Origin of the sequence: Paenibacillus sp. PAMC 26794 (assembly GCF_000316035.1) — a bacterium.
GTDB lineage: Bacteria > Bacillota > Bacilli > Paenibacillales > Paenibacillaceae > Paenibacillus.
Genome location: NZ_ANHX01000091.1, coordinates 57,672 through 173,014, shown reverse-complemented (window position 1 = coordinate 173,014; position 115,343 = coordinate 57,672). Strand labels below are relative to the sequence as shown.

Here is a 115,343-nt window from a genome sequence, read left to right as displayed (position 1 = left end):
CATTTTGATGGATTGTAACAGTGGCAGCAGATATGCCAGCGTTTTCCCTGTTCCCGTCTGGGATTTGGATACGACATCTCGGCCTTCCAAAATAACCGGGATCGTCTGAGCCTGTACAGGTGAAGGTTCGTTAATGCCATGTTTCGCCAAAACGGCCTCCAGATCCTGTTCCACGCCAATTGAAGCAAATGTTTGATTCGTCATGTATGTCCATCCTTTTAATTTATTCATTTTGATGCTAGCCTTGCTTGTACGGATATAAACCGAAGCCTGTCATCACATTACCTTTCATTATATGCGAAAAAAGCCCGTGAACCAAATCTAATTCAGGAATTGTCCATTTACACGCAAAAAAAAGAAAAGCCCCTCGGCGGAGCCTTTCTTTCATCCCGTATATGATGCCCATTCTTGCATTTACTTCTGATTCATTACACCGTGCGACAATCGATCTGCAAGACGAGGAAATAGCTGGTACAGCCATATGCCAGCAGAAGCAAGTCTCGGCAGATTCACTTCTTCCTTGCGCTTTTTCATCGCCCGAATCATATGACCCGCAACGTCTTCCGGTTTCAACATCATCCAGCGTACATTGTTCACATAATTGCCAGATGGGTCTGCCCGATGGAAAAATGGTGTATCAATCGGACCTGGATTAATCGTTGTCACCATGACGCCAGTCTTGCGAAGCTCTTGACGCAGCGCATTACTAAATCCGAGTACAGCATGTTTCGTAGCTGTATAGGAAGCGGATTTGGCTGTACCGATTTTGCCAGCCATGGAGGCCACGTTCACAATCTGACCTTTGCCCCGTTCCAGCATTTGTGGAAGCACTGCTTTGGTGCAGCGGACAATGCCCATGTAATTAACGTCCATCATCTCATCGAATTCCTGTACAGACATCTCTGTCATCGCTGCGAATTTCCCGTAACCTGCGTTGTTCAGCAAAATGTCAATTCGTCCGTATTTATGCAATATCGCCTCCACAGCTGCCTGAACCTGCTCACTATCCGTAACATCGAGCGTGAGTAATTCATGCGGCCCTTTCAGCGAGGCACCAATCTCTTCCAGCTTGTCCCGCGAACGGGCAGCCAGAATCGGGATGGCTCCTTCTTCTATAAGCATCTGCGCACACAGCGCACCGATACCACTCGATGCACCTGTAATAAACACTACCTGATCTTTCAGCATACCCGATGTCCTCCCGTATTGAACACATATTGCCTCTTGAGGCGTATGGCTCTATTCTACGAGATCATGACCTGAATATCCATCTCACCAATGCCGTCCATCAGCAAAGGAATGCTCAGTGCTTTCGTTGCACTAAATGTAGTCAGATATTCGGACTTCATCACTTGTGGAGGTGTAATATCGACCATAACACCCTGGTTCGACAGGATGGTGCTGGCATTACCACTGATCATATTACCCAGTTCCGAAATCGCACTTTTGCTCATTTCATCCATTTCTGTAATGACAAAACCGCCCATCATCGCAGATACAATTTTCAATGCAACTTGTTCATTGATTCCAAATACAATGTTTCCGCTAAGTTGTCCGGTCATTCCGATCACGATCCAGACATGGTCTGCAATGTACTCTACATTCTTCACGCCAAGACTCCCGGTGGAAGGCGAAACCTGGATGAGCTGTTCGAATACGTTCCGTGCCGATTCCAGGAAAGGATTAATCACTTCCGCTTTCACTGTCTATGTCCCCCTCACACTGGGTTATTGGTCACACACCAAAAGTCCCATATTCATTAAATTTATTATACTTTATCACGTACAAGAATTCATTAAGAATTCGTTAAATCATGTGTACTATAATTTATCGTCATCCGTGGGGCAAATGTTTATAGCTGATTCTAGCGAATATATAGAGCTTTTCACTTCTTTTGAAGAAAGCATTTCGATCATCATGCGTGGCAAAAGGCATTTAGGACTTTATTACTGCTTTCTCACAACTGTTAAAAAAATCAAATTCTTGTATTCGCGTTTTTTCACAGTCTCTTGAACTACTTTTGATCCTGACAATTACCTTCATTGCTCTGCTGTCCTGAATCACCTATAATTTAAGATAACGGAACAATAACCAGTTACGGGATTACATCGCACCAAACACTACATAATCAAGATACTTTGCCTGCAAGGAGGTCACCTATGAACATAAGCCAACTGGAGACACTAATTACCATTTCCAAAACGATGAGCTTCCGCAAAGCGGGTGAACTTCTAAACCTGACTCAGCCTGCCGTCTCGGCCCAGATCAAAAGTCTGGAGGACGAATTCAACACCGTTCTTGTGGATCGTAACCAACCCGTTACCCTTACAGACCGTGGACAGGTATTTCTGGAGCACGCTGAACGGATGCTCGATATCGTTGATGAGTTGAAACAAAAATTGTCCGATCTCGATGAAACGCCTCAGGGACGTATCGTGTTAGGCACAACAACTTCCATTGCTATTCAGATCTTGCCAAGGGTGTTATCCTATTTCCAAGATCAATTCCCGCTGATCAAAACCAGTATCCAATCCCTTCCTTCATCACAGATCTATACCCAGGTCGAAAATGGTCTGGTTGATATTGGTATCGGTTATCTCACAGAGCGTAATCCCAACCTGAATACATCTGTGCTGTACTATGACACATTTGAACTCGTGGTATCTCCTTCCCATCCGCTGGCGAAGAAAAAACATGCTGCAGTGGATGTGCTCCGGAGTACACCATTGATTCTGCTGTCCCCTGATACAGTCGGACGACGGTTTACGGAAACCATCTTTAAGAAACATAATATTGAACCTAATATTGTAATGGAGTTGTCGAGCAGCGAAGAAGTGAAACGGATGGTCGAGATTGATCTCGGGGCAGCTGTCATCTCCAAACAATCTGTTGCGCATGAGTTGCGTCAAGGTACATTACGAATGATACCCTTAAGTGAGCTGGAGGTCAGTCACCCTGTTGGTGTCATCTATAAGTCCAGTCGATACCTTAACTCAGCGATGCAGCAATTCATAAGTGATCTCAAAGGCATGCCGGAAACCCAATTCATCAGTTCAGAATGACAATGAGCCATGAGAAAGGAAGGATTCCATATGAAATTCGATCTTCATACACATCATTTTCGTTGTGGTCACGCAGACGGCAACATCCGCGATTATATAGAGGCAGGTATTAAGGCAGGACTTCAGGCCATCGGTATCTCGGATCATACGCCATACTTTGGCAGTGAGCTTGAGCAGGCATTTCCCCGGATCGCAATGGGTAAGTCTGAATTGCAGCATTATGTGGAAGAAGTCCTTGCTTTGAAAGAAGAGTACGCTGGTAAAATCGATGTGCTGCTCGGCATTGAATCCGACTACTTCCCTGCTCATGCAGAATTGTACCGTACCACACTGGGACAGTATCCTTTTGACTATATTATCGGTTCAGTTCATCATACCGAGGATGTGAGTATCTTCAACAAAACCCGGTGGAACGGACTAAGCAATGCTCGCAAAGTTGAAGTGAAAGAAAGCTATTATTCATTAATCCGGGAATCGGCTCGCAGCGGTATGTTCCAGATTCTTGGACACATTGATGCGATGAAAGGAAACTATCCACCTTTCTCCGAAATTATCGCTGATCAGGCCATTGATAAAACGTTGCAGGTCATTGCAGAATCCAACGTAGCGATCGAAATTAACACATCTGGCAAAACCAAACTCAGCGGTGGCTGGTATCCCTCGGATGCCATTCTGGAACGTGCCCATCATTATGGAGTGAAGGTGACATTTGGATCGGATGCTCATAAACCACAGCGGGTTGCAGACGAGCTGGATGACGTTCGTACACGTCTCAAGGAGATCGGATTCACCGACTGGGTATACTTCAAGCAGAAACAGATGCAGGTTGTACCACTGTAAAATAGAGCAAACACAAATAACCCTCACGGATGCTGAAATGCAACGTGAGGGTTTTTAGGCAAAAAAAATGAACCCGCTCGCGCGGGTCCCAACAACATTATCTATTATCAAAAAGGGGGTCATGAGATAAGTTTACCCCCTGTCTGTTAGAGTTCAATTGCAGCTATATTTCAATTGTGTAACAAATGATTGAATTTCGATTCATTCACGTTTGACTACTCTTACTCTATGTCATTGCGGCTTGTCAGATACCAGGGTTTGCAGATCTTTTTCCTGAAGCGGTCTGACGTATTGTTCCCGAGACATACTGTACACTTTAACATCCATCAGGGATTCTGATCCCTCGTCATCCTCATCATGCAGTCCGAACGAGGGAAGACTCCGCTCATAGGACATCCCTATTTTGCTTAACACCCGTTGTGAAGATACATTGGCCTCATAACAACGTGCCTCCACCCTCCACAGATGAAGATCGTCAAATCCAAACTGCAGCAGCCGCTGTACCGCCTCGGTAGCCACACCCCTGCCCCAACAGGACCTGTTTAGGATATAACCAATCTGTGCGGTACCATTCTGATCATTCCAGTGCTGGAACGAGGTGATCCCAATGACCTGTTCCTTGCCTCTCCAGCAGATCCCATAATGTAACGAATCCAGCTTGGAACTACTGCTCCGTATCTGGTTCAATAACCGTCTCGCCCTGATTGGCGTGGGCTGGCTTCCCCTATTCACATATCGTATGACTTGAGGATCGGAAAAGAGTTCCGATAATGTGCTGTAATCACTTTGACGTAATGATCGCAGGACAAGACGTTCTGTCCACAAAGCCGGCAGACCTTGAACCAGCATTTTTCGGGTAAGCATGACAATCGCTCCTTTTGCCTAAACGGGCTCTAGTCCGGTAAGACAAGCATGCTCTGATGATGATCCGGCGTAATACCATTTGAACTGATCCACGAACTTTAGTATTCGCATTTTAGTATTAATATATTGCATCATTCAATTCCTCACGCTAAAAGGCCCAGATGCTGACTACTCCTGCAACCCGCGATAGATACCCGTACGAATCTCACGAATATAGAAATCCAATGCAGGAACATTCGCCGACTGTGCAACCTGTACTTCTCGCTCAATATCATAAGGCACCCGCACAAATTGAACATTGAACGGGGTGTTGTTATCGTTGCAGTCTTCACCCTCCAGAATACAGTAGGAAGCCTGGGGAAGATCGAGCGGATTACCAACACTGCCTGCATTAAACAGTAACTTGCCGTTCATATACTGCAAGTATGCGTTATGCACATCCCCATAACCTACAACATCTGCAACACCTTGCTCAGACTCATCAGCCGGAGGATCAAACATTGCCAACCTCTTTTCCATCGCGTCCCACGGCTGTACACGATGGTATACACTTTGAGGTGAAGCATGGACCAGACGGATGGTGCGACCGCTCAGTTGAAATTGATGACTGAAGGGTAGGCCCGCCAAGTACGCCAATCGTTCCTCACCCAACCGTTCTGCTTGCCACGTAAAGTTCTCGTTGTCTTCGTTAACCGCAACCAATTCATCCCAATTGCCACGGATAACAAGTTCGCACGTCGCTCTCACCTGATCCACAACCTGTACCGGTTCTGGCCCCTTGCCCACGAGGTCACCAAGACAAAAGATTCGCTCCACGCCACGACTTCGGATATCTCCTAACACTGCTTCCCAGGCAGTCATGTTGCCATGAATGTCGGATACAATCGCAATTCTTTCCATCTGGATAACCTCCATTCATGTTGAATCCTTTATGTTTTACATTCATCTTATATTCTTTTATGTGGTTAATCCTTTAAGCTCAAACACCGTTAATTCTGGTCTGCACAGAAAACGAATGGGCAGTTGAGTCATGCCAAAACCACGATTCACATACACCGGCATCTGTGCCTGGGTGGTGTAATATACCCCCTGGACATCCGTGTAATACAACCCTTGAACATACTTGTGTGAACCTCGCGGAGTTGTCAGTGCCCCGATCCAGGGAAAACGTACCTGTCCACCATGGCTATGACCGGAAAGTTGTAATCCGAAACCATAGGGAGTGGCAATGTCGGCATAATCCGGTTCATGCATAAGTAACAATTTCCACACATCATGATCCAATCCCTTAATGGCTTGGGCAGGATCAGGCCTGCCTGTAAGTGCGTCATCCAGACCAGCTATGGCCAGACGTTCGCCCCCTTGTTCAATCACCACATGTTCGTTCCGTAACAAAGTGAATCCAGCTTCACGGAACATGGTTGTCACTTCATTCTGCTGTCCGCCCCGATAATCATGATTCCCCAAAACAGCAAATTTCCCATACTTCGCTTGCATGGAGGCGAGTACCGGAATACATTCACGCATCGGCTCTGCTTCCCTCTCGACGATGTCTCCGGTAAAACAAATCAAGTCCGGTTGCTGCTCCTCAATCGTTGCTGCCAGCTTCTTCAGCTCTTTCACCCCGGTATGAAAACCAAGATGGGCATCGCTGAACTGAACTACACGCAAACCGTCAAATGCCTTTGGAAACTTCGGAAGTTTCAGCTCCACTTGCTTGATCTCCAGACGACGCGGTTCCCATAACCAGGCATAACCTCCTGTAAGCAAACTGGCACCCGCTGTCATCAAAACCATGCGCAATAAGAAACTTCGGCGAGAGGGATCATGATCCTTTTCTTCCCCAGGAAACACAGACTCTTCTGCACTTGGTGCTTTGTGCCAGCGCTGGGACGGCGAGTTGTTGCTACCCTGACGCGGTGTCTCTGCCATATCTCCCCCTCCTTCTACGCTCTTAATCCATCCCCTTAGTATATCATATTCTGCATGGGTAGCCCGGTTCCTCTGCTTCATTACAAAAAGAAGCCGGGATCTCCGGCATGTTGCTGCACGGGATCACGACTTCTTCTAAGTTGCAGATTATACTTCTGCACAAGTTATGACGAGATTATACACCCAACCAGCGTTTGAACATATGCTTGGTCGTTTGTTTGTTCATTTCGGCAATGGAGGTTGTCAGTGGAATGCCTTTGGGACAGGATTGCACGCAGTTCTGTGAGTTACCACAGCCCTCAATGCCTCCATCTTCCATCAACGCTTCCAGACGATCGTCGGCGTTCATCTCCCCTGTTGGGTGAGCGTTGAACAGGCGCACTTGGGACAGTGCTGCTGGACCGATAAAGTCTGTTTTCTCATTGACGTTCGGGCATGCCTCCAGACATACTCCACATGTCATGCATTTGGACAGCTCATATGCCCACTGACGCTTCTTCTCAGGCATCCGCGGACCTGGACCGAGATCATAGGTACCATCGATCGGAATCCATGCTTTTACGCGTTTCAGGGCGCTAAACATCCGGCTACGGTCGATGACCAGGTCACGAACCACCGGGAATGTCTTCATCGGTTCGATACGAACGGGCTGTTCGAGCTTGTCGATCAGGGCTGCACATGCTTGACGAGGCTTGCCGTTGATGACCATAGAGCAGGCACCACAGACTTCTTCGAGACAGTTGGAATCCCAGCACACGGGAGCAATGGATTTGCCATCTGTATTGACCGGGTTCCGCTGAATCTCCATCAGGGCGCTGATCACATTCATGTTGGGACGGTACGGAAGCTCAAATTCTTCGTTGTACGAAGATGACTCCGGGGTATCCTGACGGGTGATGATAAACTTGACGGTTTTGTTGGCTGTAGCTTGTTCCGCCATATCGTAGTCCCCTCCTCTGTTGACGATGATTGTATTGCTGATGCGCAAAATGTTTTGGTGCACGGGAGACGCTTCGTCAGCGGAATGCCCCTCTGATCGCTGTTATCCCCGGATTTTTTTGATCAACCCTTTCCAGGGTTAAAATCCGGTGATAAAGGCGAGCGCTTCGCTTCTTCTGGGCATTTCCGCTTCCTCCGCTACGTCGTGCACGCAGGGTCACTTTGCTGGAAACTGCACTCCATTCATTCTGGATTGCGGTAATTTTAAATATGCAAGCTTTGCCAATGCGTTGCTTGCTTATGAACAGGTATTTTGGCTTCCTCTGCTGCTTTGTGCACACAGAGTACCTTTGCTGAGAACCTTCACTCCATCACGTTGATGGCAGTAACTTTGAAGAAGCTTTGCTTCTCCAAAGTTCTCCTGCCTCTCCGTTCAGGTGTTTAACTATTCATTACATGAATAGTGTGGTACTTCTTAATCCTTGGAGTAATCCCGGATACGTGGTGGGATCAAGGATACGTCTACTGGCTCGTACGAGATTTTCGGGCCTTCTTTCGACCAGCTTGCGATAGTCGTTTTCAAGAACTCTTCGTCATTACGTTCCGTGAAATCTGGTTTGTAATGTGCGCCGCGGCTTTCGTTACGCAGCAGTGCGCCCAGTGTCATTGCTTCTGCCAGTTCAATCATGTTCCACAGTTGGCGAGTGAACGCCGCGCTCGGGTTATTCCAACCGGAGCTGTCATACATGTTGATTTTGCCGTAACGCTCTTTCAATTCCTTGATCTTGCCGATGGTCGCTTCAAGCTTGTCGTTGTAGCGCACAACCGTCATGTTGGCTGTCATCCACTCGCCAAGCTCTTTATGAATTACATAGGCATTTTCCGTGCCCTGCATTTTCAAGATGCCTTCGTATTTATCGCTTTGGCGTTTGGTGTGGTTCTCGAATAAGGAAGAAGGGATATCTGCGGACGATTTTTTAAGTCCTTTGATATATTCAGCCGCTTTTGGTCCAGCCACCATACCACCATAGATCGCGGATACCAGTGAGTTTGCACCCAGACGGTTCGCACCATGGTATTGATATTCACATTCACCAGCTGCGAACAGCCCCGGAATGTTAGTCATTTGGTTATAATCTACCCACATACCGCCCATGGAATAATGGACTGCCGGGAAGATTTTCATTGGGATTTTACGCGGGTCATCACCCATGAACTTCTCATAGATCTCAATGATTCCGCCCAATTTAACGTCCAGTTCCTTCGGATCTTTATGAGACAGGTCGAGATAAACCATGTTCTCGCCGTTCACACCCAGACCCATATCTACGCAGACGCTGAAGATTTCACGAGTCGCGATATCACGTGGAACCAGGTTACCGTAGGATGGATATTTTTCTTCAAGGAAGTACCAAGGTTTTCCGTCTTTGTACGTCCAGATCCGTCCACCTTCACCACGCGCGGATTCAGACATGAGACGCAGCTTGTCATCCCCTGGAATGGCTGTTGGGTGAATCTGAATGAACTCCCCGTTGGCGTAATTTACACCTTGTTGATACACCGCACTTGCCGCTGTACCTGTGTTAATGACCGAGTTGGTCGTTTTACCGAAGATGATCCCCGGACCACCGCTCGCCAGAATAACCGCTTCTGCAGGGAAGGTCTGTACCTTCATCGTTTTCAGATCCTGAGCCACAATCCCGCGACATACGCCTTCATCATCCAAAACCGCCTGCAGGAACTCCCAGTTCTCATATTTCGTAACCAAGCCCGCTGCTTCCCAGCGACGTACCTGCTCGTCTAATGCATAGAGCAATTGTTGCCCTGTTGTCGCTCCGGCAAACGCCGTACGGTGATGCTTCGTTCCCCCGAAACGACGGAAATCAAGCAAACCTTCCGGTGTCCGGTTGAACATTACGCCCATACGGTCCATCAAGTGAATGATGCCAGGTGCTGCTTCGCACATCGCTTTAACAGGAGGTTGGTTCGCGAGGAAGTCACCGCCGTATACCGTATCGTCAAAGTGTACCCATGGGGAGTCACCCTCACCCTTGGTATTCACCGCTCCGTTAATGCCGCCTTGTGCGCATACAGAGTGGGATCGTTTAACAGGAACCAGTGAAAATAAATGAACATGGACTCCGGCTTCAGCCGATTTGATCGCCGCCATCAATCCCGCGAGACCGCCGCCCACAATAATTACATTCGTTGATGCCATTGCTGTTCACTCCCTTATAAGTCAGCATTTATACACTAAATGCTTAAATTAGAACTGTTTTTACTGCGTCAATCATCGAAGTAGCTGTCTGGAAATCAATGCTCCGGAAAGCAAATAGTGAAGCAATAAACATGATGGAAATAATAGCGAACAAGCTCATACATACGTAAGAGGATACACGCTGCGCACGCGGACCAACTGTAATTCCCCAGCTAACGAGGAACGACCACAGACCATTGGCAAAGTGATATGACGCCGCAACCACACTGATCATATATATCGCAAAGGTTATCGGATTCGTCACCGCATCATGTATAACGCCGCCAATCTCTTCATGGGATACATTACCCAACGCAATCTGTACTCGCGTCTCCCATACGTGCCAGATGACGAATACAAACGTAATAATACCGCTTACCCTCTGTAACGTGTAGCGCCAGTTGCGCTCATTACCGTAACGCCCAACGTTAGGCTTGGCCTGATAGGCAATGTAAAGACCATAAACACCGTGATAGAACAACGGCAGCCAGATAAGTAATGCTTCGATCACAATAACAAGAGGCAAACCGTTCAGAAATGCAACGGCACCGTAAAAAGCTTCTTTGCCGCCTTCAACTGCCGTGAAGTTCGTCACCAAATGCTCAACAAAAAACAAACTGAGCGGAATGACGCCAAGCAAGGAGTGCAGCTTTCTGGAGTAAAACCCTTTCATAAAATGTCGATCCCCTTTCGCTAAATACAACGTTTTCATAAATAATTTCACTTATCATGACACGAATCCTTTTCCATGAAAAGGTTCGACAAATTGTTCCGTTTTCCCCAGGTGTGAACAACTTGTGTCACGGTTCATGTTACTCCATTTTTTCTTATAAGGGAATTGCAATATAATTATTAAATGTTATAACCTATAGGTATAAGCAGTGAAACATTGGGTTTACAGGCCATATAACATGGAAAACGATTAAGCAAGGGCAAGAATCACACTCATCACTCATGGAAAAGAGGTCGTTGTTCATGTTCGAGGAGTTAAATGCATTTGCAGTGGTCGTGGAGCAATCCAGCCTGAACCGTGCATCCAAGTTACTGAATCTGTCCCAACCCGCGCTCTCACGTAAAATCGCCAAATTGGAGGATGAACTCGGGGTTGCCCTGTTCCACCGCCGTGGCAAACGGCTGGAGTTAACCAGTGTGGGCCAGTTCGCCTATACCTTCGCTGTAGAACAGAAGCAGCAGCAACAGAAGTTCCTGACCATGCTCGCCCAGTATAAGGATGAAGAACAGAGCACGATTACACTCGGGGCCAGCCTGACGACGCTTCAAACTACGTTACCACCTCTCGTCAATGCCTTTATGGAGAAACATCCGAATGCCGAACTGAAATTGTTGACGGGCAAAACACATGAGATTGTCTCGTTTGTGCGTGACAAAAAAGCCGATGTGGGCATTGTCGCCTCCTCCATCAGCGAAGTGGGGCTTAACTGTGTGCCGCTCTTTGACGATCACCTGGAACTGGTTGTGCCGCTTACACACCCCTTGTCCGGTAAGGAAGCCGGGATGGAGCATTTGCAGGATCTGCCGATGATCACATTCTCCAAAGGCACCTGGTACCGCAAATTAACGGACGATCTCTTCCAGCGCTGTGCCGTGATGCCGGATATTCGCATGGAAATTGATTCCTTTGAAGCGATCATCCGACTTCTGCCTTCCGCCAAAGCTGCTGCTCTATTGCCCAAGTCATATCTTCGTCCACAATTGCTCGCGGACAATGATCTTGTTTCTGTTCATTTGCCTCAATTACAGCAGACCCGCAGAACAACCTGTATGATCTATGGGGAAAAAGAGGACCTCAGCGAGACCTCCAGACAATGGGTCAAGGAGACAGCTGCACTCTTTACAGCTAAGGCGCCATTGCCCTCACGGAGGACTACAACGCAGTAGCTTTGATCTGAATCAGCCAGGCTCTAACGCCTGGCTTCCATATTTAACTCATCTTAATTATCAGCTCTCTTGGCTGATAACCTCTTCTTCAAATCGGTCGATATCTGCATTATTACCAATAATGACCATAATATCCCCCATTTGGAGCGAGTCCAGTGCTGTCGGAGCAATAATGACCCCGGCTTCCTTCTGTAACGCGACAATGCTGCAACCAAAACGTACGCGTGCATTCAGGGTTGAAAGGGTTTTGTTGTGCAGACAGGCGGGAACCTTCATCTCGACAATACTGTAATCATTGGATAATTCAATGTAATCCAGCAAGTTCGGGGTAACCAGCTGGTGGGCAACCCGAATGCCCATATCCCGCTCAGGATAAACGACACGATCGATCCCCAGTTTATCCAATGCTCGTCCGTGAAGGACGGATATGGCCTTGGCCACGACCGTCTTGACGCCCAGCTCTTTTAACAGAATCGCGGTGAGAATGCTTGTCTGGATATCATCCCCGATGGCTACGATGCAACAATCGAAATTTCGAATACCCAGAGAGCGCAGCACTTCCTCATCTGTGGCATCAGCTACAACGGCATGGGTTACCAGTTCACTTATGTCTTCGACGACCTCTTCATTTTTATCAATCCCGAGCACCTCGTAGCCGAGTTCCATTAATTCCTGTGCCAGACTGGAGCCAAACCGCCCAAGCCCAATCACCGCAAACTGCTGTGTTTTCATTGTTCTTCACGAACCCCTTATCCAAATCAATTTCATAACTCACTAAAAATAGATTTATCCAATAATCATTTTGCCTTCCGGATACCTGTATAACTCTTTACCCTTTTTCTGCCCAAGTGCATACGCTAATGTGATCGGTCCAAGCCTTCCTGCAAACATCGTAAAACAGATCAGGAGCTTGCCCAATGTAGTCAGCTTCAGCGTTAGTCCGAGCGATAATCCCACGGTACCAAAGGCCGATGTCGTTTCAAATAAGATCATCATAAAACTGGCTTCTTCCGTGGTGCTCAGCGCCATCGTTACGGCTATGATGAACAAGAGCGCCAGCAATGTAATGGTAAGTGCCTTGAAAATCCGTTCCTGTACGAGCCGGTAGCGGAAAAATACGATATCTTCACGTCCACGCATCATGGCGATGACCGCGCCAGCCATAATCATAAATGTCGTTGTTTTGATCCCGCCTCCGGTAGAACCCGGCGAAGCACCAATAAACATCAGAATGATCATAAAGAACTGTGTTGCCTGTCTGAGTCCGGCAATATCTACCGTATTGGCTCCTGCTGTTCGCGGCGTAACGGACTGGAAGAATGAACCGAGAATTTTGCCACCCCAGTTCAGGCCACCCAGTGTCCGCGGATTGCTGAATTCAAATACGAAAATGACAAGTGCACCAAACACAATTAACAATCCAGTCATTAACAGTACAACTTTGGAGTGCAGAGACAGCTTCCGCGTTTTGCGGTAATCCACCAGGTCTGAAAGCACCACAAAACCGATACCGCCAGAAACAATCAGGAACATTGCTGTAAAATTAACCAACGGGTCATACACATAACCGGTCAGACTGCGGAAATCCCCAAACATATCAAAGCCCGCATTGTTGAACATGGAGATCGCATGCCAATAGCCATAATAGATCGCCTGTCCTACTGGCATGTCGAACGACCAGCGGATGGCAAACAGTGTGCCACATATGCCTTCGATCATGAGTGAGTAGATCACAACTTTCCGAATTAGCCGGACGATGCCCTCCATCGTGCTCTGATTCATCGCTTCCTGTAGAATCAACCGCTCCCTAAGCGAGATCCGCCGTTTGAAAGCTATGGCAACCAACGTAGACATCGTCATGAAGCCGAGTCCACCAATTTGAATCAGAATCGCGATCACAACCTGACCCAGCACGGAAAAATGAGTCCCTGTATCCACCACAACCAAACCGGTGACACAAACAGCCGAAGTTGCTGTAAAGAGCGCATCAATAAATGCAAGACTGTCACCGTTACGGTTGGATGCCGGAAGCATTAACAGCAGTGTGCCTACCAATATGATGCCTGCAAACCCTAACACAAGAATACGGGGTGGCGATAATCGCATCCATTGCACATTCAGTTTCACTTGAGTATCTTCCACCTCTTCTAAAATGAAAATAACTCCACACCCGTGGAGCCTTCTTCATTTGAAATGCTGTTGCCAAACGTTAAACAAGTATGATTCAGATTAAAATGACATATATAATGAAGTTGGAATATATCCTATTCGTTCCCTTGTTGGGCGAAAGACATGCGAATCGTTGCACATTTGCTTCAAAATTATAAGCGCTGCGACGTTTGTAGACAAAACGTTTTTTGTGTAAATCGGATCGAATTCAGCCAAAAAGGGAAGAACTCAGATATGGCGACGGATGGATCAGATTCTTTCGGTCCTTTTCATTCATTTTCAAGGATTTACACCTGTTTCCGTTACATCATTGGCATTCGGTGCTTGGCCTGTGCTATGTTAACTTTAATATCCATATTAATAAAGGAGGAACACCATTACATGAATCCCTTAGGGCAACCTTTGCAACTCAAGGCTAACTTCAAGCTTCTGGGGTTGCTTGCGGCGATTGGCCTGATTCTATTTTTTGTATTTCAGATCTTTCCTGCTACCTCATCGCAAACGACAGAAATTCCGTCCACGTCCTTCATAACCAAGGAGCAGGCGAAGCAATCCGCACGATCATTCGCAGCTTCTGTGAATGACTATACACTGCCAAATGATGATGAAAAAACCCTGGTAACCTACCAGACACATTCCGATATCTACGGGTATATGGCCAAAACCAAACAACTTGATACCTATAACCAAAAATGGGAAACAAGCTATCCTTACGATGTATTCCGCGTTCGTTTGCCTGATCAGGACAAGGGCGGTTATCTTAATGTTGACGTACATATGAAAACAGGAAAAGTGGTCGGATTCAAACGGGAACTGCCTTCTTCCCTCTATACTGCGATTGAGGCGGAGCAAAGCACCGGGAAAGCGACCACATCGCAAGTGCTTGCCGAAGGCAATATGCCCCTGGACGAGAAGGAACGGCTGGCGGCTGGCGTTCTAACCGAATACGGTTATGAAGTGCCGATACTTCAACTGGATACTCGCGATGGTGAAGCGGGACTGAAGTATACAGATTCTGCAAAAGCCATCGGAGACTCCAAGCTTGAACTGAATTTTACGTTTGAAGATGGTGCGGTACGATCGTTCGATCCTGGCTTCTCGGTCCCGGAATCCCATACCGATTATGTGAAAGATCAAACGCGCCAAGCCAATTGGATGACTTATGGCGGTTATGCATTCCTGACCTTTGTTCTGGGCGTGCTGGCAATCATCTATAGCATTCTGACCCGAGCACATACGTCTTTCAAACGCGGGATCATTCTCTCGCTGGTGTATTTCGCAGCTTCGGTAATTGGTACGCTGAACATGATTCCACTCTTTCAGGCACAAGGGCTCTCCAGCTTCATGTTAGCGTTCCTGATGTTAATGCAGGCGGGAATTACACTGGTCATGAGTGCAACCATCTATCTGTCCCTTGTTGCTGGTGACGGCATGTGGCGCAAAATAGGTCTGAACCCATGGCCTCGTGCCAAGGAACCGGGATATGGAAAATATGTACTTCACAGCATGTACGCTGGTTACCTGTGGGCATTCATTCTACTGGGTGTGCAATCCATCCTGTTCTTCATTCTGGAGCGAAGCATCGGCACATGGTCAACGACGTCAGCAGATCAATCTACATTTAATATGACCTATGCCTGGATCTTCCCGATCATGGCCTGGATGGCCGGTATTGGTGAAGAAACTGTCTATCGACTGTTCGGCATTCGTATGATGCAGAAGATTGTGCGTAACACGTTTATTGCCTGTCTGATCCCAACCATCATTTGGGCACTTGGACACACATTGTATCCGATCTATCCAGTAATCACCCGTCCCATTGAGCTGATGGTGATTGGATTGCTGTTCAGTCTGATCATGCTGCGTCACGGCTTCATTGCCGTTGTATTCGCGCATGTGATCTTCGACAGCTTGTTGATGGGACTCAGCTTGGTCTTTATGGGCGATGCCCTGAATATGGCTGCCGGACTCTTCTGGATTGTACTGCCGGCCATCGTTGGATATGTAGTATACAAATTCAATCCAAAACAAAAAGAGAAGCCGTATGTTACGACTCCTCATCACGAAGTGCTGCAATAATCTGATTTGCCAGTTTGTCACCAATAGATAGAGGCCGGAAGTCTTCGACGCTGGCCTCTTTTATTTTGCGCAAAGAGCCAAAATGCTTCAACAGCAGTTTACGGCGCTTCTCTCCAATACCCGGAATGGCATCCAAACGTGACGTCACCATCGATTTGCCACGCTGTTCCCGGTGGAACGAGATCGCAAAACGGTGGACCTCTTCCTGTATCCGCTGCAACAGGTAGAATTCCTGACTATCCCGAGGCAGGGAGATGACTTCCGGTGGATTACCGATCATCAACTGCGAAGTTTTATGCTTCGCATCCTTCACCAGACCACATACCGGAATAAACAGCCCCAGTTCATTTTCCAAAATATCGACCGCAGCCGAGATCTGTCCTTTACCACCATCAACCACAATCAGGTCAGGCTGGGTCAGGTTTTCTTTTAATACCCGCTCGTAACGGCGACGGATGACCTCTCTCATCGTTTCATAATCATCCGGCCCTTCCACCGAACGGACCTTGTACTTCCGATATTCCTTCTTATCCGGTTTACCATCGGTAAATACGATCATGGCAGATACCGGGTTTGTACCCTGAATGTTCGAGTTATCAAACGCTTCAATACGGTGAAGCTGATCCAGTCCAATAAAACGTCCCAGTCCTTCGGCAGCTTTGGATGTACGTTCTTCATTTCGCTCAATTAGGCGGAACTTCTCTTCCAATGCCACACGTGCGTTGTCCACGGCCATCGTAATCATCTGGCGTTTCAACCCACGTTGCGGGATGAGCACTTTGATCTCCAACCACTCTTGTAAAGCAGCAGCAACCTGAGTTGGGTCTTCCAGTCCTGATGGAAGCTTTTCAGTTGAATCAGTTGTATCCGTTATTGGAGCATCCTCTTGCATACTGTCAGGTTGTTCACCTTCTGCCTCAGTGGAACCTCCGTAAGCTGCACGAGTCTCAGCAACCAGTGGTTGGGAAGCGTTACTATGCTCTACTTGTCCCGCCTGATCGAACTCCACCGTAACTGCGGCAGGTACCATCGCTCCATCAGCATCAGAACCCGTATCCAAACTGTCGTTATCTGTTGCAAGATCCTTGGGCATTTCCGGTAACAAAATTTCTTGTGGCAATGCCGGATTATCGCTGTAATACTGCGTAACATACGACATAAAGTCACTGTATGCCTCACCGTAAAACGGGAAGGTTGATACGTGACGTTCAATCATTTTCCCCTGACGCATATATAGAATCTGGACACACATCCAGCCTTTATCAATGGCAAAACCAAATACATCACGGTCTCTGGCATCGGCCATCGTAATTTTCTGTTTTTCCATCATCGCATCGATGGCGATCACCTGATCGCGTAATTCCTTGGCACGTTCAAAATAAAGATCCTCCGCAGCCTCTTGCATCTTACGCTGCAAATCCTTCTTGATCTCTTCGTGACCACCGCTCAGAAATGAACCAATTTCTTGTGAAATTTGGTCGTACTGTTCCTTCTCCACTTCCTTCACACAAGGCGCAAGACACTGTCCCATGTGATAATACAGGCACACTTCTTTGGGCATTACACCACACTTGCGCAGTGGATACATGCGATCGAGTAGTTTTTTCGTTTGGTGTGCCGCATACGAGTTCGGATAAGGTCCGAAGTATTTGGCTTTATCTTTCAGCACGCGCCGGGTAACTTCCAACCGAGGGTGCTTTTCATTTGTAATTTTAAGATATGGGAATGTCTTGTCATCCTTAAGCAACACGTTGTACCGTGGCATATGTTTCTTGATCAGGTTACACTCCAGAATAAGTGCTTCCATATTACTGCCCGTCACAATATATTCGAAGTCACGGATTTCGGACACCAGACGCTGTGTCTTTCCGTTATGACTGCCGATAAAATAAGAGCGTACGCGGTTCTTCAGCACTTTAGCCTTACCTACATAGATAATGGTGCCTTCACTGTTCTTCATCAGGTAACAACCAGACATGTCTGGCAGCAAAGCGAGCTTGTGACGAATCTGCTCCAATGCCTTCTCCTGATCCTGCAAATTATTCATGAATTGATCCATAATTCGGTGAATCCTCCTTCCCGAAGAAAGCTGAAATCCTCACCTTACATGAGATACTCCGATGACAGAATGACCTTTTGATCGCTGTTATCCCCAGATTTTTTCGATCCCCTTTTTTAAAGGGGAAAATCCGGTGATAAAGGCGAACGCTTCGCTTCTACAGCTCATTTCTGTCCTCTCCGTTATCATGTAAATTTCCAGTTTCATTTTATATAAATAGTATACTTTATATTGTCCTATATAAAGGTATTCGACGCAAAACGCCCCCGGCATGTAAACCGGAGGCGTATGTGTAAGCCTGTAAATTATTGGTGTTTTGCGATAATTCCTTTGAGCGCATCTTTCGAGTTCAGACCAACCACTTTATCTACCGGTTGACCGTCTTTGAAGAAGATCAAAGTTGGAATGCTCATAACGCCAAAGCGGGAAGCAGATTCCGGATTTTCATCCACGTTAACTTTAGCAATTTTCACTGCATCGCCAACTTCTGTGGACAGCTCTTCCAGGATTGGAGCGAGCATTTTACAAGGACCACACCAAGGCGCCCAGAAATCAACAAGAACCGTTCCTTCGCCTTCTACTTCAGCGTTGAAGGATTGATCGGATACGTTAACAATAGCCATGAAATTGTCCTCCTTATATATACTTACGGTTTTATTTTAACCTGTAACGTCGTGAACGACACTTCCAGTATAACACAGGTACGTCAAACTTGTGAATTGAACGCTGCAATGTTCATCTTCCCAACATCAAATCTTCACAATTACAGGATGTGGCATACTAACTTCAAAATCTTTACAAACGCTTTCTTTTCCAAGTATACTAAAATTACTCCGGGTTTCAGCCCCCATACGGGCAAGCTGTATTCCCCATAAGGAGGCAATAACATGGATGCAAATGTGCGGATCAGCGACCCGCGTGAACATGTGAACGAGGAACCCCGCAACGATCTGTTTGATCTGATCGCGGGTGTTGCCGGCATGGCCGGCCTGATGACAGTGATCTTTTTCGGTATGGTTATCTTCAAATTCCTCACCGAATAGGATGCTTCCAGGCTCACGCAGGACCAGAAAAGCCCGGTTTTCGCGACAATGCGAAAGCCAGGCTTTTTTTGGGACTACTTTAGCTTTTGATTGCAATCAGCTCAGCTTCTAAATCAAAAGCTCCACCGATAATTTGAAGATTAACCTTGTCCAGAACCATTTCGTTCATATAGATCGATCGGGTCAACGCTTGCCGCGCTGATTCTCACCCCGAACGGAGATGACATCCACAAATGGACGAATCCGATCCATGAGACGCTGGCCTTTATTCATTTCCTCGCCGTCCCGGTTGGTAAAGCTAAGATGTTTCTCCAGCCCATCCAGACTATAATTGGACGTATAGAACGTTGGTTTGCGATTCATCCGATAGTTCAGAATGGACCCCATCACATGATCCCGAACCCATGGGTTCAGATTCTCTGCCCCGATATCATCAAAGATGAGCAGATCACAGCTTTTTAGAATATCCGTCATTTCCTTCAGCTTGTTTCCTTCACTGATCATCGATTTCAGATCCTCCACAAAGTCAGGCATATAGATAATGACACCCGTGTGGCCTGCAACCGCCAATTCATGCAGCAGATAACACATCAGAAACGTCTTGCCTGTCCCGAATGTTCCTTCCAGAAACAGTCCTTGCGGAGACAATCCGTTCTCCTTGGTCTCGCTAATATACCGCAGCACCTGATTCACTGCCGGAGCACGCATGCGATCCTTGCCCATAATCTCCACATCGTTGTATCCGGCACTGAGCGCACGCTCGTCCACATAGAAACTGCGAATGCGTTGCTTAATGATATGTTCATTTTGCCGGGCGATATGTTTGGAACAAGGTGCTTTTATATCTATGATTTCGGGTTTACCGTTAAAATGTTCTACTTCCAGTTTGCAAAAGTGGCCCTGAAAATCGTTAGGACAGTTGTCGAGTCCCGGACAATTCGCACAGTTCTTAGAGTCTTTGGCGTACTGAAACAGCTTGCTCAGATCGGTCATGAGCTGTGCATCTTGCAGTTCAGGATGACCTGCGCGGAATTCGCGTACGTACGGATTTTCCATCAATTCCGCCGCAATCCGCCGCGATTGCTCACGAAAGGCAGGGTTCAGCTGCTGAAGCAGTCCTCCCAAGGATTCCATGGCTTCAAGCCCCCTTAATGTTTCAATATAGAATGAGCAATTGAAGTGTGCCCATGACCATCTTGATGGCATAGGAACTTTCGATCATTTGCAATTCTACTGTTCATTCTATAGAAAAACAACCAATAACTCAACTCATAGATCTGGTAAATAGCGTAACCCTTCCACCACCGTACGTAATGCCTAGTTTATAGTACACTTGCAGTCCTGTACCTTTTAGTGTGTGTTCAAAGGTCTGTTTTGCGACTCTTTAAACAACTTTTATCAGCGGCGCAAGCCGACAGTAACGATCTCGCATGAACCTGTCTGTATGTTCCATTCCTTGCTGGCAAATGATAATGTCGACGCCTCTTCTATGTTGTGGGAATGAAGTTTTTCGCCCTCTTCCTCCAGGATGTTGCTCTTGTATGCCGTTTCGAATGGCTGCGGATTCGCTTGTGATGCAGCAAGATTCAACGTGGCAGAGTCGGTGGTCATATTGAACCAGCGGAGCATCACATCACCGGAATCTTCATTCACCTTGAGTGAAGAAAAAGCCAAGCCGTCTCCTTGCCATGCAAACGGTGTGTTGCTAGGTGTCAGATAACCCGGGTGTAGTTCGGTTTGTGCCAGCGTCCAAGGAACCTGGAACTGATAGGCCTCGATATATGCACCTGATGCTGCACCATTGCCATCGTGGGGAATGATCTCGATCTTAAATGTATGTTCACCAAGGCATTGTGCTTCCGGTGTCGGGAACAAGCCCCAGTCTCCCAGCTCGCCCACAGCACGAAGCAACGTAACCGCGATGGTATTGCGTCCATCCTGAAGGACTTCATATTCATTCAGACCCAGATTGGCAACGACCAATCCGGCGTCCTTTTCACTCACATCCACAAAATTCTGTTGATGCTGTGTATTGCTTGGATTTTGCCACTCCGGTGCAGGTGTGTTTTCACGCGTTGCAATTTCGAACATGGAATCCACATGATGAACCCCAGATACGAGATCCGTTGGGAAAAGGGTACGCACCCGATGATCCTTCGCCTGATTGTTGAAGGTTGTTTCCAATTGGACGCCTTTTCCACTACGACTAAGTGATACAACCGTGCGGATCTGGAGGGGAATCATTTTAGTTGAACGTTGGGCTTTGCGGTGTGGATAATAAATCAGTTCTCGCTGTTCCTGATCCAGCATCTCATCCGCCGACTCCGGTATTTCCCAATGATGAATCACTTTGAACGAGGCAGAGTACGATGTATCCTCAAGAACCCGAATCTCAGCCTGAAGCGCTTGCGTTGTCAATGCCACTTCGTTCTCTGGTTGCTTGAACATATATTCATTACCGATATCGCCCACATTTTCGTACACGCCAAGATCTTTGTAAGTCCGGCCTGTTCGTTTATCTGTGAGTGTGAATGAACCATTGTCTGCAATCGTGACGATCAAATATTGATTTTCCATACCACGTTCACCACGCAACAGCGTAGTCGTTTTCGACGGAGTGCCACTCTTAGCATCGTCCACAAAGTTGACCAATGCATAGGTTTTTAGTCCAAATGCAGCTACATTTTCTGTTTCAAAACGAATACGTACTCGCCGACAACTATACGGCTGGCGGAAACGATCATCCGGCAGATCATAGCCAAATTGCAGACCCAGATCCTCCACGGTACATGGAATGAGGTTACCCTCTTCATCTACCAGTATGCGATCTGACAGGTCAACGGCTTTCATCTGCGTCGCCATCTCTTCCAGCGAATATCCTTCCCGGAAATACAACCGAGCCGCGTCCAATTCCATCTGAACCACACCGCTGCGTTCCCAACCCGTTGTATTAAATACGACAACAGGTCGAGCCTGCTCTCCATAACGTGCAAAGATGGAGGTATCCACGGCGGTGGCAATCTGACTGGTGCTCTCCTCAATCAAAGACTCTGCCACATGACGGCTCTTATCAAATCGCATCACCATCTCGCGATGCACCTCGTCCACACTGCATCCACAGATGCTGTCATGCGGGTGATTCTGCATCAGCGTTTTCCAGGCATACGTCAGTTGATCATGTGGATAGGCATGCCCAAGCAGATAGGCATAGGATGCCAGGGGTTCAGCCACTTTTTCCAGCATGGTCTGGCCCAGCTGGTTCATCTGTTTCAGATACACACGAGCCGAGGCCGTGTTTACCAGAGTTCCCCAGCCATCGGTACGTTGGCTGCGCAGTTCGCCTTTGACCGTGGACAGCTCATGTTCAGCCGATGCTCTGAGGGCGGTCAGATAGTCCGGAAAGTTCGAGTGAACGAACTCAATGTCGGGATATAATTGCTCAGCCATATGGATGGCTTCTGGCAGATCCCGCTGAATTGGTTGGTGATCACATCCGTTCATGTACAACAACTCATTCGTTGATGCATATTTTTCAGCGTCTGCAAGCTTGGTTTCCCAGAACTTGCGGGCCGATTCCTCGTCTACTGGAACTTCATTTCCGTTGGAGTACCAGTTGGCAAACAATACGCCGAGCACTTTTGATCCGTCTGGCCCTTCCCACATCAGCTCCGAGAAGCTCGATTCATATCCGGCATCCGATACCGTATTGTTGAAGCCTGTCGGCTTCACACCACGACCAAAGAACACATTATCAATGCCTGATTGTTGCATCAGCTGCGGGGTCTGTCCGACCAATCCAAATGTATCGGGAAAATAACCAATTTTCGAAGGTGTGCCGTAACGCTTGGCGTCCTTATGTCCGACCTGCATGTTACGCACGTTGGCTTCTCCGCTCGTCAGAAAGGCATCCTGCAAAATGTACCATGGTCCAATCACAATACGCCCATTACGGATATGTTTCTCCAGTCGTTCCTTCTGCTCAGGGCGAACCTGAAGATAATCATCGATGATAATCGTTTGTCCATCCAAATAAAAGCTTTTATAGTCTGATCCCTCATCAAGCTGATCCAACAATGAATCAACGAGCTGAATGAGCCGCATATGATGCTTCTCATACGGCAAGTACCATTCCCGATCCCAGTGGGTATGCGAAATAATATGTGCTCTCTTCGACTTGGTCATCGTGTTATCCCACCTCTTTCATCTTGTTGTACAATCTCAACTTCATCAGGGCGATACACCGCAGTCAGCTTTCCAGAAGCATCTGTGGCAAACAGCACTGAACGATTTTTCTCCAATTGGAACGAGTACGATACACCTGTACGTTGATCTCTCACGTGAACTTCATGGTTCAAGGCAAACTCCGATACAAATACATACAGATTTCCTTGTGGAAAACTCAGCTTCCGCCCGTAGATTCCTGCGATATCCCCGCCAGATATCCATTCCAACTCCTGTTCGATGCCCGAAATCTCGGTTGCATAACGATATAATTCAGCAAGTGGCTCGTCCCGTCCATTTAACTCGAGCGGCAGTGGAGTCCAGATTAATTTCCCTTTACCCAAAGGCAATACGGTTACTTCATCTGCTGTACCATTATCCCTGTGAAGCAAAGTCTCCTTCGCCACCTCGGCGATACGACGCCGTCCATAGGTCACCCGGTGATTCACGCCATTAATATTCAGCAGTTCTTCCCGCTGCACGTTACCCAGACTGCGTTTGCCTACGATATGATCGACCCGGTCACTTGCCTTCCAGTACGCATCCAGCCCCAGTGGTCCAGTAATAAGCAGGGTCGTGCCTTCCTTCTCTGCAAACGTGAGCAATTGATGCAGTGCATCGCTGTCCATATTATGCGGACTCGGCACGATAATCAGCTTCGGTGGCTGCTGTTCCAGTGCTTCCAGATGATATTCGGATAACGCACGGAACGGCAGTTTCAGATCATAGGACATCACACGAGTCAGCTTCGTTGTGGCATCATAGGCCAGGGCACGGTTGGAAAAGTCATTGGAATACGGGAACACCACTGCAATATCCTCCAGCTCGCGGTCTTCAAAGAGATCACGAATGCCATGCATGAATCGGCCAAAATCATAAGATACATCCGCCTCCGGCTTCTCCGTACCATCTGCACGCAGGGCTCCGATATGAGACTCATTGGCATTATCCATATAGAAGTTGGTGTTCCAGATCCATTGCACCGCTCCTGCGCCGCCTGTCGAGAAAGCATAGGCGTACTTGCGTTCGAGAATGCCACGAAGCTCTTCTTCGGTACGTTTGGCTCGTCCATCCGGGGTTTCCACATACATGATGCCCGTCTCCTGAATGAGGTTCGGTTTGTGTGGCGTTTTGGCGAAAATGCCATCCCAGATCAGATCATCATTCAACCACCAGGAATGCACGGTTGTATAATCCACTTCACGTTCATAGAAGAATGGTGAAGGACGCTGTGCACCAAGGGCTTCGTCCTGTCCCACGGTAACCAGATGATCGGGAACTAGATCCTTGATCGTACCTACAAGCTCTCTCGCCCAACCATTGTGCATCTCCATGGAGAAGAGACAGTAATCGAGCCAGCGTGTTCCTTTTTTGGCCTTGTGCATGTCCTGTACATCAAAATTAATCTCTTCCGCCTCCGGGATCACCGCGGCTGCAAAGTTCGGAAGCTGCTTCGGTGACATGTTCCATGCCTCCTGCAAGGCCTCAATCGTCTGATGCCGCTGCTCAAGCCAAGTGATATAAGCCTGCTGTTCATACGAATCCCTCGCCGAGCGTGGGCCAGCTGAGAAGATACGTACTGGATCAAACATCGATGGCTCGTTAATCAGATCCCAGTCCACATGGGTTGTGTGCGTGTGACGACTTACGATGCTGCGGATGAAACGTTTCTGTGCCTCGACACTCTGCGGGTCCAGATACGGATTCGTGCCTTCCCATGTCTCCGGTGTAAAGGAGAAGAAAGTGAACGTGACCTGTAAGCCGTGACGCTTCGCCGTTAAAATAAATGCATCAATGGCACGAAGCACATCCTCTGCCATATGTCCGTCCACCTGCATCATGTTGCGATAGGCGGTCCAGATTCCCGTCCGAATCCAGTTGATTCCTGCTTTTGCCATCTGGGCCATGTCTCGATCCCAAACATCCGCATTCGGCAGAAACAGAAATTTCCGTGCCACATCGGAGGTCATGTAGGTCATGCCCACAACTGGGAGAGGACGTCCGTCTTTTACAAAATAGTCCCTGCTGCGGGTAATCAGTTCCCCTTCTGCCAGCAGTGCAGCATCCTGTCCCCAGAAGCCTTGACGCAAGGTCCGAACTTCCCCGTCAGGTGCCTGCGCGTGGCATACGATCCGATACAGCCCACTTTCAATGGAAACCGGGAGAAGTATACGTTCGAAACGCTGCTCACCGGAAAGTTCCATCTCCAGTCGATGGCTCCATACCTTCTCCGTCGTGCCACTTGTGCGATCTTCATGCTCGACCGTTATGTCAAACGTCCACAGTTCAGACGCTGTACGCCTGTTGCCCGCTCGCTTTAAAATCTGACCTTGAAGTGTGAGTACAGCCCGCTCATCTGGCTCATACGAAGCATAATTCGTTTTCAGGGATAACTCAGTTACACCTTGCGCACAGAATTGCGCCCACTTCACAATCTCGTCAGCACCATCCTGCGTCCAGAATGAGGTGGTCAGCGGCAGATGCACAAACATCCAGCGTGAACCTACGAAAGTCGCGCGGGAGTTTTCCCACAGAACGACCGGAGCGGCGACACTGCGTCCGTCCTTGCTCATGCCACGAAGTAATGGATAAATCTGCGTACTCATGGGGCCGGATGACCCCATCTGGTGGGGCAGATCACTTGTTTTGGTTGTATGTGGAACCAGATTCCATGTATCTGAAATTTCGAAAAGTCCCTCTTTACCAGCAAGAAGCGGGATCTGTTCCGAAGAAGTGTAGGATTGCACATTGGCAGAAGATACGTTCAACGCCTCATGAATATAGAGTTCCTGGTGATACGCGGTCTGCTCGGACTCTACAACCCATGCCCCATTTTCATATCGAACCGGACGTTTGAAGGGCGCACCCCCCACACTGATCAGGCTTCCGCCCTGATGCAGGTAAGCTGCAATCTCCGTCCAGGCGGACTTGGGGAAATAGGGTGCATGCAGATTCACGAGACATCCTTCACCTGCTGTAGTCTTCAAAGTCTCTGCGAGTTCTTCGGCGTTTACAACGGTGATCTCTTCGACTGCTTTCCATGTATTCAGGGCCTCATGAGTTGGAGAAGCACCCTCCATTGGAAACGTAAGATCAGCGAAGATAATCAGCTTTTTATCATTAGGCTGGATGCTCATAGCAGGCCATCCTTCATGGATTTATAGACCAACTGGGAGAACAGACTGTTAGACCATGCAAACCATTTTCGTGTAAAAATCGTTGGATCATCAGCGTGGAAGCCTTCATGCATATAACCTGTATCTGCATCTGTCGCTTCGAGCATGCGGATAATCTCTAGTTTCTCCTCGGCAGACTGCGCCGTCAGTCCCTGCATGGATAAGCCCATATGCCAGATGTAATCCGGTGGTGTGTGCGGGCTACCGATCCCTTTGGCAACCTTGCCCTCATAATAGAACGGGTTCTCTTTGCTCAGAGCGAAGCGGCGCGTATTCTGGTAGATCGGATCATCCGCTGTGACGTAACCCAGATATGGAATGGACATGAGTCCTGGTGTACCCGCATCGTCCATGAGACAGTGGTTGCCATAACCGTCCGTCTCGTACGCATAGATCGGTCCAAATTCCGGATGACGATAAATCCCGTACAGCTGAATGCCGTGATCCACGTCCTGCTCCAGATCCTTCAATTCCTGCAAAAGTTCCATATCCCGGAACACCCACTCGGCAAACTCCTGCATTTGGCGCAGAGCTACAACCGCGAACATGTTGCCTGGAATGTTGTAGTGGAAATCACACGCATCATCACTGGAACGGAAGCCGGACCAGATCATACCCGTGTAGTTGACTGGCATACCTTTTCCGTGATTGCGCAGGGAATCTGTTGGGATACCGTTATTGCGAGTGAAGCGATATGGAGATTGTTCCATGTGATGCTGTTCGACTTTGAACAGGTCCACGATTTTACGCATCGCTGCTTTGAAGCTTGAATCGAAAATGTCAGTCAGTTCGGTTTCCTTCCAATATAAATACGCCAAACGTACAACAAAACATAATGAGTCAATCTCAAATTTGCGTTCCCACACCCAAGGTGACATCTCGGTCTCGTCCGTAGTGTTCCAATGCCAGTCGTTAGCAGTCTCATTGAAGGCATTGGCATATGGATCGATGTGAACATACTGGATATGACGTTTGATCAGCCCGCTAATAATGCGCTGCAGATCCTCGTCTTCTTTTGCAAACGGAATGTAATGGACCACCTGCTCCACGGAATCACGCAGCCAGGAAGCCGGAATATCTCCCGTGATAACAAAAGTCGTACCGTCCTCCATCAACTTGGTTGTTGTTTCGATAGTGTTGGGGAAGCAGTTTTTGAATAATTGAAGCAGCTTCGGCCTGTGAGCTAGTTTCTGTTCGGCTTCTTCGAGCACGGCCTGAATGGATTGTGGCAAAGCTACAGGCGGCATTGGTATTTTGGGTAATCTGAACTGTTCCATGGATGAGTGCAACTCCTTAAACAAATTGAATGGTGTAGCTATACAAGATCAAGCTGAGAACATTCACACTAGACCACTACGATGACAGAATAACCTTCCGATCGCTGTTATCCCCAGATTTTTTTGATTCCCTTTTCTAAAGGGTAAAATCTGGGGATAGCGTATGCTTCCGATGTAGCTTTCTTTCAGAAAGCTTTTAGGCGAACGCTTCGCTTCTTCGAATTCTTTCTGTCCTCTCCGTTATCGTGTAAATTTTTAGTTGAACATGTATAGCTCAAAAATATTTCAAAAAGGTTTACCGCAGTAGCACGGTTTGTATTTGGTAAGGTTTAAAAGATAATGTAATCTGGCCATTGGTATGGGCCAGTGGTTGGATCGGTTCTTCCAGTGCGTTGGAGTGATACGCCTGTTCAAAGGCATGTGGCCATTGCAACGTGATGGTTTCGCGTTTGCCTGACGATTCATAGAAACGCAGCACGGTGCCTTGTCCATCCTCTGCCAATTTGACGGTATCTAGAATGACATGGTTACTATCAAAATCAATCCATGCTCCGGTTGCTGGGCGTACAGGGGCGGCATTAGCAGTTGCATCTGTGGTTGGATCGACTTCAGTCCCTCCGCTCTGCTGTACCTGCTCTATCTGCTGCTCTGGTTGTACCTGCTCCGTCTGTTGCACTTGTTTCACTTGATGTATCGTTACCTCATGATTCAGCTCAGCTGCCTGACGTACGGTGTGTGCTGTTCTCCAGTCTCCGTCGTGTGGATACAGGGAATAGGTGAATTCATGTTCTCCCAGATCGGCTGTGCGATCAGGCCATTTGGGTGCACGAAGTAAGGACAAACGAATGGTACTTCCCTGCACGTCATACCCATATTTGCAATCATTGAGCAGGCTCACACCGTATCCATATTCGGATACATCCGCGAAGCGATGTCCACAGACTTCATACTGCGCTTGTTCCCAGCTTGTGTTGCGATGTGTTGGGCGTTCCAGTGCGCCAAATGGAATCTCGAATGTTGCTTTGGAGGTCACCACATCAATCGGGAAGCCAACTTTCAGAAGTTTGTGATTTTCGTTCCAATTCACCTGTGTCTGGAAGTCGATACGTCGTGAATCATGATAAAAGACGATATCTTGTGTGATCACCGATTGATGAAGCTTCCAGCGGAAGCGCAGGACATCCTTTGTTGTACCCGCCAGCACCAGCTTTTTCTCCAACATTTCCACTTCGCCAGCAATCTGTTCCTCATAACGACTGTCGATATCCCATGCATCCCAGAGCGTTGGACGATCGTGGAAGAAGTGGAGTTGATTGCCACGTTCACCCGGCTTCAGCATCTCACGCTCCGCGGTTTTATCCCACAGACGGCTGATCTCCCCACGTTCATTGAACTGCACATGATAAAATGCGGTATCCCATGTATCATTAAAGGTTGGCCGCGCGGCAAGGTTTGTCATTTTCCCTACATTTGTTTCCCTTGTATTTTCCGGTACCAGCCAAATCGTCTTATATCCAAACGCCGGAATGTCCGTCACGAGAATAGACATACTGCCATCCTCCCGATCCATCCGCAAGCGCTGGCCTTCTTCATCAATGCCGTAGCGATCCAATTCATCCTGCACAGGAAGTTTAACGACTGCACTGCGTTTCCAGCCCAGGCTGTTGAATACAACATAGGCTAATGAACCTTCCGGTCCCTCTGTGTTGATACCCGTTGTCAATGCTGCAATGCCTTGATCCAGTCCGGTTCTGCCCAATTCAAATACCTGTACATATTCCTCATTCGAAGTGACGTAGGACTCCGTAATCGCTGATCCCGGAATAATATCATGGAATTGATTCAGCAAAATTAATTTCCAGCCGTCATGCAGTGCTGAACGTACTTCAGCTTCGGTATTCGCCTCCATATCTGGCAGAGCGAGTGTATTCCACAATTCAGCTTCACGATATAGAACTTCAGCTTTCCGATTGTTGCGCTTATTGCGCGCATGTGTCGTGTAGGTTCCCCGATGTAACTCCAGATACAGATCGCCATGCCACTTCGGAAGTACAGGCTGCTCCTTTTCAACTCCGGCAAAGAAAGCTCCAGCTGTACTATATCGACTGGCGGGCTGTCCTACCATCAGGTCTGAGCGATCCACATACTCCAGCATCTCGCGTGTTACGCCACCACCGCCATCTCCGTGTCCGTACAGAAGCATGTGCTCCGGATGCGCGGCTTTCTCACGGTACGACTGCCAGTGATCATGAATGTCCTTAGGCAGCGTGTGCTCGTTAACACCATGATTGAGGTAAGACAGAATGGGTGTTCCGTCAATGCCCACCCAGTGGAAGAGATCGTACGGAAACACATTTGTGTCATTCCATCCGAGCTTTGTTGTCATGAAATACTCCACATTGCCATGCTTCAAAATCTGCGGCAGGGAGGCACAGTACCCGAACGTATCCGGTAGCCATTCAATCTGTGATGTCTTGCCGAACTCTTCCATATAGAAACGCTGACCATATAACATCTGGCGAATCAGGGACTCCCCGCTCGGGATGTTCAGATCCGGCTCCACCCACATGCCGCCAACCAATTCCCAGCGACCTTCTGCAATCCGCTGCTTCACCCGTGCATACAGCTCAGGATCATGTTCCTTCAGAAACGCATATAGTAAGGGTTGGCTCTGGGAATAGACATAGTCCGGATATTCATTCATGAGTGCATCTACGGTGGAGAAGGTACGACTCGTTTTGCGTACCGTCTCGCGTACAGGCCACAGCCAGGCAATATCAATATGGGACTGTCCCACCATATGCTCCAGACCTTCCGCGTTGCCACCAATCTCACGCACATGATGCTTCAGATTATTCTCAATCTGACGAATACCCTCTCCATGCTCAATCTCTTCTACTGACATGCCTACAAATTGATCCATCGCACGATACACCAGTTCTAACAGGCGAACCCGCCGAAAGTCACTTTCCGGTAGCAACACAGCCGAATCACGCACAATAATGACGGTACACATCAGACTGCGAACTGCTTCATTTGGTCTTACCAACAGGCTCGTAATCGATGTGATTGGCGGCTGAATAACCGCCTGTTGATTCAAAGGGTCCACGGGTTCAGGTACTGGATCAAACATCTCGATCTCCAGTTCCGGATTGATTCCAACTTTGTACGGATCAAGGGTGACGTAGGTGTGATTGCGGTCAAGACCCTGATAAGAGTGCCCATTTACCCGAAGCAAGCCTTCTCCGCCTGTCTCAAATACAAGCCCATAAGGTGCTTGCTGCCATGTAGCAGGGATCTCCAAACGTGTTCTAAAAAAATAAGTCGTTCCCTGTTTGCTCGGAAAACGCTCAAAATCTTGCCCTTCGGGGTACTCACCCTGATCCTCATACTGTCCTGGCACATGATAATAAGCGCGGGTAATGTCCCAGCTGCGCAGCTGTAATTGCTCCAGCCACTGATGTTCGGACAATTCGCGAATAAATCGTCTGATACGTTCCAACGTCTTACGCCTCCCTTACAGTCAGTTCGGCCATTTGCGTATCGTTTACGCTGCTGCCGATATGAATATGGAATTGTCCCGGTTCAACGACAGGCTTCAAATCACGACCAATATACTGCAGCTGCTCGGCCCCGATGTGGAATTCCACGGTCTGTGTCTCTCCAGGCTCCAGCTTCACTTTTGCAAACCCCTTCAGTTCCTTGGCGGGACGAGTCAGGGAGCTAACCACGTCAGATATATACATCTGTACAACCTCTGCACCTGCATAACGGCCAGTGTTGGTCACATTCACCGATATCGTAACTGAATCATCAGTTGTCATGGATGCAGCACTCAGCTGAGGTTCGCTGTACTCATATGTGGTATAACTCAGTCCGTATCCAAATGCATAACGTGGCTCCAAGTCCTCTTCGAGGTAACGCTTGCCTCGGGAACGTTTGCCGTTATAATAGATCGGTAATTGTCCGACATGCTTCGGAATGGAGATCGTCAATTTGCCTGACGGATTCACATCACCGAATAAAATATCTGCAATGGCATGCCCGCCCTCTTGACCCGGATACCACGCCTCCAGAATCGCATCGGCATGTTCATCTACCCAAGGTTCAGTGATGGGACGACCATTAATGTAAACAACGACAAGCTTCTTGCCGAGCTTGTGAATCTCCTGAATGAGTTCCAACTGTACTCCGGCAAGACCCAACGTCATACGGTCGATCCCTTCGCCACACTCCATATCATTCCATGAGTTATCCGATACATTGGAAGCGCCCGTTTTCAGATCAATCGTTCCTTCTCCAAAGTCACGCGCACTGGAACCGCCAACCACCATAATGACCGTATCCGCCTGGCTGGCAACTTCGATTGCACGCTCAAATCCTTCTTTCGAATCACCTTTGATCCGGCAGCCTGGTGCATAAAGTACCTCGGATGAATCACGCTCTAGATCACTTGCCAAATTCTTCGCAGCATGATTATCCCCATATCCAGCCGGACGGTCATCCTTTTCATGCATCCCATGACGATCAGCGACCTCGTTCGTGTGCTCAAGAACACGGTTAGCCAGCTTAATCCGAATCCCATCCAGCACGGTAGCTACTTTGGATTTCGGTTGTGGCGACGTGTAATCGCCGAGTTGATTGTAAGCCTGGTCCGCATTTGGGCCAATGACGGCAATCCGGCCCACATTGGCTATCGATAGAGGTAACGTGTCAGCCTCATTTTTGAGCAACACAACCCCTTCCGCAGCCAACTGGCGTGCCAGCTGAACATGCGCTTCACTGCCAATGACTTCTGCTGCCTGATCGGCATCCACATAAGGCTGTTCGAATAAACCCAGTCTGAACTTCAATGCCAGCACACGAGAGACAGCCTGATCCAGAATCTTCACATCAAGCTTGCCTTCTGCCACCGCCTGCACCAGATATTGCCCAAACATCTCACCGGACATTTCCATATCGATGCCTGCCTCAATCGCCTGTACGGAAGCTTCCATTCCATCTGCCGCGACATCATGCCCACTTGCCAGCATATTGATCGCGCCACAATCCGTAATGACCAGACCGTCAAAGCCCCAATCCTTACGCAATACATCTTCCAGCAATTCCGTATTCACGGTGCAAGGCGTGCCGTCAATTTCGTTATATGCCGGCATGATCGACGCAGCGCCAGCTTCCACCGCTTTGCGGAATGGATAGAGATCCACTTCCAGCAGTTCGCGCCAGCCCATATGTACAGGCCCTGCATTACGTCCACCTTCCGAGCTGCCATAACCAACAAAATGTTTCAGCGTTGCCGCTACTGTATCTCCACGGTCAAGACTTTCACCCTGAAGCCCTTCTACGGAAGCAACTGCCAACTCTCCAATGAGAAACGGATCTTCACCGAAACATTCCTCCGTACGTCCCCAGCGCGGATCACGCACAACATCTAGTACCGGAGAATAGGTGACCGCACCACCTTGAGCACGTGTCTCCCGTGCTACTGCCCGGCACATCTCCTGATACAGATCCACATTCCAGGTGCTCCCCAGTAAAAGGGGGATAGGATAGACTGTTCCGTCAATGGCCATATGCCCATGCGAGCACTCTTCCCCGATCAGAATGGGAATCCCTAGTCTGGAATGTTCTATTGCATAACGTTGAATTAGATTGACCGCCTCAGCGCCTTCTCTGGCGGATAGTCCATTTTCCAGCGTAACGCCAGTCCACGGATCTGCGCGAAGTGCACCATAGAGGGAGCCGATGCCCCCATTTTCCACTTGCTGTTTAAAGGAATCATTTAACGTGATGTTCCCTTGATCATTCGTATATGTCTGCCAGCCAAATGGCTGAGTGAGTTGGCCTACCTTTTCTTCCGTAGTCATCAGGCTAAGCAGGTGTTGTACCCGTTCCTCTACGGATTTGCTTTGATCCTTGTAAGTCATCAATCTGCATCTCTCCAATCCTATAACGTGATCCGGTTATTCTTTGACCGCGCCCACCGTCAGACCCTGTACGAAATAACGCTGGAAGAAAGGATAAGCGAATATAATCGGCAACGTAGCAAGCACAACCATCGCCATTCGGGACGTATCCTGCGGAATGGACTGCATGGCTGCCAGACTCATTGAACTGTTAGCAGAGTTCTGCTGGATAAATTGTATACTCGATTCAATCCGCATTAACATAGATTGCAGTGGTACCAGATTCGGATTATCGATGTATAACAGCGCATTGAACCAATCATTCCAGTAACCGAGTGTACTGAACAACCCGATGGTTGCCAGTCCCGGCAAGGAGAGTGGAACCACGATTTTCATAAAGGTATAGAACTCACCGGCGCCATCAATCTTCGCCGATTCAATGACTGCATCCGGTACACTGGTGGAGTAGAATGTACGCAGGATCATAATATAGAAGGCATTCATCGCCAGCGGCAGAATCAGTGCCCATAACGTATCTTTCAACCCAAGCAGCTGGGATACGACCATATAGGTTGGAATCATCCCGCCGTTGAACAGCATGGTAAGAATTGCAAAGATGGAGAAAAATCTCCGATATCTGAAGCTCTTGCGGGAAACCGCATACGCATACAGTGACATGAGAATCAGACTGATAATAGTACCAAGTACCGTCACCAGAATGGTAACTCCATACGCCCGCAGCAGCGTGTCCCCACTCTGCCAGACAAACTGATATGCCGCGAGACTCCATTCTGCCGGAATCAGACGATACCCATCACGTGCCAGTGCTTTCTCGTCCGTAAACGAGATGATGACTACAAATACAAAAGGAAATACACAGATCAGAGCGAATAGACCGGCAATGATGTTCATAATCACGTTCCAGCCGCTGGATACGTGGTGGAAGTCGCGTTTTTTAACGAGTTGAGCTTGAGCCATAGTGGTTCACTCCTTTCCCTTGTCCTAGAATAGGCTGCTGTCTTTATCTACTTTGCGAACAACATAGTTGGAGATAATAACAAGCACAAAGCCCACGACGGATTGATACAATCCGGCAGCCGTACTCATGCCAATCTCACCACTAGTTTTCAAACCACGATATACATACGTATCAATAACATTTGTCACAGAATAAAGCGTACCCGAATCCCTTGGTACCTGATAGAACAGTCCAAAGTCGGCATAGAAAATGCGCCCTACGGCCAGCAAGGTCATAATCGTGATGATGGGCGATAGCAACGGAATCGTAATATTGCGAATCTGCTGCCATTTGCTTGCTCCATCAATCATGGCTGCTTCATACAGTGATTTATCAATCCCCAGTATGGAAGCCAGATAGACAACGCTGCTATACCCGATGGTTTTCCATAACGCTACGAATACCAGAATATACGGCCAATATTTCGCCTCAGAGTACCACTGAATTGGTTCCATCCCAAACCAGCCGATAATCTGATTCAACATCCCGCGGTCCATGCTCAAGAAGCTGAATGCGAAGTAACCAACGATAACCCAGGATAGAAAATACGGCAGGAACATGCCCGTTTGATATAGTTTGGCGAGTCGTTTATTAACCAGTTCCGAGAGCAGGATGGCCAATGCCACAGAGAATACCAGCCCCAGGAAGATAATTGCGATGTTATAAAAAAGGGTGTTACGCGTTATTAGCCATGCATCACTTGTGCTGAACAGGAATTTGAAATTATCCCAGCCAACCCATTCGCTCTTTATCAAACTTGCCCAGAATCCTTCACGACTGAACCGATATTGCTTGAAAGCAGCCACGGTGCCCACGAGTGGCAAGTAGGAGAAGAAGAAGAACCAGATGGCGCCTGGCAGCACCATGAACAACATGACTCGGTTTCTAATCAGGTTTTTCAAAAATGTAGTCATTGTGGATATCCTCCTTCAGGCTTGAATAAAAAAGGACCGGACGCGATAAGCAGCCGCCCGATCCTTACGATGTACTGTTACTTGTTTTCCGCTCTCCAGGCATCCAGCTGGCTTTGGGCTTCAGCCATTACTTTCTCCAGTCCGGCTTGATTGAACTTCTCAATCACTTGATCCAGATTGGCTCCCGGGTCCAGTGTACCTGTCATCAGTGCTGCCCAATATTGCTCTTTCACGTTCTGTACCGCCGTCAGTTCGGACGATACATTGCTTGCATCAAAGTTAAAGCTGAGGATCGGGGAATTGATACCTTCAGCGTTAAACTTCTTGAACTCATCCCATTTGTTATCCGGGTCATTGCTGTTCAGATAGAGCAGCATATTGTTCCCAAGGGAGTATGAAGGCATATCGTAGTTTTTCGATTCAGGCAGATTTTCCATATGCGTGTCATCCACTTTTTTGTAGTGTGTGCCCTCGATACCGGAATCCACCATATTACGCAGCACAGGATCTGTATTCAGCAGGTTCAGGAACTCCATCGCTTTCTCTGGATATTCCGAGTTGGCCGAGATCGCCATAATAGAGCCTTGTACAGAGGTATTTGTTATAATTGCTTCACTTGCAGGTGTTGAAACGACTTGATAACCGTAACTTGCAGACCATTGATTATCCGCGAGCGGCTGTGTCTGTGCACGATCCAGGAACCAGTTGCCTGATGTCGTCAGATCATTGGTGGAACCTGTTGTTGCCGCTTCTGCCGATACATAACCAGCCTTGTAGTATTTGTGCATCGTAGTAAGTGCTTCTTTCATTTCAGGTGTTTCCAATATGTTCACGAGCTTATAGTCTGTTGTATCCAGCTTGATTGCCATTGGCAGATTCTGAATGACATAGTCATACGGCACGTAAGGAACATAGTTCTTATCCATGGCAAAAGGTGTTACACTCGTCTCGTTTTCCTTGATCGTTTTCAGTAAAGGCTCCAGACTGTCTAACGTACGAACGCCCGAGATGTCCAGCTTGTATTTATCAACCAGCATTTGGTTAAAACGCCATACCTCTTGTTGAGGCAGTTCTTTGTTGGCTGGAATTCCGTAATTGTGTCCGTCTACCTTCGAACCGCTGAGGAATGCAGGATCAATGGTCTTGGTGATATCCTGACCGTATTTAGCAAGCAAGTCATCCAGTTCAAGGAATGCACCTTTTCTGGCATTTTGTACATAATCGAATCCACCAGAAGAGGTGAACAGAATGTCCATTGGCTCACCGGATGCTACGTTAACCTGCATCTTCTGCGGGTAGTCACCCCAGTCAACCATCTTCATCGTTACCGTGGCATTAATTTTCTCTTTGGTATACTTGCTCACTTCTTCCATCACTTTGTTGACGTCTTTCTGAGGGGTACCGATGGTATACCAGATCAACTCTACCGCGTCATCACCAGCTCCTTCGGATTCCGAAGCATCTTTGCTTCCTCCACAGGCACTAAGAACAAGTGTAACGGCCATTAACAATGCAAGAACGAGTGAGAAGCGTTTTCTTTGTTTACTCATTTCTTTGATCCTCCCTTTTCGTGTTCCTTTAGGCTCTACTTACTAACTGCTTTAACCTTATCGAATGAAAGCATTTACAAAAAGAAGATAAACTTAAGTTTTCGAGGTACAAATTAAAGAGAAATCGTCCTTGGGTAACTATTTGGTACCTATTTCAATAAATCGCTTACATGAAAGAGACATGCCGGGTAACGTATGCCATGATTTTCATCCATGCCATTCCTGTTCCCGATATGTCTCTTGGCTCTCTGTCCGCATAGTTGGATCTACCCGTCACCGAATTAACCAAACACCTTGTAATCAGTCGGTGAAATTCCCACATATTTGCGGAACTGTTTATAGAAATACCCTGTCTCCCAGTACCCTACATTTCGGGCGATCTCATGTACCTTCAGATTGGAATTACGCAATTGCTCCTTCGCACGTTCAATCCGGTATTTGTTGATATATTCGGCAAACGTCTCTCCGGTTTCCTTATGGAACAATTGTCCCAAATACACCGGATGCAGATGATAGTGGGCACCCAGCAGCTTCAGGGAAAGCTCTTCTGCATAGTGTTTGTCGATATGCTGAAGCACCTGGTTCACAATTGGATTCTTCAGATCCTGCAATAGGGATTGGATCGTCTGCGACCCAACCTGCTGAAGCGCCCGCACGAGTTCATCAAAAGTGCCACTGTCCAGTACAAGTTGAAGCCCTTGTTGGTATATGGCAGACTCATCCGAGTGTTTGATGCTCTCCAGTTCCATTTTGAAGCGAATCACAACTTCCAGTGCGGTATTCTGTAACTCCCCAGGTGTAAGCCCATCGCGATGCTGTTCAAAATCCATGCGAATCCTGTCGGCAAGTTGTTCTGTATTGCGGGACAGAATGAGTTTGGCGTATTCCCTCCAATCAATGAAAAAGGTCGCCGTGGAACTTCCGCATCTTTCCAGTATGGCATGGTCGATGACTTTAAGATCAGGATAAATCATCACATACTGGAGTGCCTTTTTGGCCTCGGCATAACTGGTCGGCGCATGGTATAGCCCTTTCATCAATCTGCCTGCTCCAATGCGTGCCGCCGGATGGGTTACGGTTATTTCATCAGATAATGCCTGCAGACCATCCATCAACTTCTGTTCCTCGTCACTCGTACCCTGAATATTCGCAATAATGACGATGTCTCCATCAATATCATGAAATACGTTCAGATGGCGTCTGTCTCTAAGCATCTCCTCTACACGTTCGAACATACCAGAAGCTTGCCCTTTGTCACGCAGAATGGCCACGGCAACATCAGGTGCATCCAGCGAAAGGTTCATAAACTGGGCGCGTTCCTCAAATTCAGTAGCTGCAATCTGTCCGGTAAGCCATCGATGAAGAATGTTATCTTTCAGAATCTGAATACCATAAGCATCATCGGCTTGAGGTGACACCATATGATCCAGCTTGGACGCTGTGTTGCTCAGCGTGGATTCCAGTTCCTCCACATTAATCGGTTTGAGTAGATAGTTTTCGATCCCCAGCTGCATGCCTTCCTTCAAATATTCGAACTCATTGAAACCACTCAGGATAATGACCTTAATCTCAGGTTGCACTCGCCTTGCTTCCCGAATCAGGTCTAGACCATTCATGAGTGGCATGGATATATCCGTAATCAGAATGTCCACAGGCTGAGAAGAGAGCGCGTGTAAAGCCGCCTGCCCATTACCTGCATGGCTCACAATTTCCATACCAAATGAAGACCAATCCACAATATCGTATAAGCCTTCAATGATGAATGGCTCATCGTCCACAATAAACACCTTGTACATACTACACACCTGTCCCTTCTGTATGTGGATAACGCACCCTGATCCGTGTTCCTTCTCCGAGGGTGCTCTCTATGGTGATACCGAACTCTGGCCCATACAGGAAGCGCAATCGACTATGAACACTGCGCAGCCCGAACATCTGACCGGACTCTTCAGGACGTTCCAGTTCTTCAAGGATTTCCGTCAGGCGTGCAGGATCAATGCCTTTGCCATTATCTCTGACTTCCACCTGCACCACATCATCCGTCTCTTCCACAAAAATCGATAAGCGGTTATCCGAACGTTCCGTCTGAATACCATGCACGACATAATTCTCAATGATGGGTTGTAGCGAGAGTTTCACCACAGGGTGTTGATAATAAGCAGCATCGATCTGGATCGTATATATGAAGATATCCTTGTAGCGGATTCGGAATAACTCCAGATACAAGCGGCAAGCTTCCATCTCATCCTTCAGCGTATAGTTTTTCTTCTGCTGTACCAGGCTCTTGAACAATACGGATAGGCTATAGATCATCTCGCCGACGTCTCTCGCCCCCTGGGATATGGCCCTCATCCGAATCACTTCAAGCGTATTGTAGAGAAAATGAGGGTTGATACGCGCCTGTAATGCGACCAGTTCAGTCTCCTTCTGTTTGATCTCGGCTTTGTAGACCCGTTCAATGTACAGATTCAGCTCATCCAGCATGTCGTTGAAGCTATGCGAGATCTGCCCCAGTTCATCATCACGCGGATCGTCGATGCGAGCCGTCAAGTTGCCATATTTTACTTTCTGCGTGAAGCGAATGATTCGACGGGTTCGTTTGGCAAAGTTAATAATAAAAAATGCCGGAACCAGCACGGCAAACAGAATACATACGATACTGATCGAGATGATGGTATTGCGAATACCTGCATAGGTTTCAGCCATCTCTTCTACCGGAACCGTGCCAATGACCACATAGCCCTGATCCGCAGAGACAAACTTGTTCACATACATGTTCTGTTTCTTTTTCATCGAATCCATATCCGTCTGATCAAACAGGGAATCGGCCACATTCACGTAGGGGTACTGCTTTCCGTAATACTGATTGTTGGAGTCGAACAAGACTGTGCCTTTGGCCGATAACACCACGATTTCTCCCTTGAGATTGCTCTCGTAGTTATCCAGCGCGTTACCGATTCCCTCCGAGTCAAAGAAGACGAGAAGCTGGCCCAGATTACGAAGAGTCTGTGTATTGTTAATCGGTACGCGGATGGAATAGAGCGCAGGGTCCCATTGATTGATCTCTTTGCGAATCCAGTAATTGGGTGCGCTGATATTGGGCGTTTCCATCGCCATCACGTCAGGAATATAGGAATGGGCTACATTGGTGTCCAGCTTGCGGAATTGCTTGTGTTGATTAAAGGTAGACAGATCCTGCTGCTCGGCGCTATACAACATGAGTTGGTTAATCTGCGAATTACGATCCATAATGTTCTGAAAATGTTTCAACACATCCGCCGAATAGTCGTCCTGGTTGGCATAATATCCATTCGTCATGTGCTGAACATATTCAGCGTACGAATGATTCATCAGGTAAGTCATGTTGGCGGAAAGCGCCTCATTCTGATGCATGTCTCTCACCATGTTTTGCACCGATTCATATTGCTGATGAATGGTTCGATCCACGTGTTCCATCGCCGCTTTCTGGATCGCCAGTTCTCGGCGAATCGTGGAGTCGGACACCGACAGGAAGATGATATAAGACAATGTAATGATCGTGACAATGGATATCATCGAGAAGATCAGCAGCATTTTCATAAACATATTATTTTTGAAGAAATTATTGTAAACGCTAACAATTTTCAAGTCGCATGTTCCCTCCGATGCTGTCTTATAAGCGTGGTGTATGCTTTCGAAGTAGCTTTCTTGCAGAAAACTTGTAGCTTCGCTTTTTCGGTTTTTTCTATCCTCTCCGTTTTCGTGTAAATGAGTAGTTTAACTTATATAGAATTATATCATCAGGCTTCTGACATTAACTTGTCACCTGCAACTTTTCTTTAGTTTGTATCTGTGTTTCTTTAATTTTACCCTATTTAAAAACGCTTTCATCCACTATCGTTAACCATAAGTTTAGTTTTGTGTAAAAGAATACCTTACATTCATTCCACTTGAAGGAGGAACAGCATGACACGCAAACTCAAACCGAAAGGCATCATTCCCAAGGTAACCGCCATGGTCCTGACTACGGCTCTGATTGGACAAGTTGTTGCATCATCCGTTTATGCCGGAGACACGCTCCCTTACACCGGTGAAAGTGCCAAAGGGGTGAATCAGCCCTATCAACACGGATACACCTCGGCCCAGATTCTGAACTGGACACCGGAAAGTGATATCTATGGCGATTTACTACGTGCCCATGTTCCCTTGCAGCCCCGTAATGAAGCGTTCGCTGCCACACAGGAGCTTAGTCCAGACACCCAACTGTTCACAATGAGTGGTGATTACGGCAATGCATTTTTCGATAGCACACCTTATACCAATGAATTCAGCCAGTACCTCTTCAATTATTGGCAATATACAGACTACTACAGCTATTGGCACGGCATGGCCTCTGCGGGAGTACCTGAGGAGCTGTATGACCCGAGTAAAGAGTGGACGGAGAAATACTTCGAGTTTGGTATTTTGAACATTCCGAATCCGGCCTACACCAATGCAGCCCACAAGAACGGCGTTAAGTCCATTGCTAACATCTTTTTCTCAGACAATGACCGTGGACCACAGACGTACAAACAAATGCTGATCCAGGATGAAAACGGTAATTTCCCTGTGGCCGAGAAACTGGCCGAGATGGCAGAATACTACAACTACGATGGATATTTCTTCAATCAGGAAGAGGTTGCCCGGGGTGTAGCCCCTGAGGATATCGCTTCCTACAAGAAATTCATGAAATATCTAAGAGATGAAGGTCTGTACGTCCAATGGTATGATTCCACCGTCAATACAACGGGCAAGATTCAGTATCAGAACCAATTTAATGGAGTTAACAGCCCCTTTGTGCAGGATTCCGCTCTCGGCAGAGTTTCGGATTCCATCTTCCTGAACTATGTATGGAACCACAAGATGCTCCGCGATTCCCGTGATCATGCCCTTAGTCTGGGACTTGATCCACTGGAAACCGTATTTGCTGGTGTTGAAGGTGGACATGACAAATTCGGCCGCTGGAAGCAGTCCTATGACCTGCGTCATAATCTGGATGAGAACGGTCAGCCCATGAACAGCATCGCAACACTGGGTGCCGACTTTACCCACAATGCTCTGGATGAAGAGATGGGCGATGGCAGCACCAATCACCGAGCCGAGGATGAGTATCAGTGGATGACCTTTGTACGCGATCGTGCGTGGTGGTCAGGGCCGAATCAAGACCCGACAGATGCACGTCGTAATGCGTCTGCCGATCTGTCGGACGTATATGCTTCCGGCGCAAACTGGGATGGGATTGCCGCTTATCTTACCGAGCGATCCGTCATCAACGGCTCTAATTTTGCGACCAGCTTCAATACAGGTCACGGACTGAAATATTATGAAGACGGCGCCGTCTCGAACGATAAAGAATGGTCAAATATCAACATTCAGGATATCCCTGTCACTTGGCAATGGTGGATGGATAGTAAAGGTGACAAGCTCAGTGTTGATTTTGACTACGGTCCATCTTACGAGAAAGGCGCAAGGTACACATATGACTCCATTGGCGCGTTTAATGGCGGCAGCTCTCTCGTGGTGAACGGTACACTCAACGCGGACAACTTCCTGCGCCTGTACAAGACCGATCTGTCCGTCAACGGACAATCCAAACTGGAGCTGACGTATAACAAACCGTCGACTAGTGACGCTTCCTCCCTGCATGTTGGGTTGATCTTCGAAGATGATCCATCCAACGTGGTCAACGTAAATGTGCCTAATGCAGGCCAGCATACGGAAGGCTGGAAGACCGCTTCACTGGACTTGAGCGCCTATCAAGGCAAGACCATTGCCGCTATGGGACTATCCTTTGACCCGAATGGCAAAGCGATTGAGAATTACCAGATGAATATTGGCGAGATCCGCATTTCCGACGGTTCAGCGGCTGTACCGGATGCACCGACCGGATTCCATATTGCCAAAGCACTGACCAACACCGATGAACTGGTTGTCGCATGGGACATGAAGGACTATTCAGAGGTCAAACAATACAATTTATATGAAAATGGCGCCTATGTAGGCGGCGTGTATGATTCCACTTTTTATATCAAATCGCTAAAACAGCCGTCTGGTGAACTGTCTATACGTGCGGTTGGTGCAGATGGTACCGAAAGTGAAGCAACCGTCCTGCCTTATGATCTGAATGCAGCCGTTCAGAATATAGATGTGAAATTCAAACAGAATGGCGATGCTATTGTAAGCTGGAAAAACCCGAAGAAAGCGAAAGATACGGGCAAAGATAAAGATAAGAATACCGGTAAAGACAAGGATAAAAATAAAGACAAAGGAAAAGGCAACGAGTCTATTCAACTCACACTAGAAACAGAGTACACAAAAGAACCCTTCACCAAGTCAGTTCAGGTCAAAAAAGGAAAACAGTCTGCCATCTTGACCGGACTTCCGACCAATGGTGAGCATTACGTGCTGAACATCGCCATTAGCGGGCAGAAGCCGGTTACCCATACCGGACAGCTCGCAGATCTTCAGATTACACCATACGCCAAGGAAAAGGTCACGGTAAAAGATGGAAAGTACACGTTAGCCCTACCGGATCTGGAGGACTGGCACAAGATCTATGTATATGAAAATGGGGTGGCACGCGAGTTCGGAGTCACTTACGTTTCGCAGAAATTCCCGTATATCATTCGGGGTAGAACGAAGCTGAGTGAGCTGACCTTCACGCCATCGTCCGGCAACAGCCCGCTGAAGCTGGTTATTGAGGATTATGCAGGCAATCAGGCTACTACGATTCTGAGATAAAGACTCCAGATTCAAAAGTTTACTGACTTTTAGGTTTAGAAAAAAGGCGAGTCTCCATTCATCAGGAGACTCGCCTTTTGGGTTCTATTACATAAATAATAAATTAAGAAGTTCCCTTTTGCTTGCTTGCCTGCATCTGCTGAGCGAATCGCATCATCTCTTCGAACTCTTCCTCAGATACTGCGTCACCTTCGATGCCTATGTCTTGTACAATCGGAATTTCGGGTTTAGCTTTGGTTCCTTTGCCGTATGTACGGGTACGGGTTCCAGCTGCACCAGCAGCCTGTTTGCCTTTGACCTTGGCCTGATCACGAATATATTGAACAGCTTTCTCATATGAGTTCACCTGCTTGAGCAACATGTTGGAGGCAATGGCCTCAACGAAGTTACGGTTAATCCGCTGCTCTCCACCAGATACAAGCAATGCCATCAAATAATGAATCAATACATTGATGACTTCACCAGGCAACTTGTAGCTCAGATCAATTTTCTCAAATATATCGATCAGATTGTCCGGTACTGCTCCTGGGAAGAACGTCTGCAACAGACGCGTATACGGCTCATTACGCAACATCATATTATATTGATGAATATCACACTTGGTCATAAATTGTGGAGGTACTTCGACGTAGTATTCCATCTGTACCCCATGCTCAACAGGTGGTTCACCGGAGTCTTCTTTCCGTTCAGGCTCCTCCATATGCTGTCTCAGTGCCACGACCTTGGCTGCCTGTACAGTCTGTTGCTCATGCCGCTTCTTCGTCTGTCTGAACTGCATACTCGCCTTATGCTGAAGATCATCCAGAATCAGCTGGCCCTGTGGACTGAAGATATCATCTTCATCCAGCAGACGGCATACATCCTGCACACTGAGGTTAAACTTGTTCACGACATAATTTACAATGCCCAGTTGTTCATGATCGAATCGCAATTGTTCTACATGGCGGCGATTGACGGACTCCCGCGGGAAACGCAAAATAATGTCGGCATAGTTCAAACTGTTTTCTTCCGCTGCATCGTTCGTGCCTGTCCGCTGAGCCGTAGTCGATACTTCCGACAATGCTTGCTCCAACTCGTAATCAATCACATGGGTATTCAATTCAAATATATCGTAAAAGGGAACGGAAATATTCTCTTTATTGGCTGCCGGATAAGGTGCGTCCCCATTTTCCACTGCCGAGAAACCGGAACGCAGGGAAAGGACAGCGAATTTGCCAATCTTGTCACGAAGCAACAGTGTCAAATGCTGTGTCCGGAAAAATTCTACCGGAGAGAGCGGCGGTTGCAGCTCATATTCGTAAATGTAATCATCATTTTCCGGTATATATAGTCGTGAAGTCTGAAGTAGCCCCACTGCCTCAAGCTTGGATGTCTGCTCTAACAAATATTTGCGCCCTTTCTCACTTGGCTCCAAGCCAAGTGTCATGAACAGCCTCCGTTGCTGTTCAAGCGGCGAATAACCGACCTGTTCACCGGGAAGATGCTGAAACAACAGCCGATACAAGCCAACCGCAAAAGCACCTACCATGGGCTGATATGCTCCTGTAAGCATACGGTCATCCAGGGCGCTAAGTCCAAACTCCCTGTATACGCAGTAGCGATGATGTTCAGTATAATGGTGCAGATTCTTCATGCGCATAGCCTGATCTCCTTCTCCCCAAAAGTATGTTTATCTATTCTATCATAAATGTCTGATCCTCAAATGCTCAAAAACAGGTAAAAAGATGGCCTGTTCTCGCTCCGTTTCGTCCTAGGTCGACATCATTCACGTTTTCGCCGAATTCAGCAACTTTCGAAAAAACATGTCGAGAGTCGCTAGAATACTATAAAAGCTGTAGCCGCAGAATACAAGGGAATATCTGAAGAGAATGTTCTCCAGATGTATATGAAGTACAAGTGTACAATAATCCCTCTAATATAAATGAATAGCAAAAAAGCCTTCCCTTTGTACTCGTAAGCGTTTACGACAAAGACAAGACTTTCACGCGATTACAGTGGCATGTGTTACCTCTTTCCAACAATCTAAAACATTCTGTACCCACCCAAACGCAACTTCTGGATCGTCCAGCCACTGATTACCGCACCAGCCAGTCCAGCGATGCCCGTCATATAGTCTACAAGCTGGAAAGAACCCAGATGTGACATCAGAGATGACGAATGATCCCATAGAGAGTACACGACGACAGGCAAAATCACAATGATGAACAGATAGGAAGGAAACCAGGTGGTCTTCATCAGCATGTTCAGAATGAAACCGATACCAAACATCATAACGAAAAATAATACCATCAATACCAACACAGGTATAAATTGCATCGGGCGACATTCACCTCTTCTTTCACACATTCAGGTTTCACTTCTGGATAGTAGTTAGTGTACCGCAAAAAATGTGGCGAAGCAACGAACTTTCTGGACAAATTTCCCTATATTTATACTCTGTTCATTTGCCCTTCTGCTTCATGTTGGGATACAATGAAACGATAAAGCACTCACCCGTCCCTTATAGGGATTTGGAAATATACCTTGCAGGAGGAACACAACCAATGAACGAAGCCGCATCAACACTGGAGGGCTGGTATGCCCTGCATGATTTTCGCTCGATTAACTGGGCCGCCTGGAAAGCAGCAGATGATGAGGAACGTGCTGTAGCACTGGACGAGCTGGAAGAATTCTGGAAGGAATGGAAAGAAGTCGAGAATTCATCCCAAGGAAGCACGGTCGTTTATACCGTAGTGGGACAGAAGGCTGACCTTTGCATGATGCATCTGCGTGAAACGCTGGAAGATCTGAAGGCCGTTGAGAATGCGTTTAACAAAACGATGTTTGCTCAGTACACGACCAAATCGTATTCCTACGTCAGTGTAGTGGAACTGAGTAACTACCTTGGCAAAGAAGGCGAAGACCCGATGCAGAATCCGGAGATTATCGCCCGTCTGAAACCAGTTCTGCCGCAACGCCAATACATCTGCTTCTATCCGATGAACAAAAAACGTGAGCTGAATGACAACTGGTACATGCTGTCTATGGACGAGCGTCGCACCATGATGCGCAGTCACGGCATGATTGGACGCAGCTATGCGGGTAAAGTAAAACAGATCATTACAGGCTCCGTCGGTTTCGACGATTGGGAATGGGGCGTTACGCTGTTTGCGGATGATGCGCTTCAGTTCAAAAAACTCGTCTATGAGATGCGTTTTGATGAAGTTAGCGCCCGTTATGGCGAATTCGGTTCGTTCTATGTGGGAAGTCTGCTGAATGAGGAAAAACTGGAAGAGATGCTCAAGTTGTAAAAATAGCTCAACGCAAAATAAAGCACCGCGACATCTCCTGTAAAGGATATTGTCAGCGGTGCTTTATTTTGTATCAATATTCTACTACCTCAAGCTTGATTTAGATCTATATAGTTTGAACTATTTATTTATACAAAAAACGGAAAGGACAGAAAAAACCTGAAAAAGCGAAGCGTTCGCCTTTATCACCGGATTTTCCCTTTAACAAAAGGGAATCAAAAAATCTGGGGATAACAGCGATTGGAAGGTTATGTCTCTAATCCTCGTCCTCTTCATCAACCGCTTTCAGCGATTCGAGGAACTCGGCTGTGGCCCGGTCACGGTCACGACCCTTCTCTTTAAGCCGCTCAATCGCAGGCATAATGAGAATATCCACTTCTTTCTGCACGATGTAGGCCAGATCATACTGATCCTGTTCCTCCAGATAACCACCGACCTGCATCAGGGCGTTGTATCGATCCAGTTCCTCACGCGTTAATAGTCCCCGGACCTGAACACTGCAATGTCTCATCCAAAAAACCGCCCTTTCTTCAGGACTAACGGAATACCACCAATGATAAACAGATAACGCAGATCAACCAGCTTCTTCAACTGTGCCGCTTTCCAGCCCTTGTATTTCTTGCCGCCTACAACGGCAATAGCTTCACCTTTACCCAATGAGGCAACTGTGCCTTTGCTCGTAAATACAAAAGGTTGTGGCTGTTTCTTGCGAATGGATGCCACGACGTTCTTCGCACAGTTCACCCCCTGCTGCATTGCAATCTGGGCTGTTGGCGGATAAGGCAGTCCTTCCGGGTTAAATACAAGTGAATTATCACCGATGACATAGACATGCTCATGTCCAGGGGCACGCAGATAATCATCTACCTTCACACGTCCTCGCATCACTTCAAGACCTGCCTGTTCCAGCAGTGAATTACCGCGAATACCGCCGGTCCATACGACTGTAGCCGCATCGAGCTTTTCACCCTCACCCACAATAACACCGTCCGGGAGACATTGCTTGATTGGAACACCAATTTTGAAAGTAACGCCCTTCTTCTTCAGCACGTTCATCGCATGTTCTACCAATTCCGGGTCAAATCCAGGCAAGGCCGAAGGTGCTGCCTCTACATTATAGATGTGCACATGTTTTGGATTCACGTCGAACTCCTTGCACAGCTGTGGAATACGATCTGCAAGTTCAGCTACGAATTCAACACCACTGAAACCCGCTCCACCTACGACAAACCGAATACGATTTCGTTTGTTATCGTTTTTGTACATCGCAAATTGATATTCGATGTGTTCTCGAATCAATCTGACCGAGTTAATGCTGCGGATCGTCATGGCGTGATCGAGCATCCCCGGAATACCGAAGGTTTCAGGCTCACCGCCTAGTCCAATAATCAGATAATCATAGGATAACGTGCCGTCCTCCAGAATAATCTTCCGATCCTGCAGACGAATCTCCTTCACGGAAGACTTGACCAGATCAATCTTGAACTCATCAATCAGCTTCGAAATAGGGACTCTTGCATGCTCAATGGTATCCGTGCCGGCTGCCGGCATATGTAGATGTGTAGTAATATAATGATAATCATGCCGGTTCACCAATGTGACGTCGGCCTCGTTATAGTTCAATTCCTTCTGCAGCCGCTGGGCTGTCAGAATCCCGCCATAGCCCGCGCCGAGGATGACGATTTTGGGAATACTGCTCATGTCTATACCCCTTCCGGTTTCACTTGCATCAGCCCGATCTTGGGTGAGATGCAAAATGCACATACTTACAAATATTGATGAGGTCTTGCCCATTATGACGACAAATGTTAACTTCGCGAATTTATTTAAACGTTTGAATCAAAATTGATCCGTTTGCACGCAAGTTATCGTTTCCAGTTGTGAAATTAACCACAAGATTCTACAAAACACGGGATCTGTCTTCATATTACATATTGACTCTAAATTAGACAAAAAAACACATAGTACAGGTCAAGGATATCTGTATTTCTAGTAAAGATCAAGGTTTTTTTTGTTATTTTTCATAACCTTTCATTTCCAATTTCATCCTATTCTCATCTGATCTTCATCAATTGTTCCCAGTTTCGTGACGCCGCTAACTTTGCAACCCTGAATACACCGTTTATAATAGGAAAGACAGTTCAGCACCAATGCCGGTTACGATCTGTAGCCTGCACATTCCATCTGTTAACTACCTATTAAAATATGAAAGGTGTTGTTGATTCTTGACTGCACAGAATTCCAGTCATGATATGACTGATTTACTTATTATCGGGGGAGGCCCTGCGGGTCTGTTCGCCGCGTTTTACGGTGGGATGCGTCAGGCATCCGTTACACTGGTTGAAAGTATGCCACAACTTGGCGGACAGCTTGCCGCTCTTTACCCGGAGAAATACATCTATGATGTAGCCGGATTCCCGAAAGTAACGGCTCAGGAACTGGTGAATAACCTGGTTGAGCAAATGAGTCATTTTAACCCGAACATCCGCCTTGAAGAAAAGGTTGTATCGGTGGAGAAAAAGGATGAACAACATTTCGTCGTGAAGACGGATGAGAATGAATATCATGCCAAAGCCGTCATTATTACAGCTGGTGTAGGTGCATTCGAACCACGTCGCCTGGAACTTGAAGGTGCTGCCAAGTTTGAGAAGAGCAACCTGCACTACTTCATCAGTGATCTGAATGCCTTCGCTGGCAAAAAAGTACTGATCAGTGGTGGCGGTGACTCCGCGGTAGACTGGGCACTCATGCTGGAGCCTATCGCTGAGCAAGTGACGCTGATCCATCGTCGGGACAAGTTCCGTGCGCATGAGCACAGTGTCGAAAACCTGATGAATTCCAAGGTTAATGTTGTTACACCGACCGAAATCACGGAACTTCACGGAGATGACACCATTACCAAAGTAACCCTCTCCCATGTGAAAACCAAAGAAACTCAGGAAATCGAAGTAGATGACGTGATCGTTAACTTCGGATTTGTCTCTTCTCTCGGACCGATTGCCGAGTGGGGTATCGAAATTGACAGCAACTCCATCGTTGTTGATTCCCGCATGGAAACATCCATTCCAGGAATCTTTGCTGCCGGAGATATCACAACATACCCAGGCAAACTGAAGCTGATCGCTGTGGGATTCGGCGAAGCTCCAACAGCCGTCAACAATGCGAAGGTATACTTCGATCCGGATGCCAAGTTGTCCCCAGGACACAGCAGTAACATGAAACGCTAGTTTCACTGAAATAACATATATTGATACAAAAAAGGGTATCTTACTCCTGAGTGAATCCATATCAGGAGGGATACCCTTGTCTTATATATGCCCGCTGTGTAACGGTCTGGTTGTACCGGAGCAAGCTTGCCCCCACTGCCTCCAGGGACTGTTAGAATGCGGCAAATTGGACGACTACACTGGACCATACAGTCCCTACGAATTCCAACCTTCCTCTGACACGGCAGACGAAGTCGAGAACGTTTGCAATCATGTGATGTACTGTCCCCATTGTCAGACGAGCACACCATGGCCTGTCTCACTATGGGACTTGTCCGGAAACCTGTAACATTGCCTGCAATGAGGATCTCTAGTGAAGAATGGCAGATACGTCGGTACCCAGTTTGCGCTTATGGATTTCTGCCAACAGCAGTGCGATGAAATCTCGTTCGAGATTCAACTCAATCGCTTTATGGTAGGAATCCAACAACATCTCATCGGATAACATAGCCATTTCCCGCCACAACCTTTCCTTTTTTTTCCTCAAAACTATCATATCAGAGATTTATATAGAGAACAAGCGTTCTTGTTATCCACAACGATATGTGGAAATCCTGTGCATAGTTTGTTGATAAATGGAAAAAATGTAGAGTAGTCAACGTGTATAGTGTGGACAATATTTATGCACAGGAAGTTTGTACTACTATCAGAACGTTTATCAGCGTATTTTTTTTTGGAATAAATTCATAGTTTCAAGACTTGTTGCGAGTAAATTACCCGGCAATGTAAAATTTCAAACGTTTTTCATAGCGTTTTCTTCTATATATTATCGGTTTTTCTTGAATTTTCTTGAGCTTTCCCAATCATTTTCTATTGAGGTCTGGTATTCACTTCCAAAATCCAGATCTTGCCTGAATAATCCAGTCCATAATCAAATCCAAGCTGACCTACACCAGGAAACTGACTTTCCATAATGTACGTACATGTCAGTGTAAGTGAACGCATCTCCCGGCGTTTGTGCCGACCGGATATATGTGGAAGGGATAAACCAAGAGCTCGCCTTCCTGATAACATGGTGCCACCCTTACTAAGATTCGTAACACAGAGTCCTGGACGAGCGAGTCGTCCTACTAAGGAACGGAATACCCAGCCTCGCTCGGTTTTGACGACTTTGACTCTGTAATCAACAGGTCTCCCTTGAATCGTTGCCAGATGAATGCCTTGCTGGATCAAGTACCTGCGTCTAGCCTTTACACGCACCAGAGAGCTATACATCTCGCTGAAACTGGCGAAAGAACGGGTCGTTTTCATATGAGTGTATCGATAAGCCCCAACGCTCGCCGATACCCGGATAACACCGTAACCTCCGCCTCCTACAATAGGTTTGATATACACCATTCCATAACGACTGAGCATGTGCAGCAGATTACCCGAGTTAAATGCCTTGGTCTGTGGGATATGGACAGCCGCTACCGGGTATTTCATCAGTGCCGCTGTCTTCCGCCATTTGCTTGCAAGTTGTCTCGACATGGGTTGATCTCCTTCCTTGAAACAATAGTCCTTCCTTATACATACTCAACAGAAGCCGTGCTTTCTTGGATGTCTGTCCACGGCAAAGGCCCCTTTTCCATGAAACATGTCCCAGTTGGATGGCGGAAACGGGAACAAGCGCCCGGTTTGCTTTTCAAACAAGTCAATCTGTCGTATGCTACTAAGGAATGGCTTGGAAGGGCTTAAATATGAGGATCTAAGGAGCGTTCAGAACAAATGGAAGCATTTTTCAAATCACTTTATGGCGTAGCCTATTTTGCAATGTCGATCGTTCTGGTAGCCGTTACGGTACTTCTCTTTGTCACAGGTATTCGACTGTTTATGCAAAAGCGCAATCGCGGCTTTGCCGTGAGTTGTCTTATATTTGCCTGTTTCATCGTCTTTATCATTGTTGTTATGTTAACTACGCCCTTCTCTGCCACACCGCCGGGTTCACCGGAAGCCATGGCTGCCCTTCTTCACTTCGGGTAGTTGAACCTCTGTAGAAGGAGATGCTTATGACACATACTAATGAAACCTTAGGAATTATTGATATCGGCTCAAACTCCATTCGTCTAGTTATATATGAACTGGATCAGGACGCAGCCTATCGCATCATTCATGAAGACAAATACGCCGCTCGTCTGAGCAGCGTTGTTGAGCACGATGGAACCATTCTGCGCCATTCTCTGGATAAAGCCATTACCATCTTGCGTCAATTCAAAGCGACTTGTGAAGCGTATCAGACCAAACTGATTCGCGCAGCAGCTACCGCAGCTATTCGTAATGCAAGCAATGTCCTGGAGATTATTGAATGGCTGGAGACAGAGACGGGGCTTACCATTGAATGTGTATCGGGAGATCGGGAGGCCTATTATGGGTTCCTTGGTGTCACTCAATCCATTGATCTGGCAGACGGTTACGTCGTGGATATTGGAGGCGGCAGCACAGAGATCACGGTCTTTCGGGATCGGAAGAGGTTACATAGCATCTCCCTCCCCATTGGTGCAGTGAATTCACATGCCCGTTACTGGGGTGAAGATCAGTGGACCGAGGAGAATGCAAATGCATTGTGCAACGAAGTCATCGAGGCTCTCCGCGGACAGGATTGGATTCGTGAGCATCCCGGCCTGCCACTCATCGGACTTGGCGGCACAATGCGTACACTCGCCAAAGTGGAACAGAAGCGTACCCAGTATTCTCTGCCTGTCAGCCATCATTATGAGATCAGTGAGGAAGCGATGGATAACATCGCTCGCTCCTTGCCACATCTCACCTCGGCACAGCGCAAAAAGGTACCTGGGCTCGCCAAAGATCGCGCAGACATCATTGTGCCCGGCGTACTGATCCTGCGAACAATCTTCCAGTTAATACAGGGAGATCGTTATGTGGTTAGTGGTGCGGGTCTACGAGACGGGTTATTGCGAGATTACATGGCTGGAGGTCAGCCGGTCGTTCCGGACGCGCTGAAGGACAGTATCCGCAACTTTATCCATTTTGGTCCGCCTATTCCTGAGAAACGTCTGCAACGGATTCATCAGGATACGGTTACCCTGTATACGGCATTACAAGGTACCCCTCCTGATCAAGCAGATGCCCGAATCCTGTATGCATCCTCCATGCTGCACATGGCAGGTAAGCAGATTAACTATTTCCGTTATACACAGCACTCGGCCTATTGGATCATGAATGCAAGCATCTATGGGCTTTCTCATCGGGAGACCATTCTAAGTGCCAGTGCAGCTGATTATCATCCTAAAAAAAGAACGCCCCAGCTGCTGAATAAGCACCGGGACATTCTGAAAAACTCGGATGAGCGGCATGCTCATCGTATAGGCTCTCTGCTGCGCATAGCCGAAGCCATCAATCGATCCGAGAGCATCGCTGCGATTGAAGCAACAAAAGAAAACGACTCGCTGCAGGTGCAATTCACATGTACAGCCGAGCCGTTACTGGAACTTGATGGCCTGGAAGAGGCCGTCAAGGACTTACAGGAAGCCTGGGGAGTTACGTTAACGCACTCCATTCAGCAGGCTTCCAAGGGATAATACCCATGGCCTCCGTCTGACTTCTCAGCGGGGGCTTTTCATTTTCTACAAATACATAATTGCCACCAGGCATAAGTTGTCTCGCTTTGACATTATCCATAAGGGACAGATTAAGGATATCCACTAGCATCTTTTTCAGCTCTGGATCGAATACGGGACACATCAGTTCAATTCTTCGATTCAGGTTACGTGTCATCCAGTCTGCACTGGAGATGAATACATCCGGGTTGCCGCTATTTTCAAAATAAAACAACCGTGAATGCTCCAGAAAACGATCCACAATGCTAATGACCCGAATATTCTCACTGAGCCCCTCTACCCCCGGACGCAGACAACATACACCACGCACAATCAGATCGATCTGCACGCCGGCTTGAGAAGCCTCGTACAATTCATCAATCATTTCCTGATGGGATAAGGAGTTGATCTTGGCAATGATTCTGGCAGGTTTGCCTTTCAGCGCATGCTCCGTTTCTCTACGAATCAGCGCAAACAGCTCATCCTTCATACCATCCGGAGCTACGCGGAACGCCTGCAATGCCTTCGGACCGGAGTATCCGGTAATCTCATTGAACAATTCGGATGCATCTTCCCCAATAATCGGATTAGAGGTGAACAGTCCCACGTCCGTATACACTTTGGCTGTACTCTCATTATAGTTACCGGTTCCTACATGAACATAACGTCTCAAACCCTGCTGTTCCCTGCGTACGACAAGAATAATTTTGGCGTGGGTCTTGAGTCCAACCAGTCCATATACCACGTGACATCCGGCCTTCTCCAGTTTACGGGCCCAAGCAATGTTGCGCTCTTCATCAAACCGGGCTTTCAGTTCCACCACCACCGTGACCTGCTTACCACTCTCAGCGGCAAGTGCAAGTGCCGGAATAAGGCGTGAATCGCCATTGACCCGATATAATGTCATCTTGATGGCCAGAACTCTTGGATCTTCCGAAGCCTCCAATATAAAATCAGTGACCGGTTCAAACGATTCGTACGGATGGTGCACCAGTACATCCCGTTTGCGGAGCAGCTCAAAATGACTTTCTCTTGGCAGAAACTCAAGTGGGTAGACTGGCTTCACCGGACTATATTTCAGATGTGAGAAACTTTCCAGACTGTCCACGAATCCCGCTAGAAAACTCAGATCAAGTGGTCCATCCATTTCATATACCGGGTCGTGAATATCAAATTCATCCTGCAATTCCAATAAGGCATCCGGACGAAAATCCTTACAGACTTCCAGTCGTACAGGCGCCCCGCGGCGTCTGCGGCGCAATTCTTTTTCGATAGCCTCAAGCAGATCTCCCGCTTCTTCTTCATTAATGAACAGATCCGCATTACGGGTCACCCGGAATTCCTGTGCAGCCAGCGAGATATATCCGCTGAAGAGCGTGTGGATATGATGTTTGATGAGGTCTTCAATCAGTATGAATGTTTTCTTTTTGCTATTCGCCCGAATGGGAGCCTGAACTACCCGGGGCAAATTGGAAGGTACCTGAACAATAGCCATAAACGGCTCGCCCTCTTGCTCCCCTTCCTTCTGAAGCATCACGGACAGATAGACTGACTTGTTGTGTACCAGCGGGAACGGACGACTCTGGTCAATCGCCATCGGTGTGAGTACCGGAAAAATAATTTCATGAAAGTACTGGTCCATTGCGCGCTGCTGTGTCACATTAAGATCTGTATATTCCTGAATGTTCACGCCTTTCTTGGCGAGTAGACGAATGAGTTCACGATACGTTTTATACTGTTCGGCGACCATGGTCCCGGTTCGTTTGATCAATCTGCGATACAATCCCGCAGGCGTGTATCCTGTAAAATCTTTTTGCGTGAATCCGGCCTTGATCTTCTCTTTTGTCTCTGCCACCCTTACACTGACGAACTCGTCCAGATTACTAGCGACAATGCCGAGAAATCTCATGCGTTCCAGCAGAGGCGTTGTTGGATCCTGGGCCTCCTGAAGTACGCGCCGATTAAATTCAACCCAACTCAAATCACGATTAACGTAGTTGCCTGTTTTGACGTCTCTATGCATGTATGGCCTCCGAATGTGTTGCATATCTATTCTTGGTTAGAAGTTCTCCTATAATTGTACTATTCGTAATCAACATCAAGCGTCAGCGCAGTGTAAACGCTACGTAAAATTTATGTAAATGATACCTCATGGCCGCAACTTTTTCCATCCCTTTACAAAGGTCAATAGACAGAGTAAAGTGAAGTACAGTGTGATTTGGTCCGGTTGCTTGTTCTCATTTCAAATATATTTGATTAAAGGAGTATATAATGAAATCCAACAAACCTAGAACGTTACAAAAAAATATAGAGTTTTTCACAGCTGCACTATCCCAATGTATGGTAAGCGCGTGGCAGGAAGACCCGGCTGGCGTCTATTGCGAAGTCGGTTGTGGCATTGTCGAGCGGATCAGTGAAGACAGTGTGCGCATCCGAAACAATGACGGAACAAAGAGCCATTATGCACGAGATATCACGATGTTCCAGACCGAAAAATAATTTTGCTTAAATACGTAAAAAAGACTAGCTTTCCCAAACAAGGTGTTGTATACTCTTGCCACAAGGAAAGGAGGTGCGTCAACATTTCTAATGTCATGTTGAACGTGTCCCTTACCCGATCCACTAGCTCAAATTAAAAGAGTCTGGTGGAGGCGCGGGATACGGATCAATGTTTCAAAAAGCGCCACGGGTAGAAAAGCCGTCTTCGGACGGCTTTTTGTTTTCTCATTTTCTGTAGAGAGGTTGAGAAAACAACCAAAATATTGGAAATAGACCCTTTAGTAGAGCAAACCAAGATGGCTATAATGAAGATGCAACTCAACCTAAATCCGAGGAGGCATCTTGTAATGTTCAAAAATGTAAGGGGTTTCAAGACATCCATCATGTTGGCTTTTGTTTTGTTATTCACCTCCATCATGTTGCCCGCAGGTCAGCATGCCAGCGCAGCACCAAGTTTCGCCAAAGGAGCCGACATCAGTTGGGTTCCCGGAATGGAAGCCCAAGGCTACAAATGGAAAGATAAAAACGGGGTACAGCGCGACATCATTGATATTTTGAAAAAAGACTATCAAATCAACTCCGTTCGCATTCGGGTATTCGTTAATCCTTCGAATGATTATGGGAACGGTTACATGAATAAGGATCGTGCGGCCGCACTCGCACAACGTGCCAAGAATGCTGGCATGAGTGTAATGCTTACCCTGCACTATAGTGATTCCTGGGCTGACCCTGGTCAACAAACCAAACCTGCTGCCTGGAAAAACTATACGTTCCAACAGCTCATGGATGCGGTATGGAACCACACTCGTGATGTGATGACGGCGATGCAAAGCAAAGGCGTTACCCCTGACTGGGTACAGATCGGTAATGAAACAAGCAACGGCATGTTATGGGAAGATGGCAAAGCATCCACCAACATGAAAAACTATGCATGGCTGGTGAACACAGGCCATAACGCAGTGAAATCCCTGAGCAGTGGCACCAAAACCATTGTGCATCTGGCAGGTGGAGATGATAACGCCCTCTATGTATGGAATATTGGAGGTCTGATCAATAACGGAGCTAACTTTGACATGATTGCCATGTCCCTCTACCCTTCTGCTTCAGGCTGGAACACCGCTGTTACGAATACGGTAAACAATGCCAAAGATCTGATCAACCGTTACGGCAAAGAGATCATCATCTCCGAAATTGGCATGGACAATAATCAGGCAGCGGCTGGCAAAAGTTTTGTTGCCGCGATGAAAAACCAAATCCGCAATTTGCCAAATGGCAAAGGAAAAGGTGTATTCTACTGGGAGCCTCAAGCCACACCAGGTTATAACGGCGGCTACGCCAAAGGCGCTTGGCAATCGAATATGATGCCATCAGTAATCATGGAAGGATTTATTGACTAGGTACGGTGGGTAGAAGTGCGTCGAGGTTGCAGCGTGGTGGGCGCTCCGGGGGCGGATCGTTCTTATGATCGCTGTTATCCCCAGATTTTTATGAATTCCCCTCCTAAGGGGAAAATCCGGGGATAAAGGCGACCGCTTCGCTTCTTCAGAATCGATTCCGCCCCCTCCACTACGTTGCTGCTCCTTGAGACACTTCTAAAACCGTGGGTAGGCAAATGGATTAGGTAGCAAGGTAAAACAAGGGCTTGAGGCGCTGTTCCCGGTGGGATTAGCGCCTTTTTTTACGTTGGATTGCGTTGAGGACGCAACGTGGTCGGCGTTCCGAGGGCAGGGAAGATCCGGAGATAGCTTATGCTTCCGATGTATCTCTCTTGCAGAAAGCTTTCAGACGAAACCTTTGCTTCTCCAGAATCGATTTACACCGCCTCCACTACGCTTGCTGCTCTATGAGTCACTCCGTGCTATAGAATTCGGAATGTTTAGCAGGCTAAATGCAGCATGGTTTTTTCGCTTACATATGAATATAATAAAATAAATCATGCAGAACATCGGTTAGCTATTTCAAGAGCGGGGGAAAATGGATGAGTTTTTTAAAAGGGCTCGGTCAGTTAGCTGGGGAAGTTACCGGGAAAGTGTTGGGCGGCAGCGTGAGGGTTGTTGGTGAAATTGCGGGAAGCCCCTTTATCAAAGAAATCGGGAACGGCGTAGAAAAAGCTACGATTAATACAGGCAAAACCGTTGGACAACTGGCTAGCGGGACATATGATCTTGCCAGTGGTGCAATTCGAAAAGATGATACCGCCATAGACGCGGGACTTGCCGATATTGGAGGTGCTGTAACCAATACTGCAAAAGGTGTAGCGATATCAGCCAAGTATGTATATAACAGCGGTAAAGATGTTGTTGTGGGCATGAAAGAGGAAGATAAGGACAGAGTCAAGCTTGGTGCCAAGAATCTTTTAGCTGCTGCTGCGGTAACAACACTCGCTGTCGGTGTCATTGATGCAGTTGATGGGGCTGAAGGTGTAGATACGTCGGAATCCGGATTAGATCACCAATAACACAATAACTGAAGAAATACAGCCTAGCAGGGCAACAAAAATATGGAGACAACTAAATGAGATTTTTTCAAGAAAAATCCGTTGTTTCTTCTGAATAAAACATGAGTAGATGAACACCGTAACCACAACGGGCAAATATAAATGAAGATCCGGACCATCCGTGCTCGGTAATAGTTTATTAATATATCTACCTATCGTCTCGTTGACCATCATGAACCCATATATACTAACGATTATTGCTGAAACTGCAAACTGAAATAGTATCTGAACTACAGCATTCTTTACAAAGAATGGTTCACGTTTGCGGTAACGGTTATTAACCATCATATATCTGTTGCCTCCTCGTTTTTTGGTTACTATTTTTGATTACTACTCCTGCATTTTACCATAACGTTGATCAGCCTTCCTTTTTAGTTTTTATCGACCTATCGCTCCCCAACAAACAAAAAATTGCCCTCTCCACCTCATTGGCGGAAAGGGCAATTATGGCGATACCAGAAGATACCTCTGTTCAACTTACCTTAGCGAGTCTCGTAGCACGTATCGATGCGGCAGCGTATACGATAAGCGCTGTCCAGATGAGAGCGAAACCAACAAGCAGCACTGGTGAGACCGTTTCCTTGAACACAAACACACTCAGGATCAGCATGATTGTCGGCCCAATATACTGTACGAAGCCTAGTGTGGACAACGACATTCGAGCAGCCGCCCGTGCAAAGAACAGCAGCGGCAGCGCCGTCACCACACCGGAAAGCAGCAGTTCGAAGAACATCGGTGCAGGCAGAGTCCATGCCGTAGCTTTACCCACGATGGCCAAGTAGATCCAGTAGCCGAGTGCGACGGGCAGAACTACAGCTGTCTCCGAAAATAAACCCACAGAAGCGTCTTGTTTAATCTTCTTCTTCGCCAGACCGTACAAGCCAAATGACACGGCAAGCGAGATTGCAACCCATGGGAAACGTCCGTAGTCGATAGCGATGATAAGCACCGCGACACCAGCGATGGCAATCGCGAGCCATTGTCCACGGTTTGGCTTTTCATGAAGGAAGACAACCGCCAGCAACACATTTAGTAACGGGTTCAAATAATAGCCCAGACTTGTCTCAACGACATGACCGTTGTTAACCGCCCAGATGAAGATAAGCCAGTTAATAGCAATTAGCAGCCCACTCGCGGTAAGGGACAGCAGGGTCGAACGACTGGTCAGAATACGCTTCATGTCACTCCAACGACGTTGGACGGCAACGAAAATCCCCATAAAGACAAATGACCAGACAACCCGGTGCGATAAAATCTCGCCTGCTGGTACATTTTCAAACAACTTCCAATACAGCGGGAGAACTCCCCACATGATATACGCAATGATCGCGTTGATTAATCCACTATTCATAACTGTATCCCCTCTTATTGCTCTGATATCTCAACGGATTATACGCCTCGATCCTCATTTAAGTAAAGGGGGTAATAGGTCATACAGGAATCCATGCCTAGTTCAAATGATTTTTTCTTTGAGCAGAATCCCCCGTTTAGCGCTACCAAATTATACCTTGCGCTTTTTCTTTCTTACTCTCATAAAGAAGATAAAGATCGCCGCAAATACGACTACACCTACGATAAACAAATCCATATCTTGCTCAAACATAAACCACATTTTGTGTTCTACGTTCACTTGTTGTTTTGGTGGATATCCTTCCCCGAGTAGCTCAGTTGCTTGGTTCAAATGATTAATTTCGATGGTCAAACTGCACGGACTGCTACTTAATTCGCCATCCACTTCGCTAAAGTATATTAAGTATTTGTTACCTTCCTTGAAATCAAATCCCCAAGTGAAGTTAGTTGCGATAATTAGTTGAGAGTCAACTTCAGTATTCCAACTCCTCTCAACTTCCACTAAAATATATCTAATTTTCTCTTTGGTCCCCGTAAACCCCTCTTGCTTCAAGTCGACCTTTACTTGCTTTACTTCACCATAAACAGCTCCATCATATATTTCTAACTGTTCTTGGGGACCTCCCGATTCGGCACATGACAAAGCGTTAACATCTTGTGCATTTGAGATAAAAAACACGGTAGATATAAAAAATATTAACGTGATTATACGAAGCTTCAGTTTTTCCACCTTCTTCTCATAATGTTAATTGGTACATCTTTATTGACCTGTTTAACAGGAAAAATGTTGCATTTTCCCTGGCCTTTAGGTGAATGAACAAAGAAGCAACCAATCGGACACAGTCGGTTGCTCCACTTGGCTTTTTAAGTTCCATATCTCTTTTTCCATTCTTCACTCCATTTTTGAAAACTTTTTCCCGTTACTTCTTCCAATGTTTTTCCATCCAACGAATATGGTGCTCCATCCATTGCTGCATTTGGGAAGGATGTCCCCCCTATAACTTTGCCCTCACAAAGTATTATTGAAACTTTGGATTTAATATCGTCTAACGTTCCCAGAGGATGGTTTGTTACTGTAAAGCTATACACCGATATTTCCATTCCGAAATACTGTTCGGGTTCTACTTTTTGAACCGCCCATGTCTGTCTATATGGTATCGTTTCCGTTATCCCGTAGAGTAGTTTGTCTTTGTCTAAAGTGTATTTCTGAACTTGATTATCGTACGAAGAAATTTTATAACCTTGTGCCTTAACATATTCTGTGGAAGTCTTTTGATCACCTGTGATCGTGAGCTCATCTGTACCCAACCTCGTGACCTCGTTATTGCACCCAGCTATGATAAAAAAAACTAGCCCCAATACAATACGGATAGGTTTAAAATACACCAAGTCCCCTCCAATGTGCAGAAGTATATTCATTATTTTGACGATTAGTTCATTAAAATGGTTCACTATTCTGCCGTTACATTAACAAAAAAGCAGCCGACCCTTTTGATCAACTGCCGAATGGTGTTCATTTCATTAACGTTTCACGGTAGCGTCACATTTGATCCTATTTTGGTTACTTTCACTTTCCTCCAACAGTAAACACACCAATTACGGTTTCACCATCTTTGTCATACAGTGAAATATCACGACCGTCTGGTGATCTGCTGTTCTGTATCGCAATAGCTTCTTCAGGTGTTTTTGGTTGCTCGCCATCCAAGTCTTTTTTCAGCAGATATCCTTCTGTACCATCCACACCAGTAGCCAAGATTAAATCAGGTTCCGTTTCTGGAGAAGTCGCATATGCGGCAGAACCATATGTCTGTCCATTCTTATTTTTCGGATAAAAAGAAGTGATGTGAAATTGATTCATCGTATCTTTAACGTTTGTATATTGGGATAACCCTGAACCATTCGATACACTAATCATAAAAACTACAAAGATCAATAATATAACTCCTTTAGAATACATCTTCACAACTGTTCACTCCCTTGTACTTTTGAACTCGCAGAAATTCCAATGAAGAGAAGATGGTTTTCACATAATCTCATTCCCTTCCCATCTTTAGAATAATATAACATATATTCAAAGGAGTAGTTGGAAGTAAGTTGAACGATAATCATCTAACCTGTCTAACGTTATTGCGGAACTTCCTCTTCGAAAACATAAAAAACGGACACCGATCTGTGGAGATCAGCGTCCGTTTGTATGTCCCATATTATAATTTTAAAGTATTACTTCACTTCGCCAACAACGGTAAAGCGCTCATTTTTGTGTTGCGGGTTCTCGATCTCGTCTACCAAAGCAATCGCATAGTCTGCATAGCTGATGTAGCTGTTGCCTTCGCTATTCACAAGAATAACGTCGTTGCCTGCTTGATATTTGCCGGTGCGTACACCTTCTGGATTAAAGAATCCAGCCGGGCTCAAGAATGTCCATTGAATACCTGAAGATGCTTGCAGATCCTGCAAGTTTTGGCCTTGGTTCGTTGCAGTTGCTTTGTAAGCATCAGGGAATCCTGGGGATTCAAAGACACGCATCGTTTTGGACTCGTCCGTGAACAGGCTTCCTGCTCCACCCACAACGATCAGACGAGTGTTTGGTGCATCTTTTAGGATGTTGATTAACGCTTGTCCTACTTCCACATGCAGGTTTTCTTTACCCGCTGGAGCACCAAATGCATTTACAACCACATCGAACGCCTTAACATCTTCAGCTGTAAGATCAAATACATCTTTCTCCAGCGTATTCAGGCTTTTATCTTCCAATTTGGATGCATTACGAACGATTGCCGTTACTTTATGCCCTCTGTCTGCTGCTTCTTTCAAAATTACACTTCCTGCTTTGCCTGTTGCACCAATAATTGCAATGTTCATCATGATCTCTCCTTTAAATTATCGATATTGTTTATGTTTGGATTTTATAATGTAACTATAGTTGTTACAACTAAGTTTGTCAACCATGCACAATCCGTACACGCAAAAAAGCCCCTGATATCATGCCCGTGCTAAACGGATACAATTCAGAGGCTATCTATTAAAGAGATTGCAAACTGCTTATTTCAAAACAAGATTGGGAAACCGCTGTACAACTCAGTTTCTTAACAATCCTTATCAGGCACACCCGCGTCTTCCTTCGTACGGAAAGAAGATCCACAGCCACAAGTGGCTACCGCGTTCGGATTATGGATGGTGAACCCACCCGTCATACCGGACTCTTCAAAATCAATTTCAAGTCCATCCAGGTATTTCAGGTTTTCCTTCTCGACTACAATCTTCATGCTCTGAATATCCATATACAGGTCCTCATCGGACTCTTTATCGTCAAAGCCCATGGCGTACGAAAATCCGGTGCAACCGCCCGGTGCTACGCCAAGACGCAGGAACATACCAGGTGTCTCTTGCTGTGCAAGCATCTCTTTCAATCTGTCAGCAGCCGTTTCGCTGATGTTAATCATGCCAGGTCACTCTCCTTTTCATTAACTCTTCTTTAAATTATACTCCACCCCGTCAAGGGTCTCAAGTCATGTTTGCCTGTTTCCGCGTTCCCCCTGAACTCCTTTTTCTTCCCAGTGTATTGAACCCCCGCGACACGAGGTTTATAATGAATAGGTGGTCGCACTGAAATGTCGATATTTTCTCATGACTCATTCAGACGATGGTCATAATTGGAGTTGTAATTTTTTTCACATTTCGAGACTGCAACGCAGTCCCCAATGCATATATGAGTCAACAGACTCCATTTTTTGAAAAAATTTAGCTTTCATATGCAGCACACGCTGCACCGGGTAAATAAGAGTTAGTCCATATAAGAAGCGGCGAATGTCCGCATCTTTGCTATGTAGTTCTGTAAGAAAGTCCTACACATGACTCATTCCGGTTAAGAACAGGAGGAAACAGTATGTCTACATTGGTAACACCGTTCACAGACAAAAGAATGGCTGAAATCGTTGAGAAAGTGCAGAACGGCGTAAGGCTGAACGTAGAAGACGGCGTATATCTGTATGAAACAGATGATCTGCTGACTTTGGGCCAGCTGGCTAATGAGGCCAACCTGAGAAAGAATGGCAAGAAAGTATATTTCATCGAAAATATGAGTCTTTATTTTACGAACGTATGTGAAGCTCACTGCGCTTTCTGTAATTTCCGCAAAGATCAGGGTGAAGATGGCTCCTACACATTATCCGGTCAGGAAATGATCGATTACGTAGAACAACATATTCATCCGGGCGTGCGTGAGTTCCATATTGTAGGCGGACATAATAACCATGTTCCTTTTCAGTATTATGTCGATTCCCTGCGTGCTTTAAACGAGAAATATCCGGATGTTACGCTGAAAGCCTACACGGCAGCCGAGATCGATTTCTTCACTCGCATCAGCGGACTCAGTATTAAGGAAGTTCTGCAGGAGCTGCAAAAAGCAGGTCTGAAAACATTAACTGGTGGCGGCGCTGAGATTCTGTCGGATGAATATCGCAAAAAAATGCGTGTAGACAAAGCGAATGTGGATCGTTATCTTGAGGTGCACCGTACAGCTCATAACCTGGGCATGCGTACACATACTACGATGCTGTATGGATCGATCGAATCCTATGAGGACCGCGTTAACCATATGATGCAGATCCGTGAATTGCAAGACGAGACCAACGGATTCATGGTCTTTATCCCACTTTCCATGCAACCAAAAAGTAAAAATGCGAGCATTATGCGTCGTAACTCGGCTTATGAGGATCTCAAAACAATTGCGATCAGCCGTCTGATGCTGGATAACATCGATCATATCAAAGCATACTTCATTAACATCGGTCCACAGCTAGCTCAAGTTGCTCTTGGATTTGGTGCTTCGGATGCACACGGTACAATCGTTCGCGAACGGATTAGTCATGCGGCAGGTGCACTCACACCTGAAGGCCTTACACGTAAAGAGCTCATATGGCTCATTAAGGGTGCAGGACGTATTCCGGTAGAACGTGATACGTTCTACAATGAAATTCAAGTGTACGAATAGGATATAACTCCATTCACAACCAATATTGCACCAGCACCATTCCAGAACGCAACTTTCATTATAGGGAGACGTTTGAATTCGAGTGGTGTAAACTGCTGAATAATATCTTCAATTTTCAATGTCTACTTTTCAATTATTCAAATCCAAACAAAAGGAGCAGCTATGTTATTACATAGCTGCTCCACAGTTTACAGCCCCATTTCAGTGGGACTGATGCAGAAAGGAACCGAGTCATGAAAAATTTCGTCATTCTTGGAGGCGGCTATGGCGGCCTCACCATCATCAAGGAACTTCTGGAGGGTAAAATTCCATCCGATACACAAATTATTTTGGTGGACCGCAGCCCCTTTCAGGGATTAAAGACAGAATATTACGCACTCGCAGCAGGAACCGTATCTGATTATGACCTGCGTATCCAATTTCCAGTGAGCGATAAAGTCACTTACCGTTATGGAGAAGTTACTTCGATTGACCTGGAACAGCGTCAGATTGAATTTGAAGGCCAAGACCCGCTCGTGTACGACAAGCTTGTCATTGGACTTGGCTGTACAGACCGTTTCCACAACACACCAGGCGCCGAAGACTACAGCTGTACCATTCAGAGCTTTAGCAAAACACGCGAGACCTACCTGCGCCTTAATGAAGTCAAAGCCTATGGCAATGTGCATATCGTAGGCGGGGGATTAAGTGGTGTCGAGATGGCAGCCGAACTTCGTGAGAGCAGACCGGATCTGAACATCAGCATTCTGGATCGTGGTGAACGTGTATTATCTGCTTTCCCACAACGTCTATCCGTGTATGTCCATGAATGGTTCAACGAACACCAGGTAGAGACACGCGGACATATCGCCATTTCACGCGTTGAACCTAATGCCATCTATAACCGGGATGAACCGATTCTAACAGATGCTGTCGTGTGGACTGCAGGCATTCAGCCAGTAAAAGTGGTACAGGATCTGGACGTAACCAAAGACCCTCAAGGACGTGTCGTCCTGAATGAATACTACCAAATCCCGGAATATACCGATGTGTATGTCGTTGGTGACTGTGCCAGTGTCCCTTATGCACCTAGCGGTCAAGCTGCGGAAGTACAGGGTGAGCAGATCGCCCATATTCAGCATGCCCTCTGGAAAGGCGAAAAGCCCAATCCACATCCACTCAAGCTTCGTGGCACACTGGGTGCACTCGGCAAGAAGTCTGGGTTTGGGCTGATGGGCAAAACGTCCATGATGGGACGTGTGCCTCGTATTTTGAAAAGTGGTGTGCTCTGGATGTCCAAGCGTCATCTCGGTTAGTCGAGATCCAGCTCGCTCCAGGCATCGGCTTCAGCAATTTTGGCCAGAATGGCGTTATATAAATCTTCCACCTTGTCGGTGGTAACCACTTCGCCATCCACCAGGGCATAAGGAGTCATAGAACATTGGCCGCAGTTGGTGAGGCAGCCGTACTCAATCACATCATAGTCTGGATTTTCATCCAGTTGATCCATAATTTCATCTGTGCCAAAATGCATATTATTGGCACAAAATTCAATAATCGGTCTCATGTAGGTTCACCTTCTTTGTTTGACCATTTTAATTTGTGGCCAATTGTAATATAATATAGGGGAAAGGAGTTGAAAAAAATGAGCGAAAACGCACAAAGCACCATGTATGATGAAGTAATTGATGTGCTTGACAAACTTCGTCCGTTTCTGCAACGCGATGGCGGTGACGTGGAACTGGTCGACGTGGAAGACGGCATTATTAAGCTGAAATTGGTCGGTGCCTGCGGCAGTTGCCCAAGCTCCACCATTACCTTAAAAGCCGGGATTGAACGTGCCCTTCTCGAAGAAGTTGAGGGTGTACAAGAAGTCGTACAAGTATTCTAATCAATCCTTCACGAAATAAACCTCAAGAGCCTTTCGCTTCGCATGAAGCGGAGGGCTCTTTTTTTGTGTGCATATGCAGAGAGTCCATTTCATCTGTCCCTTTTACCAGATTCCACGTACAATCCTTCAATTCACCTTTTAAGTATCCTCGCGCTGTATGGTCGGACGAATCGGATCAAGTCCTCCAGATACATCCATAATGTTGCCTGTTATAAAATCGGAATGATCAAGGCACAGATAAGTGATCACTCGCGCAATATCTTCACCGCTGCCTGGGCGCCCTCTTGGCGTTTCCTCGTCCGTTATGCCTGCCATCTCATCAATCGTTTTCTCTTTGTTAGCACCACGAATATCCCCTGGACATACCATGTTAACCGTAATGCCATAAGGAGCTTCCTCCACAGCAAGTGTCTTTGTGAACGAAACCAGACCTACCTTGGCAGCAGCATATACTGCACGATGAGGCCAAGATCTCGCTTCTCCAGCATGACTGAAGCCAAAATGGATAATGCGTCCCCATTGCTTGCGTCTCATCTCTGGCAATACACGCTGATCCAGTAACATCGGTCCCAACAGATTACCCTGCACAAGCATCTGGACCTCAGCTTCAGAATAATCCGCAAATAATCGTCGTTCACGGACAAATGGACCTGCGTTATTCACCAAAATATCAATGCTGCCCAGGTTACCTTCCACCTGCTCAACCAATGAAGAGATATCTTCCACCTTGGATATATCAGCCTGGATGGCAATGCACCGCACACCCTTGGCTATAATCTGAGCCTTTAAAGCCTCAGCTTCTGTTCTGCTGTGTACATAGTTGAGGGCAATATGACACCCTTGATCTGCCAGACTGAGGGCCGTCATTTTACCAAGACCTTTGGCACTTCCCGTTATGAGGGCAATCTTTCCCTTCACGTTCATCCCCCTCTTCAAAGAGCAGTCACTATCCAGTATAAAAGATTTATCGTCCTGCTACAACTCGCTTATCCACAAGGGATTATCCACCTTTAATTCCAGATATATCTTGATTGAAATCAAACACCTATGGTACTGTCGAGGATATAACCCGAAAGGACCTCTACATAAATATGAAGAACAAAAGATGGATAGCATTTCTTACACTTTTAATGTTGAGTTTATTCACAATCTCTAGTGCCTTACAGGTATCAGCGGCAAGTGAAAATGAGCCAGCACCTGATGAGTACGATTGGATTACTGGACCAGCATCTGTCTCTCTGGACGGTAAGGCCACCCTGGAAGTCCCTGAAAGCCATTCCTATCTGGATAAGGCCAATACCCAACGCTCGTACTTAACAGTGATGGGAAGCCTAACGGGAATGAAATCGGAAGCCTAACCAGCAATAGCGAATTCGGCTCGTGGTATGTCGTGTTTGAATACGTGAAGACAGGTCATATCCATGATGACGATCAAAATTTGAGTGCTGAAGAACTGTTAAGCAGTTATATCCGAGGCACAGAAGAAGAAAACAGAGAGCTTGATCCTGAATATAGAACGTACATAACGGGGTGGGAAATCGAACCGGCATATGACAGTACCAAACATCAGTTGGTCTACTCCCTTGGTTTCAAGAATGCTGATCAGCAAGCCATGGTCAATTACAATGTAAAACTCCTGACACGCGAAGGGTACATCACAGCCATTCTGGTCACAGAGACGGCCAACTTTCAACAGAGCCGCCAGGCATTCGAGGAAACCGTACTTCATAAGCTTAACATCAATGCAGGATATACCTATGAGGAGTACAATGCTTCGACTGACAAAACATCCACCATAGGGATCAACAGTCTTCTGATGGGCGGGATCGGGTTCACGGCTTCCCAGAAATTCAGTGCTCTTCTTCTGCTCAAAAAAGGATGGGCCTTGATCCTGGTTGTCGTTCTCGGGCTAATCGGTTGGATCAGATACAAAATCAAAAGCTCAAATGGAGAAGAAGAAAAACTTTCTCCCTCCGAGAGGACGTACCTGCAAGAAGCGGATGAACAGCAGTATGCTGATCAAAATGAATTATCCTATTACCGTCAATCTGGACATCACTCTAGCGCTGATAAACCGGAAAAACTCTGACTTATGTCGATCCCCACGTCAGGACAGACTTACGAAACATAAAATAAGCCGTATATCTCTTCTGGAGAGATATACGGCTTATTCTTAATAGCTTCACATCATATCATACATATCGTGAATTATTCAGTTGCAGGTTCAACTGCACCTTTATAACGTTCTTTGATGAATGTTTTCACTTCTTCGGAGTGCAGAGCAGCAGCCAGTTTTTGGATTGCATCTGCATCCTTGTTGTCCTCACGGGAAACGAGGATGTTTGCGTATGGGTTACCTTGCAGATCTTCGATCAGCAAAGCATCATTCGCCGGATTCAGGTTCGCTTCGAGCGCATAGTTAGCGTTGATAAATACCAGATCCGCTTCATCCAATTGACGAGGCATCATGGCTGCATCCAGCTCAATGATATCCAAGTTCTTCGGATTGGCTGTGATATCTTGAATCGTAGATGTAATATTGGTATTGTCTTTCAGCGTAATAATGCCTTCCTTCGCGAGCAACAACAGTGCACGTCCACCATTGGATGGGTCATTCGGAATTGCTACTTTTGCGCCTTCAGCCAATTCATCCAAAGACTTGATCTTCTTGGAGTATCCGCCGAAAGGTTCAACGTGAACAGGTGTTACAGCAACGAGGTTGAAACCACGTTCTTTATTCTCTGTGTCCAGATACGGCTGATGCTGGAAGAAGTTTGCATCCAATTTTTTATCAGCAAGTTGCTGGTTGGGTTGTACATAGTCATTGAACGTGACAACTTGCAAACGAATACCTTGTGCTTCCAGTTCAGGCTTGATGCTTTCCAGAATCTCTGCGTGTGGTGTAGGTGAAGCTCCAACTTTCAATTCAACTGTGCGTGGTGCACCTGCTGAATTGTCGGCGCCGCTATCGGCGTCCTTGTTGTTTCCGCAAGCTGCGAGAACCGCAATCAACATAAGACTAAGTAGAGCAAAAGACCATTTTTTCATGTGTAAAACCCCTTCTCTAATCATTTTTTTCATGTGGCGTCCGCATAAATGCATCATCCATCATGTTATCTATGTGTTATTTCCTGGTGAAAAATGTAACCAAGCGATCTCCAGCCATCTGGAGAATTTGCACTAGAATAATCATCGATACTACGGATATAATCATAATTTCATTTTGATAACGATAATACCCATAGTTGATTGCCAGCGTTCCCAGACCTCCACCACCAACCATGCCCGCCATCGCCGTGTAAGAGACAAGCGTAACGATGGTAATGGTTATCCCAGCAACCAAACCGGGTAACGCCTCAGGCAATAACACCCGTCTTACAATCTGTCCGGTCGATGCACCCATCGACTGCGCCGCTTCAATGACACCCCGATCAACTTCTCGCAACGTCGTCTCCACCAATCGAGCAAAGTAAGGAGCTGCTGAAATAACCAAAGGTGGTATAACACCTAACACACCTGTAGCTGTACCGACGAGTGAACGAGTGAATGGAATAAGTGCAACAATCAATATGATAAATGGAACTGATCGCAAAATATTTACAATCAAGGACAATATAATGTACACCGTCCGTGACTTGATCGAAGCAGATCGGGCTGTCATGAACAGCAGAACTCCGAGCGGTAAACCTAAGATAACGGTAAACAAGCCTGATACACCCAAAATTTGCAGTGTCTCTATGGAAGCTTTACCAACCTCTTCCCAACGTACGGTTGAAAAATCCATCTAACGAAGCACCTCCACATCAAGTCCCTCTGCGGTTAATTCTGATATCGTCCGATCAATCGCATTTGAATCACCCTCGAACCGAACGGTCAGCTGCCCATAAGGAACCTGTTTGATCGTAGAGATTGTACCTTGCAGGATGGCAAAATCCACGCCTGTCTTACGTACCGTTCTAGACAAAATCGCTTCATACGTTTTATTACCCAGAAAGGATATCTTCACAAGTTTGGAAGCAACACCGGCCTGCAATTCAACGCCTGCATTTGCCAGAGCGGTCTCTTCCAGAGCAAGTCCAGCTTCATGGTCACGCATCATGAAGTCCCGCGTAATCGCATGCTGCGGCTTCAGGAACACGTCTGTTACAGGTCCTTGTTCCACAATGCCACCTTGATGAATGACAGCCACCTTGTCACAGATGTTCTGAATGACATGCATCTCATGTGTAATCAGCACAATCGTAAGGTTGTACTTTTCATTAATGTCGAGCAATAACTTCAGGATTGAATTTGTCGTCTGCGGATCAAGTGCCGAAGTAGCCTCATCACAGAGAAGTACATTCGGATCACTTGCAAGTGCTCTCGCAATCCCTACACGTTGTTTCTGTCCACCCGATAATTGAGCCGGATATTTGCTGCTATGGTGCTCCAGACCAACCAGTGCGAGCATTTCCTTCACTTTGCGATCAATGGCTTCCTTGGGTGTATTCACAAGTTTTAGTGGAAAAGCTACATTGTCATATACCGTTGCCGAGGATAACAGATTAAAGTGTTGAAAAATCATCCCGATCTTGCGTCTCTGTTGCTGCAATTCGGTTTTGCTCAGTTCAGTCAGGTTGATTCCGTCGACCCATACCTCACCTTCCGTAGGCCGTTCCAGCAAATTAATACAGCGAATCAATGTACTTTTGCCCGCTCCGGAATGGCCAATCACTCCGTAAATTTCACCCTTTTGGATGCTCAAATTCAGCTCGGATAACGCTATTGTAGATTTTGCCCCTTTGCCGTACGTTTTCGTTAAACCTTTTAATTCAATCAATCGCACTTGCCCCTTTCCAACCACCTACATGTATCTTTACCCGATCTAAAGGAAAACTCCCCTTAAAGTACAAAAAAGAGCCCTTTGCAGATACAAAGAGGGCTCTTCACGTGAAAGAATATACCTTCTCATCTGCCAAAATCGTGTCTTGCACCATTTTGTAGGAATTAGCACCTAACATCTATAACGAATGATACATGTATCATGTCGTTACAAATCGGTTGCCGGGCTTCATCGGGCCTGTCCCTCCGCCGCTCTCGATAAGAAATATGTTGTTGTAGGATTTTATAAGTTCATGTAGTTTATGCTTTATAATGTGAACGTAACTTCCGAAATATCAGTTATATCCGTGTAACTTTCGATTGAAACTCAGTATATTCCAAGTATTCCGATTTGTCAAAGGGAATTATTCCTTTTCCATATTTTGTTGATGTAACTATAAGAGGCTGTTAACGTTTCACAGACCATGTCGACGCCCTGACGCATTTCCTGCACATGCTGATTCAGATCCTCCAATTTCACTTTTCCTTGCAAGGTCTGGTGTAACTGCCACAGGTCATCGTGCATTTCGGAGTTCATGTAGTGAATTTCCATATTACGCCGCTTGCGCAGCTTGCTCATCGGCTCACGATAAGAGTCCTTGATCTGTATTAATTGCAATGCAAGATCATGATGCTCCCTCGCATAGTCGAACTGCCTTAACACAGTAAAATAAGAAAAATGCGCTTTGGTATTTGAAGTATTCAACTGGAATATTTCATTTAATACCGTGCCCACTTTATCCAGAATGGCAAAGCAGCGGATAAAGCCATCTTTGTAGAAATACACATACCGGGCATACTCGGCTTTTTCAGTCGGCGTCATATCATCCGTTGAACCTGCAACGACCTTTTTGCGAAAATGAGCAGCAGCGAAACAGCTTTGCTCCAGTTCATCCAGTGAGGAGATGAGTCCCTGAGTCCACACATACAGTTTCCGATAGTCATGCGTGGGATCATGGTCCACATGCATTTGTCGTTGAAATAGCTCAAGCGTATGCGCCATTGCGTCCATCGCTGCCTTCAATTTACCTTCGTTTATACGTGGCTTTTCCCCCAACAACGTTCGCAGCATATCTAACCTCCTCTTTTCCAAATCAAAAAGATTTCATCACCGTAAACGTAACACATCATCCATTCCGTGTAATTGCTGCTTGCCATAGGTTGCCCTGATCCCCCTGACATCAAACAAAGTCCACCTGTCCAATGATGTACATCACTGGATGGTGGACTTTCATATTTAAAAACGATTAACCGGGCGATTCAGCTTGTACACCAGGAAACTCATATACGTTAAGACCCCGAACAATATGGCGATATCCAGCATATGAGCGAGAGCTACGAACATGTATACTTCCGGACGGCTCATGGTAAACATCATGGAGATACCGATGACTACTTGCATCAGAATGAGAACAACGGATACCACACCAAGAGTTCGCATTTCCTTGTTGTCCGGATGATTACGGTAAGCGAAGTGACCCAGAATTGCGATAACAATCACGAGCGACGCAGCAGCTGCACGGTGAGCAAAGGCAACTGCAACCCCACCGGAAAGCTCAGGAATAATCTGACCGTTACAGAGCGGAAATCCGGAGCATCCGCCGGCAGAATCCGTGTGACTCACAAATGCACCCGTGTATACCACGAGATATGTGTAAATGGTGGAGAACCAGACCAGATTCCTGAATTTTTTACTAACCCGAGGGTATTTATTCAGGCGCTCTAATCCGCCATCTTTGGCCTCCTGCCTTATGCCCAGCGCCATCATTAGAGAACTGGCAAAAGCAATCAGTGCAAAGCCGAAATGCAGTGCCATGACTGCTGAAGATTGGGAGAAGACGACGGCAAAAGCCCCCATGATTCCCTGGACGATAACAAATACCAAGGTTAAGAAAGAAAACAATTGCAGGTCACGGCGTGACTTGCCGAACCGCAGAAAAGCAACAAACGAGGCAATGGACAACAGTCCAGCCAGTGCGCTTACAGCGCGATGGGAATATTCGATAAGCGAAGCCACAGTATGTGCCGGAACGAGTTTTCCGTTACATAAAGGCCATTCCGTTCCGCAGCCAAGGCCCGATTCCGTTTTGGTTACAATGCCTCCACCAAAAGTGGCCAGAAACATGACAAGACAGGTTAATACGGTTAACCATTTAAACAAAGTTAAGTGTTTCAATTTTTTCTCACCCGCTGTTGGTTTAAGATGGCGAAGATTATTCTCCGCTTGTTTCGGTACTTTGACACTTATTTCACAACTAAATTCATTATACCGGATAAAATGTTCATTGACGTCGCGCTTTGTGACAAAATGTTAACGTCTGGTGAAATAATGACCCGCAGGTCATTGAGGATATGTACAGAAACGTTTCTTACATAGAACGTGTCGAACACACAAACGCCATTTCCCTATTTCAAGAGAAATGGCGTTCTTTTTATTATACCCTTTTACAACATGAACCTGTCATACTTTTATATAAGTTCATGAAACATTTACACAATAACGGAGAGGACAGAAATAACCAGAAGAAGCGGAGCGTTCGCCTTTATCCCCGGATTTCTCCCCTTTATAAAAGGGATCAAAGAAATCTGGGGATAACAGCGATCGAAAGGTTATTCTGTCATCGGAGTGTCTGTGTGTCTGTGTAAATATTCATTAGTTGAACTTATATAACATTATTTATGGATCGTGTTGTACACCTCAACTGCGCGATCCAGGAACTGCTCAATCTCTTCTCTCGACTTGCGCAGCTTGTTCACATACCGTACGAGTTCGCGGCCATCTGTATATGCCACAAAGCTCGGAATGCCAAGAATATTCTGCTCTTCACTAACCGTTCCAACCTGATCCACGTCAACCTCAATCAAGGTCAGTTCACGTGCATATTTCTCTTCAACCTCAGGCATAAACGGATCGATGTATTTGCAGTCGCCACACCAGTCTGCCTTGAATACGGCAATCGTCAAACGTGGGGATTGGATGGCTACATCAAAAGCCGGTTTGGAAGTAATCTGTTCCATTCGGTTCATCTCCCTTTCTGTACCTTGTCTTACCCTAAGTGAAGCAAATTGGCGAGTGGAAGTCAAATAATCAGCGCATACTTAGAATAAACCACATGGTCTGTGAAATTAAACCCAGAACATCATGAAAGGATGTCACATCATGACTTCCACCAGAACCGATTCTTCCAGCGAACAGCATCACGGGTCCCTCCTGCAGATGGTCCGTTCCATTCCGGGTGCTGCCCGTGAAATCTGGCGTGGCAAACAGGCTGCATGGCAAGCTTCTGCACAGCTTCGTCACCCATTGCGTGAGATCGAGTGGGATACCGATACGGCAGCTGCCTTACAGTCTGAGGTGGAGCGTTCGTTACCTGCCAGCGGCAAGTCTTTTGCACGCACGGACCAGGTTCAAAGCGCACTCGTCTGCGAAGAAGATTGCATCATTCTGGAAGAGATTAAGACACTGACTCAGGAGCACAATCGGAGTAATATCACCCGCACGGCAGCCTATCTGGAATGTTATGAGCAATATCCCGAACTGCATTGGGCACTGCTGGCCCATATGGTCTCTCGCAACGGCGGATATCACATGACAGATCTTCAGAGTGACTTAATGCATAATCTACAGAATCAAAGCGATCGCGAGCATATGTATCGGCTGCTGGAGCGGTGCAATGCACTCATTTTCCAGGATGCATATCCCCAGCTTCTGCTGTATATGAACAGTCGCCGGATCGGACGAAGCTGTTTCCATCTCTTGTCGCACTTTCACATATCGGCGTTCATGACGCCGTTTTGGGAACGCTTTTGGCTGGAACGGTGCAGTTCACTGCTTAGTGTGGCATTAATTATTAATGAGCAGAACTATATCGAGAGCCGGGTCGTGCAGCATCCTTATTTTCAAAAAGAAGTACTCTCCAAGCTCGCATTCCATCTGCATAATCTGGCCGGTCTGAATCATATCGTCTTTCCTCTTGGACGGGGAGCAGGACTCGCAGGACGCGTCATTGAACATTTTGGCAAACTGGATGAGCGAATCATGTTTGGCAAAGGACTGTATGCCCTGTTGTTTGGCGTGGAGCAAGTACACATACAAGTGTTGGAGTTCGCACGTTCGGTTCCCCATCGTGGCTCGCGCGCTGAATATTGGCCTGACCTGTTTACCAATCGTGAAGACGAGGCGGGTGAACATACATTATACGCTCAGGCGTTACTGGATGAGGAATGGCTACCCAATGGGCAACGATTATATAGTCCGGAACTGCTCTCCGTATGGGGGGACACGCCTTATGAACCGATTACCAGACAGGACTGGCTTCAGACTCGAGATTGTCTCGGTTATCTGACGGCACCGCGTCGGCCATGGCTGTTTGAGATGAGCCACGAACATCGGTATGGCATGCTGAAAACAGCACTGGCTCATGATGCTAAAGCCATCACACACTAATGCTAAAGATCATATAGAGCAGGCAAAGACGGATGATATGATACCCCGATGTACCGCTAACCCTCGCTTGCGGGGCTAATGTCGAGTTCAGTCGCTCAGCTCTCCTTAACTATACAAAAAGCCCTGTCCGCTTAACAGCAGACAGAGCTTGTATCCTATTTTCATAAAATATTGGAGCATGGATGATGCTTTTTGCATTTTTAACCTCTTTGCCCAGCTCCACGTTGAAGACGCATAAGTGGACGAAGAATTTTTTGCAGAATACGGGGGTAACTGCCCAGCTCGTCCTTGCGCAGTACACGCAGCACAACCATGAGAACCAGATACACCACCACAACAAGCACACCAACCACAAGGCAGGTAAGCAAGAAGGATACACGCGCTGGCAGGAACAGTCCAAAGATCATATTCCCAATCCAGTTCGTTGCAAATCCTACACCTGCTGCAAGCAACACTGTAATGATAAACCCTTTCCAACGATCTCCCATGATGGAGAAATCAACGATTTTGCGAAGGACCCGCAGATTCAGGTACGTGATGACCAGGAAACAAAGGGCTGTTGCAATAATGATACCGTAAATGCCAAAGATCGGCGCCAGAATCAGACTTGCGATCAGTTTGATCACAACACCTGCTGCCACACTGACCATCGTAATCCGCGGTTTCCCTACCCCGAGTAAAATGGAGTTGGTGGTCATCATCGTAATCTGGAAAATGGTACCGAATGTTAACAAGGCAATGATCGGCGTTCCATCCAGATTGGTAAACAGCAATCCATTAACCGAATACGCTGCCGCACAAAGCGCAATAACAATCGGCATACCTGTCAGAATCGAAATGCGCAACGCAAGTGTAACCTGACTCTCCAGATGAGCTTCATCCTTGCGGGCAAATGCTGCCGATATGACAGGCACCAATGATTGACTCAAAGCGATAGCCAGAATCGGGGGAATACCCGCAATACTTTGGGCTTTCGCACCCAGGATCGCAAGTACACCTGTCGCTTCTTCGAGTCCGATCTGGCCACTAAGCAGTGGTACCACTAGGGATGAATCGATGAAGTTAATGGCTGGAACTGCAAGTGAAGACAGTACAATTGGAATAGACAGCTTGAAGATATCACTGTAGATACCTCGCATCGGTAACTGCTCTGCACGCTCGTAATTCAATTGGGCCGCACGGTCGCTACGACGCAGCTTCAAGGTGAAGTACAGCATGACACCGAAGGCACCCACACTTCCTAATACCCCACCAAATGAGGCACCTGCAGCAATCGTCTGGTCATCATAATTCCATTGCAGCATGACATAAGCCACGATAATGGCTGTACCTACACGGGCGAACTGTTCAACAATCTGTGAAATACCACCCGCTGTCATGTTGCCGCGTCCCTGGAAATATCCACGCATCATCGCAATCGCCGGGAACAGCAGCAAGGCTGGAGCCAAGGCGCGAATGGCGCTGACTGATGCCGGTACTTTGGAGACATACGTGGCATAATAAGGTGCCGCGAACCACAATAAAGCAGACATGACTACCCCGGCAACAGCGGCAAAGATCAGGGCTGCACGGTAGATCTGTTGGGCTTCACTCGCGCGTCCGAGCGCATAACGTTCCGATACCATTTTACTAAGTGTACTCGGTATGCCCGCCGTTGCTACAGTTAACAGCATTAAATATACCGTATTGGAGATCGTAAACGATGCGTTACCAACATCTCCGAGGATATGCTCCAGCGGCACCCGTTGAACCAATCCGAGTACTCTTGCGATCAGCGCAGCGGCCGCCAGAATGAGCGTACCCCTAATGAATGTTTCTTTCTTAGACAAACGAATTCCCCTTCTTTCCTCCACACCGGACGTGCATCCCGTTGAAGCTAATCCTGAACGTTTAGGCGAATCTTACCACCCAGATAATAAAGAGAACAATCATGACGATTTGCAAAATAATTTTCATCACAGTACTCGTAAATAGCCCCACAACGGAACCAAATCCAACTTTTGACGCTTTGGAAGGTGAAGACCCTCCGATCAGTTCCCCGATAAAAGCCCCGATAAATGGTCCCAATACCAGTCCGAATGCCGGAATGACAAATGGGCCAATGATAACACCAATGGTACTCAGCGTGGTCGATAACTTGGAGCCACCGAACTTCTTCACACCCCATGCACTGACGACATAATCAGCCACAAACAGGACAACAACAATCAGTATCTGAATGATCCAGAACCACACACCAAACGGATCAAAGCTGAAGAACCAGCCGTAGACCAGAAACGCGAAGAAAATCGCTACAGCACCAGGCAGTATGGGATATACCGTTCCAGCCATCCCCACTGCAAACAGCAGCACAATTAAAATCCAGGCAACGGTTGCGAGCAAAGGTTACTCCCCCTTCAAAATATGTTCACGGATCACTTCGACGATGCCGTCTTCATTGTTACTCGCTACGATCAGATCAGCCGCTTCCTTCACCTGCTCCTGCGCATTACCCATCGCTACACCAAGACCCACGGCCTCAATGACAGCTAGATCATTCAAACTGTCTCCGACAGCAACAACTTCGGACATCTCGATGCCCAGCAGCTTGCAGACTTCCGCTACACCACTTGCTTTGGATACACCAGCAGGGTTGATCTCAATATTAACGGGTGAGGAGTTGGTCATTTGCAGACCGCCCAGTTGTTGCAGTTCCATCATAATCTGGTGACGAACTTCATCCACTTCCGTATTGAAGCCGAATTTCAACCATTCCAGACCTTCAATATTGTCCGTCCAACGGTCACGATTGAACAGCTCTTCCACGGAGTATGCCCAGTACCAGCTGTTATATTTCTCACCGATCTCCTGCATTTGGCGAATCAATGCCGGGTCCATCAGATGTCGCATATGCAGATCATGCGGGGCTTTCCAGACCTCACTACCGTTAACGGTTACCATTGGTGTCTCCAGTCCAAGTTGAACCGCATAAGGCATCGCGTGAAATACGGCTCTTCCCGTAGAAAGGCACACATGTACACCCCGACGAATGGCAATTTGAATCCACTTGGCGGTCTCCTGTGTAATTTCATGATTATCGTTAAGTAATGTTCCATCCATATCTAGTGCCAGCAATTTGTATTTCAGTTCACTCATACAGTAGTTCCTCCTAGGTTGTCTCTCTCCAAGTTGAACTCATGGATATCCATTCAGGCACTACGCGGGCAGAAAACCTTTCGAGTGGTAGTATCTTTGTTTCAGAATTACCTTTTTCTTTAGTGTATTGAGATTATACAAGGTAACCGTTACGTGTTTATTTAGACCTCATAACACCTAATTCGAAGAAAAAAGTAAATAAACAATCTCCCTTCCCTAGGTCCTTTCTGCCCTCTCCGTTCCACAATGGTTCTCCAGTTCAACTTAAAGGTTCTCTTTATCTAATTTTAAACATTCTTTCACAACAAGATCGCCCGGCACCCGTAACAACGGACGCTCCGGACGTCACAGCTAACGACATTTTACCACAGATCATCTGTATGCAACAAAATAACCCGTAATCGGCAGGATGACGCTACATTATCATTTTATATTGCATATCTTATATCTGGTTGCCCTTGTAAAAGTAATACGACCAGACACGCAGAAAACCGTCTGCAATGCAGACGGCTTCTTATAATCTTGTTTATTTCACCTGTAATTCACTTAAACTTCCATTACCTTGCGGCGAATTTGCGACGAGCGTAACGGAATACGATGCCATGTTTCGGTGACAGCAGCAGTGCGAGAACAAATAAAATCCCAGCAACAGCTACCATGCAGCCCGCAATGGAAGCATCCAGGGCGTATGCCATGATGTAACCTCCAACCGAAGATGCTGCTCCGATCAGGACGGCATACAGAATCATTTTGCCCAGACGATCTGTGAGCAGGTAAGCCGTCGCCGCAGGTACTATCAGCATGCCCACCACGAGAATCGAACCAACACTCTCAAATGAAGCTACGGACGTCATCGAAACGAGTCCCATGAGCAGATAGTGGAACAGCACCACTGGAATGCCGCAGGCCGCAGCCAGTGCCGGATCGAAGGCACATAGCTTGAACTGTTTGTAGAACAGCCCAACAACGACGAGGATCACCAGCAAAGTGATACCCAGCATCCAGACTGCCCTCGGACCGACATCCGTACCCCCAAGGGTTAGCGTATCCCACTGTACATAAGCGATCTCACCAAACAAGACACAGTCCAGATCCAGATCAATATGCTGGGCGTTCAGACTAATCAGTATGACCCCTACTGCGAAGAGTGCAGTAAACACAATTCCGATCGAGGCATCGGACGACAGTCCACCGGCCTGCAAACTCTGTATGAAGAACACCGTCAGTAGTCCAAACACCGTTGCACCAAGTAGCATCCATAACGAATCTCTGGAACCGCTCCACAGGAAAGCAATCGCAATACCGGGGAGAACCGCATGGCTGATCGCATCACCGACCAGAGCCATTCGCCGCAGAATCAGAAAACAACCGAGGATGGCGCAGGCGGAAGATACCAATACGGCCGTTAAGATAATCCAAAACGTTGCCATTACATCTCCCCCCGTTCCTGCTGATTTCGCTGTGTGGCGAGAGTCTGAAGTGTAGCCCGCTCTTCACGCATATACGCCGATTTCGCCTGAATACTACGCAACCGTCGAGCTAATAATCCGCGACGCGGAGCCAGCAAGGCTGATCCGGCAAACAACACCGTAGCCGCAAGAACGGTTACAGGTCCTGTCGGCAGATTAGGTACAAGCGTACTGAAGATCGTGCCTGTTGCACCACTCAATGCACCAAATATGCCAGCCAATACCACCATCAGTGCGAGTGAGTCGGTCCAGCAACGTGCCGCTGCTGCTGGGGTTACCAGCAAGGCCGCAACAAGCACCACACCAACAGCCTGAATTCCGGCCACCACCGCGATCACCGTCAAGAGCAGGATGAGCTGCTCTAACATGGCAACTGGCAGACCCATACCACGTGCAAATCCCGGGTCAAAACTCACCAGTTTGAATTCCTTGAACCAGGCAAGACAGGCAATCAGTAATACAAGACATACGCCACCCATAACATACACATCCGTCATGACCATGGATGCCGCCTGCCCAAACAAATATTTATCGAGTCCGCTTTGACTTCCGCTCGCCCCATGCTGGATGCGCGTCAGCATCACTACACCAACCCCGAAAAATACGGTCAGCACAATTCCCATCGCCGCATCCTGCTTGATTCGGGAGTAGCGCGTAATCCACGAGATTCCGAAGGTAGCGACAATGCCAGCCACCAGAGCACCGAACAGGAATAATCCGACCGACTTCGTTTCCGTCAACATAAATGCAATACAGATCCCAGGCAGAGCAGCATGAGCAAGGGTATCCCCCATCAGGCTCTGTTTACGAAGAAAGGTGAAGGAGCCAATAATTCCGCTACTGAATCCTAACAACAGACAGCCAAGCAATATCCAACGTGTATTGGGGTCAGATAAGATGGCAACGATCCAGTTCCACATGCACTACACCTGGCCTTTCTCCGTCCGGCTTCCGATCATCGCAATCCGGCCTCCGTACGTCTCTTGCAGTGTATCCGGTACAAATACTTCACTTGTCGGCCCACCTGCCACCAGTCGTCCATTGAGCAGCAGCACATGGTCGAAGTATTCCTCGACTGTCGCCAGATCATGGTGAACAACCAGTACCGTCTTGCCTTGTTTCTTCAACTGTTCCAAAAGCGAAATGATCGCTTTCTCTGTGGTGGCATCCACACCTGCAAACGGCTCATCCATGAAATACAGATCTGCGTCTTGCACGAGTGCCCGCGCCAGAAAGACACGTTGCTGCTGTCCACCGGACAGCTGACTGATCTGGCGGTACATGTAATCGCCCATGCCGACTTGCTCCAGGCAGTGTGCCGCCAGATCCCGCTCTTTTTTCCCCGGACGACGGAACCAGCCTAGATGACCATACCGTCCCATCATCACCACATCGAGTGCATGCGTTGGAAAATCCCAATCCACCGATTCCCGTTGGGGCACATAACCGATGCGGCGACGTTGTTCCCTGTACGATTGTCCGAAGATCCGTACCTCTCCATGCATCTTCGGTACCAGTCCCAGAACGGCTTTGATCAGTGTTGATTTCCCTGCGCCATTTGGGCCAAGAATACCGATGAGCTGTCCTTCCGGAATATCGAAGGATACGCTGCTAAGCACCGGCTTTTTGTGATACGCAACAGCCAGATCCCTCACACTAAGAGGAGCCGATGTTGGCTGCGTTCCCTGCAAGTGACTATTGTTCAGATTAGTAGGAGTTTGTTCCAATAAAGTTGTATCTTCCATAATCCTGTAACTCCTCTCTTCATGTGATTCATTATTTCAGTGCTTCTACAATCGTCTCAACATTGTGGCGAATCATACCGATGTATGTGCCTTCTTCCGTTCCCTCAGCCCCCATGGCATCCGAGAACAGTTCTCCACCAATGCTGACCGTATGTCCTTTTTGAGCTGCTCCGGCAATGATGGCTTCCATCGCTTTTGCAGGTACACTCGATTCAACAAATACTGCTTTGATATGGTTATCTACGAGATAATCCCGCAGTTCGCTAACATCTTTTGCGCCGTATTCGGCTGCTGTACTGATGCCCTGAAGCCCCATCACTTTCATGCCATAAGCCTGACCGAAATATCCAAATGCATCATGCGCCGTAACCAATACCCGGCTTGCTTCCGGAATCTCCAGAATCTTCTCACGCACCTCGGCATCCAGTACTTCGAGCTTCGCCAGATACGCCTCTGCCTGAGCCTTGTACTTTTCCGCATGGTCCGGGTCCGCCTCCACGAGCGTATCGCGTACGGCTTCTGCCGCATGCATCCAGTGGCTGACGTTAAACCAGACGTGTGGATCATATTCGGTGCCGCCTGTATCTTTGCCTGAGTGTAACTCCTCGACTGGAATAGTCTCTGTAACAGCAGTAACCAGCTTGCTTGAGGACATTTTCTCCAAAATGTCTGTCATTTTGCCTTCAAGATGCAGTCCATTATAGAAAATGACTTTGGCTTGTTCCAGCTTGCGAATATCACCTTGGGATGCCTTGTACAAGTGGGGATCAACGCCCGGGCCCATTAGCCCGGTAACATCAACATATGCTCCGCCTACCTCACGTGCTACGTCCGCAATCATTCCCGTTGTAGCGGTTACTTGTAGCTTGCCACCACTGCCAGTCTCTGCATCACTTGAACATGCCGTAAGTACGACAACCAGAACCAGAGCCGCTAGCGTAATGAACCCCCTCTGAATACTCCTCATCTTCACCATTAACAATTCATTCGTCCCCTTTCCCTCTCCTAAAAAAATTGTCAACATCTAATTTTGTTGTACAAGGTATTAAGTTTTAATCAAGACTAATAATGTTTCCCTTGTGCAAATTTTATCCGAAGCCAAAAAAAAAGGCAAGGGATTATTTCCCCTGCCTGTCCAAATGTATTTAATTCACTTCATTAACTTTCTGATCATGATGTTAAAAGAGCCAACTCCCGCGACGTTCTTTTGCATTACTCTTTGTTTTTTCCTTCGTCTTTCTTACCTTTCGGCGTTCCATCGAGACCATACACTTCATCGTATGCATCGAAGATTTTCCGTGCTATTGGTGAAGCACTGACTGACCCGAACCCACCTTCCGGAACAACAACAGCGACAGCAAGCTTCGGATTATCTCGTGGTGCAAAGGCAATAAATACACCATTCTCTTTTTTGTTCGGTCCGGTTCCCTGCTCTGATGTTCCTGTTTTCCGAGCATAATCGTAAGGGAAACCGTCAAATGAACTTACTTTAGTAACCATACCTTTATGAACTTCATTCCAATGCGCATCGGCAAAATCAACTTCATTGAGCACTTTAGGTTTGATCTCTTTCACCACATTGCCGTCCGCGTCACGGATTTCCTTCACCAGATGTGGTTCCATCCGCTTGCCCTTATTGGCAAGCATGGTGGTATATTGTGCAAGTTGCATCGTGGTGTACTTGGCTTGCTGTCCAAACGAGGCAAATGCCAAACGTGTTAGAGCTGATTCGTCTTTATTAGTATATTCTAGCCTACCCAGAAATTCATTAGGCAGATCTACACCAGTGGACACACCCAAGCCAAATTCCTTCATGTGTTTGTCCCAGATATCAATTCCTTCCGAGCCATATTTGCTTAACAAACGTTTACCTACCATATCGATCATAAACGCATTGGAGGATTTCTCGATCGCTCTTCTCGCCGTGATAGAACCATTATAAGCAGAATGCGAGTTCTTCACTTGTCGTCCGTCTTTCCCCAAAACCGCATATCCCTGATCATGATAGGTTTGTCCTGCTGTAAATAACCCCTCTTTCAATCCAATAAGGACACTTAGCGGCTTGATTACTGATCCAAGGAGTACAACGGATTCCGCCCGACTAGGCTTGGCATCATTCGGTGGGAACGACTCGGTGGTTCCGTTCCGGAATACATATTTAATTTTGTCATAATCCCAATCGTTCGGATCATAATCCGGCATACTCGCCATAGCGACAACATTTCCCGTATCCACTTCCATGGCTACTGCGTATCCGGTAATTGCCTTAGGGAGTCTTCGCAATTCGTCCGTTATCGCCTCTTGTGCGGCCATCTGAATTTCCTTGTTAATGGTGGAAACCAGACTGTAACCTTTCTCCGGTGGTGTTTGTTTCATCGTCCCCTCTGGCAAATTACGTGAATTAATATCAATGGATTGGTAACCGCTACGTCCACGAAGCTCTTCCTGATATTGCAATTCCAGACCATCGACCCCCACTTTTTCTTGCTGGGTATAGCGCAGTCCAGGATCACGTTCTGTTGCCTCCGCCTTGCTTATTTCTATATATTTATCCAAGTTTTCCTGTTGACCTTTGAACTCTCTTGTATATCCAATCACCTGGACGGCAACACCATCCGGATCATATTTTCGAATGTTTTCTTCCAGTACCATGGCACCTGGATACTCCGCCTTCTTTTCCATAAAATAAGCAATTTCTTTCGTGGTTAGATCCGACTTCACTAGGCGAGGGGTATACCCATGTGCCTTCTGAGATTTGAGATCCAATCGTTTGATGATCTCTTCCGCATCCGGCTGCTCTTTGTCCCCTGGATTAAACTGCTTAAACACAGCCGCCAGATCATGAGCCAGTTCCTCCGCTTCCTGCCTGCGTTCATCATTCCGATAATCCTCATATAACAGCACATACAGGGACTGTACAGGTTCGGAATAAGCCAGCGCGACTTCCCCTGTCGCATCATAGATGGGACCACGAACAGGTGCGAGTGGAATGTCTTTGGTATTACGACTCGTTTCCATATACGTCAGTTCAGGGCCCTCCACAAATTGCACAAAGGCTAATCTGAAAATAAGGATACTGAATATGACAAATGCCGCGAAAAAAAACAGATTCAGCCTTGCGGTGGAAGGCTTGTTGACAGGTGTATCTTCCTCAGTCATGGGTTTCTTTCTCAATCGGTTAAACATGTTTTAAGCCTCTCCCGTTCCTCTATAAAAATAAAATATTTAATCCGTCTTGTGAACGCGTTCAATCCAATATTTAATCCTTTCTCAACCAAGTCTACCAAAGGTTAGCTGTCACGTCTTTCAATATTTGGTTACATTTTCGTAAACAGAACCGTTACACTACCCCATCTACCGATTCCAATGTAAACACTGACATATCAACGTTATCCCGTTCTCCGGATCGCGTTTACCCTTCCCTTATATAAACGTGGTACAGCTCATATGGTTACATATTAATGCAACTAATTAGTTCACTCTTACGATCCATTCTCCACGTAAAAACAAAAAAGAGGACCCACGAAGGGTCCCCTCTGTAACCAATGCCTCACATCACTGTGTGCCTGATTCCGATTCTGAATCTTTATTTTTGTCTTTCTTCGGTATACCGTCAAGACCGAATTCCTCGTCATAGGCATCGAAGATCGCACGTGCAACCGGAGCCGCACTGCTCGATCCAAAGCCCCCTTCGGGGATAACCACAGCGACAGCAAGCTTTGGATTATTACGTGGGGCATAGGCGATAAATACACCGTTATCCACCAGTTTACCGCCTACTACCTGTGTCGATGTTCCTGTTTTTCTAGCAAAGTCATAAGGGAATCCGCTAAATGCAGATACCTCGGTTGCCATGCCTCGTTGTACTTCATTCCAGTAGGCATCGTTAAACTCCACCGTGCTGAGTACCTTCGGTTTTACTTTCTCGACCACGTTGCCTTCCGAATCCCGGAACTCTCTAACCAGTTGTGGCTCCATCCGCTTTCCTTTGTTCGCCAGCATTGTCGTGTACTGTGCTAGCTGCATGGTTGTGTATTTCCCCTGCTGTCCAAAGGAACCATACACGAGACGAGTCAACGAGCTTTCCGTGTCGTTCATGTAATCCCGTATACCCAGGAATTCATTCGGCAAATCAACCCCTGTAGATACCCCAAGGCCGAACTGCTTCATGTATTCATCCCATTTGTCAATTCCGGTCGCACCATATTTTGAGTACATCTTCTTCCCAATCTCATCAATCATGAATACGTTCGAGGAATGACGAATCGCATCACGAGGATACATTGCACCATACACATGCCCTGATGAGTTCTGCACTCTGCGATTGTCCCCACCAAAGGTCGTTGAACCTCTATCCGAATAAACCGTATTGGTAGTGAAGAAACCTTCTTTCAAACCGATCAAGACACTAAGCGGTTTGATGGTGGAGCCGAGTAACACGATCGATTCAGCTCGCTTTTTAGAGTCATCCGGAGGGAATGAACGAATCGTACCATTTTGATACACATATTTGATATCATCATACTGATCATTTGTGATACTGCCTGTTCTCCAGATGTTGGTATCATAATCTGGCATACTGGCAGCAGATACGATTTTCCCCGTATCCACTTCCATCGCAACTGCAAATCCGGTCTTTGCATTCGGATGCAATCGACCGGAAACCGGATTGCGATGAAGCCAACTCAACTGATCCAGAATGGCCTGTTCTGTTTTCACCTGAACGTTCTTGTTAATGCTGGAAATCAGGTCGTACCCTTTCTCCGGCGGGGTAGAACCAGCCACACCTTCAGGCAGATTACGCAAATCAACATCAACGGATGTATATCCGCTTTTGCCTCGGAGAGCATCCTGATATTGCAGTTCGAGTCCATCAAAGCCTACAAATTCATTCTCCGTATACACCAGGCCCGGATCCGTTTGCGTTTTATTGGCCTCGTCCACCTCTTTGTATTTGTTCAAGGACTTCGAACTTCTGAACTTCTTCAGATAACCGATGGTCTGAACCGCTACCGTATCCGGATCGTAGAAACGTACACTCTCCTCGACGATCTGAATACCTTTGAACTCGTCCTTGTGCTGTAGGAAATAAGCAACTTCTTCCTCGGACAGATCACTCTTGATCAGACGTGGCATGAAACCGTTCGCTTTGCGGGAGTTCAAGTCCATCTCTTCAATAATTTTCTCCACCGTAAGTGGCTCTGAATCCTTCAGCTTGTACTGTTCAAACACATCATGCAACCGGGTTGCAATATCCTGCACTTCCCCTATGTTAGGACTCGGTTTCCCATCAACATCCCCATAGTTTTTATACAGTGTCAGGTAGAGAGACTGAATGGGCTTGGAGTATGCCAACTTCACCTGACCTGTGGAATCATAGATCGTGCCTCTCACAGGAGGAAGTGGTACATCCTTGGTAATGTTACTTGCTTCTTCCTGACTAAGCTCAGGCCCTTCGACAAATTGTAAAAAGGCCAAGCGTACAATAATAACGCTAAAAATAACAAAGGAAGCGAAGAAAAATACGTTCATTCGGTAACTGAAGCGCCGTTTGTCTGTAAGTTCATCCTTCTCATTGGAATGCTTTTTCATCCATCCTACCTCTTTCATGACTTGATGCATACCGCTCAAACTGATTCTTCGCGGCATGATAACCTGGCAACGTCGTCATATTCCGGACCCATGTCCGTTGTAATGTTAAGCTGATTGATCTTTCAGATGGGTGTCGGCAAAATTCGGAGGATTAAACCAGTCTCCACTGATCGCCCATGTCGGGTCAAGCGGAACCCAGCTCTCGGAATCACTCAAATACACCTCATTCCACGCATGCGGACCGTACCCTCCCTGGCCGTTATAACCAAGTCCTGTAACAACTTTGACTTCAAGTCCTTGTGAACGGGCCATCACGGCATAGAGACGGGCATAATCAATACATACGCCTTTGCGTGTATCAAATGTATCCTGTGGATTCTGTTCATGCCATATGCCCTTTTGCTCATAGTCATCCACTTTACCATAGTCATACTGAATACGTGAACCTACCCAGTCGTATAGCGCTCTTGCTTTGGCTTCATCTGTCGATTGGCCTTTGACAATCTCACTCGCTGCAGATTCGATATCCGTTGGAATATTGTGATCGATGACTTCATATTTGCGTTGCAGGATGCCGCCCAGTTCCTTCTGCACAGCCTGCGTAAATACGGGTAGCTTGTCCTTGATAAACGTGCCAGACAACGGTTCGATAACCGATTTGGCCCCTTGCATATAGATCGGAGATGCTTCCACATATCGGCTGAACATACTCCCGGGGTAAAGACTGACTATCATGAACAAAACCGCAATGACAATCATTCCGCGGACGGAGCCTATGATCGTGCCAATGAATGCACCCGTCAACCGACTAAACATACCTTTAGGCGCACTTTCCTCGGCTGACCTCTGCCTGCTGCTAAAAATAAATGAAGAGAGGAACCCAAGAATCAGTCGGATGAGTCCATAGCTAAGTACAAATAATACAGCGAACCGCATCAGCGGAAAATCTGCAATCGCCGTAACCAACGTATAATACATCTGTTCCCACCGGTTCAACTCACGGTTAGGCATGGCTGAAGCATACTTAGACAGCCATTGCTGTACATATGGCGCAAGCCACAACGTTAAACCGATCGACAACAGAATACCAATGACAGCCATAATGCCATCCATCAGGAACCCAAAGAGTCTGCCTGCTGAACGCGAAGCCCCTCTGGACCAACCCTGCAATAATGAAGCAGCCACAATCAGCAACAGCATAATCGTGATGCCATTCAATTCCTTCAGGCTGTCCAGCCAATTCTGCAGCACGTACCGATTCCCCCTTTACTACGATGCTGGTGCTGTTTTGTTTTCTTGTGCCTGTTCGACAAACGTACGTATAGTTTCATTGTCGAGCTTCCATTCGCCAAGTGAAATTCCGCGGAAGGTCACATCGACTTTATCCGATTGAGTTCTGCCCTTAATCTCCACATTGGGACTTGTGATGGTGAACGCTCCATCCTGTCCTTTGACGTATTTCGCTTTGGAAGCCTCCTTAAGCATCATGCTGGTTGCTTCCTTCTTCAATGTGTCCATCGTGCTGGATTGTACGTCTGTCACTGTCTGTTTGATCTGATCAATGGAGATGCCGCTGTATATCAGTAGAGCCGCAATAATGATGATGGCAATCGCCCATTTCAATACGGTTTTGACCACATTAAGAACAAAGAACAATATGATCAATGCAACCACGATCACCAGCCAGTTCTGCATCACAAACTCTTTGATTACTTCTATGTTCATGACTACACCTTCCGTATTAGGATTCATTCGTAACACTCCCGAATATTATACATGATTTCCGAAGCTGCTGTCAGCTAAGCCCTCTCCCTTAAAAATAAACGGTCTAAGTTCGTCCCGCCGGGCGTACAAGTAGTACCATGAGGTTCTGCTGGCGAACGGGAACACGTTCAAGACCTGTAATTGGAACATGCATCGCTTAACAAGGAGGGGCTTATGTGAAAACGGCCATCTGGCTATACCTGTTTTTGTTCCTTGCCGTATTTGATTTGCACGCCCAGTATCCCATTCTGACTCCTTTTGCCATCTCGCTGGGAGCCGCCCCTACTTTCATTGGCTGGATGATGGGCATCTATTCCTTAACGCATCTTCCTGGCAATCTGATTGCTGGAACACAAATCGATAAACATGGGAGTCGCCGCTACATTGTATTCAGTCTGCTCGGTGCAGGATTCATCCTGCTCTTACAAGCCTATGTCCAGACACCGTGGCAACTGCTGGCGCTGCGTTCCATTAGCGGTTTTGTGCTTGCCTTCCTGTCTCCTGCATGTCTCGCCCTGCTTGCACAGTTATCCAGCGATCCGGTGAAACAGGGGAAGTATATGTCGGGTCACGGGGTAGTACATACCCTCGCCTCTGTGATATCGCCAGCAGCCGGTGCGATCATTGTGGGTTCCATGGGATTCTCTGCTACATTCTCAGGCTTGGGCTATCTGCTTATTCTCACAGGTGTCATTGCTTTCATGACGATGCCCCGCGGCATCATCAAGCAGCAGGAGAGAGTAACTGAACCTGCCAAAGCTGACGTTTCACCAGCAGATGCCACAAGTGCTTTCCTGCCAGTGTCCTGGCGATATTTTGCCTTGCCTCTGGTGATTGCCTGTGCCCAAGGTATTCTCTTCTTCGAATTACCCCTGCGGGGAGGAGGACAATCGTCCATCATGTCTACCGGACTGCTGTTCTCTATTATCAGTATTGGGGCACTCTTCACACTCAGTATGTTATTTCTCAACCGGTATTCCCCCAAGCTGCGTCTGGTTGCGGGCGTGCTGTTAATGTCCTTGTGTTTTTTTGTGATGGCAGCCATTCCGCAAGTTCCGTTGACCACCGTATTATTTGTACTCGGGATGTCCAAAGGCATTATCTTTCCAGCTATGGCAACCCTATTTATCCGTCTGAGCGGAGGCAGCAAGTTGGGCCGCATTTTCTCGCTGCAATCCATTGCCACCTCCATCGGCTCTTTCATCGGCCCCATCACAGCCGGACAGCTTCGTGTCGGGTTATCACCCTATTTCATCGCGTTTCTTTTGTTAATGATTGGTATGCTACTGCTTCCATACTATACATCCAGACGCGAAGCTTCCCTGTCCGACCCGAAAAGTATATTAAATTAGGCCTGTATCAAGTCTTCTTCCCTACCGTTATGGCATCAATTAGGCCTGTATTTTCATTAGCTTTGCATCATTCCCCCATTTACAGCTAAACTATATATAAAATGGACTAACGTTTTACACGTTGATAAAAGCTAACTGGGAAATCTATCTTTCACAATCACCGAAGGTTTTATCTTATTGAAGATCATTAAGGTTGAACAATTAGCCAAAAGTAGTGAAGGGGACGGAATCGATTTTGAAGAAGCGGTAGCGTTCGCCTTTGTCTCCAAATATTAACTTTATAAAAGTAATTCAGAAATATATGGAGACAACAGCGATCGGAAGAACGATCCGTAACCGGAACGGCCACTGCCAGCTATTATTTCCCTAATGATGCATCTATGAAATAAGACCTCAAACTTGATGGGTTTTTCTATCCAGTTAGCAGTCGTGTAAAGAAAGGAGTCCATTTTATATAATCAGTCGATTTTCGCTGCAACATTTCCCGGGGAATGTCGACATAAGCTCTCGAACAAGAGGTGAATATCATGCCTATTCATGTCATTGTGGAAGGTAAGAATGACCGAAGCAAACTGAAACATCTGGTTGGACCCGAAATCAACATTCTATGTACGTTTGGAACACTTAATTCCCTCAAGTTGGAGACCCTGCGCAAGCAAGTCGGTTACGATGAAGTCTTTTTATTTATGGATAATGACAGTTCCGGCAAAAAAATAAGAGGTGTGCTTCGGGATGCTTTCCCGGATGCAGTACAGATGTATACACGACGAGGATATGCGGGTGTGGAAGGAACACCTGATGAGTATATCATTGCCCAGCTGGAGAAAGCCGGGTTAGAGACATACATCCAATACCCTGAACATCCCTCCTATTAAAATGAAATACCAAAAGGCTGCCTTTGGATTGATATCCAACCTAAAGGCAGCCTTTACAATATGAGTATCAGATGATTATTCCTTAATCAGATTGCGAATATCCTCAGCAATGACAGCTGGCACAACGTCCTCTGTATTAAATGCGTTATATACCTTGCGCAGCTGGTTGTTCTCATCCACCAGCCCGATCATGTTCATATGGGCAAAATCGTCCTTACTCTCCCCATCGATCAGGATTTGAAATGAATCTCTGGCGAACTGTTTTGTTTTGTCCATATCCCCTCGCAAGAAGTACCATCCCGAATAATCCGCATGGAAGCGGTCCGCGAACGTCTTAATCTTCTCTCTTGTGTCGACTTTGGGGTCGAATGAAATGGATACAAACGAGACATCTTTACCGAAGGTGTCGTCCTCTTTCAACAGATCCTGCACCTGGGATAACGTAAACGTCGTAATCGGGCAGACATCCGGACAACTGGTGAAATAAAAGTAGAACAAACGGACTTTCCCTTGGGTATCCTCCAGTGATACCGTACTGCCATCTACATTTTCCATGGAAAAGGATTGGATTTCCCGGATTTCGGGTAATTTTTCCTTACTGGCAAATACAGTGCCCCACATCAGATACACAGCCATAATCAGTGCGAGCCCAAGCAGCATCCATGTCCATTTGTACTTTTTCAGCATCTTCCTCGTCCCTTCTGTATCTTCTCTTATGAATACGCATACATATGTGTACCCAAAATCACGTTTGTTTCGTTTCATCCATCTACTGTGACATATGTATTCAAAGAAACCTACTTTTTATGAGATTCTATATTATTGTAACGGTTTAAAGGAACAATGCCCATAAATTATTTTAGCGTTGTATATCATTCGAATAGTATCGTACGTTCTCTGCCGATTTTTCTCACTGTATCCGATATAAAGTTTATCATAGGAACTGCCAAAATAGTTTGACAAAATACGTACATTTATTGGGTATGTCGCAGGAAATTGTCATAACTTTGAAATTAGGGATGTTTTGCATCCTGACAAACGGATATTATACACTATATATGGGTATCACCTAGATAGAGAAGTAATATGCCTTAGAAGTCTTAGAACGATACACCACACAAAGGAGACGTTTATGGATACCTCTACACATTTTGTCATGGGGATTGGTCTAGCCGGTCTGGCTTATGTCGATCCTGTCGTCGCGGCGAGTCCCATGCTTGCAGCTGCGGTAATGGTTGGCACGATCGCCGGTTCCCAGGCCCCTGACATTGATACTGCGTTACGTCTCAAAAGCAATTCGCTTTACATTCGGAATCATCGGGGCTTGTCACACTCTCTGCCATTTCTCCTGTTATGGGTTTTGCTCATCACCGGCGTCATTGCACTGATATTCCCTGGTGTTCCTATTGGACACGTTGCCACCTGGACCGCTGTGGCCGTAGGCTTTCACGTATTCACCGATCTGTTCAACACCTATGGAACCCAAGCCGCCCGGCCTTTTACGGAACGCTGGATTGCCTGGAACATCATTCATATTTTTGATCCGTTTCTATTTACTACACATGTCATAGCTATCCTGTTATGGGCCTTTGATCTGATCGCCCCTGCTCCACTCTTCGTTACGTTGTATAGTTTGACCGGTTTATATTATATATGGCGAACGATTGCTCGTGCACAAGCGGTCAGAAAAGTCAGACGTCTCGACAACAGCCCAGAGCAGGCAAGATACATCGTCATTCCAACGATATCCTGGAACCGCTGGCATGTGGTTAAACGAGTTGAGGACGGCAGTTATGTGATCGGTAAAATGGATGGTTCTAATCTGGTATGGAGTCTGCAAGCCTCGTCTTCTACTCATGCGGCCGTTGCTGCTTCACGCAAATCACCGGAAGTCAGTGCCTTCCTCTATTTCACCTCCTATGCGGTGGCAGAGGTTGAAGAACTGCCTGCCGGTTACAAGGTCCGCTGGGCAGATGTACGTTATCGACACCGGAAACAATATCCATTTGTCGCTGTGATTGTGATGGATCGGAATTTTGAAACGATTGATACGTATGTAGGCTGGTTAAGCGATGAGAAAATGGATAAAAAACTTTTATCTGCACGCCCTTGACGAAGTGAGCATGGCAAGGCACAATCAGACATAGGAACTGATACGCGAGAAAGCCCGGAGCGTTTCCGCTCCGGGCTTTCTGTTTATCCTGTTTTGTTGCTGTTGGTTAAAATAAATTATTTGCCAGACCCAGCCAGAGACTGCTCAGCGATTTGTACCAGACGTTTGGTGATATATCCACCCAAAGATCCTGTTTCACGGGAAGTGTAGTTACCATAGTAACCGTCTTGTGGGATAGTTACACCCAGTTCCTGTGCAGCCTCGATTTTCAATTGTTGCAGTGCTGAATTTGCCTGAGGTACCACCAAGTTGTTAGAACGAGATCCTTGAGCCATATTTATAATCTCCCTTCAATCTGTGTCTGTAATGTAATTGCAAGCTTGCAAGATTATTATGGCTCGTAGGCTACAGGTTATACGGAGTTTTACTAAATTTGTAGATGGAGGTTTTTCCCAATGAGTAAAGGCTTGTCCTTATGGTTCGCATTCTCTTCGATTATCTTGTTAACGGTTTCAGCAATTATGATCTCATACTCCGGTTGGTTTGCTGCACTACTGTTTGTCCTGTCCATTGCCAACATTGGCTGGGGATTTGTGATTCGTGCCAAAAAAGAACGTCAGGAAGTTCGCTCGGCTGCTTCAGAGCCCACTTCTTGATTAGGTCATTTGATAGTTCAATAATGAACGCACCAATAAAGAGGAGTCCTTCAATAGGGCTCCTCTTTATTCATGTTAACTATTCATTGCGTGAAATGAAGATGTTGTCAGGACTACTGTTTACGTCTCGGAACAAATCCCATACGTTCTTTCACTGCATCCAACGTTTGAGCAGCAACTTCTTCTGCACGGCGGGCTGACGTTTCCAGAACATCCGCCAATTCGCCAGACTCACGAATCTCATTATATCTTTGTTGGAGCGGTTCAATCACAGATACAACCACTTCAGCCAGTTCCTTTTTAAACGGACCGTACATCTTGCCTTCATAACGCTCAGCTACTTCCTTAAGCGTCATACCTGCACATTCAGCGTAGATACTCATCAGATTGCTGACTTCCGGTTTGTTTGCCGGATCATATACGACTTCACGTCCCGAATCTGTAGTGGCACGGCTGATTTTTTTGCGAATCACATCCGGCGGATCCAGCAGGGCAATATAGCTGCCAGCGTTAGGGTTACTTTTGCTCATTTTCGTAGAGGCATCATCAAGTGACATTACCCGTGCACCTACCTGTGGGATATACGGATCTGGAATGGTGAAGTACTCCCCATAACGGTGGTTAAAACGTCCTGCCAGATCACGTGTCAGTTCCAGATGCTGCTTCTGATCCTCACCTACTGGCACAAGGTCAGCATTGTATAACAAAATATCAGCCGCCATTAATGATGGATACACAAACAGTCCGGCACCAACGGAATCTTTACCGGATGATTTATCCTTAAACTGAGTCATGCGTTCTAGCTCACCCATGGAGGTCAACGTTGTCATCAACCAGCCCAATTCCGCGTGCTGTGGTACATGGGATTGCAGAAATACGTTAGATTTCGAAGGATCAATACCTGCTGCAATAAACAGTGCAGCTACCGCTTCCGACTGTTCACGCAATGCTGCTGGCTCCTGAGCCACGGTGATGGCATGAAGATCAACCACCATGAAATGACATTGATAGTCATGCTGGAGTTTTACAAAATTTTTGATTGCACCAATATAGTTGCCCAATGTGAGCTTACCGCTTGGCTGAATACCTGAAAGTACTGTTTTCATTACACATAACGCCTCCCTGATTGTATATAAAAAACTCCTGCCATTCTCTGCGAACGCAAAAAGGCCCCACATCCGCAAGGGACGTGAGACCGTGGTGCCACCCTTATTCGCTTTTCTTCGATTGCTCCTGACCCTGAATCAAGTCAAGCGGAAGAAATGCCTTCATTGTTCCGTAACGTGGATTACACGGCAGACTCTAGTGGGGCAAGCCCATCTCTGGCTTAACCTGTTCAAACCTACACTCAAGGGTCCATTCGGTAAAGAGCTCACACCGGTTCACATCAACCACCGGCTTTCTGGAGAGGATTCTCTTGGCCTACTTATCCCTGTCATCGATTTCATGTCATTTAATTCTAATAAATGCTTTTAGAGTTCCATCTTAATGCGCACAGGCGTGAATGTCAAAATGAGTTGAACTTTTTTACCCGAGACATCAAAATCTGTTATGATGGAATTGCTTATCCTGTTGCCTGCTTCACACGAAATAGCGCAGGAAATCGCTGGCATGTACACAACGACACGCCTGCAGCAGTAGCTTCATCACAACTGCTTGCAGACAGATTTCAAGTGGGAAAAGGAGCATCGATATGAAACAAGTGACCAAAGGCCAATGGAATGGTTACGACACGTATATCCTACATAGCCGTGAATTGGAAATCACCCTGCTGCCGCGTCTTGGAAATAATATTATTTCGATTCGCGATTTAGTGCAGGACAGAGATGTCGTCCGCCGTCCGGATGAAGACGATCTTGCCTTTTATCTGCAGAAGCCGTACCATTTTGGCGTTCCTCTCCTGATTCCACCAGGGCGCATTCATCGTGGACAATTCGAATATGAAGGCGTTCGTTACCAGTTTGATCAGAACACGGCGAATGACAACCATATTCACGGTCTCCACCGTACCCAATCCTGGTGTGTCAGTGACATTGAGGAAGATGAAGACGGCTGTGCAATTACGACTGAATTACTGACCGAAAATGAAGAGCATTGGATGGCACAATTCCCGATTCCCCTAAAACTTGAGATGACGTTCAGTCTGCATAACGCTGTATTTAGCCAGCGTCTGCGAGTCACCAATCTGAGCTCAACACCTGCTCCTTTTGGGATGGGATATCATACATGGTTTTTGTTAGACGGCAAACCTGCCGACTGGACACTGCAACTGCCTGTTTCCGGAATATACGGACAGAATGAAGAACAACTACCGACAGGTGAACTGGAATCTCTGGGTGAATGGTCTGCTCTTAACGAAGGCATCAATATGCAGGGACGTAACTGGGATACCCTGTTGAAAGCTACCGAAGGTGAACCGGCTACGGCTTACTTACGCAGGCAAGATGGATATACATTAAAATATTCAGCAGATGAAACATTTTTCAAACATTGGGTTCTCTTTACCAAAGGTGAATCCGATCAGTTCTTGTGCATTGAACCGTACACTTGGCTCCCGGATGCACCTAATTTGGCTTTATCGGATGAACAAACCGGGTTGATTCGCTTGGAACCAGAACAGCCTGTTGAGTTATTTACACGTATTGAGGTTATGCCTCCTACAGACTAAGCGAGCTGATCATCCTCTATTCTGCTTTTACGCATATCACCCTATATTTTGATATCCAAATACAACTTGCCGACCCGCATTGGGTCGGCTTTTTTATGTGTCCTGTGCACTGATAGTTATCCATATTTTCCCTTACGCCATATCATGTATATTTCCTTATTCTCTAACCATACTAACATCACCAAGCCATAAGGAGGTGACACATATGTACGGAGGTCAAAACCAAGGTAGCGGTAGCCGCTCCAACAACCTGGTCGTTCCCCAAGCAACTGCAGCATTGCAACAATTGAAAATTGAAGCTGCTCAAGAGCTGGGTGTAACTATTCCACAAGATGGTTACTACGGTAACTATACTTCCCGTGAGACAGGTTCTCTGGGTGGATACATCACTAAACGTCTGGTGCAAATCGCTGAGCAGCAATTATCGGGTCGTTCGTAAGCTCGTAATTATTGCTTGAGCCTAAGCAGAATCCAAAAGTAAAAGCGGCCTTCTTCGGAAGTGCCGCTTTCTCTTGTGCAACGAATTATGAGGTCGACTCCATATCCGAATCCTTGTATGTATTGGTTCTAGGGTAACGAATCATCAAGCTTGCCATATTGTAATTGGACTCCATCGTTGCATCTACCAAAATCATACCTTGTCTTACTGTGAAGTCGTACGATATTTCGCCATGTGTCCAATTGCGTTTGAATTTCAACGTCTCCAGTGCCATTGCCCGGAAAGAAGTTCTCTGGGTTTCGTTTAGCCCTCCTTCCTCCACATCCATCTGCCCATCTCGTCCAGCTATCGGATTATGTCGAATACCGAATTTCCCAATTACGTTGTTTCGTATTTGCACAAAAACTACCCCTGAATCTAACCCTGATAACTCATTATCAAGCTCTTTGAACACCAGATCCAACTGTCTCGCTAATGAAAGCTCATCAATTTTCATATTAACACTCTCCTTATATGCTTATAGTCCTATACAGCAAGGACTTACGACTCATTATATGACATCATATGTGCTGATTCAACAAAGAACGGCAAAGTTGGGTATTTCTAACTATGATTTGCACAATTAATTGCCATTCCACTCCCTTAAACTGAGCTTTTTCACTTAATTACGACAAAATCTTCGAGAATCAAAAATGAGGATTCTGTACAAAAAAAGGCTGCAATCCTGTGTCTGTTAACACGGGATTGCAGCCTTTTTCATATATGTTTATACTATTTTTCGGTCGCCGTCATCTGCAGAAATTGCTCAATATCGGCAATAACCAAGTCTGCAGCATTTTTCCAGAATTCCGGTTGTGTCAGGTCCGTACCCAGATGTTTCTGAGCAAGTTCTTCGACCGTCATACGCCCTGTATCCCGCAACAAATCATCATATTTATCTGCAAATGCTGTACCTTCCTGCTGCGCTCTTGCATAGATTCCCGCACTGAACATATAACCGAACGTGTATGGGAAATTATAGAATGGCACACCAGTCAGATAGAAATGCAATTTGGATGCCCAGAAATGAGGATGATCTGATGCAAGCACGCCACAGAATGCTTCCTGCTGCGCCTCCACCATTAATTTGGATAATTCATCCGCGTTGACCAAGCCTTTTTTGCGTTGTTCATAGAAACGATTCTCAAACAGGAACCGGGCATGGATGTTCATAAAGAAAGCAACACTTCGCTGTATCTTGTCTTCCAGCAAAGCCAGCTTCTCTTGCTCATCTGTTGCCGCCTGCACCAGGGCATCTGCTACAATCAGTTCAGCAAACGTGGACGCTGTCTCAGCCACATTCATCGCATAACGCTGATTCAAGGCGGGCAACTCTTCCATGATGTGTTGATGATATCCATGACCAAGTTCATGCGCAAGAGTCGACACATTAGATGGTGTCCCGGAGAAGGTCATGAAAATTCGGGTTGCTTTGCTAAGTGGCAAAGATGTACAGAATCCGCCTGGACGCTTGCCAGGACGGTCTTCTGCTTCGATCCAGCGTTTCTCAAAAGCCATCTCTGCAAACGAGGAAAGTTTAGGACTGAACTTGGCAAACTGTTCAACAATATTGATGGCTGCCTCATCGTAAGTGATTTTGCCACTCGATTTACCTACAGGTGCATCTACGTCGCTCCAGCTGAGCTTGTCTACCCCCAGCAGTTCTGCCTTGCGCTCCAGATATTGAACAAGCGCAGGTTTGGCACCGTTAATCACATCCCACATCGTATCCAGTGTCTGACGTGACATCCGGTTGATGGCCAGAGGTTCTTTGAGGATATCATCCCAGCCACGTTTCTCATATAACTTCAGACGGAATCCCGCGAGGTGGTTCAGTGTATCTGCACAGAAATCTTCGACATCAGTCCAAGCCTGCTCCCAGTTTGCGAATACCGTCTCGCGTACATTCCGATCACTATCGCTCAGCTTGTTGGCAGCCTGTCCTGCGGAGAGCATCACCGTTTCCCCATTTTGCTCAAATGAAATGTTCACCTTGCTGACAATCGTGTTGTAGAATTTGCCCCAACCATGGTAACCATCTACACCCAGATCCAGAGCAAGACCTTCCAGTTCAGGCGACAGCTTCTCACGAGCCAGCGTACGACTCTCAGTCAAAACAAATGCCAGCGGCTTAATTTCTTCCCGAGCAATCCACGCGTCCCACACCGAATCCGATGTCTGACTGAGTGTATTATCGAACTTCGATTTGCTGCCGTTCAGCATCGCTGCAATAGAACTGATAGCCCCCTGAAGCTGCGTTGCCTTTTTGTCCTTCTGGTTTTGCGATGAGAGGCAGGATACAAACGCAGAACCTTCCGATATGCGGATATAACAGCTTTGCAGCAGTTCCAAAATCGGATCAAAAGCTGCCGTCTCTTCTAATGAAGTCGGTGCAGGTGTTTCATTCAACAGATGTTGCAGTTTACGTACATCCTCTTCCAGTTCAATCAGATACGCAGCAAATGTCTCGGAGGAAGAACCTCCACTAAAAATGGACTCCAGATCCCATACGGGGTGTAATGGCGTTTTCATTTAATAAGGCACCTCTCTCTATAAATTGGATGGTTAGGATTGAATTAAAAACTGGTTTTCTGTGTGCCATATCTCTATACTAGAGAAATACTTATAGTAACTTTCAGGAGGTAAACGTATGAAACCTTTACAAGTATCGGCTGATACAGCCGTCAAATTAGCAGAATCCCTGGGCGTACCTTTGGAGCACCTGATGCACATGCCCCAACATATCCTGATGCAGAAGATTGCGGAACTAGCCAAACAAGAAGCCTCCAAACCTTCCGCACCAGAAGGCGAACAAGAATGATTCCGTTTGAGAACAGCTGGCCTTACGATATTGTGATGGGAGACATCTATGTACAGCAATGTCCCTACTGTCATGCAAGCAACGTGCTGCTCCCCCTCAAACCCAAAGAGCTTGTGCTCATTCGCGAAGGCAAAAAGAAATTACTGGTTTTTCCCTGCTGTAATACAAGCATGACCGTGATCGACAACGACAGTGACTATTTGTTATCCAGCCGTCCTGTCCGTAACTAATGTAAGATCAACCTAGAGGGGGCTGCGCTTCGCAGCCTCTTTGTCTGTTTCCAGCATCTCTTCAGGGAGTTCCAACTTACTTGAAATCATCTGCTCACGCAGCACGGCCCACTGTTCCCTTGAAGCACGAATCATGGCCGCATCTGTGATCCGCTTGTCATGAATGACCTTGCTGAACCATTGCACTGCTTCATTAAACCGTCCTACCCTGCGGTTCAATTCCCCGAGCAAATACAACAGTTTGGCTTCATTGCCACCCGTTCCTTCACGTTCGAACACCTTCACATAGGCTTCCAGGCTAAATTCAAGAAAACGATGTTCCTGTGCATGGTCCTCCATATAACGATACAACCAAGCTATATGATGCAACAGACCAGCGACGACACGATCTTTCTCCCGGATCACCTGTGCGCACAGCAAGGCAAGCTTGTACGTTGCCACCGCCTGTTCCAGTGTTCGTGCTCCGCTATAATCACGTTTAACCCAGCGGTTACCGATCTGTTCCTTAAAAGCCTTGCGCTGAGCATCATTTAAATGCTCCGTTGCGTTCTCCGTCGTGGCAAACCCGCACTGCGGACAGATGCGAACCACATAAAAATCTGGATTCTCCAGCTTGTAGTAAGCACAAAAATCCGAATCCGTCCGGTATGGCCTTTTCAAACTCGGTCTTACCCGTGAGGTTTCATACTCGGTTTCGCAATAATGACAGGTCACTTTCACCTTATACAGCGGCTCTAATTCCAATCTCTTCCATCCCTCTCCCGTACGCTTATAATCATATTCGGAACTACGGTGTATTCACAAAATGATGTGCAGGCCCGGATAAACGCTGCAAGATAAATGAATGCAAGGGCTCCTCAACACCAATCTGTGTTAAGGCTTGATCCATACATGCAAGCCAAGCCTCGGCCCGTTCAGCCGTCACTTCAAAGTGCATATGACGGGCACGCATCATCGGATGTCCAAACGCCTCGGAAAACAGACCAGGTCCTCCAAAAAACTGAGACAAAAACATATACTGCTTGTCGATGACCGGCTGAATATCTTCCGGGAAAAGTGGAGCCAGTTGCTCATTCTGCTGAACGATCGGATAGAAGGCCTCGACCAGTGCGCGAACACCTTTCTCGCCGCCAAGATTGTCATAAATACTCAAACTGGGATTCATTCGTCTGATTCCCCTTTCTAGTGTCGAATTTTGCCATATATTACACGTTCCATGAACATTGTGAAAACAGTAACAATATCAAGGCCACAAAAGCCTTTATCTCCATTCTATCAAAAAAAACCAAAAAGTCCTATATAACATGAAATCATCAGGGCACATAACCTGCCATGTGTATATAGGACCCTCTTCAGAACATAACAGAAAAAAAGCGCCAACCGCATAGGTTGGCGCACTAGATATTTCATTAATAACTCCGCCAGTCCTCTTCCTCAGAGCGTACCAGCGAGGCACGGATCACATATACAAAAGCACAGACCAGGATTCCGGTGACAAGACTCATGATCATCACTCCATCCAAATTGAATTCCACCTTGGAGACAATTAGGTGACGTTCAGGCGTTTTTCTCATTTTAGCACACATCACTTAAAAACACAGCCACTTTTGCAAGCGCTTTCTACGTATTATTTTGTACTGTTTGTCCACTTTTTTTCATATATTGATGGCAATAGCATCACAGACTTCCGCACACCGACCATTCCAAAAATAAAGGAGAAGAATTCATGGCTGCTTCACAACGACTCACCCATGTCCTGGTCACACTCGCTCTCCTGATCCTTTGTGTGTTAATGGTCTTGTATCCAGCGGAAACCTGGCATGCAGGTGTACGCGGACTGTCCATCTGGTGGGACGTATTGTTTCCCTCCCTTTTTCCTTTTTTGGTGCTGTCCGAGCTGCTGCTCGGCTTTGGCATTGTTCATTTTCTAGGTACCTTGCTGAATCCATTGATGCGTCCATTGTTTCGTGTTCCCGGAAGCGGTGGTTTTGTATTTGCCGTGAGCTGTGCATCCGGTTATCCTACAGGGGCGAAACTGACCGCGCAGTTATGGGAACAAAAGCTGGTTACCCGGGAAGAAGGAGAACGGCTCGTTGCCTTCACCACATCATCCGATCCGATCTTCATGATTGGAGCCGTATCGGTTGGGTTCTTCCATAATGTCGCTATTGCTCCGTTATTGGTTGCAAGTCATTACGCTGCAGCTTTTCTGGTAGGCATGCTCATGCGTTTTCACGGGGGTACAGCGAAAGGCTCACAGCCAGACAGCTCTTCTGCATCTCCACCGGGGGAAATACATAGAAACAGACTGGTCCGGGCCATCTATGCAATGCATGAGGCAAGAAAGGCTGACGGACGGGCATTCGGTGAACTGCTGCGCCAGGCAGTCTCCTCATCCCTTCGCCTTATTATTATCGTAGGGGGGCTGGTTGTATTCTTCTCGGTCATGATGGAGTTGCTTGTACAGACCGGTTGGCTTGGCGGATTATACGGGATAACCGAGCAATTGCTTCGACATAGCGGGCTTCCTCCATCCTTATCTCCTAGCTTGGTCGGGGGGCTTTTTGAAGTAACGCTGGGGAACAAAGAGGCCGGAAGTGCCGGGGCATTCATCCCACTCGTCTATAAAGTAGCAACAGCAGCCTTTGTTCTCTCCTGGGGCGGATTATCCGTCCATGCACAGATTATGAGTGTTCTTAGCAACACACCCATGAGATACGGTCCATTTCTATTCGCCAGAGCAATTCATGCGCTAATCGCACCTCTGCTGGTCCTGTTATTGTGGACACCCATGATGGGGCGTTCCTCTTCACCCGTTCTCATGGAGCCCGGTTTCATCCCATCGTTATCAACGTATACACCGGACTGGGGATTGATCTTCTTGACGGGGATAATTATTTTTGCGAGCATCATTGTGTTTTTGTTATTCCTTGCGATATTAAGTTCCATTCTCAAACCTAGACGACATGCCAAAAAATAAGTGAACGATTCATCTATATTTAACGGAATATGCGCCCAAACGTTGTGTTCTTCCGCGGAATTGATTATCATCGGTAGTATAATGACCACAAAGGAGCTTTCATCTTGAGATATTATGTTCAAGACCGCGGAGACCAGTTATCGATTGATCTCAGTCAGCAGTTTCATGCGCTGGCGAAGGAAGAAGGGTTCAAGCTGGATGCAGAATCGCCGGAGATTGTCATCTCCATCGGGGGCGATGGTACGATGCTACAAGCATTTCACAATTTCATCGACCGTATTCCGGATATTGCTTTTGTTGGGGTTCATACAGGCCATCTCGGCTTTTATGCCGATTGGAAGAAGGAAGAGTTACGGGAATTAGTCAGGCTGATGAGTGGCAAGGGAGATCCGGAGGGTCTCAAACCACGGATTGTACAATATCCGCTATTGGAGCTTGAGATTCGGAAAAAGTCGGGGAATTCCTCTTACATCGCCCTTAATGAATTTACGTTAAAAGGTGTGGACGGTACCGTCGTGGCCCAGGTCGATATTAACGATGTGACATTTGAGATGTTCCGTGGGGATGGAATCTGTGTATCCACGCCTTCAGGCAGCACGGCGTACAACAAGGCCCTTGGCGGTGCCATGGTTCATCCAACCATCGAAGCCATTCAGATTGCGGAGATCGCTTCAATTAATAACCGCGTCTATCGGACACTTGGTTCACCGGTTATTTTGCCCAAGCATCATCATTGTGATATTTTCTCCCGCAAGGATCAGCGGTTATTGATGACGATTGATCATGTGAACGTGATGGTGGAGGATCTAATATCCGTCCGTTGTCAGGTATCCAGTCACAAGGTCAGTTTCGCGCGTTTCCGTCCTTATCCATTCTGGAACCGGGTTCGCACGGCATTTCTTGACTGAAATAACACACCAAAAAAGCGGTCCTTCTCAGGAACCGCTTTTTGCTTTGGTTTGAGGTTGATCCTTACTCTTCTGAAGTACAAAATACGCACAGCCAAAGTTACAATATTCATTGATATAATCCACCATACTGGCGATCGTGGAATCCTTCGTCGCTTTTGGATGGTTATCACGGTAAAAACCTTTTAACCTCAATTGGCTATAACCCCAGTCCCCGATAATATAATCATAACGCTCCAGCACTTCACTGTAACGATCACGGAAGACCTCTGGATTCCAGCCTTCTTTGTGGTTCTGGACGATTTCATAATTTTTGCCGCCGATCTGTACAATGACCGGTTCTTTGGGCTTTTCCTCAACCGATTCAACAACCGATTCCTGAACCGGCTCCTGGATCTGCTCCTGAAGTTGTTCCTGAATCTGTTCTGTGATTTTTTCTTCTTCCAATCCGGTATCCTCCATCACGCGTGTGTTGCCGCCTGTTCAGCATGTTTGGTAGCCGATTTCACCTGTTCATGCGCATGGTAGGAGCTGCGTACCATCGGGCCGGATTCGACGTGGCTGAATCCACGTTTTAATCCTTCCTGTTTCAATGCAGCGAACTCCTCTGGCGGATAATACTTTTCAACATACAGATGTTTCTCCGAAGGCTGCAAATATTGACCTATAGTCATAATATCACAGTTCACCGCACGAAGATCATCCATTGTTGATAAAATTTCATTATATTCCTCACCTACACCAAGCATAATGCTTGATTTCGTAGGGATGTTAGGTTGCATTTCTTTGGCACGAGCAAGCAATTCCAGTGAACGTTTATATTTCGCCTTGGCACGCACTTTGTCTGACAACCGCTCAACCGTCTCAATATTGTGATTCAGTATATCCGGTTTGGCATCCATTACAATCTGCAAAGATTCCCGATCGCCCAGAAAGTCTGGAATGAGTACTTCAACGCTGCACAATGGCAACCGCCGCCGTACGGCCTTCACCGTTTCTGCAAAAATCGTAGCTCCTCCATCCTTCAGATCATCACGAGCTACACTTGTAATTACGCAGTGTTGCAGATTCATCTGCTCCGCTGCTTCCGCCACACGTTCTGGTTCCTGCAAATCAAGCTCCGTTGGCAAGCCTGTATTCACCGCGCAAAAACGGCATGCCCTTGTGCAAATATCGCCCAAAATCATAAAAGTGGCCGTTCGATTGGCCCAGCATTCATAAATATTCGGACACCGCGCTTCCTCACATACCGTATGCAGCGTTTTGGAACGCATCATCGTTTTCATTTCCTGATAGTTATCGCCGGTTGTCAATTTGATCCGAATCCAATCCGGCTTCGGTTCTTTAACACGTTTAGCCAATGCATAAACCTTCTTTCTACTGAAGTTAGGCTGTTGCTCGGAACATATTATACCATGAAAGCGCTGGAAAAACCCCCATTTGTCACATCTTGTGCATTCATGCCCGATATGGACAATTTGTATCATTCGATTCCTTCCCCCAAGAGCTTACATGGATAAAATGATCACTTTTGAAGAACGCTAACCTTTAGCTTGGTTCATCGGGTACCTTGTATCATTCTAATGGAAAGGGGCTGCTTCCCAGTGCAACAACGCTTGACCTTCAGGCACACGTACAGTTTTTGGATCAAAACATTACTTGCAGGCACTCTGCTTCTCCCATTCTTGCCTGTAGAAGTTTACAGTGAACCCGCCCAGGCCGCTCCCAAACCACAGGCTGCCGAGTTAAAACCCGCAGAAATTTTCGCTGCACGTCGCCATTTATATGAAACCATCGGTCAGATGACCCAGATTCCCTGGTACAGGATTGCCGCCATTGATCAGTATGAACGAACGATTACTCGCGCACATCCAAAGGATCGCAAGCATCCGGAGCGGCTTACGGGTATCTTCATGACTCCTCCGGCCTGGAGAGGATGGCTAAATCCCGATGAGACGGATCAACATCCGGAATCCATTCTTTTTTTCAAAGGATATGGACGTGATGGTTCTGGAGACGGTATTGCGGATGCCAACAATGATCAGGATGTGCTGTATAGCATGGCTTCGGTTATTCAAGGTTACGGAAACAAACAAGAGGACTTCAACATTGCCTTGTGGGAATATTATCACAACTCCCGTGCTGTGCAACGGATACAGCAATTCGCAAAGTTATATGAGCATTTTGACAATCTGGATCTGTTTGGACATGCCTTTCCGGTTCCACTGGGAACCAATTACTCCTATCGTAGCACCTGGGGTACCAAACGAAGCTGGGGCGGCTATCGCATTCACGAGGGAACGGATATCTTCGCTCCGCATGGCCTGCCTGTGCGCAGTACCTGTTACGGGGTCGTGGAAATCAAAGGCTGGAACCCGTTTGGCGGCTGGCGCATCGGTATCCGGGATTTGAACAATCATTATCACTATTACGCCCATCTCTCGGGTTTTGACAAAAGTGCACGCATCGGTGAAGTTGTGATCCCCGGCCAGGTTGTAGGTTGGGTTGGCAGTTCGGGTTACGGGAAACCTGGGACACAGGGCAAATTCCCTCCACATCTGCACTATGGGATCTACCGGGACAGCGGTTTGCACGAATGGTCGTTCGATCCTTATCCACAGCTGAAACATTGGGAACAGGATGAACGCAAACAAAAGAACAAGAAAAGTAAGTGAGACGAGGATATGCACGATCAGCAAAGCGAAAAAGGGACCTCTTTAATAGAGGCCCCTTTCTTTGCTTTACAATTCAAATTTGTGTGTATCATGGTTGCGCGTCCTTATTGAGCTGCAATCCCCCATTCACATCAGGCAGATCATCTGGCTCAATTTCAAGTTCATTCCCTTGCAAATGGTCTGACGGCGTCTGTTGCTGGTTCTGGCTAGGGGGATTCGTAGTTACTCCATTACCGCTTGATACACCCGTATGACCTGATGGCAGCGCAATAGCTGGGGCATTACTGCCGTTACTGCCCACTGGCTTGCCCTGATTATCGTAATAATACATTGGCACATCCCCGACAACCAGAAGGTAGGAAATCGGGATTTCCGTATCGACCGTTTCGGGTTCCATGTCGAAGGGCACCACGACCGCGACCTCAGCAATGATGTGAATGTACACTTCCACCAAAATCATGTTAATACCCGCATTCTGTTGACGGGTGTTCAGATCCACTTTGACAGCGCCTTGGGGCTCAATACGAACCGGTATACTCGGGCCAAATGAAGCCAACACCGGACTGCCTAGCGCTTGGCCCAGCGGGATTTTTTCTTTTAACATGTGTACATTCTGCAGCGTGGATTGCACAATATTCATTGTACTTGCAGTGATTCGCATATGCTCATTGTAGTTCAGCATGAACCCCGACACTTTCCCGGCCGTATCCGTTTTCCAGTCAATCAGCCCTTCGTTGGTTTTGCCATCTGCAACCTGTGCTGTAATCGCCTTGTTGATCGCCTCAGTTGCAATCTGCTTCACTCTGATCTTGGCCAAATGCATGATGGGGGGCTTCATCTTTTTATCCACATAAGCAAAGCCCTGCATCAAACAAAACGCGGTGACCAATAAAATGATCAACCACATTTTGCGTTTGCCGCTTGGCGGTTTACGGCGTCTCCGGCTTCGCCATTTTCTTCTCATCATCGAAGTGTCCCTCCCCTGCGGGATGAGCTATAGCTATATGTTAACCTTATGCACCGTTGTCCCGAAAAAGAAGGACAGTACGTGGACACTGGATAGAAAGTAACAACAACATGAAAGAGACAAGTACTCCTCATCGCTGACCTAATGGAAATCGGAAATACGTAAACAGAGATAAAAAAACCTTTCGCCCGCAGATTACTCTGCAAGGCGAAAGGCTTTATGTTCAGACCACCCAAAGATTCAGGCCATGTCTATCCTATTATTTCGGAACAGATTCCCAGTCTTTCAGGAAACGTTCAATCCCGCTGTCCGTCAGTGGGTGTTTCCAAAGTGTCGGCAGAAGCGAACCCGGAATGGTGGCAATATGCGCACCGAAAAGGGCTGCATCCTCTACATGTTTGATATTACGAATGCTTGCTGCGATAATCTCGGAAGGCAGATCATACATGTCCAGAATAAGACGCAGATCACGAATCAATTTCATACCATCCACCGCAATATCATCCAAGCGACCAACGAATGGACTGATGTAGGTTGCACCGGCTTTCGCCGCCATCAGGCCCTGTGCTGCGGAGAAAATCAGCGTAACATTGGTTTTGATCCCTTTTTGCGTCAACTCATGACAAGCGTACAGCCCATCTTCGGTCATCGGCAATTTAATGACTACATTCGGTGCCCATTCTGCAATTTCATAAGCTTCCTTCAACATATCCTCGGCTTTGAGACCGATGACTTCAGCACTGACCGGGCCTTTAACCACGCCACAGATCTCCTGAATGACTTCTTTAAATACGCGACCTTCTTTGGCAATCAAAGACGGGTTAGTCGTGACTCCATCCACCAGACCCAAACGTTCGATCCGTTTGATTTCTTCCACATTCCCTGTATCCAAGAAAAATTTCATGAAATGTTACCTCCACTTGATGAATTCGTAAACACGATATAAGTCATTACCCGATGTTCATCATATGTTAACAGTTATATATAAATTAATTTTTCTCTACAGCGTGACCGCCAAATTCATTACGCAATGCTGCTACCACTTTACCTGTGAATGTGTCTGTTTCCAGGGAACGATAACGCATCAGCAAGGACAAAGCGATAACCGGTGTAGCGGTTTGAAGGTCAAATGCCGTTTCTACCGTCCAACGTCCTTCACCGGAAGAGTGCATTACACCTTTAATTTCATCGAGGTTTGCATCTTTGGAGAAAGCACGTTCTGTCAGCTCCATCAACCAAGAGCGGATAACGGAACCGTTATTCCATACGCGAGCCACTTGTTCGAAGTCGAAATCAAATCCACTTTTTTCCAATACATCAAAACCTTCACCGATGGATGCCATCATACCGTACTCGATACCATTGTGAACCATTTTGAGGAAGTGACCGCTGCCCGCTTTACCAGCATACAGGTAGCCGTTCTCCACGGAAGTATCTTTGAATGCCGGTTCAACGATTGCCCAAGCTTCCGGGTCTCCACCGATCATATAACATGCTCCATTACGTGCGCCTTCCATACCGCCAGATGTACCTGCATCCATGTAGTGAATGCCTTTAGGTTTCATCTCTTCGTAGCGACGGATGGATTCTTTGTAGTGGGAGTTACCCGCTTCAATAATGATGTCGCCTTTGGACAACAACGGGCTAACTTCAGCCAATACAGCGTCTACTACGTTGTGGGGAACCATGATCCACAATACACGTGGGGATTCGAGCGAAGCCACCATCTCTGCGTAAGAAGATACGCCTTCAGCGCCGTATTCTTTCATTTCATTTACTGCTTCAGCGTTCAAGTCAAAAGCAACCACTTCGTGTTTGTGATCAATCAGGTTTCTACCCAGGTTCAATCCCATTTTTCCTAATCCGACAAGTCCAAGTTTCATTTCAAAATCCTCCTGTTATGAACAATGTTTAAATTTCATGTGCGTTCAAAATTAAAAATAAGTGCTTAACGTTTGGCGAAGTATCCGTTCCGGTCACGAATCGTTCTTTTGATCGCTGTTATCCCCAGATTTTTTGAATCTCCTATATAGGAGAAAATCCGGGGATAAAGGCGAACGCTTTGCTTCTACAGAATCGATTTCGTCCCCTACACTACATTCTCAGCGTTCAAGTCAACCCATTTTAAAACTGAACCACTAATCTATATTCAAAAATTTTCACGGCCTTCCGGCAAACATAACCGGAAGGGCTTATGCAAAATTGGAACGGTATGATTCGTAATAGTTACTGTATATATCAGTATTTTGCATCATTCGATCCAACTCGCTCCTGAGTACAAGCTCTAGGGGAATAAAACATTTCGTTCTATATCCTGCTGACTTGGAAGATGCAATTTGGATTTGTGCAAATGATTATTTGTGAGCAGAACAGATTGTACTGTTGTCTTTACTATTGTGTTCTCTTATGCTCACTATTTCGTTTCACTTACCACCAACGGTAACCGTCCGCTGCGGTCAGACGATCTGCTGACTCTGGTCCATGCGAACCTGCACTGTACGTATCCAGTGGCACGCTGCCCGCTTCGAATGCTTCCTGAATCGGTTGTACCCATTGCCATGCTAGCTCCACTTCATTCCAGTGTGCAAAGAAGGTTGAATCTCCACGCATCGCATCAAAGATCAGATTCTCGTAAGCTTCAGGGATGTTACGTTTACCTGAGTTGAAGGTCATATGCATTGGTTCCACTTCACCATGGTTCAATGGATTCTTCGCATTTAATTGAAGGGAAATGCTTTCTCCCGGACCAATTTCAATCGTCAGCAGGTTAGGTTCCGTTGTATTTTCAGATTCATGACCGGTCTTCAGTGGAGCCTTGAACTCAACAACGATTCGGGTGGATTTCTCAGCCAGGCGTTTACCTGTACGGATATAAAATGGAACCTCGCTCCAGAATGGATCATCGATCCAAAGTCTTGCGGCAACATAGGTCTCGTTCTGAGATCCGGCTGGAATGCCAGGCTCGTCCAAATATCCAACAACCGAGGAACCTTGCAGCTCACCTGCTGCATATTGCGCACGGACAACTTCAGAAGCGATATTTTCTTTCGTCAACGGACGAAGTGCTTCAGCAATTTTTTGCTTTTTGAATTGAATTTCTTCCGGTGTGCAACGTTTTGGCAAATGCAAACCAATCATCATCAGCAACTGAAGCATATGGTTTTGGAACATGTCACGAAGGGCACCACTTTGGTCGTAATACGCGGCACGTTCTTCAACACCCACCGTCTCACTTGCCGTAATCTGTACATTGGCAATATAACGGTTAGACCACAACGCCTGAATCACCGGATTTGCATAGGTGAGCGTCTCAATATTTTGAACCATCGGTTTACCGAGGAAATGGTCAATGCGATAGATCTCTTCTTCCGGGAAGGTATTGCTCAGTTTTTCGTTCAGATCACGAGCCGATTGCAAATCGTGCCCGAATGGTTTTTCAATAATCAGTTTCTTCCAGCCTTTGGTGTTACCCAGGCCACTTTCTTGAATGTTTAATGCGATTGGCTCAAAGAATTCCGGTGCCACCGACATGTAGAACATGCGGTTTTCGGGAATGTTAAGCTCTTGTTCACGCTGTTGAACCAACTCCAAAAGTTTGGTGTAATCTTCAGGCTTCGTATTATTTAAAGAACAATAACGGAAAGCGCCAATGAAATCACGAACTTGAGATGCTTCTTCCGGCGTCTGACGTGAGAATTCATGCAGTGACTTTTCAACATTGGCCTGGAAGTCCGTATCTGACAATTCACGTCGTCCCAATCCGATAACGGAGAAGGATTTCGGCATTTTCTGATCCATGTACAAGTTATATAATGCAGGGTAAATCTTGCGTTTGGCTAAATCGCCTGTTGCCCCGAACAGGACAAATGTCATTGCATCCATTGGAGTGCCTCCTGTGATCTGTGCAGTATAGTATATGATGTTGCAAAATGTTCGAATCCAAGCATGACAAAAGACGGAATAAGTGGGTGTGTTCCCCGCCTTGCCTCCGTTTATATAACGCACCTGAATTCAACCATGGAACATTCCTTCTCTCCACAACCTGTGTTTAGGTTATAAATTGTAACCATTTGAATTAACGTTACCCATATTACACCTGTCGTCACAATTCGTCAATAATCGTGTCGAACCTGTGAACTCCAGTGTTTATAGGGTTTTTATTTGATGATAACGCTTTATGTGGTAACATTAAGAACAATTGGTATGTGACATTTTACACATATGGCCTGTGGACAAGTAGGTTACAATAAGTATACTAATGATATTACAAGCAATACTAAATCAAAGGAGTACAATCATGAGCGATGATGAGAATGCCAAGCAAATATGCACAAAAGTGGAACAATCTTATCAGATCATTGGCCGAAAATGGGTAGCCCTCATTATCCATGCGTTGATGGAGGAACCCAAACGCTTCAGTGAGATTCACGCTTATATCCCTGACTTGAGCAAACGTGTGTTAAATGAGCGAATAAAGGAATTGGAGGAAGAAGGACTTGTGGTTCGCCATGTGGTCACGGAACGTCCAGTTCGAACTGAATATATGTTGTCACGAAAAGGAACGGAACTGGGGAGAGCGTTAAGCGCCGTGGAACGTTGGGCTGATAAGTGGCTGTAACAACTTGAGGAATCCTTAATGTTTATTGAGCTTGAAGGTTACCGATGTGCAATCCCGGAGGTGGAGTATCGCATTTAGCAACTGGCTAGTGCAATCCGCATCCGGGATTTTTTCAATTCAAACGGTAAATACTAATTGTGTATAGAGACGTAATAACGCTATTATTTTGCAAACCATATTAATGCTTACTGTACCGTTCAAATTGTTGCCAATAATACAGCGGGCTCGTCCCTGCAGATTTGCGAAATAACTGGATGAAATACGGTCCATTTGGAAACCGGCGTGCATGCCAATATATTCCACATAACAGTGTTGTTGTCTTAAGGAGAAGATAGGATTGCTGCAACCTTCAAGCTGTGACGTTGTCCGTGATGATGCTATCTATCTCTTGATGAAAAATACGGTAAGCATACGATTTGGATAAGTGAATATCTGCCGCCATTTGGTCCAATCTGATCACATAATCGAATTGATTTTCAATCCACCACATCATCTTCTCCAAGTGTCTCAAATGACGTGAATCCGCTAACTGCGAAAGCGTTTCATCTGCTTCTTCTTTTTATTGATCTAATCCATGACTATGGAGATTATTATCTTGAAGCATTCTCGAAGATAATTGGATGAAGGGACCGGGTCTATTGATTTTTCGGGGTTGTAGACGTAACAAACGTAGCACAAAAAATGCCACCTCACTATTACGTGAGGTGGCATTTTTTGATAGTCATAATAATTACTTATTATTTTGGATTAGATCATTATTTCAAAATTAAAACAAATTTTTATGTAAAATAAAAATAAAATCTCATTATACAATCAATAGCTTCCATCCGCATCCTTTATTCTCTTGATCGCATCTAACATTTCCTGTTTTTGTTTAAGAAGTAACTGTGTCCGAGTATCCAGCTGATAAAAGAACACTTCCACCTTGATTCGAAGTTTGTCTGCTGATTGTCCCTTCCAGGTGTTCAGCTTCCCATACAATACTCGTGCTTCTCTCTCGTTTTCTCTCAATTCGCTAAGGATAAGATCCAACTCTTGTTCTGCCTGTAATAACTGATCCAAGTCCATGGCTATACTGCTTCCACTCATTACATCTTCCTGCCTTTCTACCAATGCTCGTTAAGCTACTGTTCCACTATCGGCCTGGATAAACAAATCCGCCTTGTTCTGAATATAATCTACAAGATCTGATGTATGTTCCAGATGCCATTCATCTAACTGCTTAATACTCATCTGAAGATCCCATACAATCGGCACAAGCCGCTGACTATGACTGCTCTCGGTGTATTCAAAAAAGTTCCTTTGGATTCGCTCGAAGGTACGGCTCATATCCTGTGCTTGGCGACTCCATTTCCCTGCAATCTCCTTCAGTTCTTCTGGCGTTAACTCGATGGTTCCTGCCGAGTAACCACCTACAACATTAACCACAGACTTGAAACCTTTGGATAGGGTATCCCAAGCTTCACGTGCATGATCCAGGATGTTATGATCCGAAGGTTTTCGCGGAGAGAAACTCACTCGTTCTCCCGTAATTTCATCATACAAAGTATTATCGATATACCCATCGTCATCGAAGCTGTAATGCTTCATATCGTGATATGAAGGTCCTTCCAGTGTATCGTTATATTTTTCATGGGCATTGAGGCCATAACTTGCGTTGAAATCGTCATAATTGAAATCAATCACTAAGGTCGAACCTACATGCCGCTCATATCCTCCAAGCAT

The 115,343-nt window shown here is 46.6% G+C and carries 101 protein-coding genes, 1 pseudogene, 1 riboswitch and 1 other annotated feature (2 of these 104 cut by a window edge); of the genes and pseudogenes, 31 read left to right on the top strand and 71 right to left on the bottom strand.

What is annotated here, in order from left to right; translation table 11 throughout:
- From D829_RS0129250 to D829_RS0129235, 3 genes are all read right to left on the bottom strand, one after another.
- Positions 1-204, bottom strand: the 5' portion of a protein-coding gene (locus D829_RS0129250; RefSeq protein WP_017692468.1) for a DEAD/DEAH box helicase. The gene continues 1,170 nt to the left of window position 1, outside the view; only the first 204 of its 1,374 coding nucleotides appear in the window; the start codon lies at positions 202-204; the stop codon falls past the left edge of the window.
- A gap of 210 nt (positions 205-414) precedes the next feature.
- Positions 415-1,188, bottom strand: a complete 774-nt coding sequence (locus D829_RS0129240; RefSeq protein ID WP_017692466.1) for an SDR family oxidoreductase — start codon at positions 1,186-1,188, stop codon at positions 415-417.
- 56 nt (positions 1,189-1,244) lie between these two features.
- Entirely contained in the window at positions 1,245-1,703 is a 459-nt protein-coding gene (locus tag D829_RS0129235; RefSeq protein ID WP_017692465.1) for a chemotaxis protein CheX, read from the bottom strand.
- A 456-nt stretch (positions 1,704-2,159) separates the two neighbouring features.
- On the opposite strand from D829_RS0129235, the gene D829_RS0129230 reads away from it, so the two are divergent.
- On the top strand, positions 2,160-3,062 hold the full coding sequence (locus tag D829_RS0129230; protein ID WP_017692464.1) for a LysR family transcriptional regulator: 903 nt from the start codon (positions 2,160-2,162) through the stop codon (positions 3,060-3,062).
- A gap of 30 nt (positions 3,063-3,092) precedes the next feature.
- Positions 3,093-3,902 carry a histidinol-phosphatase gene (locus tag D829_RS0129225; RefSeq protein ID WP_017692463.1) on the top strand — a complete coding sequence of 270 codons (810 nt, stop codon included), beginning with the start codon at positions 3,093-3,095 and terminating at the stop codon, positions 3,900-3,902.
- Positions 3,903-4,133: 231 nt separating this feature from the next.
- Here D829_RS0129225 and D829_RS32155 read toward each other — a convergent pair whose 3' ends face one another.
- The 6 genes from D829_RS32155 to D829_RS0129195 all read right to left on the bottom strand — a co-directional run bounded on the left by D829_RS32155 (position 4,134) and on the right by D829_RS0129195 (position 10,567).
- Positions 4,134-4,766 (bottom strand): GNAT family N-acetyltransferase, encoded by a 633-nt coding sequence (locus tag D829_RS32155; protein ID WP_017692462.1) that lies wholly within the window; start codon positions 4,764-4,766, stop codon positions 4,134-4,136.
- 168 nt (positions 4,767-4,934) lie between these two features.
- Complete coding sequence (locus tag D829_RS0129215; RefSeq protein ID WP_017692461.1) at positions 4,935-5,666, bottom strand: metallophosphoesterase family protein; 732 nt, start codon at positions 5,664-5,666, stop codon at positions 4,935-4,937.
- Between the two features lie 57 nt (positions 5,667-5,723).
- Complete coding sequence (locus D829_RS0129210; RefSeq protein WP_017692460.1) at positions 5,724-6,698, bottom strand: metallophosphoesterase; 975 nt, start codon at positions 6,696-6,698, stop codon at positions 5,724-5,726.
- A 175-nt stretch (positions 6,699-6,873) separates the two neighbouring features.
- The gene (gene sdhB, locus D829_RS0129205) at positions 6,874-7,638 is read right to left on the bottom strand and encodes a succinate dehydrogenase iron-sulfur subunit (protein WP_017692459.1); all 765 of its coding nucleotides are present in this window, start codon (positions 7,636-7,638) and stop codon (positions 6,874-6,876) included.
- Between the two features lie 474 nt (positions 7,639-8,112).
- Positions 8,113-9,855 carry a succinate dehydrogenase flavoprotein subunit gene (gene sdhA / locus D829_RS0129200; RefSeq protein WP_017692458.1) on the bottom strand — a complete coding sequence of 581 codons (1,743 nt, stop codon included), beginning with the start codon at positions 9,853-9,855 and terminating at the stop codon, positions 8,113-8,115.
- 43 nt (positions 9,856-9,898) lie between these two features.
- A complete protein-coding gene (locus D829_RS0129195; protein WP_017692457.1) occupies positions 9,899-10,567 on the bottom strand; it encodes a succinate dehydrogenase cytochrome b558 subunit in 669 nt (222 codons plus the stop codon).
- Between the two features lie 302 nt (positions 10,568-10,869).
- Here D829_RS0129195 and D829_RS0129190 point away from each other — a divergent pair, with 302 nt between their 5' ends.
- The gene (locus D829_RS0129190) at positions 10,870-11,793 is read left to right on the top strand and encodes a LysR family transcriptional regulator (protein ID WP_017692456.1); all 924 of its coding nucleotides are present in this window, start codon (positions 10,870-10,872) and stop codon (positions 11,791-11,793) included.
- 60 nt (positions 11,794-11,853) lie between these two features.
- Here D829_RS0129190 and D829_RS0129185 read toward each other — a convergent pair whose 3' ends face one another.
- Together D829_RS0129185 and D829_RS0129180 are read right to left on the bottom strand one after the other, a co-directional pair.
- The gene (locus D829_RS0129185) at positions 11,854-12,525 is read right to left on the bottom strand and encodes a TrkA family potassium uptake protein (protein ID WP_017692455.1); all 672 of its coding nucleotides are present in this window, start codon (positions 12,523-12,525) and stop codon (positions 11,854-11,856) included.
- A 54-nt stretch (positions 12,526-12,579) separates the two neighbouring features.
- A complete protein-coding gene (locus D829_RS0129180) occupies positions 12,580-13,920 on the bottom strand; it encodes a TrkH family potassium uptake protein (RefSeq protein ID WP_017692454.1) in 1,341 nt (446 codons plus the stop codon).
- Between the two features lie 423 nt (positions 13,921-14,343).
- Here D829_RS0129180 and D829_RS0129175 point away from each other — a divergent pair, with 423 nt between their 5' ends.
- The gene (locus D829_RS0129175) at positions 14,344-16,041 is read left to right on the top strand and encodes a type II CAAX endopeptidase family protein (protein ID WP_017692453.1); all 1,698 of its coding nucleotides are present in this window, start codon (positions 14,344-14,346) and stop codon (positions 16,039-16,041) included.
- Here the strand turns inward: D829_RS0129175 and uvrC are convergent.
- Positions 16,010-18,100, bottom strand: a complete 2,091-nt coding sequence (gene uvrC / locus D829_RS0129170; protein ID WP_017692452.1) for an excinuclease ABC subunit UvrC — start codon at positions 18,098-18,100, stop codon at positions 16,010-16,012. The genes D829_RS0129175 and uvrC overlap by 32 nt on opposite strands.
- A 305-nt stretch (positions 18,101-18,405) precedes the next feature.
- Positions 18,406-18,723 (bottom strand): thioredoxin, encoded by a 318-nt coding sequence (gene trxA, locus D829_RS0129165; protein ID WP_017692451.1) that lies wholly within the window; start codon positions 18,721-18,723, stop codon positions 18,406-18,408.
- A gap of 264 nt (positions 18,724-18,987) precedes the next feature.
- On the opposite strand from trxA, the gene D829_RS33265 reads away from it, so the two are divergent.
- Entirely contained in the window at positions 18,988-19,143 is a 156-nt protein-coding gene (locus D829_RS33265; RefSeq protein ID WP_017692450.1) for a hypothetical protein, read from the top strand.
- A gap of 183 nt (positions 19,144-19,326) precedes the next feature.
- On the opposite strand, the gene dnaI is transcribed toward D829_RS33265, so the two are convergent.
- The 11 genes from dnaI to D829_RS0129100 all read right to left on the bottom strand — a co-directional run bounded on the left by dnaI (position 19,327) and on the right by D829_RS0129100 (position 40,790).
- The gene (dnaI, locus tag D829_RS0129150; RefSeq protein WP_017692448.1) at positions 19,327-20,277 is read right to left on the bottom strand and encodes a primosomal protein DnaI; all 951 of its coding nucleotides are present in this window, start codon (positions 20,275-20,277) and stop codon (positions 19,327-19,329) included.
- A gap of 264 nt (positions 20,278-20,541) precedes the next feature.
- Positions 20,542-23,325: an alpha-mannosidase gene (locus tag D829_RS0129145; protein ID WP_017692447.1), complete on the bottom strand. Its 2,784-nt coding sequence runs from the start codon at positions 23,323-23,325 to the stop codon at positions 20,542-20,544.
- The gene (locus D829_RS0129140; RefSeq protein ID WP_085981474.1) at positions 23,322-26,444 is read right to left on the bottom strand and encodes a beta-galactosidase; all 3,123 of its coding nucleotides are present in this window, start codon (positions 26,442-26,444) and stop codon (positions 23,322-23,324) included. Before D829_RS0129140 ends, D829_RS0129145 begins: the two co-directional genes overlap by 4 nt.
- A 53-nt stretch (positions 26,445-26,497) precedes the next feature.
- Positions 26,498-27,817, bottom strand: a complete 1,320-nt coding sequence (locus D829_RS0129135) for a glycoside hydrolase family 125 protein (protein ID WP_017692445.1) — start codon at positions 27,815-27,817, stop codon at positions 26,498-26,500.
- Between the two features lie 295 nt (positions 27,818-28,112).
- The gene (locus tag D829_RS0129130) at positions 28,113-31,319 is read right to left on the bottom strand and encodes an alpha-mannosidase (RefSeq protein WP_017692444.1); all 3,207 of its coding nucleotides are present in this window, start codon (positions 31,317-31,319) and stop codon (positions 28,113-28,115) included.
- A gap of 4 nt (positions 31,320-31,323) precedes the next feature.
- Entirely contained in the window at positions 31,324-33,744 is a 2,421-nt protein-coding gene (locus tag D829_RS0129125; RefSeq protein WP_017692443.1) for a glycoside hydrolase family 3 N-terminal domain-containing protein, read from the bottom strand.
- 36 nt (positions 33,745-33,780) lie between these two features.
- Positions 33,781-34,701 (bottom strand): carbohydrate ABC transporter permease, encoded by a 921-nt coding sequence (locus D829_RS0129120; RefSeq protein WP_017692442.1) that lies wholly within the window; start codon positions 34,699-34,701, stop codon positions 33,781-33,783.
- 24 nt (positions 34,702-34,725) lie between these two features.
- Positions 34,726-35,655, bottom strand: coding sequence for an ABC transporter permease subunit (locus tag D829_RS0129115; RefSeq protein ID WP_017692441.1), 930 nt, complete (start codon positions 35,653-35,655; stop codon positions 34,726-34,728).
- 77 nt (positions 35,656-35,732) lie between these two features.
- On the bottom strand, positions 35,733-37,205 hold the full coding sequence (locus D829_RS0129110; RefSeq protein ID WP_017692440.1) for an ABC transporter substrate-binding protein: 1,473 nt from the start codon (positions 37,203-37,205) through the stop codon (positions 35,733-35,735).
- 281 nt (positions 37,206-37,486) lie between these two features.
- A complete protein-coding gene (locus D829_RS0129105) occupies positions 37,487-39,001 on the bottom strand; it encodes a response regulator transcription factor (RefSeq protein ID WP_017692439.1) in 1,515 nt (504 codons plus the stop codon).
- A gap of 1 nt (position 39,002) precedes the next feature.
- Positions 39,003-40,790 (bottom strand): sensor histidine kinase, encoded by a 1,788-nt coding sequence (locus tag D829_RS0129100; protein ID WP_085981473.1) that lies wholly within the window; start codon positions 40,788-40,790, stop codon positions 39,003-39,005.
- A 360-nt stretch (positions 40,791-41,150) separates the two neighbouring features.
- Here D829_RS0129100 and D829_RS0129095 point away from each other — a divergent pair, with 360 nt between their 5' ends.
- Entirely contained in the window at positions 41,151-43,964 is a 2,814-nt protein-coding gene (locus D829_RS0129095; RefSeq protein ID WP_017692437.1) for a hypothetical protein, read from the top strand.
- A 103-nt stretch (positions 43,965-44,067) separates the two neighbouring features.
- On the opposite strand, the gene D829_RS0129090 is transcribed toward D829_RS0129095, so the two are convergent.
- Both D829_RS0129090 and D829_RS0129085 read right to left on the bottom strand, forming a co-directional pair.
- Positions 44,068-45,603, bottom strand: coding sequence for a helicase DnaB (locus tag D829_RS0129090; RefSeq protein WP_017692436.1), 1,536 nt, complete (start codon positions 45,601-45,603; stop codon positions 44,068-44,070).
- A gap of 383 nt (positions 45,604-45,986) precedes the next feature.
- Positions 45,987-46,280 (bottom strand): YuiB family protein, encoded by a 294-nt coding sequence (locus D829_RS0129085; protein WP_017692435.1) that lies wholly within the window; start codon positions 46,278-46,280, stop codon positions 45,987-45,989.
- A gap of 227 nt (positions 46,281-46,507) precedes the next feature.
- On the opposite strand from D829_RS0129085, the gene hemQ reads away from it, so the two are divergent.
- Complete coding sequence (gene hemQ, locus D829_RS0129080; protein WP_017692434.1) at positions 46,508-47,254, top strand: hydrogen peroxide-dependent heme synthase; 747 nt, start codon at positions 46,508-46,510, stop codon at positions 47,252-47,254.
- A 256-nt stretch (positions 47,255-47,510) separates the two neighbouring features.
- Here hemQ and D829_RS0129075 read toward each other — a convergent pair whose 3' ends face one another.
- Both D829_RS0129075 and D829_RS0129070 read right to left on the bottom strand, forming a co-directional pair.
- Complete coding sequence (locus tag D829_RS0129075; RefSeq protein ID WP_017692433.1) at positions 47,511-47,765, bottom strand: hypothetical protein; 255 nt, start codon at positions 47,763-47,765, stop codon at positions 47,511-47,513.
- On the bottom strand, positions 47,762-48,955 hold the full coding sequence (locus tag D829_RS0129070) for an NAD(P)/FAD-dependent oxidoreductase (RefSeq protein WP_017692432.1): 1,194 nt from the start codon (positions 48,953-48,955) through the stop codon (positions 47,762-47,764). The genes D829_RS0129075 and D829_RS0129070 overlap by 4 nt, the downstream gene beginning before the upstream one ends.
- 524 nt (positions 48,956-49,479) lie before the next feature.
- Here D829_RS0129070 and D829_RS0129065 point away from each other — a divergent pair.
- Together D829_RS0129065 and D829_RS33260 are read left to right on the top strand one after the other, a co-directional pair.
- Positions 49,480-50,481, top strand: a complete 1,002-nt coding sequence (locus D829_RS0129065) for an NAD(P)/FAD-dependent oxidoreductase (protein WP_017692431.1) — start codon at positions 49,480-49,482, stop codon at positions 50,479-50,481.
- A gap of 76 nt (positions 50,482-50,557) precedes the next feature.
- Entirely contained in the window at positions 50,558-50,809 is a 252-nt protein-coding gene (locus tag D829_RS33260) for a hypothetical protein (RefSeq protein ID WP_085981472.1), read from the top strand.
- Positions 50,810-50,830: 21 nt separating this feature from the next.
- Here D829_RS33260 and D829_RS0129060 read toward each other — a convergent pair whose 3' ends face one another.
- Both D829_RS0129060 and D829_RS0129055 read right to left on the bottom strand, forming a co-directional pair.
- Positions 50,831-50,974 carry a sporulation histidine kinase inhibitor Sda gene (locus D829_RS0129060; protein ID WP_017692430.1) on the bottom strand — a complete coding sequence of 48 codons (144 nt, stop codon included), beginning with the start codon at positions 50,972-50,974 and terminating at the stop codon, positions 50,831-50,833.
- Between the two features lie 356 nt (positions 50,975-51,330).
- Complete coding sequence (locus D829_RS0129055; protein ID WP_017692429.1) at positions 51,331-51,990, bottom strand: YheC/YheD family protein; 660 nt, start codon at positions 51,988-51,990, stop codon at positions 51,331-51,333.
- 237 nt (positions 51,991-52,227) lie between these two features.
- Here D829_RS0129055 and D829_RS0129050 point away from each other — a divergent pair, with 237 nt between their 5' ends.
- Together D829_RS0129050 and D829_RS0129045 are read left to right on the top strand one after the other, a co-directional pair.
- Complete coding sequence (locus tag D829_RS0129050) at positions 52,228-52,482, top strand: hypothetical protein (RefSeq protein WP_017692428.1); 255 nt, start codon at positions 52,228-52,230, stop codon at positions 52,480-52,482.
- A gap of 26 nt (positions 52,483-52,508) precedes the next feature.
- Positions 52,509-54,038 carry a Ppx/GppA phosphatase family protein gene (locus tag D829_RS0129045; RefSeq protein WP_017692427.1) on the top strand — a complete coding sequence of 510 codons (1,530 nt, stop codon included), beginning with the start codon at positions 52,509-52,511 and terminating at the stop codon, positions 54,036-54,038.
- Here the strand turns inward: D829_RS0129045 and ppk1 are convergent.
- A complete protein-coding gene (ppk1, locus tag D829_RS0129040) occupies positions 53,998-56,079 on the bottom strand; it encodes a polyphosphate kinase 1 (RefSeq protein WP_017692426.1) in 2,082 nt (693 codons plus the stop codon). The two genes, D829_RS0129045 and ppk1, sit on opposite strands and share 41 nt — an antisense overlap.
- A 248-nt stretch (positions 56,080-56,327) precedes the next feature.
- Between ppk1 and D829_RS0129035 the strand changes: the two genes are divergently transcribed.
- From D829_RS0129035 to D829_RS0129025, 3 genes are all read left to right on the top strand, one after another.
- The gene (locus D829_RS0129035; protein WP_017692425.1) at positions 56,328-56,555 is read left to right on the top strand and encodes a hypothetical protein; all 228 of its coding nucleotides are present in this window, start codon (positions 56,328-56,330) and stop codon (positions 56,553-56,555) included.
- A gap of 383 nt (positions 56,556-56,938) precedes the next feature.
- Positions 56,939-57,952 (top strand): glycosyl hydrolase 53 family protein, encoded by a 1,014-nt coding sequence (locus D829_RS0129030; protein WP_051154115.1) that lies wholly within the window; start codon positions 56,939-56,941, stop codon positions 57,950-57,952.
- Positions 57,953-58,533: 581 nt separating this feature from the next.
- Positions 58,534-59,013, top strand: a complete 480-nt coding sequence (locus D829_RS0129025; RefSeq protein ID WP_017692423.1) for a hypothetical protein — start codon at positions 58,534-58,536, stop codon at positions 59,011-59,013.
- Between the two features lie 511 nt (positions 59,014-59,524).
- Here the strand turns inward: D829_RS0129025 and rarD are convergent.
- The 6 genes from rarD to D829_RS0128990 all read right to left on the bottom strand — a co-directional run bounded on the left by rarD (position 59,525) and on the right by D829_RS0128990 (position 63,845).
- Positions 59,525-60,403: an EamA family transporter RarD gene (gene rarD, locus D829_RS0129015; protein ID WP_017692421.1), complete on the bottom strand. Its 879-nt coding sequence runs from the start codon at positions 60,401-60,403 to the stop codon at positions 59,525-59,527.
- A 150-nt stretch (positions 60,404-60,553) separates the two neighbouring features.
- A complete protein-coding gene (locus tag D829_RS0129010; protein WP_017692420.1) occupies positions 60,554-61,132 on the bottom strand; it encodes a hypothetical protein in 579 nt (192 codons plus the stop codon).
- Positions 61,133-61,266: 134 nt separating this feature from the next.
- Positions 61,267-61,710 (bottom strand): hypothetical protein, encoded by a 444-nt coding sequence (locus D829_RS0129005; RefSeq protein ID WP_241230834.1) that lies wholly within the window; start codon positions 61,708-61,710, stop codon positions 61,267-61,269.
- Positions 61,711-61,969: 259 nt separating this feature from the next.
- The gene (locus D829_RS32150; RefSeq protein ID WP_017692418.1) at positions 61,970-62,335 is read right to left on the bottom strand and encodes a hypothetical protein; all 366 of its coding nucleotides are present in this window, start codon (positions 62,333-62,335) and stop codon (positions 61,970-61,972) included.
- 287 nt (positions 62,336-62,622) lie between these two features.
- Positions 62,623-63,264 (bottom strand): NAD(P)-dependent oxidoreductase, encoded by a 642-nt coding sequence (locus D829_RS0128995; RefSeq protein WP_017692417.1) that lies wholly within the window; start codon positions 63,262-63,264, stop codon positions 62,623-62,625.
- A 224-nt stretch (positions 63,265-63,488) separates the two neighbouring features.
- Complete coding sequence (locus D829_RS0128990) at positions 63,489-63,845, bottom strand: iron-sulfur cluster assembly accessory protein (RefSeq protein ID WP_017692416.1); 357 nt, start codon at positions 63,843-63,845, stop codon at positions 63,489-63,491.
- A gap of 443 nt (positions 63,846-64,288) precedes the next feature.
- Between D829_RS0128990 and mqnE the strand changes: the two genes are divergently transcribed.
- A complete protein-coding gene (gene mqnE / locus D829_RS0128985; protein ID WP_017692415.1) occupies positions 64,289-65,395 on the top strand; it encodes an aminofutalosine synthase MqnE in 1,107 nt (368 codons plus the stop codon).
- 233 nt (positions 65,396-65,628) lie between these two features.
- The gene (locus D829_RS0128980) at positions 65,629-66,690 is read left to right on the top strand and encodes an NAD(P)/FAD-dependent oxidoreductase (protein WP_017692414.1); all 1,062 of its coding nucleotides are present in this window, start codon (positions 65,629-65,631) and stop codon (positions 66,688-66,690) included.
- Here the strand turns inward: D829_RS0128980 and D829_RS0128975 are convergent.
- Positions 66,687-66,941: a YuzB family protein gene (locus D829_RS0128975; RefSeq protein WP_017692413.1), complete on the bottom strand. Its 255-nt coding sequence runs from the start codon at positions 66,939-66,941 to the stop codon at positions 66,687-66,689. The genes D829_RS0128980 and D829_RS0128975 overlap by 4 nt on opposite strands.
- 78 nt (positions 66,942-67,019) lie before the next feature.
- On the opposite strand from D829_RS0128975, the gene D829_RS0128970 reads away from it, so the two are divergent.
- Positions 67,020-67,265: a NifU family protein gene (locus D829_RS0128970; RefSeq protein ID WP_017692412.1), complete on the top strand. Its 246-nt coding sequence runs from the start codon at positions 67,020-67,022 to the stop codon at positions 67,263-67,265.
- 138 nt (positions 67,266-67,403) lie between these two features.
- Here the strand turns inward: D829_RS0128970 and D829_RS0128965 are convergent, their stop codons facing one another.
- Entirely contained in the window at positions 67,404-68,183 is a 780-nt protein-coding gene (locus D829_RS0128965) for an SDR family oxidoreductase (RefSeq protein ID WP_017692411.1), read from the bottom strand.
- Positions 68,184-68,601: 418 nt separating this feature from the next.
- Here D829_RS0128965 and D829_RS32705 point away from each other — a divergent pair.
- Positions 68,602-69,354: pseudogene (locus D829_RS32705) on the top strand (DUF2167 domain-containing protein); the annotation flags it as partial.
- Positions 69,355-69,473: 119 nt separating this feature from the next.
- Here D829_RS32705 and D829_RS0128955 read toward each other — a convergent pair.
- The 6 genes from D829_RS0128955 to D829_RS0128930 all read right to left on the bottom strand — a co-directional run bounded on the left by D829_RS0128955 (position 69,474) and on the right by D829_RS0128930 (position 75,143).
- Positions 69,474-70,313, bottom strand: coding sequence for a MetQ/NlpA family ABC transporter substrate-binding protein (locus D829_RS0128955; protein WP_017692408.1), 840 nt, complete (start codon positions 70,311-70,313; stop codon positions 69,474-69,476).
- A gap of 76 nt (positions 70,314-70,389) precedes the next feature.
- On the bottom strand, positions 70,390-71,049 hold the full coding sequence (locus tag D829_RS0128950; protein ID WP_017692407.1) for a methionine ABC transporter permease: 660 nt from the start codon (positions 71,047-71,049) through the stop codon (positions 70,390-70,392).
- Positions 71,050-72,084: a methionine ABC transporter ATP-binding protein gene (locus D829_RS0128945; RefSeq protein WP_017692406.1), complete on the bottom strand. Its 1,035-nt coding sequence runs from the start codon at positions 72,082-72,084 to the stop codon at positions 71,050-71,052.
- 125 nt (positions 72,085-72,209) lie between these two features.
- Positions 72,210-72,351: riboswitch (SAM riboswitch) on the bottom strand.
- Between the two features lie 129 nt (positions 72,352-72,480).
- Positions 72,481-73,197: a Cthe_2314 family HEPN domain-containing protein gene (locus tag D829_RS0128940; protein WP_017692405.1), complete on the bottom strand. Its 717-nt coding sequence runs from the start codon at positions 73,195-73,197 to the stop codon at positions 72,481-72,483.
- A 165-nt stretch (positions 73,198-73,362) separates the two neighbouring features.
- The gene (locus D829_RS0128935; RefSeq protein WP_017692404.1) at positions 73,363-74,301 is read right to left on the bottom strand and encodes a heme A synthase; all 939 of its coding nucleotides are present in this window, start codon (positions 74,299-74,301) and stop codon (positions 73,363-73,365) included.
- Positions 74,302-74,798: 497 nt separating this feature from the next.
- The gene (locus D829_RS0128930) at positions 74,799-75,143 is read right to left on the bottom strand and encodes a thioredoxin family protein (protein ID WP_017692403.1); all 345 of its coding nucleotides are present in this window, start codon (positions 75,141-75,143) and stop codon (positions 74,799-74,801) included.
- Between the two features lie 142 nt (positions 75,144-75,285).
- Between D829_RS0128930 and D829_RS0128925 the strand changes: the two genes are divergently transcribed.
- A complete protein-coding gene (locus D829_RS0128925; RefSeq protein ID WP_017692402.1) occupies positions 75,286-76,572 on the top strand; it encodes a DUF2515 family protein in 1,287 nt (428 codons plus the stop codon).
- A gap of 200 nt (positions 76,573-76,772) precedes the next feature.
- On the opposite strand, the gene D829_RS0128920 is transcribed toward D829_RS0128925, so the two are convergent.
- From D829_RS0128920 to D829_RS0128870, 11 genes are all read right to left on the bottom strand, one after another.
- Positions 76,773-78,401 carry a polysaccharide biosynthesis protein gene (locus tag D829_RS0128920; RefSeq protein WP_017692401.1) on the bottom strand — a complete coding sequence of 543 codons (1,629 nt, stop codon included), beginning with the start codon at positions 78,399-78,401 and terminating at the stop codon, positions 76,773-76,775.
- 61 nt (positions 78,402-78,462) lie between these two features.
- Positions 78,463-78,903 (bottom strand): DUF456 domain-containing protein, encoded by a 441-nt coding sequence (locus D829_RS0128915; protein WP_047841365.1) that lies wholly within the window; start codon positions 78,901-78,903, stop codon positions 78,463-78,465.
- 54 nt (positions 78,904-78,957) lie between these two features.
- The gene (locus D829_RS0128910; RefSeq protein ID WP_017692399.1) at positions 78,958-79,707 is read right to left on the bottom strand and encodes a Cof-type HAD-IIB family hydrolase; all 750 of its coding nucleotides are present in this window, start codon (positions 79,705-79,707) and stop codon (positions 78,958-78,960) included.
- Positions 79,708-80,264: 557 nt separating this feature from the next.
- Positions 80,265-81,137 (bottom strand): metal ABC transporter permease, encoded by an 873-nt coding sequence (locus D829_RS0128905; RefSeq protein ID WP_017692398.1) that lies wholly within the window; start codon positions 81,135-81,137, stop codon positions 80,265-80,267.
- Entirely contained in the window at positions 81,137-82,096 is a 960-nt protein-coding gene (locus tag D829_RS0128900) for a metal ABC transporter permease (protein ID WP_017692397.1), read from the bottom strand. The genes D829_RS0128905 and D829_RS0128900 overlap by 1 nt, the downstream gene beginning before the upstream one ends.
- A 3-nt stretch (positions 82,097-82,099) precedes the next feature.
- Positions 82,100-82,921, bottom strand: a complete 822-nt coding sequence (locus D829_RS0128895; protein ID WP_017692396.1) for a metal ABC transporter ATP-binding protein — start codon at positions 82,919-82,921, stop codon at positions 82,100-82,102.
- Positions 82,922-82,952: 31 nt separating this feature from the next.
- Complete coding sequence (locus tag D829_RS0128890; RefSeq protein WP_017692395.1) at positions 82,953-83,897, bottom strand: zinc ABC transporter substrate-binding protein; 945 nt, start codon at positions 83,895-83,897, stop codon at positions 82,953-82,955.
- A gap of 236 nt (positions 83,898-84,133) precedes the next feature.
- Positions 84,134-86,080: a penicillin-binding transpeptidase domain-containing protein gene (locus D829_RS0128885; protein ID WP_152417174.1), complete on the bottom strand. Its 1,947-nt coding sequence runs from the start codon at positions 86,078-86,080 to the stop codon at positions 84,134-84,136.
- A gap of 396 nt (positions 86,081-86,476) precedes the next feature.
- The gene (locus D829_RS0128880) at positions 86,477-88,513 is read right to left on the bottom strand and encodes a penicillin-binding transpeptidase domain-containing protein (RefSeq protein WP_017692393.1); all 2,037 of its coding nucleotides are present in this window, start codon (positions 88,511-88,513) and stop codon (positions 86,477-86,479) included.
- 105 nt (positions 88,514-88,618) lie between these two features.
- The gene (locus D829_RS0128875; RefSeq protein ID WP_017692392.1) at positions 88,619-89,764 is read right to left on the bottom strand and encodes a transglutaminase domain-containing protein; all 1,146 of its coding nucleotides are present in this window, start codon (positions 89,762-89,764) and stop codon (positions 88,619-88,621) included.
- Between the two features lie 18 nt (positions 89,765-89,782).
- On the bottom strand, positions 89,783-90,265 hold the full coding sequence (locus D829_RS0128870; protein ID WP_017692391.1) for a hypothetical protein: 483 nt from the start codon (positions 90,263-90,265) through the stop codon (positions 89,783-89,785).
- A gap of 188 nt (positions 90,266-90,453) precedes the next feature.
- Between D829_RS0128870 and D829_RS0128865 the strand changes: the two genes are divergently transcribed.
- Positions 90,454-91,629, top strand: a complete 1,176-nt coding sequence (locus D829_RS0128865) for an MFS transporter (protein ID WP_017692390.1) — start codon at positions 90,454-90,456, stop codon at positions 91,627-91,629.
- A 527-nt stretch (positions 91,630-92,156) separates the two neighbouring features.
- Positions 92,157-92,504: a toprim domain-containing protein gene (locus D829_RS0128855; RefSeq protein ID WP_017692389.1), complete on the top strand. Its 348-nt coding sequence runs from the start codon at positions 92,157-92,159 to the stop codon at positions 92,502-92,504.
- A 75-nt stretch (positions 92,505-92,579) separates the two neighbouring features.
- Here the strand turns inward: D829_RS0128855 and D829_RS0128850 are convergent, their stop codons facing one another.
- Positions 92,580-93,191 (bottom strand): SCO family protein, encoded by a 612-nt coding sequence (locus tag D829_RS0128850; RefSeq protein ID WP_017692388.1) that lies wholly within the window; start codon positions 93,189-93,191, stop codon positions 92,580-92,582.
- A 445-nt stretch (positions 93,192-93,636) separates the two neighbouring features.
- Between D829_RS0128850 and D829_RS0128845 the strand changes: the two genes are divergently transcribed.
- Positions 93,637-94,617, top strand: a complete 981-nt coding sequence (locus tag D829_RS0128845; protein WP_017692387.1) for a metal-dependent hydrolase — start codon at positions 93,637-93,639, stop codon at positions 94,615-94,617.
- A gap of 116 nt (positions 94,618-94,733) precedes the next feature.
- Here D829_RS0128845 and D829_RS0128840 read toward each other — a convergent pair whose 3' ends face one another.
- Positions 94,734-94,952 carry an alpha/beta-type small acid-soluble spore protein gene (locus D829_RS0128840; RefSeq protein ID WP_017692386.1) on the bottom strand — a complete coding sequence of 73 codons (219 nt, stop codon included), beginning with the start codon at positions 94,950-94,952 and terminating at the stop codon, positions 94,734-94,736.
- Between the two features lie 120 nt (positions 94,953-95,072).
- Here D829_RS0128840 and D829_RS0128835 point away from each other — a divergent pair, with 120 nt between their 5' ends.
- On the top strand, positions 95,073-95,273 hold the full coding sequence (locus D829_RS0128835) for a hypothetical protein (RefSeq protein WP_017692385.1): 201 nt from the start codon (positions 95,073-95,075) through the stop codon (positions 95,271-95,273).
- A gap of 113 nt (positions 95,274-95,386) precedes the next feature.
- On the opposite strand, the gene trpS is transcribed toward D829_RS0128835, so the two are convergent.
- Entirely contained in the window at positions 95,387-96,379 is a 993-nt protein-coding gene (trpS, locus tag D829_RS0128830; RefSeq protein ID WP_017692384.1) for a tryptophan--tRNA ligase, read from the bottom strand.
- Positions 96,380-96,453: 74 nt separating this feature from the next.
- Positions 96,454-96,721 (bottom strand) — a binding site (T-box leader).
- A 245-nt stretch (positions 96,722-96,966) separates the two neighbouring features.
- Here trpS and D829_RS0128825 point away from each other — a divergent pair.
- Together D829_RS0128825 and D829_RS0128820 are read left to right on the top strand one after the other, a co-directional pair.
- Positions 96,967-97,941, top strand: coding sequence for an aldose 1-epimerase (locus tag D829_RS0128825; RefSeq protein WP_017692383.1), 975 nt, complete (start codon positions 96,967-96,969; stop codon positions 97,939-97,941).
- A gap of 205 nt (positions 97,942-98,146) precedes the next feature.
- Positions 98,147-98,380, top strand: a complete 234-nt coding sequence (locus D829_RS0128820; RefSeq protein WP_017692382.1) for an alpha/beta-type small acid-soluble spore protein — start codon at positions 98,147-98,149, stop codon at positions 98,378-98,380.
- Positions 98,381-98,465: 85 nt separating this feature from the next.
- On the opposite strand, the gene D829_RS0128815 is transcribed toward D829_RS0128820, so the two are convergent.
- A complete protein-coding gene (locus D829_RS0128815) occupies positions 98,466-98,876 on the bottom strand; it encodes a hypothetical protein (protein WP_017692381.1) in 411 nt (136 codons plus the stop codon).
- Positions 98,877-99,151: 275 nt separating this feature from the next.
- Complete coding sequence (locus D829_RS0128810; RefSeq protein WP_017692380.1) at positions 99,152-100,951, bottom strand: M3 family oligoendopeptidase; 1,800 nt, start codon at positions 100,949-100,951, stop codon at positions 99,152-99,154.
- 118 nt (positions 100,952-101,069) lie between these two features.
- On the opposite strand from D829_RS0128810, the gene D829_RS33160 reads away from it, so the two are divergent.
- Both D829_RS33160 and D829_RS0128800 read left to right on the top strand, forming a co-directional pair.
- The gene (locus D829_RS33160; RefSeq protein ID WP_017692379.1) at positions 101,070-101,240 is read left to right on the top strand and encodes a YycC family protein; all 171 of its coding nucleotides are present in this window, start codon (positions 101,070-101,072) and stop codon (positions 101,238-101,240) included.
- Positions 101,237-101,470 (top strand): hypothetical protein, encoded by a 234-nt coding sequence (locus tag D829_RS0128800; RefSeq protein ID WP_017692378.1) that lies wholly within the window; start codon positions 101,237-101,239, stop codon positions 101,468-101,470. Before D829_RS33160 ends, D829_RS0128800 begins: the two co-directional genes overlap by 4 nt.
- A gap of 12 nt (positions 101,471-101,482) precedes the next feature.
- On the opposite strand, the gene D829_RS32140 is transcribed toward D829_RS0128800, so the two are convergent.
- Together D829_RS32140 and D829_RS0128790 are read right to left on the bottom strand one after the other, a co-directional pair.
- On the bottom strand, positions 101,483-102,214 hold the full coding sequence (locus D829_RS32140) for a DUF2225 domain-containing protein (RefSeq protein WP_017692377.1): 732 nt from the start codon (positions 102,212-102,214) through the stop codon (positions 101,483-101,485).
- 43 nt (positions 102,215-102,257) lie between these two features.
- Positions 102,258-102,635, bottom strand: a complete 378-nt coding sequence (locus D829_RS0128790) for a globin (protein ID WP_017692376.1) — start codon at positions 102,633-102,635, stop codon at positions 102,258-102,260.
- Positions 102,636-103,196: 561 nt separating this feature from the next.
- On the opposite strand from D829_RS0128790, the gene ylbJ reads away from it, so the two are divergent.
- Complete coding sequence (gene ylbJ / locus D829_RS0128780) at positions 103,197-104,450, top strand: sporulation integral membrane protein YlbJ (RefSeq protein ID WP_017692374.1); 1,254 nt, start codon at positions 103,197-103,199, stop codon at positions 104,448-104,450.
- A 104-nt stretch (positions 104,451-104,554) separates the two neighbouring features.
- The gene (locus D829_RS0128775; protein ID WP_017692373.1) at positions 104,555-105,358 is read left to right on the top strand and encodes an NAD kinase; all 804 of its coding nucleotides are present in this window, start codon (positions 104,555-104,557) and stop codon (positions 105,356-105,358) included.
- Positions 105,359-105,385: 27 nt separating this feature from the next.
- Here D829_RS0128775 and D829_RS32135 read toward each other — a convergent pair whose 3' ends face one another.
- Together D829_RS32135 and lipA are read right to left on the bottom strand one after the other, a co-directional pair.
- Positions 105,386-105,805 (bottom strand): YutD family protein, encoded by a 420-nt coding sequence (locus tag D829_RS32135; protein WP_241230833.1) that lies wholly within the window; start codon positions 105,803-105,805, stop codon positions 105,386-105,388.
- Positions 105,806-105,819: 14 nt separating this feature from the next.
- Complete coding sequence (gene lipA / locus D829_RS0128765) at positions 105,820-106,719, bottom strand: lipoyl synthase (protein WP_017692371.1); 900 nt, start codon at positions 106,717-106,719, stop codon at positions 105,820-105,822.
- Positions 106,720-106,962: 243 nt separating this feature from the next.
- On the opposite strand from lipA, the gene D829_RS0128760 reads away from it, so the two are divergent.
- Positions 106,963-108,033, top strand: a complete 1,071-nt coding sequence (locus D829_RS0128760) for a M23 family metallopeptidase (protein WP_017692370.1) — start codon at positions 106,963-106,965, stop codon at positions 108,031-108,033.
- An 88-nt stretch (positions 108,034-108,121) separates the two neighbouring features.
- Here the strand turns inward: D829_RS0128760 and yunB are convergent, their stop codons facing one another.
- The 4 genes from yunB to zwf all read right to left on the bottom strand — a co-directional run bounded on the left by yunB (position 108,122) and on the right by zwf (position 112,882).
- Entirely contained in the window at positions 108,122-109,000 is an 879-nt protein-coding gene (yunB, locus tag D829_RS0128755; protein ID WP_017692369.1) for a sporulation protein YunB, read from the bottom strand.
- A 259-nt stretch (positions 109,001-109,259) separates the two neighbouring features.
- On the bottom strand, positions 109,260-109,904 hold the full coding sequence (fsa, locus tag D829_RS0128750) for a fructose-6-phosphate aldolase (protein ID WP_017692368.1): 645 nt from the start codon (positions 109,902-109,904) through the stop codon (positions 109,260-109,262).
- 85 nt (positions 109,905-109,989) lie between these two features.
- On the bottom strand, positions 109,990-110,883 hold the full coding sequence (gene gnd / locus D829_RS0128745; protein ID WP_017692367.1) for a phosphogluconate dehydrogenase (NAD(+)-dependent, decarboxylating): 894 nt from the start codon (positions 110,881-110,883) through the stop codon (positions 109,990-109,992).
- Positions 110,884-111,427: 544 nt separating this feature from the next.
- Positions 111,428-112,882 (bottom strand): glucose-6-phosphate dehydrogenase, encoded by a 1,455-nt coding sequence (zwf, locus tag D829_RS0128740; protein ID WP_017692366.1) that lies wholly within the window; start codon positions 112,880-112,882, stop codon positions 111,428-111,430.
- 415 nt (positions 112,883-113,297) lie between these two features.
- On the opposite strand from zwf, the gene D829_RS0128735 reads away from it, so the two are divergent.
- Positions 113,298-113,618, top strand: coding sequence for a helix-turn-helix domain-containing protein (locus D829_RS0128735; protein WP_017692365.1), 321 nt, complete (start codon positions 113,298-113,300; stop codon positions 113,616-113,618).
- 813 nt (positions 113,619-114,431) lie between these two features.
- Here the strand turns inward: D829_RS0128735 and D829_RS0128725 are convergent.
- Together D829_RS0128725 and D829_RS0128720 are read right to left on the bottom strand one after the other, a co-directional pair.
- Positions 114,432-114,707: a hypothetical protein gene (locus D829_RS0128725; protein ID WP_017692363.1), complete on the bottom strand. Its 276-nt coding sequence runs from the start codon at positions 114,705-114,707 to the stop codon at positions 114,432-114,434.
- A gap of 30 nt (positions 114,708-114,737) precedes the next feature.
- Positions 114,738-115,343, bottom strand: partial view of a DUF2974 domain-containing protein gene (locus tag D829_RS0128720; protein WP_017692362.1) — the 3' portion only. It continues 699 nt past the right edge of the window; the window shows 606 of its 1,305 coding nt (coding positions 700-1,305); the start codon falls outside the window, past its right edge; its stop codon occupies positions 114,738-114,740.

Excerpts from the sequence above, each read along its gene's own strand:
- D829_RS0129070 (WP_017692432.1), bottom strand. The coding sequence starts at position 48,955 with ATGAGCAGTATTCCCAAAATCGTCATCCTCGGCGCGGGCTATGGCGGG.
- sdhA (WP_017692458.1), bottom strand. The coding sequence starts at position 9,855 with ATGGCATCAACGAATGTAATTATTGTGGGCGGCGGTCTCGCGGGATTG.
- D829_RS0129240 (WP_017692466.1), bottom strand. The coding sequence starts at position 1,188 with ATGCTGAAAGATCAGGTAGTGTTTATTACAGGTGCATCGAGTGGTATC.
- D829_RS0129135 (WP_017692445.1), bottom strand. The coding sequence starts at position 27,817 with ATGGAACAGTTCAGATTACCCAAAATACCAATGCCGCCTGTAGCTTTG.
- D829_RS0129050 (WP_017692428.1), top strand. The coding sequence starts at position 52,228 with ATGGAAGCATTTTTCAAATCACTTTATGGCGTAGCCTATTTTGCAATG.
- D829_RS0129140 (WP_085981474.1), bottom strand. The coding sequence starts at position 26,444 with ATGGAGGGTGCTTCTCCAACTCATGAGGCCCTGAATACATGGAAAGCA.
- D829_RS0129215 (WP_017692461.1), bottom strand. The coding sequence starts at position 5,666 with ATGGAAAGAATTGCGATTGTATCCGACATTCATGGCAACATGACTGCC.
- D829_RS0128800 (WP_017692378.1), top strand. The coding sequence starts at position 101,237 with ATGATTCCGTTTGAGAACAGCTGGCCTTACGATATTGTGATGGGAGAC.
- D829_RS33160 (WP_017692379.1), top strand. The coding sequence starts at position 101,070 with ATGAAACCTTTACAAGTATCGGCTGATACAGCCGTCAAATTAGCAGAA.
- ylbJ (WP_017692374.1), top strand. The coding sequence starts at position 103,197 with ATGGCTGCTTCACAACGACTCACCCATGTCCTGGTCACACTCGCTCTC.
- D829_RS0128880 (WP_017692393.1), bottom strand. The coding sequence starts at position 88,513 with ATGAAAAAGCATTCCAATGAGAAGGATGAACTTACAGACAAACGGCGC.
- D829_RS0128840 (WP_017692386.1), bottom strand. The coding sequence starts at position 94,952 with ATGGCTCAAGGATCTCGTTCTAACAACTTGGTGGTACCTCAGGCAAAT.
- D829_RS0128725 (WP_017692363.1), bottom strand. The coding sequence starts at position 114,707 with ATGAGTGGAAGCAGTATAGCCATGGACTTGGATCAGTTATTACAGGCA.
- D829_RS0129190 (WP_017692456.1), top strand. The coding sequence starts at position 10,870 with ATGTTCGAGGAGTTAAATGCATTTGCAGTGGTCGTGGAGCAATCCAGC.
- D829_RS0128905 (WP_017692398.1), bottom strand. The coding sequence starts at position 81,137 with ATGGCAACGTTTTGGATTATCTTAACGGCCGTATTGGTATCTTCCGCC.
- D829_RS0129230 (WP_017692464.1), top strand. The coding sequence starts at position 2,160 with ATGAACATAAGCCAACTGGAGACACTAATTACCATTTCCAAAACGATG.
- D829_RS0129225 (WP_017692463.1), top strand. The coding sequence starts at position 3,093 with ATGAAATTCGATCTTCATACACATCATTTTCGTTGTGGTCACGCAGAC.
- D829_RS0128950 (WP_017692407.1), bottom strand. The coding sequence starts at position 71,049 with ATGGATTTTTCAACCGTACGTTGGGAAGAGGTTGGTAAAGCTTCCATA.
- D829_RS0129090 (WP_017692436.1), bottom strand. The coding sequence starts at position 45,603 with ATGCGCATGAAGAATCTGCACCATTATACTGAACATCATCGCTACTGC.
- D829_RS0128855 (WP_017692389.1), top strand. The coding sequence starts at position 92,157 with ATGCCTATTCATGTCATTGTGGAAGGTAAGAATGACCGAAGCAAACTG.
- D829_RS0129110 (WP_017692440.1), bottom strand. The coding sequence starts at position 37,205 with ATGAGTAAACAAAGAAAACGCTTCTCACTCGTTCTTGCATTGTTAATG.
- D829_RS0129100 (WP_085981473.1), bottom strand. The coding sequence starts at position 40,790 with ATGTTTATGAAAATGCTGCTGATCTTCTCGATGATATCCATTGTCACG.
- trxA (WP_017692451.1), bottom strand. The coding sequence starts at position 18,723 with ATGGCTATTGTTAACGTATCCGATCAATCCTTCAACGCTGAAGTAGAA.
- D829_RS0129185 (WP_017692455.1), bottom strand. The coding sequence starts at position 12,525 with ATGAAAACACAGCAGTTTGCGGTGATTGGGCTTGGGCGGTTTGGCTCC.
- D829_RS0128810 (WP_017692380.1), bottom strand. The coding sequence starts at position 100,951 with ATGAAAACGCCATTACACCCCGTATGGGATCTGGAGTCCATTTTTAGT.
- zwf (WP_017692366.1), bottom strand. The coding sequence starts at position 112,882 with ATGGATGCAATGACATTTGTCCTGTTCGGGGCAACAGGCGATTTAGCC.
- D829_RS33265 (WP_017692450.1), top strand. The coding sequence starts at position 18,988 with ATGGATGCAAATGTGCGGATCAGCGACCCGCGTGAACATGTGAACGAG.
- D829_RS0128910 (WP_017692399.1), bottom strand. The coding sequence starts at position 79,707 with ATGAGTGAACTGAAATACAAATTGCTGGCACTAGATATGGATGGAACA.
- D829_RS0128820 (WP_017692382.1), top strand. The coding sequence starts at position 98,147 with ATGTACGGAGGTCAAAACCAAGGTAGCGGTAGCCGCTCCAACAACCTG.
- hemQ (WP_017692434.1), top strand. The coding sequence starts at position 46,508 with ATGAACGAAGCCGCATCAACACTGGAGGGCTGGTATGCCCTGCATGAT.
- D829_RS0128930 (WP_017692403.1), bottom strand. The coding sequence starts at position 75,143 with ATGGAACAGATTACTTCCAAACCGGCTTTTGATGTAGCCATCCAATCC.
- D829_RS0128845 (WP_017692387.1), top strand. The coding sequence starts at position 93,637 with ATGGATACCTCTACACATTTTGTCATGGGGATTGGTCTAGCCGGTCTG.
- D829_RS0128990 (WP_017692416.1), bottom strand. The coding sequence starts at position 63,845 with ATGATTAACATCAGCGAAACGGCTGCTGACAGATTGAAAGAGATGCTT.
- D829_RS0128940 (WP_017692405.1), bottom strand. The coding sequence starts at position 73,197 with ATGCTGCGAACGTTGTTGGGGGAAAAGCCACGTATAAACGAAGGTAAA.
- D829_RS0129105 (WP_017692439.1), bottom strand. The coding sequence starts at position 39,001 with ATGTACAAGGTGTTTATTGTGGACGATGAGCCATTCATCATTGAAGGC.
- D829_RS0129095 (WP_017692437.1), top strand. The coding sequence starts at position 41,151 with ATGACACGCAAACTCAAACCGAAAGGCATCATTCCCAAGGTAACCGCC.
- D829_RS0129195 (WP_017692457.1), bottom strand. The coding sequence starts at position 10,567 with ATGAAAGGGTTTTACTCCAGAAAGCTGCACTCCTTGCTTGGCGTCATT.
- mqnE (WP_017692415.1), top strand. The coding sequence starts at position 64,289 with ATGTCTACATTGGTAACACCGTTCACAGACAAAAGAATGGCTGAAATC.
- D829_RS0128925 (WP_017692402.1), top strand. The coding sequence starts at position 75,286 with ATGACTTCCACCAGAACCGATTCTTCCAGCGAACAGCATCACGGGTCC.
- gnd (WP_017692367.1), bottom strand. The coding sequence starts at position 110,883 with ATGAAACTTGGACTTGTCGGATTAGGAAAAATGGGATTGAACCTGGGT.
- trpS (WP_017692384.1), bottom strand. The coding sequence starts at position 96,379 with ATGAAAACAGTACTTTCAGGTATTCAGCCAAGCGGTAAGCTCACATTG.
- D829_RS0128975 (WP_017692413.1), bottom strand. The coding sequence starts at position 66,941 with ATGAGACCGATTATTGAATTTTGTGCCAATAATATGCATTTTGGCACA.
- D829_RS0129125 (WP_017692443.1), bottom strand. The coding sequence starts at position 33,744 with ATGACTTACAAGGATCAAAGCAAATCCGTAGAGGAACGGGTACAACAC.
- D829_RS0129145 (WP_017692447.1), bottom strand. The coding sequence starts at position 23,325 with ATGACCAAGTCGAAGAGAGCACATATTATTTCGCATACCCACTGGGAT.
- dnaI (WP_017692448.1), bottom strand. The coding sequence starts at position 20,277 with ATGGAATCCTTGGGAGGACTGCTTCAGCAGCTGAACCCTGCCTTTCGT.
- D829_RS0128735 (WP_017692365.1), top strand. The coding sequence starts at position 113,298 with ATGAGCGATGATGAGAATGCCAAGCAAATATGCACAAAAGTGGAACAA.
- uvrC (WP_017692452.1), bottom strand. The coding sequence starts at position 18,100 with ATGGATCAATTCATGAATAATTTGCAGGATCAGGAGAAGGCATTGGAG.
- D829_RS0128980 (WP_017692414.1), top strand. The coding sequence starts at position 65,629 with ATGAAAAATTTCGTCATTCTTGGAGGCGGCTATGGCGGCCTCACCATC.
- D829_RS0128915 (WP_047841365.1), bottom strand. The coding sequence starts at position 78,903 with ATGGCTGGAACGGTATATCCCATACTGCCTGGTGCTGTAGCGATTTTC.
- D829_RS0128870 (WP_017692391.1), bottom strand. The coding sequence starts at position 90,265 with ATGAATCCTAATACGGAAGGTGTAGTCATGAACATAGAAGTAATCAAA.
- ppk1 (WP_017692426.1), bottom strand. The coding sequence starts at position 56,079 with ATGCATAGAGACGTCAAAACAGGCAACTACGTTAATCGTGATTTGAGT.
- D829_RS0128825 (WP_017692383.1), top strand. The coding sequence starts at position 96,967 with ATGAAACAAGTGACCAAAGGCCAATGGAATGGTTACGACACGTATATC.
- rarD (WP_017692421.1), bottom strand. The coding sequence starts at position 60,403 with ATGAATAGTGGATTAATCAACGCGATCATTGCGTATATCATGTGGGGA.
- D829_RS0128815 (WP_017692381.1), bottom strand. The coding sequence starts at position 98,876 with ATGAAAATTGATGAGCTTTCATTAGCGAGACAGTTGGATCTGGTGTTC.
- D829_RS0129085 (WP_017692435.1), bottom strand. The coding sequence starts at position 46,280 with ATGCAATTTATACCTGTGTTGGTATTGATGGTATTATTTTTCGTTATG.
- D829_RS0129045 (WP_017692427.1), top strand. The coding sequence starts at position 52,509 with ATGACACATACTAATGAAACCTTAGGAATTATTGATATCGGCTCAAAC.
- D829_RS0129030 (WP_051154115.1), top strand. The coding sequence starts at position 56,939 with ATGTTGGCTTTTGTTTTGTTATTCACCTCCATCATGTTGCCCGCAGGT.
- fsa (WP_017692368.1), bottom strand. The coding sequence starts at position 109,904 with ATGAAATTTTTCTTGGATACAGGGAATGTGGAAGAAATCAAACGGATC.
- D829_RS0129035 (WP_017692425.1), top strand. The coding sequence starts at position 56,328 with ATGAAATCCAACAAACCTAGAACGTTACAAAAAAATATAGAGTTTTTC.
- D829_RS0128900 (WP_017692397.1), bottom strand. The coding sequence starts at position 82,096 with ATGTGGAACTGGATCGTTGCCATCTTATCTGACCCCAATACACGTTGG.
- D829_RS0129060 (WP_017692430.1), bottom strand. The coding sequence starts at position 50,974 with ATGGCTATGTTATCCGATGAGATGTTGTTGGATTCCTACCATAAAGCG.
- D829_RS0128970 (WP_017692412.1), top strand. The coding sequence starts at position 67,020 with ATGAGCGAAAACGCACAAAGCACCATGTATGATGAAGTAATTGATGTG.
- D829_RS32155 (WP_017692462.1), bottom strand. The coding sequence starts at position 4,766 with ATGCTTACCCGAAAAATGCTGGTTCAAGGTCTGCCGGCTTTGTGGACA.
- D829_RS0129115 (WP_017692441.1), bottom strand. The coding sequence starts at position 35,655 with ATGACTACATTTTTGAAAAACCTGATTAGAAACCGAGTCATGTTGTTC.
- D829_RS0128885 (WP_152417174.1), bottom strand. The coding sequence starts at position 86,080 with ATGACTGAGGAAGATACACCTGTCAACAAGCCTTCCACCGCAAGGCTG.
- D829_RS0129055 (WP_017692429.1), bottom strand. The coding sequence starts at position 51,990 with ATGTCGAGACAACTTGCAAGCAAATGGCGGAAGACAGCGGCACTGATG.
- D829_RS0128955 (WP_017692408.1), bottom strand. The coding sequence starts at position 70,313 with ATGAAAAAATGGTCTTTTGCTCTACTTAGTCTTATGTTGATTGCGGTT.
- sdhB (WP_017692459.1), bottom strand. The coding sequence starts at position 7,638 with ATGGCGGAACAAGCTACAGCCAACAAAACCGTCAAGTTTATCATCACC.
- D829_RS0128850 (WP_017692388.1), bottom strand. The coding sequence starts at position 93,191 with ATGCTGAAAAAGTACAAATGGACATGGATGCTGCTTGGGCTCGCACTG.
- D829_RS0129120 (WP_017692442.1), bottom strand. The coding sequence starts at position 34,701 with ATGGCTCAAGCTCAACTCGTTAAAAAACGCGACTTCCACCACGTATCC.
- D829_RS0129175 (WP_017692453.1), top strand. The coding sequence starts at position 14,344 with ATGAATCCCTTAGGGCAACCTTTGCAACTCAAGGCTAACTTCAAGCTT.
- D829_RS0128835 (WP_017692385.1), top strand. The coding sequence starts at position 95,073 with ATGAGTAAAGGCTTGTCCTTATGGTTCGCATTCTCTTCGATTATCTTG.
- D829_RS0129025 (WP_017692423.1), top strand. The coding sequence starts at position 58,534 with ATGAGTTTTTTAAAAGGGCTCGGTCAGTTAGCTGGGGAAGTTACCGGG.
- D829_RS0129210 (WP_017692460.1), bottom strand. The coding sequence starts at position 6,698 with ATGGCAGAGACACCGCGTCAGGGTAGCAACAACTCGCCGTCCCAGCGC.
- yunB (WP_017692369.1), bottom strand. The coding sequence starts at position 109,000 with ATGATGAGAAGAAAATGGCGAAGCCGGAGACGCCGTAAACCGCCAAGC.
- D829_RS0129075 (WP_017692433.1), bottom strand. The coding sequence starts at position 47,765 with ATGAGACATTGCAGTGTTCAGGTCCGGGGACTATTAACGCGTGAGGAA.
- D829_RS0128790 (WP_017692376.1), bottom strand. The coding sequence starts at position 102,635 with ATGAATCCCAGTTTGAGTATTTATGACAATCTTGGCGGCGAGAAAGGT.
- D829_RS0128995 (WP_017692417.1), bottom strand. The coding sequence starts at position 63,264 with ATGAACATTGCAATTATTGGTGCAACAGGCAAAGCAGGAAGTGTAATT.
- D829_RS0128890 (WP_017692395.1), bottom strand. The coding sequence starts at position 83,897 with ATGGTGAAGATGAGGAGTATTCAGAGGGGGTTCATTACGCTAGCGGCT.
- D829_RS0128895 (WP_017692396.1), bottom strand. The coding sequence starts at position 82,921 with ATGGAAGATACAACTTTATTGGAACAAACTCCTACTAATCTGAACAAT.